We start from the raw sequence: 115,343 nt of genomic DNA on the forward strand, positions 1-115,343 counted from the left end.
AGTGGATCCTGGGCTCGGACTTTTTATCATCAATAGCATGGTAGAACAGCTGGACGGTACATTAGAGCAAGTGGACCAAACTTATTTAATTTCCTTTAGTATTTTATGAAAGGCAAAAACATATTAATCGTAGAGGACGAAGTCTTAATTGCGGCACAGATTAAACTGTATATCACCAGAAAAGGTTACCACTGTGTGGGTATGGCGACCAATTATAAAAAAAGCATGGAGATACTGGAACGTCAAGCAGTTGATCTCGTTCTGCTTGATATCAATATTCTGGGGGATAAGTCAGGCATTGATATCGCCAGACAACTCAATGAGAATTACCAAATCCCCTTCATCTATCTCACCAGTTATACAGATGATGAAACCATCAAAGAGTTGGTAGAGACCAGCCCAATGGCCTACCTAAACAAACCTGTGAGTGAAGTTGGTCTCAACACTACATTGGATATCGCATTCAAACAGATAAAACAACAAAACGGGCAACCCCATCGAATTATGATTGGTAAGACCCAGCATCAATTGGTGCCAGATGAAATTGATTATATCTTGGCAGACCATGTCTATGTAGAACTTCACATGGGAGGTAATAAAAAGACATTGCGCAGTTCTTTGACCAAATTCCTCGAAAAATTCCCAGCGAATAAATTCATACGGATCAACCGCAGTACGGCGATCAATCCTATGAAAATTAAAGAGCTAAACGGTAGAAAAGTCAAGATTGGTGACCAGGTATTTGCTATTTCTTCCAGCTATATGGAGCAGTTGGTCGATGTTTTGAATATTTCAGAACAAAAAGACGGTGATTCGTAACAATTTTTTGTGACCACTTCAAAATCTACATAGCTTCGTTACTGAGATGAGATAAAAATCATTTTACAAGGGAAACGGTTTATTTGTTTAAACCAACTAATTAAGCCACTGTTTTGTAGGGGAAACAGTGGTTTTTTTTATAAATTCTGCCACCATCATCTACTGGAGATAATAATCTACATCTCTTCTACCAACTTGTACTATCTTGCATCATGAGCCTATAATTCCATAGCTTATGATCGAAATTGAGCGTAAATTTTTACTAAAGGATCCAGGGATTCTTCGTGATTTAGAAGGCAGTCGTGTGATCCAAGGATATCTTTCTTCAGATCCTGATCGAGCGGTGCGCATTAGGATAATTGGAGATCAAGGTCTGCTCACTATAAAGGGAGCCAGCAGTGAAGACGGGCTCAGCCGCTATGAATGGGAAAGGAATATTGGTGTCAAAGATGCACAAGAACTTCTGAAGTTAAGTTTGCCCGGCGGCATCGATAAAACCAGATATAAAATCAAAGTGGATGCCCATACTTGGGAAGTTGACGCTTTTCACGGCCCCAATGAAGGACTGTTTCTGGCCGAAATTGAGCTCAATAGCACAACAGAAAAATTTGTCCGTCCCGATTGGTTAGGTGAAGAAGTTACCGGCCAGCGCCGCTTTTACAATGCCTATATCAATTCAAAGCCTTATTGCACCTGGGAAAATCTTTGATGCTGCTCCTTTTTCAATAATTCTGGACGGCAAATCTGCTTCAAAGGAATCTGATTCCATTCCACTTTTATAAAATGGTCAACATGTTCTACCAGTTGTTCAACATGCTTTAAACCAGATCGGATATCAATTACTGACAATAAATAATTTCAAACAGTACATTTGAAGCAACCCTATGAAATATTCAATGGCTCAATAGACCCAATGACTCTATTCTGAAAGAAAATTAAGCCCACCTACGCAAAAAGCATATCGCTTATTTCAACTGAATTTGTAAAAGAGAATATCCCAGGTGGATAAAACCGATGAATAAATGTGGCGATAAATAAACATTGTATTATCGGATCCGCTTGAAATTATTCAGGTAGATAGGCTTGGCTTGTTGGGATTCCTTGGTAAAAAGCGTAGTGCTCGAGGTCAAGACGATAGGTGGACTGCCAAAGGAGAATATTCAAAAAAACTTTTATTCAAAATTCACATATATACGAGTGTCGTGGCCGTCTTCATCCATGGCCGTGATCAACCTTCGACCTTTTTTACCCTTAATGGCTAATTCATGAAAGTTTTTGGTGGTTCCCAGATATTCATCATCCATATACCAATATACCGAATGTTCTGGCGAAATATGGGCCAGCTTAAAAACCACCTTGTTATCCTTTCCTTCTACGTTTTTCGTCAGCGGAATACTCGTATTATGCATGGGTTGAATGAATTTCATTACCACCTGCTCCCCTGGAGTGCAATCTGCCCGATATTCAGGTAGTTTTTTATAATCCGGATGTGTTCTGGAATAATAATAGGACATTACAGCGGGTAGGACAAACCAGGGTTCATTTTGAATCTTCCCCAATGGCTCGCAATCAGCATTTACCTGAAATTCTCCTGAGGCATCCAAATGTATTTTTTTATGATACGGGCAAGGAGTAAACTTGGAGCCTACTGAGGGAATCCATTGCTTTTCTATCGGACAGATCGGACTGGCCAGATGACCCGATTGCTGACAGATATCGGCTTGTATCATATCATCGTATGGTGGATCAAACCATTTTGTGGTAGGCAGCCTGTTGAATAAGTCAAATAAGATGGGTGCTGCGCTGCCGATCCCAGTCATTTCTGCCCTACCTTCTCCATCTGCATTTCCGGTCCAAACTCCGATCACATAGTCTGGAGTCACACCGATTGCCCAGGCATCTCGATTCCCAAAACTTGTTCCAGTTTTCCAAGCAATGTCCCGATCTGGATGAAAGAAGTGCCAAACCTCCTCTCCAGCGGGTCGATTCACCTTTTTCATCGCTTCAAAACTGTGATAAATACTACCAGCTCCATAGATAGTAGGTTCCGCAGACCATGTTACTTCCGGTTTTTTATTGTTTAATCTATAGGATAGGTGGTCCATGATCTCAGGGTCATATTGGCTGCTATAAGTAGTGTAGTCCTGTAGCGTATTGGCCATAGCCATATAAGCACGACTCATATCCCACAGGCTGCTTTCTCCACCACCTATGATAAGGCTTAGCCCATAAACTCCTGGGCCTCGATCAATATCACGCAATTGAAGCGTTTGTAATTTGTTATAAAATCTGGGAACACTGTGCTGCCTTAACATACGCACGGCCGGAACATTAAGCGATCGAGCCAAGGCTTGCGATGCGGGTACTGCTCCCTGATAGGTACGGTCATAATTTTCTGTGCTGAAACCGTCAATGACCGTGGGGATGTCTCTCACTAAGGTATGCGGGAGTAATTCGCCATGATCAAGCATGTTGGCATAAAGTAATGGCTTGAGTACACTACCTGTACTGCGAGGGGCTGTAATGATATCTACATCCTTTTGGTGATCGCTGGTGGTTGGTGCATTTCCGACATAGGCGGCTACAGACCTTTCTTTAACATTCAGGACCAGCATGGCGACATTGTTCACACCGTTTTGTTGCAAGATGGCATGATGATTAGCTACAATGCTATTGACTTGCTCTTGCATCTGGTGGTCGATACTGGTACGCATCTTGGTTGAGCCATGTTCCTTTAAAACACGTTGAAGCAAATGTGGAGCAAGTTGAGGAACCTTAAAATCTTTGGTGGGCATCTCTTCAGAAATGGCCAGTTCATAATCCATAGCGGTTAAAATACCCTCTTGATGCATTTTTAAAAGCAGTTGATCACGTTTGTCTTTCAAATCACTTTCTCTTCTTCCTGGATAGATCAGTCCAGGAGCATTGGGTAAAACAGCCAGGACAGCACTTTCAGCCCAACTCAGTTCGTGAGGTTTTCTTCCAAAATACCTCCAGGCCGCCATCTCCAGCCCTACCACATTCCCTCCATAAGGTGCGTGTGAAGCATAAAGTTCAAGGATTTCTTTTTTGGATAGTTTCCATTCCAAACGGGTAGCCCAGATCAATTCGATAAATTTTTCGGTATAAGTTCGATCACGCTTTCGCGAAAGACGAATAACCTGTTGGGTAATGGTACTCCCACCACGCACCACTTCTCCCGCCGAAATATTATCTGACATTGCCTTAACAATCGCCACTGGATTAAAGCCTGGGTGCTCGTAGAAATGCGCGTCTTCGTATTGCAGCAAGGCCTGCTCGTATCTGTAGGGAACGCTGTCCACGGCTGGAAAGCGCCACTGGTCATCCTGGGCGATATGGGCATCTAGAAGTCGGCCATTGCGGCTTTCAATCACCGTGGAATAAGGAGCGTTAAATAATTGCTCCGGTAAGCAGAAGATATACCATACCAATAAAATGGCAGCCACCGCCAATTTGATTTTGTGCCGGAACAACAACCGCTTTATACGCATGGTTAGTTGATTATTTGTGGTGATGATTGATGTCCAAGATACCCGATTTCCAACTCCTGTACAATATTTATGTAACGGTGAATGGGAAAACGATGGACTGGATACGCTTACCTACTGATGCTGATTGGTGATCAAATTTAGGCAGGGATATGCCCATTTGTCGGGCCGCCTCCTGATAATAGGATTCCTTTGGCTCGTGTGGAATACTAATTCCGTGAACCAATTTGGGTAATTCCTCTTGATCAATAATTTGTTTGATCATCTTTATAAGCGCTGATCTTTCTACCAGATTGACAGGAGCATCAGGATTGGAAAGATCCTGACGTCCGGATAAATAAGTGACAGGATGCCTGTTCCCTCCAATTAAACCGCCTGGCCTGATGATACAATATTGCGCAGTCATCTCTTGGATTACTTCTTCGGCGGCGATCAGTTGTTGAGCATTAGACGAACTAGCATTGGGCAAGTCTTCTTCAGTGTAAATAGGAAATGCTGCGGTATCCTTAAAAACACTAGTGCTCGAGATAAAGATGGTTTGCGGTATATCATACGCGCGAGCAAAGCTCATTAACATCTTCATGCGATAGGCAAAGTCACTTGCTGGATTTTGACGTAAACCCGGCGGAATGTCAATCAATAGGATATCCAAGCCTTGGAGAAAAACCTGAAGATCCCCCAGGATTTTTTTCTCTTGAACATCGATCATGACCGACTGAATTCCCTGTCGCTCCAATGCATCGAGCGTCTGCCTATCTCTGGACGTGCCTCTTACATCAAATCCTGCTATGGACAATTCAACAGCTAGGGGTTTACCCAACCAACCACAGCCCAGTATGCCAATGGTTTTTTTACTCATTTTGTAGAACAGAGTCAGCTGCCATTTCTGGGCGTGAAAGCCTAAGGTAGCGCTTTCTCAACACGGCATCATTCAATACAAACGGCATACTCATTTCGTCACGGTCTCTTCGGCGCACGTCCAGTTCGCTATGGTTGAACAAGTCAAACGAAGCGGCATAAAATTGAAGTTCTGGTGCTGTTTGGGCATCAAAAACCAATTCAAGCTCAAGGGGCTCATTATCTTTGATATAATAACTCAGCATTCTATTGCCATACCTATTGGGGAATGCCTTTCCAGAGTTTTTGTCTTTATAAGCTGGTTTTCCGTTGACGCTGGCATCCTCAAATTGAAATTCTTCATCAGCAAAAATCTCCAAACGTTGGACGGGACTCTTGCTATGCACCTTCAACACTACCCGTCGTAGATCCTGATATACCGTATCTATAAGTTTTTGGAGCTCTAATTTTGGCAAGCTGATATATTCAGCGGGAACCGCATAGCTGAATCCGGTTCCGTATTTGGAGTCGATGGTGTTTTTATTCAATTGTTCAGCCGTGGTCGGATCTTCACCCAATTTTGATTTGGTCCAATCTCCCAAAGCTCGATCATAGGTGGCCCATTGGGCCTGTTCCTGGTCCTGATCAACTACATAAACCAGACTGGTAGGTTTGGGTTGTTGTGGGGAGAATTCCGCTTTCGCGAAAGCGAGACCTACACAAACAATGGTAATTAACAATGAAATTCCTGCCAGCAGCCCTTTTTTGCGATAATGCCCAAAAATCGGAACGAGCAAACCAAAAAGTAGGGCAGTCAAAATAGCTGCAACAAATAATATTTTCATACCCAAAGCCACTGGGAAAGCTTTGATAAACGGGCTGAAAATAAAAATGGCTGGTACTGCCAGCAACACCAATATTACATAGCTGGGGCGTTTTTTGTAAATATTAAGCCAGAGCATGAGCAAGCCCGCAAATAATGGAATGACAAAAAAACCTGCTCCTGGAAGGAATACATTGGGGATCAGGCCACCTTCACCAACGGGAAAAGCGATCAGTAAGCAAATGAGCCACAGTACAATTAATGGAGCTACACTTAGGCTGGCTATGCGATCGCGATGATAAAACTTGTGATATAAATAAAAGGAAACACTCAGGGACATAAATACCGCACAAGCGATTAACCAATATCCATTGTACGGAAAACCATGCACCTGATCTATATAAAAGTCGGTTTGTGCGATCATTTTCCAGGCATAATAGGGAAGTACAAACCCCAGCACCAGACTGCCCAAAAATGGAATGAATCCGCCAAAAAGGTGTTTGAGTTGGATGCGATTTTTCTTTACCCCTAAAACGATGAGGAACAACAAGGTTAAACCTGCAACAATGATGAGCGCAGCCAGCCATGAAAAAGGAAAGGTCATCATTTTCACCAAGGGCATGGGGAAATAAACCAGATCATCTCCCTTGTCCACTTTGAGATCCGATTGCATGTCAATGGATGAAAAATGCGACAATAGGGGCATCAGATAAGCGCCTTGATGTGCCAAGGTGTTGCGGTCCAAACGTTCATAGTTATCCAGCTCTGTATGGTAATCATAATGATCTCCTATAAATGCAAAATTAAGTCCGTTGATATCGCCGTCTTCTCTAAACACGGTAAGATCAGTATCGTTGGGAATCATTTGATAAATACTGTAGGCCAGCGAATTGGCGACGGGGTAATCCACTCCTGCAACACTAAATTCCTCTATGATTTTGCGGTTCCCACCATTAGTTTCTACCAACATATAACTGGGGCCACCACTCCCACGGGCTTCAAAATTGAGTACGAGAGAAACATCCTTGGCCCAGGGATGTTGATTAACAAAGAGTTCAGCACCGTTTAAACCCAGTTCTTCGGCATCGGTAATACAAATGATAATGTCGTTTTCTGGGGTTTGATTTTGTGCTAGATAAGCCCTCACACCCTCTAGAATGGTGGCTACGCCGCTGCCTGCATCACTAGCGCCATAGCTAGAATGCGGATCGCTGTCATAATGGCTTAGCAACAATAAAGCATTCTCGTTGGACCTGGACCCTTTGATCCGCGCCAAAATATTCGTGGGTCGGGCCATGTTTCCCCAGCGATCCAGGGTAGTGCCTTCTTGCAATTCAGTCTTCAGCCCCATTTCTTCCAGGGTTTGCACAATATAGTCCCTGACCTTGTCATGGGCTGTACTGCCTACGAAATGAGGTTCCTGGGAGATGGCTTGCACGTGCTCTAGGGCACGTGCCGTGGACCATTGGGTTTTGGGTACGTCCTGCTTGACCTTTGAAGATGGTGTCTGACTATAAAAGGCATACCAAACCATTATAATTATAGCAAGAAATGAAATGGCCGAGGTAAAATGGGATTTGGGCCTCATGGTTGTTATTTTAGATAGGCGAAAGTTACTAAATTTATAGGTTGGCTGCTTCTTTGTTCGATCCTGATCTTGGCGAGAAAAATGATTATACATCCGTATTGACATGTTCAGAGAGCGCTAGTGGATGTCTTCCAATATTTTGCCTGCTCTGGTATAGGTTTCTCTAGGGGAAATACTACCTTTGAAATCTTATTTGTGAGACCTGTGAAAATTGATCCTAAAGACATAAAAACTGCTCAGCTGCACGGCATTATGTTGGGGGCAGTACAGCCCAGACCTATCGCTTTTGCCAGTACGGTAGATGCTGAGGGAAGGGTCAACCTTTCTCCCTATTCATTTTTCAATGTTTTTAGTGCTAATCCACCAGTGATGATTTTTTCCCCAGCCAGACGTGTGAGGGATAACACGATCAAACATACGTTGGTCAATGCACAAAACACTAAGGAAGTGGTGATCAATATTGTCAATTATGAGATCGTCCAGCAAATGTCTTTGAGTAGCACAGAATATGCCGAGGGGGTCAATGAATTTGAGAAGTCAGGACTTACCGAGGTTCCCAGTGAGGTGGTAAAGCCGCCCAGGGTCGCAGAAAGCCCGGTCCAGTTTGAATGTAAAGTAAAGGAAGTGGTGGAGTTGGGCCAGGAAGGCGGTGCAGGTAATCTGATTATTTGCGAAGTGGTGATGGTTCATGTCAACGATGCAGTATTGGACGATCAGGGTAAGATTGACCCTTTTAAAATCGATACGGTAGCTAGAATGGGTGGCAATTGGTATTGTCGTTCAAAGGATGCCATGTTTGAAGTTCCCAAACCTTTGTCCAGCTTGGGTGTGGGTGTGGACGCCATTCCCTCACATGCCAGAAACAGTGACGTGTTGACTGGTAATGACCTTGGGAAATTAGGAAACGTCGAGCAGGTGCCAGATCAGGAGGAGGTGATCGCTTTCGCGAAAGCGGAACAAGCCTATGACCTGAAATTAGAAGAAAAACACATGAGAGCCAAGGAGCGGATCGCTAAAGGTGAATTGCTAGAGGCTTGGAAATATTTATTATTATAGACTATGGAAGTACAAGGAAAGATTAAATTGATAGGAGAAACCAAGACGTATGGTTCCAATGGTTTCCAAAAAAGAGAGTTAGTCGTTACTACTGAAGAGCAATATCCACAGCACCTGATGATTGAGTTTGTTCAGGACAAAACCAGCTTGTTGGACGCATATAATGTAGGAGATGCCGTAAAAGTTGGTATTAACCTAAGAGGTCGCGAGTGGCAGAGTCCGCAGGGAGAGATCAAATATTTTAATTCCATTGCTGGATGGCGCATAGAAAAGGTAGGCGCAGGCGCACCGCAAGGAGCGCCAGAGGTGCCACCTTTTGACGAGTACGAGCCGGTATCTAATTCCAAGGATGAAGATCACGATGATCTTCCGTTCTAAAACTGACAAACCAGGTGATTTCACCTGGTTTTTTTATATCCTATAACATGTTGAGCCTGAAACGTACCACGGCCAAGAATCCGCCTTTTGTTCAATTGGTAGCACAACTAGATGCCTATCTTTCCCTGACTGATGGAGAAGAACATGTCTTCTTTCATCAATTCAATTCCATCTACGCACAGCAGGAAGTTGTGGTAGCTTATTGGGGAGATCAGGCGGTAGGTTGTGGAGCAATGAGGAAGCTGGATGAGACTACGATAGAGGTCAAGCGAATGTTTACATTACCTGAATGTAGAGGCAAAGGTATAGCCAGAGCTGTACTTGCCCATCTCGAAGAATGGGCCGTTGAATTGGGGTTTGATAGAATTATCTTGGAAACTGGTGCGCGCCAACCTGAAGCAATCGCGTTATACCAGAACTGTGGATACAAAGAAATCGACTGCTATGTACCCTACGAAGCGGTGGACAATAGCCATTGTTTTGAAAAACAGCTTCAGATGTGAAAATAAGGCTTCCAATAGACCCAATAAAAAATCCCAAGTGTATGACTTGGGATTTTCATTTTTAATAGGTTAGTCTTCAAACAAACTCAAAAAAAGCAATGATGAAAATAAATTAGATTTGAAGACTATTCAAAGATTGTTATTTTTCAGGGTAAAACCAAACTAAATCTTCATTTTAATTGTACTTACTTGATGATCTTCTTTATTTTCCTGATCCATTAGAGGCACCGGCCCATGGGCTGGCAGCCATTGGAGGAGATTTGGAAGTAGAGAGATTGTTGTTGGCCTATCGTTCAGGTTTCTTCCCATGGTACAATGATGGAGAGCCTATTTGCTGGTGGAGTCCAGACCCTAGAATGGTTTTTAACCTGAACCTTGATGCTCCCATGCGAATTACAAAATCCTTGGCGCAAAGCCGACGAAACAAGGGCTATGTCATCAAGGAAAACACTTGTTTTGAAAGAGTCATGCGAGCTTGTATGAGTGTTCCTAGATCAGATCAGGACGGCACTTGGATCAACGAAGATATGGTCAAAGCCTATGTAAACTTGCACGAAATGGGACATGCCAAAAGCCTAGAGGTATTTTCTAATGATGAGTTGGTTGGCGGACTTTACGGAGTTGATCTTCCAGATCACGGAATTTTTTGTGGGGAAAGCATGTTTTCCCAAGCCACCGATGCTAGCAAGATTGCGCTCTGGTGTCTGGTGGAGCAATTACAAGAAAAGAATTATCAACTCATCGATGCCCAGGTCTACAATGACCATTTGGCCAGTTTGGGAGCAGTAGAGATGGACAGGAATAAATTTATTGAGTGTCTTCACCGCAGGTATTAAGTTTACATGCTGTAATAGAGACCTAGGTTCAAAAAAAGCAATTTTTCATTGTCCCTGCTGAAATCTTCAAATCTATATTCACCTACGAATTGGATTTTTATATCCTTGCTTATTTTTCTACCCAACCCCAGACTTGTTCGCTGATCATAACTTGGGTTTTTATTGTTTTCGGCAATAAATAAAGCTTCAAGACTTCCGGTCAGGTACCATTCTGACGCATCTGTCACTGACCCATTCAAAGGCAATGAAGCTGATAATCTGTATCGCCATCGGTGAGTAATACGTTGATCCCTCCATCGCTGATCCCAACGCAGCCTATGGGCTAATTTAAAGGCATTATATTTTCTGGCATGTACAAATTGTTCCGTAAAACGAATTTCTTCCGGACTATCTTCGTCCAAGAGTTCGCGGTACATCACCCCAGCCCCCAATTGAGTATAGAAGCCTATTTCATAACTGGCAAATTGCGCCACTTGAACATGGAGGGCGTCCCAACCATCATTGGTAGAATTGCGTTGTGCTGCAGCGGTATTGAAACTCCACCGGGCATTGTTGTGCCAAGAGAGATTCACGGCTGGCTGTACAAGCAGATCGTCAATCACCTGGCTGGACAGAGCCATTGGCAACAGCAGGAAAAACCACCTAAAATAGAAGGAAGTCATATTCCAATCTTTTTATATCGCGTTGTTGGATTAGTCTGCCTTTAGGATCAAATAGCATTTCCTTCCTGTAGATTTTGCGCTGGTCTTTAAAGGCAACGATGAGCTCATAGGCATCTGGTTTGTTGTCATCCATGAGCTTGATTAAATCGGTCAAACTTCTTTCATTTGACCGGTATTGCTGTTGAACCTTTTCAATACGAAATCGCCTTGCTATCGTGTCCAACCGATTACTGATCTGTTGGCGCAATACTCGTGGAACCTCTGAGTTTTTGATTTCAATCTCAACATCTTCAAGCACACCTTTCTGGTCAAATTCGATACTATATCGCTTGCGTCGATATTTAAGTTTTGCTTCATAACTCAGGTTTACACCATCAGTTTCTTTGTAGTAATCTACCTTTTTCCTGGCCCGACCAATTTGTTGTACCACGGGCAAAGCGATGAGAGGAAAGTCAGTGGCATCAATCTTTTCCTCCCGCTCTGTTTTTTCTTGAGCATTATTTTGATCGGACTGTGCACTGGCTTTCCATCCTGAAAGGAATTGCAGCAGTATAACCACTCCTATTATTTTAATAAAATTAGACCTGATCATATCTAAAACAATTTACCTCGTGATCGTTTACCATACCTACCGCCTGCATAAAAGCGTAGACGATCGTAGGGCCTACAAACTTAAAGCCAAGCTTTTTAAGGTCTTTGGAAATTTTTTGAGAAAGGGCTGTCTGTGCAGGTGCATCTTTGTAGCTCGCCAGCTTGTTTTTAATTGGCTTACTATCCACGTAGGCCCATATAAAATTTGAAAAACTTCCATATGACTCTTGTATCTTAAGATAGGCCTGAGCATTAGAAACGATTGAATCAATTTTTAAACGATTGCGGATGATACCAGGGTTTTCCAGCAATTCCTTTTTTTTGCTTTCGCCATACCCAGCTATTTTATGCACATCAAATTCATCAAGTGCTTCCCTGTAGTTATTTCGCTTCCGTAAAATAGTGATCCAACTGAGTCCCGCCTGCATCCCTTCAAGTATCAAAAATTCAAACAAGCTGTGGTCATCAAATACAGGAACGCCCCACTCTTGGTCATGATAGGCTTTATATAATGCATCTCCCTGACACCAGCCACATCTGTGTTTTTCTTGTTGATTCATCAGAATCTGATTATGTTATCATTAATTTGGAAGTTGTCTGAAAGGTACAAAGGCCTACAGACTTAGCCGTCATTCATAAAGGATAATTCAGTTCACTTACATCCATTTCTATGCGTTTTTTCTCATAAGCTTAGTTGCTGAAATGCCCTATATTTACGGTATGAGACCAATTTTTCTTTTTTTAATTCCGCTTATTTTTTCAATATCCTGCTCGAGTTATTCCCATGTAGATACACAGATGGCAGGTCATCAAATAGATGCTTGGCATCAAGCCGCTGCCAATGCTGAATTCGATACTTATTTTGATTTGATGACCAGTGACGCAATTTTTATAGGGACCGACGCCACTGAAAATTGGTCCCTTAAGGAGTTCAAGACCTTTTCAAAACCCTATTTTGATAGAGGTAAAGCTTGGTCTTTTGAATCCCTGGAACGCAACATGTACCAAAAAAATGCTTTGGTATATTTTGACGAACTCCTCGATACGCAAATGGGCATTTGCCGTGGTAGCGGCGTAATGGCTCAGGAAGATGGTCGGTGGAAGATTGCACATTACGTGCTGTCCATTGCTGTACCCAATGAAAATGTCGCATCGCTTACCGAACTCAAAAAGGAATGGGACACGGATTATATCAACCAACTGCGCAACCAATAGCGAATTTATTTAGAACAAATGAGAGGACTGACTATACTTTTAATTTTTGGAGCTTTTCTTTTTTCCTCAGCTCAACAGAAGCCAATCACGCATCAAGATTATGATTTGTGGAAACGCAGGGGCGCTGTAGATATCTCCCCTAGCGGTAATTTGGTAGCCATCAGTGTGGTTACTGGTACAGGTGATGGGGATGGTTATTTACAGATTTACGATAAACAACAATCAACATCTGTATTTCTTTTTAATGGAATTCAACCTCACATCAGCTCCGATGAAAAATATATCTATTTCCTACAACGACCAATTTATGACTCGCTGCGCCAACAGAAAAAAAAGGAGGTAAAGAAAAACGAACAGTCCAAGAATAGTTTTATGGTCTATGATGTGGCGCTCGGCAAGGTTACCGATTCTATCGCAAGGGTAAAAAAGTTTGTGGCCAGCGATAAAGCGAATCATTTTGTTATTCTAGAAAAGTATAAAGACCTGAAGAAAAAAGAAAAGGATTCTGTTACGCCAGCCCAGGAAGTGCAGGAAACTAAAAAAGAAAAGCGGCGCAGGCTCAAGCAAAAGAAAAAAGAGGTGGAAAAAGAACTTGAGACCCTAGAAAAAAGGGAAAACCCAAGAGATTTCACCAAAGAGGACTACCTTATCGTTTATCAACCAGTTACTAAAACTCGGGATAGTATTGATAACTATGAACACTTTGCCATGCCAGAAGAAGGCAGCGGATTTATCTATACACGCAAACAAGGTAAGGATCTAAAGGACCATGGAATTTATTATTACAATTCAGAAGATCGCAGACACGACACTTTACTCAATACGGCCTGGCGGTATAAGGACCTGGCCATCGATAAGTACGGTCAGCAGTTGGCCTATAAAGTAGCGATGGACAGTACTGAAAAAGACTCCCTTCAATTTGAACTGTATTATCAGAAAACACCTCAAAGCTTTACCAGGCAGTTAGGTTACGGCGATCAGAATATCAAAGAAGGGTGGGAACTAACGGCTAGCAGACCCCCAAGATTTTCTGATGATGCAAAACGCCTTTTCTTTTATACCCAACCAAAATTGCGCTACACTATAGATACCACCCGACTGGAAGAAGAAATACCAGATGTGGATGTGTGGAACTATAAGGATCGGATGGTGCAACCCGAGCAAAAATCAAGAGCTTCTCGTCTAGCAGGCCAATCGGCAACGATCATCTTTGATACAGAAACAGAATCCGTGTCCTTTCTGAATGATTATGAAATGGAAAACACGGATGTTGGGGAAGAGTTGGAATCCAGATTTGTGATTTATCGTAATTCTGATGATTTTGATATAGCGAGATCCTGGGATTATCCCTGGCGCGCTGATTATCTTGTGGAGGACCTGAATAACCGCAGCCGTAAATTAATGATCAACAATTCTGGAAGTTCGCCTATCAGGGTTCCTGGGGATCGATATGCTGTCTATTTCAATTACGATACCCAGGACTGGCATAGTATGGACCTGCAAACACAAATAGGCAAGAACTTGACAAAGTTTATAGAAGTTAGTTTTGCCGATGAAGATGATGACCATCCAGCACTGGCAGCAAGCCATGGATTTGGCGGTTTTGATGCTGATAGCCATGCTTTGGCCTATGATAAATATGACATTTGGAGGCTCGATCCTTCAGGAGTGAATCCGCCTGAAAACATCACAAAAACAGGAAGACGAAGTCAAATCACTTACCGTACTTATCGACTGGATAATGATCAACCCTATTTGGCCACTTATTATCAGGATGGACTTTTACTATCTGCGTTTAATCATCAAGACAAAACCACTTCTTTGGTACAATTAACGCCAGAAGGAATTAAAACGATCTATGCTTCCAATAACAATGAAGTTTCCGCTTTCGCGAAAGCGGAAAAATCAGACGTTTTATTGGTACGGACCAGCAGTTTTACCAAATATCCTGATTTGGAAATTTTAACTCCTACTCAGAAAAGCCGTCTTACAAATATGAATCCGCAGCAAGATGAATTTGCCTGGGGTAGTGTGGAGTTGGTAAAATGGAAGGCTTACGACGGTACAGCGCTAGAAGGATTGCTTTACAAACCAGCAGGTTTTGATCCGGAGAAAAAATATCCTATGATCGTATATTTTTATGAAAAATATTCCGACCGCTTGCATCAGTACTGGTCTCCTCAGCCTAGTGCGAGTACCGTTAACTTTAGTTATTTGGCCAGCAACGGGTATTTGGTATTTGTTCCAGATATCGTTTATCAAGATGGTCATCCAGGAGAGAGTGCTTATAATTGTATTGTTTCTGGTACAGAAGCCATGGAGCGCAAAGGGTTTGTGGACAGTAATCACATGGGGCTGCAAGGCCAGAGCTGGGGAGGTTATCAAACCGCGTATTTGGTAACCAGGACCAACAAATACGCTGCTGCAATGGCAGGAGCTCCAGTAAGTAATATGACCAATGCTTATGGAGGTATACGTTGGGGCTCTGGTTTGAGTCGTGCTTTCCAATATGAAAGGTCGCAATCCAGGCTTGGGAAAGATCTGTGGAGCGGATTGGATTTGTATATTGAAAATTCGCCTTTATTCCACATTCCCAAAATCCAGACCCCATTACTGATGATGCATAATGATGAGGATGGAGCAGTACCTTACTATCAAGGCATCGAAATGTTTATGGGAATGAGAAGATTGGGGAAACCCAGTTGGTTATTGGTTTACAATGACGAAGCTCACAATCTTCGCAAAATGAAGAATCGCAGGGATCTTTCCCTGCGTATGATGCAATTCTTTGATCACTACCTGAAAGGCCAACCTGCTCCTGTGTGGATGACGGAAGGTCTCCCGAGACAGAAAAAGGGTAAACAACTGGGTTATGACCTAGAAGAAAGTGAAAATTAGAAAATAACGATTATTCGTTTAAAAGGTGAATTTAATGGATTAAATGACTTTTTTAAGATGTTGTTTACAATTCGTGATATTTAGGACTTATATTGCTAGTCCTAAAAATATTACAAATGAGAAAGACCCTTTCTTTCCTTCTACTTTTCATGACTTCCCTTGCTTTTTCTCAACTAGGCACCGAGGCGCCATGGATGCAAAATCTTGAAGTGGCTAAGAATTCTGACGGCCCAACTTATGAGCAGATAAAAGCGGCAGGTGAGGCTTATTGGCAAACACATGATAAGGAGGCTAAAGGAAGTGGTTATAAGCCTTTCATGAGATGGGTGGATCAAGCAGAGGCCTATGTAAAAGCCGACGGTACTATTCAAACTACCGCAGACATCGAATTAGCAATAAATAGCAGATTGGCCAAAAATGTTCAAATGGACAATTCAAACTGGTTGCCCGTAGGTCCATTTACTTATAATAATTCTGGTTCTTGGTCTCCTGGTCAAGGAAGAGTCAATGCCCTTGTCGTTGACCCCAATAATTCTAACATATATTATATGGGAACTCCTGGTGGCGGAGCTTGGAAATCAACAGATGCCGGAGTTACTTGGATGCCACTGACCGACTTTTTTACTAGGATTGGGACCAGTGCCATTGCTGTTGACCCAACTGATTCTAATGTCATTTATATAGGGACAGGAGATGATGACGGTGGACATACTTCCAGTATAGGCTTGTACAAATCAACGGATGGAGGAGCTAATTTCTCACCAACTGGATTAACTTTTACAGGTAATTCTGCAAACATCAGTGAGGTATATCTTGACCCTACAAATTCTAATACTGTATTTGTTTCTTCCAATACTGGCTTCTATAGGTCAACAGATGCAGGTGCGTCTTTTACCAGGACTCTTACAGCGAATGTTAAGGATATCAAATTAAAACCAGGGGATTCAAGTACGATCTATTTATCTACCACTAACTCTTTTTATATCTCCAACAATGCTGGGTTATCCTGGACTCAAATAACTAGTGGTTTACCTGCTAATCAAGGCAGGTCGGTGATAGGAGTTTCTCCGGCAAATCCCGCTTATGTTTATTTACTGATCATTGATAGCCAGGCTAACCTAGTAGGGGTGTACCGTTCTATTGATAGCGGGATCAATTTTGTAGATACAGGAAATACGAGCGATATTTTGGAGCACCGACAAGGTTGGTATAACCTAGCTCTTGAAGTTTCCCCTACTAATGCAGATATCATTTATACGGGTTGTTTAAATGTATGGAAATCTTTTAATGGGGGTACAACTTTTTCTAAGGTCAACAATTGGAATAGCCCCTCACAGCCTGTGTATACCCATGCGGATATTCATCAGATCAGACAGTTCGGAAACGAGTTGTTTGTTCTGTCAGATGGAGGTGTGTACCGCAGTACAAATGATGGAACAAGTTTTACTGATCTTACAGCTACTGCCCAAATTGGTCAATTCTATAGAGTAGCAGTAAGCGACCAATCCAGTAATGATATTGTAGGTGGACTACAAGATAACGGGGGCTTTGCTAGAAATACGACAGGGTGGCACGTCTACTATGGCGCCGACGGTATGGATGGAGGTATTGATCCAATTAATCCAGATATTAGGTACGGATTTATTCAAAGTGGCCGAAGCTTGTATTTTACAACTACAGGAGGTAATACAAGAGCAGGCAGAATACCAGGGCCAGCATCTGGGAACTGGATTACTCCGCTCAAAGCGGATAGTCGAGGAAATATTTATGCTGGCTATACCAGTCTTTATACTGTAAGTGGAGCTTCATTTTCACAGGTCTCCCAAAACTTTGGCAGCAATATCGATGTCATTGAGATCGATCCTTTAAGTGATGACACCATTTATATAGCAATTGATAAAAACCTTTATCGCAGTACGAACGCAGGAGTCAACTTCTTACTGGTTTCAACATTTCCTGAAAACATAACCGCAATTGAAGTGAACAACAACGATAGTTCTATTCTATATATAGCCACGAGATTTTCTACAGGCCGCGTGTATAGAAGTATCGATGGTGGTAGTAGCTTTCAAGATATCACTTTAAACTTGCCGAATCTTGGAAAAAATACACTGGTACACCAAGGCTTGAGTTCCGATGAACCTCTTTTTGTTGGAACCACAGTCGGAGTTTACAGATATGACGATGTTAGCAGTACTTGGAATGTTTTTGGAAACAACCTTCCGAATGTCAATATACGGGACTTAGAGATAAATACCAACGACATGATACTTACTGCTGCCACTTATGGAAGAGGGGTTTGGCAGACAGGGGTGCAACGTGTTTCAGCACCTGATGATATTTCTCTTAGTGCGTTGGAATCAGATTTACAAGGTATCAATTGTAATAGCAGTGATATAACCGTCACGGTACAAAATACTGGGTTAAACACCATTAATAATTATACGTTGAGTTATAGCCTTGATAATGGTTCCGTAGTAACCCGTCAGGAGACGGTTACCATTGCACCGCAGGCTTTTTCCAGTACGATCATCTCAGGGTTGAATTTAGGGATTGGAGATCATGAATTGAATATTGAAGTTCAAATTCCCAATGATACATTTGTAGCTAATAATAGCTCTTTCATACTATTGTCAAAAAACAGAGATGCTGTCATCAATGATGTACATCAATTTGATACCCGAGCATTTTTAGAGAGTGGCTCGTTATGGGAGAGAGGAGTGCCCAATGGAATCGTCCTAAATACTTCTGGAGCAGGTGGTAATTCCAATGTTTATGCTACTAATTTAGATGGTCAATATACCAATAGCACTATCTCTTACCTATATTCAGGATGCTATGATTTATCCAATGTTCAAAACCCAATTGTGCAATTTGATATGGCCTTTGAAATTGAAACTAATTGGGATCTTCTTTATTTAGAGTATAGTGTTGATTCTGGTGATACCTGGAACATACTCGGGACAGCTAACGATCCCAATTGGTATAATTCGAGCAACCAGCAAAATAATTCTAACTGTGTCAATTGCGTGGGTGCACAGTGGACTGGAACTCAACCAGCACTTACACAATATTCCCATGACCTTACGCAATTTATGGGTGAGCCTGCGGTGATGTTTAGGTTCAAATTTCAAACTGACCGATCGATAACCAGGGAAGGTGCAGTCATTGATAATTTTGTGGTCACGGGAACCTTGAGCAATGATGAGGTGTCTGGATTGGAAAATATGTTTACCATATACCCTAACCCATCCAGCGGTCTATTCCAGTTGTCATGGAATGGTGATTCTTCCTTTGATTATGAGGTGTATGATGTAAGTGGTAAACGCATCCTTGTCCAGCAAAACAATAGTGGCAATCAGCATCTCATTGATTTAAACACTGTGGCCAGTGGGATGTATTTCCTTAAAATAACTTCTGACAATGCTTCGGTAACTGAAAAATTACTCGTCAGATAATAGGCCAATGAAGCATTGAATAAAGTCTTGACATTTCACTTGGACCAAAGTGAAATGTCAAGACTTTGTCATTCATGATTAGGGATTAGTTAACAGATTCTGAAGGAGAATTAGTTAATTTTCGGACAGTAAATTTTTCCTAATATTTTGGAAATCAATATCACTAGAATGACAATGAAACAAATAAGCCTATGCCTGTTTGCGATGGCGACTATACTTACTTCCTGTAAAAATGACGTAGAGGTTAAGGAAGAGAAAAAACCGGGTTTGGAGCTGGGTTATATGGATACCAGCGTCCAGCCACAGGATGATTTTTATCGCTACGTGAATGGGAAATGGATAGATTCTACAGAGATACCTGCCGATCAAAGCGTTTGGGGAGGGTTCAATAAACTACGTAAGGATACCGATGCTGATGTGTTGGCCATCTTGGATCGTGCTATGAATGATAAGGATTTAGATCCTAATTCTGATCAGGCCAAAGCTGTTTACGTTTACAAAAGTATTTTGGATACCGTGGCAAGGAACGAGGCGGGTTATAAACCTATCCAACCTTATCTGGATCAAATTGACAAAATTCAAAATCTTGATGAACTCTTAGAGGTCAACGCAGCACTTTCCAAAAAGGGGACATCTGCACTTTTTAGAATTGGCGTAGGTCCGGATGCCATGGATACCAATATGAACGTTGCCCAATTGGGTCCTGGATCCTTGGGGATGCAACGTGAATATTACGTAGAAGCAGACGCAGATAGTAAGGAAAAATTGGCTGAATACGAATTGTATGTAGCCAAAATGTTCCAACTTACGGGCACTTCAAAAGAGGAGGCTCAGCAAAAGGCTCAAGAAATCATCGCTTTTGAAAAAGCCATGGCAGAACCTAGATTGGATAAAGTTACCCGCAGGGACCCATCAAAAACATATAATCCTATGAGTGTGGAAAACCTCAAAAAAATGGCGCCAGCGATTGATTGGGAACAATATTTTGAGGAGGCAGGAATGAAAGAATTTTCAGATTTAATCGTGAGCCAGCCGGATTATATCAAAGCCCTGAATCAATTATGGAAGCCGTCCAACCTTGAAGTAATGAAGGACTACATGAAATGGGATGTGATCAATAGCAGTGCGGCAGCCCTGTCCACCGACATTGAAGATGCCAGCTGGGAATTTTACAGCAAGACCATGCGTGGCGACAAAGAGCAACGTCCTATGGATGAGCGTGCTTTATCCATCGTCAACAGGAGTTTAGGTGAAGCCCTAGGCCAACTTTATGTGGACGAAAAGTTTCCGCCTGAAGCCAAAGCCAAGGCCAAGGAAATGATCGAATACGTCAAAATGGCCTACGAGAAACGTATCAACGCGTTGGATTGGATGAGTGAGGCCACCAAAGAACAGGCCATTGAGAAACTGAATGGTATGAACATTAAAATTGGCTATCCAGATGAATGGAAAGACTATTCAGAAGTAGAGATAAAGAGCCCAGAGGATGGCGGTAATTTGTTTGACAACATGATGGCGGTTAACGAGTACAATCGTCAGGAAAACTTGGAGAAATTAGGTGAACCAGTGGACAAGACCGAATGGTTCATGTCCCCCCAAACCGTCAATGCTTATTATAATCCATATTACAACGAGATCGTGTTTCCTGCAGCTATCCTTCAACCACCTTTCTACAATTATAAGGCAGATCCTGCCATCAATTTTGGAGGTATGGGTGCGGTAATTGGCCATGAGATTTCTCACGGATTTGATGATCAGGGAGCCAAGTTTGCCGCCAACGGTAATATGATTAATTGGTGGACTGAAGAGGATGAAGAACAATTCAAGTCTTTAGGTAAGGATTTATCCGACCAATACAGTGCGATTGAAGTCATGCCGGGGGTTTTTATCAATGGTGATTACACCCTGGGAGAAAACATCGGCGACCTTGGTGGTGTGAACGCTGCCTATGACGCCCTCAATATGTGGCTGGAAGACAAAGGCCAGGTGGAGGAAATCGATGGATATACCCAATCACAACGCTTTTTCTTGAGTTGGGCCACGGTATGGCGAACCAAAATGCGCAAAGAGGCGCTACAACAACGGATCAAGGGTGATACCCATTCGCCTGGAATGTATCGCGGTTACGTCCCGCTTCAAAACATTGATGCCTTTTACGATGCTTTTGACATCAAAAAAGGGGATGGTATGTATTTGGAGCCGGAAGACCGAGTACAAATCTGGTAATTTTATCATATATGTTTCCCAAAACTTAAGGCTTTTGATTCTCGAAAGCCTTTTTTGTGACCTATCTCCTATATTTAATGTTTTGAAGTTCCAATTATGAAAAATCTCTTTTTATATATCTTATTGTTGGCTGTTATCGCTTTCGCGAAAGCGCAATCCAACAACAATTATGTCAAGGAAAACTACACCAAAACCATCTATAAAATTGAAATGAGGGATGGGGTTAAATTGCACACAGTGGTGTATGCTCCTAAAGACCAATCACAAACCTACCCGATTATGATGCAGCGCACTTGTTATAGTGTTGCTCCATATGGGCCAGATGCCTACAAATCTAGCCTTGGGCCCAATAAATTTATGATGGACGAAGGTTATATTTTTGTTTATCAAGATGTCAGGGGTAGATGGATGAGTGAAGGAGACTTTGACAATATGCGTCCACATGTGCCTGGAAATAACCCTAAGAATCCGAGCGATATTGATGAGAGCAGTGATACCTACGATACGGTTGAATGGTTGGTCAAGAATGTGCCCAATAATAATGGCAAGGTAGGCCAGTGGGGTATTTCCTATCCTGGATTTTACACTGCTGCTGCTTTACCAGAGGCCCATCCGGCATTAGTGGCTTCATCACCCCAAGCGCCAATTGGCGATTTTTTCTTTGACGACTTTCATCACATGGGTGCCACCTTGGAAAGCTATTTGATGGCTTATCCAGTTTTCGGTCACCAAACCGAACCTACCACAGAAAGCTGGTATGCCGACAAATGGGATGCCATGCGCCAAGTGGGAAATATTAAGGACACCTATGCTTTCCACATGGCTATTGGACCACTAAAAAACGTAACAGAAAATATTTATCCGGATAACTTCTTTTGGCAGGATGTGGTCAATCATCCCAACTATGATCAATTCTGGCAGCAACGCGCCATCATCAATCATTTGGATAAGGTAGACCACGCTGTAATGACCGTAGGTGGTTGGTTTGATGCAGAAGATTTATACGGACCGCTTAACATTTATAAAAACGTAGAGCGACGAAATCCGAAAAACAAGCACAATACGATTGTGATGGGTCCTTGGAGCCATGGAGACTGGTCCCGTGAACGAGGACGCCAGATGGTAAACCATATACATTTTGGGGACAGCATCTCTACCTTCTACCAGAAAAATATAGAGACGCGATTTTTTGCCCGACACCTTAAAAACAAAAAAACCAAACCTCTTCCAGAAGCATACATGTTTGACACGGGATTAAAAAAATGGGAAGAAATGACCCAATGGCCGCCCAATGAACCTCGAATTAGTTTTGGCTTTGCTGCTAACGGACGACTATTGATCAATAAAACCGGACAAGCCCAAGAACAATTTGACTACGTCAGCGATCCCAACCATCCAGTTCCTTTTAGAAGCGAAGTTACTCCTGTAACCTTTACACCGAGGGCCTATATGACCGATGACCAGCGACATGCTTCAAGAAGACCAGATGTATTGACTTTTCAAACAGAAATTCTAGAAGAGGATGTAAGACTGGCCGGAGAGATTCAGGCGCAATTGGACGTGATCTTGCAAGATATCACCGATGCAGACTTTGTAGTCAAGCTGATCGATGTATATCCTGACGACCAAGCCAACGATGAGGCTACACCGGAGCACGTGACTTTGGCCGGTTATCAACAATTGGTGCGCGCAGAAACTTTTAGGGGAAGGTTTAGAAACGATTTTTCAAAGCCTGAGGCCTTTGTACCCGGTCAGCAGACCAGTGTAGAATTCCCGCTTCAGGACGTGTTACATACCTTTAAAAAAGGCCACCGCATCATGATCCAAATTCACAGCACTTGGTTCCCATATATCGATAGGAACCCGCAAAAGTATGTGGACAACATCTTTGAAGCCGATCAAGAAGATTTCACAGCGGGACGGATCAGTATTTTAGGCAGTAGTCAAGTAGTGGTGGGCGAAAACAATGGTATAGAGGACCAACTTCCCGCACTCAAGCAATAAAACCCTATCCGAAATTTAGCTATTGAGGCTGTTTTCTGATGGGTTCCAGACGAATGTGCGGCCAGTATATTCCATGAAAGAAATTGAATTTGTGCATTTCATCGAATAATTATGTGATTTAAACGCTATTTTGTGAAAAAATTCACATATTAGGGCTCTCAAATCACAGCATTATGGAATCCAATTATATAGAAGAAAAGCAGCCCAACGCATTAGTTTCCACTTACCGTCTGATTGTTGGTATATGTAGGTTGGTCGCCAAGACCTTTTTTGTATTCTAAACGGCTACATCGCCAAACTCAACTATTAAGATTGATCGCTAGCGTGCCATTCGGCATAACTGGTTTCTGTTTCCCGCAATCTCAAACTGTGCAGTACAATCGATGCAGGAAGCCTGTTCTTGATTTTTTCGGCAAAATCGATGATCATCATCTCACTAGTTGGCTGATAGTCTACCAAAATTACATCATGGCCGCGATCTTGTAGTTCTTTGGCCAATTCCACATGGGGTGTATTTTTGTTAAAAACAGTGGCATGGTCAAAAGGATCCACAATTTCTTCTTTGATGATCTTTTTCAAGTCCCCAAAATCAATCACCATTCCATGTTTAACATGCCCTAGCTCGTCAATAGGCATGCCGATCACGGTGACAGCAAGTTTATAACTATGTCCGTGAACATTGCGACACTTCCCATCATAGCCGTAGAGCGCATGTCCGGTCTCAAAAGTAAATTCCTTGGTGATGCGTACCTTTTTCATCGCTTATTTCTGAATCTGCTGTACACTACGACAATAATCAATAGTAGGCCTATTATCAGGAATAAACCTGGTCCGCCTATAAAGCCTATTAATTCAAAAAACCAGTTGTCCTCAACAAGTAATGTCTTCATGAATACAATTGTTTAAGCCTACAAAGATAATGCTTTGGTATTGCTGTCCAATACGGCAAAACTTCAGAGCGTGAGAAGTTAAATAACTATTCCATTGCCCGCAGCCTGGATTTAAACTTAAAAAAGAGGACCACAGATCTAAGGATCATCCAAACAAAAAAAGCGCTCCAGATAGCGTACAGTTGACCTCCCCAATAATCTCCTAAAAAAATAGTAGGTACAAAGCCCAACAAGGTCACCCCAAATAATAGGTTTCGCAGGTAACTGGCTTCTCCCCAGCCTTTGAAAATTCCGTCATACACAAAAGCAATTGCATTTACAGGCTGCATCAACAAGACAATCCAAAAGCTGTCACGGAAGAGCCCCAACACGACCTCATCATCCGTAAATCGTTTACCAATAAAATCGTAAAGGCCAAAACATACAAGGCTAAGAATTCCAGCAACGGCTACGCCATACCAGGTGGTTGTTCGCGCCAGGTACCGGAGGGAAGCTACGTCTTTTGACCCCAATAGTTTGCCGCCGATGGCATTTCCGGCATTGGCAAAACCATCGACCAGAAATGAGAAAAACAACCAAACATTCATCAGGATGGCATGAGTAGCCGCCTCTTCCACCCCATAAGAATTGGCAAATCTGTAGGATAAATAAATCGCAATATTGATGGCGGCTGTTCTCAGGAAGAAGTTTGCCGTGAGGTACAGATGTTTTCTAAGTCTTGGGTGAGGTTTCCACCAACTTATCTTCAGTGAAAATCTCGTATGCCTGTAGAGGAAGTATATGGCGATTACCAGCATGGTGGCTTGTGCTGCCAAGCTCGCGTAAGCCGCTCCCAACACACCCATGGGCTCCCACCATCCTTCAATTCCATAAACCAATAAAAGATCCAAAAGGATGTTGACCGTTGCTCCAGATAAGCTGGCGATCATGGCCCAGGAAGTGTTCTGCAAGCCTCTGAATATCCCAAATATGGCAAAAGCGCTCAAGGTCATGGGGAATCCCAATGCCCGCACTTGATAGTATTCCACACAAATATCCAGTACGCTGCCCTCAGCTTCATAAAGTTGGAATATCCAGCCCGCAAAAGGCGCAGTGACGAGATAGATCAAAATTCCCAGTCCGATATTGATCCAGGCTACCTGAGGGATAAGTTCGTGAATACGTTTTAAGCTGGCTGCACCTAGGTGGTTGGAAACTATAGAGGAGATGGAGGTTTTGGTCTGCGCCAAAGTCCAAATAATGGCGCTTAAAAATGTACCTACCAATCCTACGGCCGCGAGGGCATCCGTTGTCTCTCCTTCCATATTGCCGATGATGGCCAAATCTGTAATACTGATCAACGGCTCAGCAATGCCAGCAACAATGGCTGGAATGGCCAAAGCTAGGATTTGGCGGGTGGAGATATTCACAGGATTATTCACCCGACAAACTTAAATTATACATTTTTATTTATGCAAAAATCAGGAAACCTATTATCTTTGCTTTCTCTATCAATAGAATGGGGAATTAGCTCATTTGGCTAGAGCGCTACGCTGGCAGCGTAGAGGCGACCGGTTCGAATCCGGTATTCTCCACCATTGTTTAAAAAGCTTCATTGGAACTTCACCATTGAAGCTTTTTTATTTGCCCGTAACAGTCTCCAAGAGTTAAACCATCGACAGCCATAGGTAGTTGATTGGCTTTACACCTTATTCTGGAAAGTAAGTTGTACTGTTCCTGTGCCCTCAACTATTCCTTTGAAAATAAACACTGTGTTTATCAATTATCCTAAGGTTATTCTACGTCTGAACATCAACGTTGGAAATGATTAAATGAGCTCATTTTTCTTCAAGTCCTTTTTGAGTCGTTCGTGATTTTGCCAAAACCTAGCTTTGATTTGTTGTATAGTGTCTTCATAATCTGGATGAAGGCTCATTTTTTTGAAAACAGGATCTTTTTCTATAAATAAAATCAACCAATATTGATAATGATCCTGTTGTGCAAAATTTTTAAGCTCCTGGATACCTAACTCAATTTTGCCTTCATAAGCATGTTTGGCGGCCTTGCCCACGCTACTATACACGGATTGGTTTTTTTTGCAAAACTCCACATATTGCTGGAAGAACACTGAAGCCTTTTCTTTATTCCCTAAGGTTTTATGAAGTTGGGCTATGTTGATGTCTTCTTCTGGATAAATATTGAGATTATATTGCTTTTTAGCCTTGACAAACCCTTGGTAATAGCCCAAAGCCTGCTCGTAATCTTCGTTGTAATAGTGCAGCTTAGCAATGTCTTTAAGAATATCCAATCGGGTACTGTCTTTTTCATATTCTGTTTCCAGATTGGCTATGAGTTGTGCAAAATTTTTGTTTTGGGCGTATTCTACAAAGGCTTTTAAATGAGGTGCGTAGTAGTTGTTAGGATCGTATTCCAGGGTCTTGTCGATATAAGTCATCGCCAGATCCGTAAACCCACATTGTGAGAAAGCATTGCTCAAGTCCAAGTAGATATAGGCTTGTGCTATGGAGTCGCTCACAGTAACCTCAAGTTGCATACCTCTGAGAGCGTTTTTCAGATATTTGGCGGTATCCGGAAGATAAGTGGAGTAAAGTCGGGAAAGCACTTGAACTACGGCTGCAGAATTTGGATTGTATTCTAAGGCTTTTTCCAAATGTGGCACAGCTAGTTGATATTCTTCCACATACATATAATACAAAGCTTTTGCGATAAGACTGATGTCATTTTTGGAATCATACAGCAGGGCTTTGTCTGCATAATTGTTGATCAGCTCCGTATATTGTTTATCATTCTTAAAACGATCCAGGTGATAATATGATATAGCGAGATGCGCATATGCCAACGCAAATTCTGGATCCAGTAGCACAGCTTTTTCAAACAAAGGAATAGCTTTATTCAAGCCCTCTTCAGTCCTGGAAAGATAAGGATCCATGGCCTGCAGATAATGGTCATATGCTTCAAGGTTGTCCGTTGGTTTCTTTTCAATTTGTGCCAATTCTTTTGGGGTGACAATGGCCTTGATCGCTGAAGAAATTTGATTGGCGATATCGTTTTGCAAACTAAAAATGTCTACAGTTTCCCGATTGTATTGCCCCACCCAAATCGGTTGATCTGATTGAACATCAATCAACTGTATATTCAGTAAAACTTTATTTCCTAAGCGTTGACCACTACCTTCTACTATATAATTCACATCTAGTTCTTCGGCAATCTCGGGAATCGATTTATTACTATGTCTATATTTCTCCACCGATGTCCTGCTGATCACCCTTAAATCTTCAATTTTCTGCAGGTTATACAGGGACGATTCCATCAACCCGTTGACAAAATAGATATTGGTAGAATCTGCGCTCTGGTTTTTAAAGGGTAAAACAGCAATGGATTTTTCAACTCCAGGGCTATTGACTGCGTCAGTTCGGCTAAGTAATAGGACAGCAGCAAATGCGATGAGCACAGCCGTTGCTCCCCCTATGTACCAGCGGTATTTACTCAGAAACCCTGTCGACTCTATTGTGTTCTCCACGGGTCCTTCTCCTTTGCTGATCTCACCAGGGGAAAATCCGTATTGTTCTCTAAAACATTTAATAAAATAGGACGTACTACCGAATCCTACCAGGTCTGAAACTTCGGAAACCGTATGAGAATTTTGCTGGAGTAAACTCATCGCTTCCCTCAGTCGCACTTGTCGTATAAATTGGCTAGCCGATAGCTGGGTTTGCTTCTTGATCCTTCTGAGTAAATTAGACCTACTCATATGCATTGCCTCGGCAAGCTCTGAAACCCCAAACTGATCTTTGTTCAGGTTTTTTAGAACTATCACTTCTACTTGTTCAATAAAAGATAATTGATCTGACATTTTGCTAAAGATGCTGATTGAGTTGCTGAAAGCAACGGTCAAATGTACTGAATTAGGCTTTAAACTTCCGACTTCACTGGTGTTGCAAAATCCAGGCTTTAAGTCATAATTGCTATGCCTGCGTCATAGTTTTTATGGTTTCCCGAAACTTTATAGTATTCGATACAAGGCTTTTATGCCTTTTCCTAGCTGCCTTGCGAGATTTGTAAGCATCAAATCAATGTTCAATTTTTAATTATTAAAATCATGAAATCACACTTGCAAAACCATCTATTCTCCATCGATCAAAGTATCATTAAAAGCTTACATAGTATAAATCTCTCGAGAGGCCTAATCGGTATCTCCTTTGTGTTTGTATTGATGATCTCTGCCTGTAGTCAAACTGTAGATAAAAATCATCCAATAAACGCTACTGAAAACAAAGCGCGCCCCACTATTCAAGCGCCTAAGATCGAACTTCAAGCCGCTGTTTTGTCCGATAGCCTTGAGGCGGTAAAGCAGCATATACAAGCGGGTACCAATCTCAATCAAATGGATCCCATGAGCGGTTCTACACCACTGATAACTGCTGTTTCTTTTGGGAAGGCCAAGATTGCTCAAGAACTGATTAATGCAGGAGCAAATTTAAGTCTTAAAAACAACGATGGCGCTACTGCCTTACATACCGCCGCGTTCTTCGGCAGAATTGAAATGGTACAAATGCTTCTGGAGGCGGGTGCAGATAAATCCTTAAAAAACAAGTACGGAATGACACCCAGAGCGTCCATTATGATGCCTTTTGGCGAAGTCAAACCTATCTATGAATTGCTTGAGCAGCAACTGGCACCACTAGGATTGCAGTTAGACCTTAATGAAATTGAGAAGAACCGTCCGGTCATTGCAATCATCCTACAAGATTAACATTAAAATTTGTTATCATGACTAACCAAAGAAGATACGATATCGATGCCATAAGGGTGATTGCCATCGGCTTGCTCATCGTTTACCACATCGCCATTATTTTTCAACCATGGGCCATGTTTTTCGGATTTATTCGTAGCGATGAATGGTTTGAATCCTTATGGAAACCTATGGCTCTTTTAAATGTTTGGCGCATTCCCTTATTGTTCTACGTTTCAGGAATGGCAATCTATTTTGCCATGCGCAAGAGAAACTGGCAGGAAATTATAAAAGAACGGTCTATCCGCATACTTTTACCCTTTACTTTTGGCTACTTCGTCATTACAACAATCCATACTTTCATCTTTCAATATTATTATGATTTACCATTGAGCTATACTGCACATACAGGTCATTTGTGGTTTTTGGGCAATATATTTCTATACGTTTTGCTATTGTTGCCTCTGTTTCATTATTTGAAAAATAATGAGAACGGACGCATTCATCGATGGTTGTCCGCTTGGATGGGCCAGCCGTGGGGTCCTCTCTCAATTACAATATTTTTTGTGGCAGAATCTTGGGGGTTAAATCCCCAAATATTTGCTGTATATGCTCTGACCTGGCATGGTTTCTTTTTGGGCTTGTTGGCTTTCTTTTTTGGTTTTCTATTCGTGTATTCGGGTAAAAGCTTCTGGCTGACGGTTTTAAAATGGCGCTATGTCTATTTGGGAGTCGCTTGTACTTTGTTTGCCGTTAGGTGGAGCATTTTTGCTTTAGAAGCACCAAATTACCTTATGGCCATTGAATCTAATATTTGGATCTTTACGATTTTTGGTTGGGGATACAAATACCTCAATCGACCCAGTAAAATACTGTCGTATTTGAGCCCAGCCGTATATCCAGTGTATATGATCCATATGTTTGTTTTATACGGCGCTGCCTATTTTATTTTGCCCCTTGATATTCCTGTAGCCTTACAATTTGCTGCGGTTACCTTATTAACCTTCATCGTCTGTTTTCTGTTATACGAATTCGTTTTAAAACGAATAGGCTTTCTTAGACCACTTTTTGGGTTGAAATGGACAACCAAAGCTAAACCTAAAGATTCGCCAAAAGTCAACCTGGTAAGGCCAGAGCTGATGAGTAGCCGAAGTAACAAGCAAAATTGATCTGCTGATGTTTCTTTTATAAAGGTTAACTAACAGCTGCCTTTCGCAGGTTGAAGGACAATTTTGGGCAGGACTTATCCTCCTAGGAAGGTAAAAGAAATCTATAGCAAAAGGTGTTTTTATTTAAATGAGCTTTCTTTGCCGGCTAATCTTTTGAGTTCGTCGCTAGGTATACGGGATTTATTATAGCCTTTCATTGCTACTATTCTCATGGCCCGCGCAATGGTGGTAGGAGAAATACTGCGGTACTTGCGTAAGGGACCGATCAATAATGGGTCGATGATCACTTGAACTTTTTTCCATAAAGATTCAAATATCCGTGTTTCCTCTCGATTACCGCTGATCAATGCAGGCTGGACAAAATAGCAATGGTTGAACCCCAAGGACTCCAAGTCGCGCTCCATTTCTCCTTTTCCGCGGTTGTAACTGAATCTACTCTGTGGATCGGCACCCAATGCGCTGATGGCCACGAGCCTTGATACGCCATTGGATCTCGCAGTCTGAGCTACAGTAAGTGGAAGGTCATGTTCTATGCGATAATATTCCTCTGGATCTGGCGTTTTGGCCTGGGTTGTTCCTGTACAAATAAATAAATGATCCCCTTTGAGATATTCCTGATAGGTCTCGGCATCAAAAAGGTCTACTTCATAATTGTCATGTGGTGTAGTAAGCGAGGGTTGGTTGCTCTGCAGGTCCCCATTGCCTGGCCTTATGTCTTGAGTCTTTTTTATACGCTTTCGCGAAAGCGATATTACTCGCTCATAATCGCCGCTGGACAATAATTGTTGCAGCAAATGGCTTCCACAAAGTCCTGTGGCTCCAATAATAATTCCAATTGGTTTCAAATCTGAATATTTCTAAGTGAAAGGTAGTAATTTTACTTCATGGAAATGCTGGACGAACGTAAGATCATTCATGTGGACATGGATGCTTTTTATGCATCGGTGGAGCAACGGGATGCACCAGAATTAAAGGGTCTGCCCATTGCGGTAGGAGGGAGCAGTGACCGAGGAGTAGTAGCGGCCGCCAGTTATGAAGCCCGCAAGTATGGTGTGCGCAGTGCAATGCCTAGTGTTACAGCAAAACGACTTTGCCCTGAATTGATCTTTGTGAAGTCGAGGTTTGACAGGTACCGCGAGGTCTCCCAACACATCAGGGAAATTTTTTACGACTATACCGATCTGGTGGAACCGCTTTCCCTGGATGAAGCCTATCTGGATGTGACCAACAACAAATACAATTTCCCCAGTGCTACCATAATTGCCTATGACATACGCCGGCGCATTTATGAAGCTACTGGTCTCACCGCCAGTGCCGGAATATCCATCAATAAATTTGTTGCCAAAATTGCCAGCGATTACAACAAACCCAATGGTCAGAAAACCATCGTGCCAGAAGAAGTGACTGAATTTTTGGAACAACTGGAAATCCGTAAATTCTACGGTATAGGGAAAGTGACCGCAGAAAAAATGTTCCAACATGGCATCTTTACTGGTCAGGATCTCAAAAGAAAATCCTTAGAGTACCTGATCCAACATTTTGGGAAAAGCGGTGCTCATTATTACAAGATCGTGCGCGGGATCCATAAAAGTCCAGTTCGGCCGGATCGCATCAGAAAATCCTTAGGCGCCGAACGCACCTTTTCAGAAAATATCTCTAGCGAACTCTTTATGAAGGAACGTTTGGTGCAAATTGCCGAAGAGATTGAAAAACGCATTGCCAAAACTGATGTGGCGGGTAAAACCGTAACCCTAAAAATCAAATACCGGGACTTTAAAACCCAAACCCGCAGCAAAACACTGGATCATTATATCCGGGACAAAGACTTGATTCTATCCACGGCCATCGAGCTTATGGAACAGGAGGGATTTCGCGAAAGCGTGCGCTTGCTCGGGATCACTTTGAGCAATCTCAATACCCAAAAAGATGAAAGTTCCCAAGATTCTGTTGAAGTTCAACTGGGTTTTTCCTTTTAAAACATTAACCTTATCGCAACATTGTTGTTTTTTCTGGATCTTAACTTTGGCCGATGCTATTACAAGATTCTCAATTCACTGTCATCCACAACCAGTTAAAGACTACACCACTCTTGCCTTGGAGTATTGTGGGAAAACTTCTTTGGGATCTGGATACCGAAATTTTCAACGATATTGAAAAAGTCGCAAAACGTAAAGGCTGGCATTTTAAATATTTTATTGATGGCTTTTCTCACTTTAAAGGTTATTCCATCGTACTGGTCGATCATCAACTAAAGATCTGTGCCGCTTCTTCTAATATCAAGAAGATGACGGGCTATGAAGCCAAAGAAATGATTGGGATGACGCCTAGAATACTGCAGGGAGACCACACCGATCAGCATGTGCGGGACCTGATGCGCCATGCGATTGAGGCTGAGGTACCTTTTCATTCTAGGGTGCTGAATTACCGCAAGGATGGTACGCCTTATGGTTGTGAGATTCACGCTTTTCCCATTTACGATGACCAGGATCAACTGGCACATTACATTGGTTTTGAAAAGGAGTACATGGTCTAAATAAAAAACCCACATTTCGCATTGAAATGTAGGCTTTTAGATAAGTTAGATACGGTGGTGTAAGCTCTATTCTACCTCACTTACTCTTAAAGTATTCACCATTCCTTTGTCCATGATAGGCATGGCGGCAAGGTTGACCAAAAAGTCTCCCTTCTTTACAAACCCACGGTCCTTAGCAAATTTGTTTACATCTTCGATGGTCTCATCTGTGCTGACAAATTTGTCATAATGAAAGGCTTTCACTCCCCAAAGTAAGCTCAACTGAGTCAATATGCGCTGGTTACTGGTAAAGGTCAAAATATGGGCATCTGGTCTCCAGGCGCTGATTTGGAAAGCCGTATAACCAGAATTGGTCAAAGTGGTGATGGCCTTGGCATCGATCTCGTCAGCCATTTTGGCGGCGTGATAACAAACCGATTTGGTGATATAGCGTTTGGTCTTAATATGTGGTGCAGAGTAAGGAACTTTTATTAGTTCGCTGTCCTCGACTGCCCTACAAATACTAGCCATCTTTTCAATCACCTGTACAGGGTATTGACCTACCGAAGTTTCTCCAGAAAGCATGACCGCATCGGCACCATCCATGACCGAGTTAGCCACATCATTCACTTCGGCACGTGTAGGCGTCAGGCTCGTGATCATGGTTTCCATCATTTGGGTCGCGATAATGACAGGTATTCTCGCTTTTTTGGCTTTTAAAACCAATTGTTTTTGGATCAGTGGTACTTCATGAGCCGGAATTTCTACTCCCAAGTCTCCACGTGCCACCATCAATCCATCACAATAGGCCACAATCTTATCGATATTTTCTACGGCTTCAGGCTTTTCAATTTTGGCCACGATCGGAATTTTGTATTCTGAATGTTCATTGATCAGATCTTGTAATTCCATCAAATCCCTGCTGTGTCTTACAAAGGAAAGTGCCATCCAATCTACTTGGAGTTCGCAGGCAAATTTTGCGTCTACAACATCCTTTTCAGTGAGTGCAGGTAGTGAGATGTTAGTTTGTGGAAGATTGACTCCTTTTTTGGAACGTAAGGGACCACCTTGAATTACTTTGGCGACCACATCTTTTTCCCCATCAGTTTTGACCACTTCAAAAATGAGTTTTCCATCATCCAGCAGAATGCGTTCACCGGCTTTGACATCTTTTGGGAACTGGTCGTAATTCATATAAACACGCTCGGCAGTTCCTTTAAAGGGCTGGCCGGTTGAGATGGTAATCTGGTCACCTGGTTGTACAACCACTTCTTCTTTCATGACCCCCACACGTAGTTTAGGGCCCTGAAGATCTCCTAAAATACCGGTGGAAAACCCATGTTCTTCATTGAGGTCGCGTATCATTTGTACTCTTTCCCTCACATCTTCATGATCGGCATGGGAAAAGTTGATTCTAAAAACATTGACCCCAGCCTTCATCATTTCCAGCAGTACCTCCTTTTTAGAAGTTGCTGGTCCCAATGTAGCGACGATTTTGGTCTTTTTTGTTGTAGGCATTATTCAAATATTAAATAATCTTGTTGTTTAATTGTATAGCTATCAATGGCATAAGCACTGATGACCTGTGGAATCCCACTTATGGAATTCAAGGTTTTTTTTAAAGGGAAGAAGGCTTCTTCTCTTTCAATCTTTAATAAATAGTCCACGGTTTGATATTCTTTGATCAAAACGGTTTTGATCTGATGATCCCCATCATGGAATAGGCCGATTGCTGGACCTTGTTGCTTTAAATTGCCCCAATATTTATTGGGTACCAAATAATATGGTGCATTCAGTTCCTTGTCAAAATAGGCATACACAGGATAATGTGCCTCGTAGGTAGGCGAAATGATGTCCTGATCACGATCCATACGTGAGAATCCCAAACCCAAGTGTTTGTTGATCATATAAGCCATGCGATATGGTTCTATGGAAGAATGAATGGCAATAAGTAAGAAGCCTTCATCCTCCATTTCCCAATTCATCAGCTTGTGGACTGCCATAGACTTATATTATCAATCTCCCAAATTTAAGAAGACGTGAACCAATTTTAATGCGAATACCATGGAATTCAAGGTAAAATATTACGAAAACGATAGTAGAAAATCCAATCTTTTGGCAAGTCGGGCAGAACGACAGGGAATATCAGTGTTTGCCTGCTCCATTTATTACAACACAGCATCGCTTTAATTGACAAAAAGCTTAAAACTTGTCCTGAAGGGCAAAGTAAGCCCGCTTACTGGCTTTTTCCTCTGCTTTTTTCTTTGAGGTGGCTCTTGCCTTGGAAACAATGCGTTTATCTATGGACAACTTCACTGAAAAATGTTTGACTTCACTTGCTCCTGTATCTTCATAGGTATTGAAGTCAAAGCGTTTCTTGTGCTTTTGACACCATTCAATCAGCAGGCTTTTATAAGAGATGATCTTGCCTTCCAATTTTTCAATATCTACATAAGGTTCGACCACTTTGTTGCAGATAAACTTTCTACAGGTAATGTAGCCTCTATCCAAATAAACGGCTCCTACCAGTGCCTCAAACAAGTTGCCATGGATGTTAGCGCCAAAATTACGCGTGGGCACTTGAGTACGCGCATATTTGATTAATCCAAAATCTTGTCCGAGTTCATTGAGGTGCTCGCGGCTTACGATTTTACTGCGCATCTTTGTCAGATAGCCTTCATCAGCACTAGGGACCTCGTTGTAGATATATTCTGCTATGACTGCACCTAAGATAGCATCACCAAGAAACTCTAAACGCTCATAGCTTACCGGTGTATTGTCCTTGAACTTTAATCCCATGGATTTATGGGTAAAAGCGGTTTCATAGTGAACTAAATCCCTAGGTTTATAACCCGTGATTTTTTTAATCGCACGAAATAATTCCTCGTTGGTTTGGTTCCCACGAGATTGAAATATTTTGCGAAATTTATTCATGTGAAGACCCGGGCTTAGATCTTTTTGAAGGCTATGCAGCAGTTGTGCCCGCCAAATCCAAAAGTATTACTCAAGGCAACATTAACTTCTCTTTTCTCCGGCTCATTAAGTATCAACCTTAGTGAAGGATCAATGTTCTCGTCTACGGTAGTGTGATTAATGGTAGGCGGTACTATACCGTGGTTGATGGCCAAAACACTGGCAATGGACTCTATGGCTCCAGCAGCACCTAACAAATGACCCGTCATGGATTTTGTAGAGTTGATACTGATGTTGGGGGCGTGATCACCAAATACGGCCTTAATGGCTTTAAGTTCTGCAACATCTCCTAAAGGAGTAGAAGTTCCATGCGTATTGATGTGGTCCACATCCTCAGGATTGATTCCAGCGTTCTCCAACGTATTTTTCATCACTGCAATAACTCCTTTACCCTCGGGATCTGGAGCTGTAATATGATAAGCGTCACTAGAAAATCCTCCGCCGATGACCTCCGCATAGATTTTGGCACCACGTGCCTTGGCGTATTCATAACTTTCCAGAACCAGAGCGCCTGCACCTTCTCCCAATACAAATCCATCGCGGGTGGCATCAAACGGTCGGCTGGCAGTACTGGGACTCTCATTCCGCGTACTTAAGGCATGCATGGCATTAAATCCACCCATTCCTGCCTGGGTGACAGCAGCTTCAGAACCACCAGTAACGATCACATCACATTGTCCTAGTCTGATGTAGTTCAAGGCATCGAGCATCGCATTGGCACTCGAGGCACAGGCCGATACTGTCGTATAGTTGGGTCCCATGAATCCGTACTTGATGGAAATATGGGCTGGGGCAATATCAGCAATCATTTTTGGGATAAAGAAGGGGTTGAATCTAGGCGTACCATTTCCGGCAGCAAAAGACTTCACCTCTTCTTGAAATGTTTCTAGACCGCCTATCCCAGCACCCCAGATGACGCCGACCCTATTTTTATCAATAGAGTCGGTGTCCAATCCAGAGTCGGCAATCGCCTGATCACCTGCTACCAGTGCATACTGGGCAAAGCGATCCATGCGTCTGGCCTCTTTACGGTCTATGAAGTCGTTGACGTTAAAGTCCTTGACCTCACAAGCGAATTTTGTCTTGAAATGTTCTGTATCAAAATAAGTGATGGGTGCACAACCACTCTTCCCAGATTTCAATCCGTCCCAATATTCCTCCAGGTTATTCCCTATCGGAGTAAGGGCACCCATTCCAGTAATGACAACTCGCTTTAATTCCATGTAATATCAATTAGGCTTTTGCTTCCTCTATGTATGAAACAGCTTGACCTACAGTAGCGATGTTCTCAGCTTGATCATCTGGGATCTGGATATCAAATTCCTTCTCAAATTCCATGATCAACTCTACTGTATCTAGTGAGTCTGCGCCCAAGTCGTTAGTGAAGCTTGCTTCAGTTACCACTTCGTTCTCGTCAACACCCAGCTTGTCTACGATAATCGCCTTTACTCTTGATGCAATGTCTGACATAATAATCTTGTTTTAATTTTAAATGAATGGCAAAAATAACAAACTTTGGCTTAAAACAATGTTTTCGCCATTTGAGTTAACTTGCCATTTCATTAATTTGTACTAATTTACTAACTCGACCCACGCCTCACAAGAAGCCTTCCATTTTATTTATGAAGAAAATTACCATCATGGCCAGCGGTTCAGGGACGAATGCCCAGGCCATCATTGATCATTTTGCCACCTCTGGTCTTGCCCGTGTAAATCTGGTATTGTCCAATAAGTCCACAGCACAGGTTTTGGAAAGGGCAACCCGCGCAGGTATTCCTGCACTCTCTTTTAATAGGTCCGCTTTCGCGAAAGCGGGACCCGTTTCAAATTTGCTCAAACAGGAACAACCCGATCTGATCGTTTTGGCCGGTTTCCTCTGGAAAATCCCAGATTACCTGATCCAACAATTTCCCCAAAAAATCATTAATATTCATCCATCCTTGTTACCTAAATATGGCGGTAAGGGTATGTACGGTCATCATGTACATGAAGCGGTGATCGCTCAAGGCGAAAAGGAAAGCGGTATCAGTATACATTACGTCAATGAAGCTTATGATGAGGGGGCGATCATTCAACAAGTAAGTTGTCCAGTACAAACTGAGGATACCGCAGCAGACCTGGCCCAACGCATCCAACAACTAGAGCACGAGCATTTTCCCAACATTATTGAAGGATTACTCCATTAATATGGCCAAAACCAAAAAATATTATGTGGTCTGGGAAGGCCACCGACCTGGAATCTACGACTCCTGGAAGGAATGCCAGCTGCAGATCAAAGGCTATCCGCAAGCCAAATACAAATCTTTTTCCACTAAAAAAGAAGCTGAAACAGCCATCAACAGTAATTACTGGTCCTATGCTGGAAAGAAAAAACAAGCGACTCAACCAGATCCAGCCCTGGTAGGAAAGGTAGGAATGCCTATCATGGATTCCCTAAGCGTGGATGCCGCCTGCAGTGGTAATCCTGGAACCATGGAATACAGAGGTGTGCTCACTCACAACGGTCAGGAGATTTTTAGAAAAGGACCTTTTAAAAAGAGCACCAATAATATAGGCGAATTTCTGGCGCTGGTACACGTACTCGCCCTGGCCAAAAAAAAAGGCGACTCCCGTCCTATATATAGCGATAGCCGAACGGCCATGAGCTGGGTGCGTAAAAAGGCAGTCAAAACCACATTAGAGCGAAACAGCAGTAATGCGGATTCTTTTGAATTGATAGATCGCGCCCTGACCTGGCTGAAAAATAATTCCTATTCCAATCCCATCTTGAAGTGGGAGACCAAAGCTTGGGGAGAAATTCCAGCTGATTTTGGGAGGAAATAAATCAGCGGTCTATTGAATTCCTTACCTCAAAGAGCCAGCTTTGCTGTCCAAAAGTATGATTCGATACCATCTCTTACCTTTATTTTTATATCCATGAGTAGCCGTTCGATCGGTCCAATTGTCAAATGCTTTTCAAATGAAATGTAATCCAACCTTCCTGCTTCTATTCTTCAGCTTTTTCGGTTTTTATCAAATGCAAGCCCAGGATTTTGGGATCCAAATGGGCAGTGATCTACCACCACAGGCTTGTGACGAATACAATGTGAGGTTTTACAACCGACCAAAGGAGGATGGGTTTGGGATCAAAAGAGAGGCTGATCTTCTTTACCTAGAGGTAACTTCAAAGGATTGGTTGTTGCAATTACTTAAAACTCCTTTGGACGGTGTTGCCATAGATGTAGTAAGTAAAGACCAGTACGCTTGTGGCGCTGACTTACCCAATCAACAGATAAGAGGTAAATTATTAAAACCGGTATACAAACCCCAACTGTTACAGAGACTGAAATCTAAAGGAAGTCAGCGGTGGCGAACTTTAGTAGGGAAAGTTCCTGTCGAGTTGAAGGATAAATCACTTGAATTTAATATTCTGTTTTTAAGCCGTAAGAATCTTTGTCAATACTACAATGTTTATAATTTGAAATCATATCCCTGGGAGCTCCTGGACATGGGAGTTTTCTTGGACGAAATTGTTTCTAGAAATACTGCAAATGCCCCTAAAAAAGGATCTAAGCGCTTGTCTAAGACCATCAATTTTGTTGTCCCTTTTGAAAAAAATAAGTCTGAATATCTTCCTGCAGACGTTAAACCTATTTACGACTCTCTACAACTTACAGACTACGATATCGCCAAGATCAAAATCAATGCTTACGCGTCTGTAGAAGGAAGCAAGGCGATCAATGAAAAGCTTCAACGAGATCGCGGGAATAGCATGATCAAAGCACTACAGTCGTTCGCTGGAGAAAAACCAGCTACAGAATTGCAGACCTCTGAAAATTGGGCGGAGTTTTACGAATCCATCAGAGGAACCAAGTTTGAAGATTTGGCGCAGCTCACCAAGCAGCAAATCAAAGAAAAACTGGCGGGTCAGACTGGCCAATTGCTCGAACCCACCTTGGCCCAACAACGCAAGGCGGTTATTTCTATCACATTAAACAAAATTGAACGCTTTAAAGACCAAACCAATATGGAGTTGGTACAGTCTTTTAATACTCAACTCAAAAAAGGAGATTTAGAAAATGCCATGATCATCCAGCGCGCCATTCTTGATCGGGCCTTAACCTCATCCAATACTGACTTAATCGATAAAATGGAGGTGCCCAGGCAGGCCAAATACGCCGACCTTAAGAACAATAAAGCGGTTTTTGGTTATTATAAGGACCAGAGGCAAGCCTTGATTGCTCGTGGAGAATTAAAAGAAATACTCGGGGTTGCTCCCACCAATAAAAAGGTCAATTATAACATTGCTGCTATTAATATTTACCTACTGAGATATGGATATGGCGATGTAGAAGAAATAGAAACCAAACAAGAAGTACGCGCTTTGAAGAAACTAGGTGTTTCAAATGATCTGATCAATAGGATGTTATTGAACATCGAGATCATCAAGGCAGAAAAGGCCATGGCCGCCAGAGATTATGATGAAAAAGACAAAGCCGTCAAGAATATTAAGACTTTCTACAAAGGTTTTCCATTGACCAGTCAGGATTATCTCAGTCTGGCACAATTCCTTAATTACTACGACAATCTTTCGAGTTCGCAAGCCCTATTATACCCTTTGGTCAGTCAAGTACAGGCCGATGAAGATCTGGTGTTTTATTACATAAATCAAACAATTGCCTACAACACAAACGTGGCCAAGAACGATTACCGGGTCATACTGAATAATGCCAATGGTCAAAACCCTAAAAGATTTTGCCAGTTATTTGATGCCAGCACAGAGGGAGGAGTTACCTTTCAACTGGCGGATAACCTTTATTTGAGGACCATCTATTGCGAGAATTGCTCTCAAGAGTAACTTCAATAATTCTTGTAGTAAGGCAACACTGAGCTGGTTAGATAAGCAAATTTTACTGAAGCGACCTCTTAGCTGTATTTTGTCTCTATCCACTCTTTATTGATGAATAATTATATTCGTTGGACGTAAATGCAATGAGATATATCGCCGTTGCAATCAATGGGAAATTGATCATATTAAAAACAAAGGAAGATCATCTGAAAGCGGGTCAGGTCATAAAAAAGGTAGATGGTCAAGTAATTTCTAGTTCTAACTTATGTGATTTTGAAAAACTATTATTAGAAAATAATTCCGAATGGAAAAAATTTACATTTGAATTTTAAAAACACCCAATGAAAGCAGTGCTTACTTTTTACTTGATATGCATCTCAGGAATATCCATAGCCCAAAGTATCACAAAAATCCATTTTGGAACAGGAGTAAATAACGACCTATCCTCTTATATAGCTTTAGACTATGGGAATTATTTATTGAATAAAGATTCAAATTTTAATATTGGGGCACAACTAGGTCTTCATTATTTGAATTTTAATACCGAGCGTTTAACTAAAGATGACCAGTTTTATGTTGCCTTAGGCGTCAGTCTTAAATACCAACTAACAGATAAATTTAGACTACAAGTGGACTCTGGAACTAGATGGGAGCTCGGTAAATCAGAGGTAAGTTTTAAAGATGAATCAGGGAATCTAATTCCCGGTTCAGCTATTGGAAAACATGCGTTCTCGATGCCCACGATCAACTACATCATTCATGATACAATTGAAGTGCTTTTAGGTTATCAATTTGTGTTTGAAAATGATTTGGATTTGAATTCTTTGACCGTCGGCTTAATCATTGATTTATCTTCGGACTAAACAACTTTTCAATATCCAGGTTTAACAACATATATTTTACCAAACCACTATCCTACCTTACTTTTGCTTATTCAAAATAATTCTAAATAAGAATTGAGCTATACCATTGCACATTTACGTAGGGGAGAAACAGCGATCATCAAGCAGTTTAACGAGATTGATGTACCGCTTAAATTGCTGGAAATGGGTTGTTTACCGGGTAACCAGGTGACCATGATGCAATCCGCGCCTTTCAGGGATCCGATTTATCTGGACATCAACGGTACACACCTGGCCATACGCAGGGAAACAGCACAAAAAATTATCGTGGAGCCTTATGGGTAAATCCATTAACGTATCGCTGATCGGTAATCCCAACACCGGTAAAACTTCTTTGTTCAACCGTTTGACCGGTTTGAATCAGAAAGTAGGGAACTATCCAGGAATCACCGTTGAAAAAAAGGAAGGAATTTGCAAACTGGACCGTGGTCTCAAAGCCCATATCCTGGACTTGCCAGGGACTTATAGTTTAAATACTACTTCGCTGGACGAAAGCATCGTTGTGGAAACTTTGCTCAATAAAAATTCAAAGGACTTTCCCGATGTAGCTGTGGTGGTTTCTGATATTGAAAATCTGAAGCGCAACCTGCTGGTTTTCACCCAGATCAAAGACCTGGAAATCCCAACTATTCTGGTAATTAATATGGCCGATCGCATGGAACGCAAGGCCATTTCCCTGGATATTGACCAGATGGAACAGGAACTTAATACCAGGATCGTCTTGGTCAGCGCTAGACGTAATCAAGGGATCCAAGAGCTCAAAGAAGCGATCACTGACTATAAAAAACTGACTTCTACACCATGCGTGAATGCCTCGGTGATCGATACGGAATATTTTGAATCCCTGCGCAACACCTACCCCAACCAGCTGGTCTACAAACTTTGGTTGGTGATCACCCAAGATGTGAATTTTGGGAAGTTGGAGCGTAACCGCGAACTCGAGGATTTAAAAAAACACAAGTTTGAAGTTAAGTCTGAGTCTGACCTTAAACGCATGCAGCACAAGGAAACGGTGGTGCGTTATCAATTCATCAACGGTTTGCTTAAAAAAGTGCTCAAGGTAGATGTGGCCAATGCCAAAGACCTGCGTACCCGACTGGATCGCGTGCTACTGCATAAAGTTTGGGGCTATCTGATCTTTTTTGTCATCCTATTTGTGATTTTCCAGGCGATTTATGATTGGAGTACTTATCCCATGGACTGGATTGACGAGGCTTTTGCTCACCTGAGTAGTTATGTAAGTGATGTCTTGCCCGCTGGTCCGTTGACGAGTCTATTGTCTGAAGGTATTATTTCAGGCTTGGGTGGTATAGTGATTTTTATCCCGCAAATTGCCTTTCTGTTTTTGTTTATTGCCATTCTTGAAGAAAGCGGTTATATGAGCAGGGTGGTATTTTTAATGGACCACATCATGAAAAGATTTGGCCTGAGTGGGAAGAGCGTGGTTCCCTTAGTTTCTGGAACTGCTTGTGCCATTCCCGCTGTCATGGCCACACGTAACATAGAGGACTGGAAGGAGCGCCTGATCACTATATTAGTAATTCCGTTTACCACCTGTTCGGCGCGTTTACCGGTCTATCTGATCATTATATCATTAGTGATACCAGACCAGCGTATTTTGGGTGGAGCGGTCAATCTTCAAGGACTCACCTTGATGTTGTTGTACTTGTTGGGATTTGGAACCGCTATTTTTTCAGCTTGGGTATTGAATAAGGTATTACCGCTTCAGCGAAAGGCGTTTTTTGTCATGGAAATGCCAGCTTACAAACTTCCCATGTTCAAAAATGTTGTGATTACCGTAGTTGAAAAGACCAAAAGTTTTGTACTGGGTGCGGGAAAAATCATCATGGCCATTTCTATCGTATTGTGGGTATTGGCGAGCTATGGGTTGGGCGATCAATTTACCCAGGCCGAAGAGATTGTCACTGAACAATATGCTGGTCAAGGACTGACAGAACAAGAGTTGGATCAAAAAATCGCTTCTCACCAGCTAGAATATAGTTTTATAGGATATATCGGTAAAGGAATCGAGCCTGCGGTGCGCCCCTTGGGTTATGATTGGAAAATAGGTATCGCCATTTTGAGTTCGTTTGCAGCCCGTGAGGTGTTTGTGGGAACACTGGCGACCATTTACAGTGTGGAAAGTGATGGCGGTGACGAGCAGACCATTAAAAAGCGCATGGCCGCTGAACAAAATCCGATTTTGGGCGGACCATTGTTTAATTTTGCCAGTGGTATTTCCTTGCTGTTGTTCTATGCTTTTGCCATGCAGTGCATGAGTACGCTGGCCATTGTTAAAAGAGAAACTAACGGCTGGAAGTGGCCAGCACTTCAATTTTTCTTTATGACTGCCATCGCTTATTTTGCTGCCTTGGGAGCCTTTCAATTATTGAAATAATGTATCTACTTCAATACATCATCGTCGGAATCTTGGTATTGGCAGCCTTGGGCTGGCTGCTCCGCAAATGGCTTTTCCCTACAAAATTCAATTCGTCTTGTGGCGATGGAGATTGTGGCTGTCACTAATTGGGTGTGGTACGCTTTCGCGAAAGCATTGAGACAATGGGTTCTAAAACGAAAGCTTTACTTTTACTTATATGAATGAAAATCCCATAGGTTTTTTTGATTCGGGTGTGGGCGGCACCAGCGTTTGGAAGGAAGTGGTGCAGCTATTACCCCATGAGCATACCATCTACTTGGCTGATTCCAAACATGCTCCTTACGGTAGAAAACCCAAGGAAGAGATCATTCAACTTTGTGTGAAAAACACCGAATTTTTGTTGGAAAGGGGTTGTAAATTGATTGCCATTCCTTGCAATACTGCTACGACTAATGCAATTGCCTATTTACGCTCCCACTATGATGTACCATTTATCGGTATTGAGCCAGCTATAAAACCGGCTGCCTTGCAAAGTGATTCCAAGAAGATAGGTATTCTGGCGACGCAGGGGACATTATCCAGCGAACTTTTTAATCAAACACAACAAGAATTTGCTCGGGATGTAGAGTCTATTGAGGTGGTAGGTACAGGGATCGTGGAATTGATCGAATCTGGACAACGCAACAGCCCAGAAATGGTTGAACTCCTTCAATCGATCTGCCAACCCTTTATGACTTCAGGCATTGATTTTTTAGTGTTGGGCTGTAGCCACTACCCCTATATCAAAGAGCACTTGCAGGTCATTCTGCCAGAGAATGTCCGCATCATTGATTCTGGCGCAGCCGTCGCCCGGCAAACATTGAGCATACTTAAACAGCACCAATTGCTCAATCCCAATCAGCAACCAGGCTCTCACCAACTTTATTCCAATTTACAGATTCAGGTTTTGGAAGAATTGACCTCTACCGTCCAGCACAGGGAAGTGGCTTTGGCTGATTTTTGATGTTCAGGTAAAATACCCAAACAATTCCAATTTGCGACTGGGGCTCACAGGCAATTCCGTTTGTCCGAGCATTACACTGCCTCCTTTTCCTTTTTTATAAGCGGTCACATGGCTGGCATTGATCAAATAGGATTTGTGGATTCTGGCAAAACCCTTGTCAGTAAGCATATCCTCAAAATGTTTTAAGGTTTTGCTGACCAACTTTGTGTCCTGTGCCAAATAAATATGCGTGTAATTGTCATCAGCTTTACAGTAGATGATGTCTTTGATGGGCAGTACCTCAAAACCTTCCTGGGTAGGAATAGTGATCTTTTCCGTGAGCTGAGAATGATCTTGTTTTTTGATACCTAACTCGACCGGAATTTGCTGTTCCTTTTGTTTGATCGCTTTGACGATATCCACCGCTTTAATCAACTCGTCAATATCAATGGGTTTGGTCAGGTAATAGGCGGCTTGTTGATTGAGAGCATCTTTGGCATATTGATCATAGGCGGTAACAAAAACCGTTTCAAAGGAACGTTCGCCCAACTTGTCCAGTAAATCAAAGGCAGTTCCATAAGGCATTTCAACATCCAGAAACAATAAGTCTATCTCGGTTCGTCTCAGTAATTGTAAAGCATCATCGACATTGGTAGCTTCGCCTACCAGCTCAACACTAGGGCAATATTTGGTGAGATAATTGGCCAAAATTTCCCTGGAAATCTGCTCGTCTTCTACGATTATTGCTTTTAGTATCATAAGCTGTGAATTAGGGTTTGAGATTGACCTCTTGTTTTGGGCATTTGATCCAAAGTTCTACCTGGGTACCTACGTCTGGTGAGAGCCCGGCATCTCCAACCTGCATTTGAATATCGCAATCATGTAGCGCATTGAGCAGCGCAACCCTGTTCTTGATATTGCCCAGTCCTTTTGAATCCCGTTTCTTTTGATGTTTAGTCTTGATGGCTTTGGATTTTTCCCTTCCTATTCCGTCATCCACTATTTTCACATAAATGCCGTGATCTGTTGGTCTACCTGTAGCTGCCGCGAGGGGTTCCATCTTTATTTGCAGTTGACCTTTTTCTTCTTTGTAGCGCAATCCATGCCAAACGGCATTTTCTATAATGGGTTGCAGCAACATGGGAGGCACTTGTAGATTGGCTTGAGCCAATGCTGGGTCCACTTGTAGCTGATAATCAAATTTATCTTTAAAGCGCTCGTGTTCCAATTTGAGGTAAAGCCCAATCAGTTCCACTTCCTTTTCCAGGCTAATGAAATCCAGCTCGCTGTTTTCCAAAACACTCCGCATGAGCTTGGAAAAGTCGGCCAGGTATTTATTGGCTGCACGTTCATCGTTTTTGGCGATATAGCTGTTCACTGAATTCAAAGCATTGAAAATAAAATGCGGATTCATCTGGCTCTTGAGTGATTTGAGGGCGAGCAGTCGGTTATTGATACGTTGTTGCTGGTTGGCCCGATACATCCAATACGCTAATGCAATCAGCAGCAAGCTCAGTGCGACCAATGAATAGATTACCCAACGCTGACGCTGATTGACCTGCTGGCTGAGTTCGCGTTCCGTACTGATCAGCGCAAGCTTATTTTCTGTGAGTTCGCGATCCTTTTCCAGAGTCAGGACGCGTGTTTGTTTATTCAGTAATTCACGTGACTTCCTGCTAGCCACTTCCAGTTGTCTTTCCTTCTCCTCAAAAAGTGCATTGAGGGCATTGGTATAAATTTCATTATAGGCCAGGGCTTTACTGGCATTTCCATTTTCCTTATTGAGGTTATAGAGGGCAAAAGCTGCATCTTTTTTGACTTCCAGGTCACCTTGGGATTCAGCTTCAGATAAACTGGTCTCATAATAATTCATGGCTTCACGCAGCTTGTTTTGCGCTTTGAGTGCCTCTGCAATTTTAAGTTGTTCTTTTTGCTTGGACAATACTTTGGGATCCAGCTCATTGTCGGCAAAATTGGCTGAACTTTTTTTCTCCGTGTTTGCTGCAGGTTCGGTTGCTAATATTTCTTCAGCGATCTCAATGTCGTCCATATCAGATTCGATAACCACGTTGGATTCCTGCGCTTTCAATCTATCTGATGTTCTGGTGTTGTTTTGCATGTCCAGGCTATCCAATAAGTAGATGTTCATCTTGCGCAAAGCAATTTCCTTATCGTACTGATTATTACTGTTGTAAAAGTCGGCTGTTGCGGATTGTGTAATGGCGTTGGCTACAGGACTCTGACTTTTTGATTTGATTATCGCATTATTGTAGAAATTTTCTGCCTCTTCAATGCGTCCCATTTCGTTTAATAAATTGGCAATACTGGCGTTGAGGGCAGTTGCCTGAGCGGTATCGCCTATTTCTTCGGCTTTATTTAAAGCCTTTTGAAAGCTATTGAGGGCTTGTTGGTTTTTGTTGCTCTTTTGTTGGGAGCTCGCCAATCCCTTCAGTCGTTGTAATTCTTTGGCTGGGGTTAAACCGCCGATAGATTGATACAGGCCTATCGCCTGTTGATAATTGCCGTTGGCCCTCAGTGCCTCTGCTTTTTTGAGTTGTAGTTCTGGACTTCTACTTTTTTCAATGGCCAGCCCAAAATTATCCACCGCCAGATCGTATTGCGCATTGTACATATACAGGTCGCCTAACTTTTCATAAGCCCTGGCTTCTTGGTCGGGCGATAACGACTTGGGGTTATTGGATAATGCAGCGATGAGGAAATCGGCAGTTTTTTCGGCATCTTTTTTTAGATATAAGGATGCACTGTCCATTGCGGTGGCATAGGAAAGGCCCGCCAGGTTTTTCTTATCTTGTTCTTCGTCAACCACCCTTATTTCTATATCGTCATAGCTATTGATGCGGTAGTAAACTGTTTCAAAATCCAAGCCTCTTACCGTCACCTCGTCCCCCATATTGGCAGGTAATTTAAAGTATCCCAAGGCGTTAGTTGAGGTATATTGACCGTTTCTGCCTTCTACATCTGCACCTGAAATTGGTCGGCCATCTTCTGTCACGACACGGCCTTCCAATATCATAGTAGTACCCTCAGTGCGATTGGGGACAGAGGCATTGTTCTGGGCCACAGCATTAAGGCTGCACAAGCATAATATGAGGATCAGCAATTGTTTGATCATGGGGTAAACTTAATCATTAAAATTTACTTGGTTCCAGCGATAAGGCAGGATTCCAGCGATTTTAACCTTGTTTTTGTCGCTTTCGCGAAAGCGTACTCAATCAGCCCAGCATTTGGCTCATTCAGATAAGCACTGCACTCATTTGCCCTGTCATCGACCGCTGTAAGCCAATAGTTTTGGTACAAATCCCAAAAATCATGAAGATGAAGAAGACAATACTTAGCCTTTTGATCGTATTAGTATGCGCTCAACTCCATGGGCAACATCTAGGTAATTTCAACAACCAGGCAGCGACAATGAAGATTTCCAGAGCCAATATAGCTACGTCTGACAATGCGATAGTTTATGGCAAACAAAGTACGTATGCCTCACCACCACTGCAACCTAGTAATATATTGTCACTTAACCTGAGGTCATTGTATAATGTTGAAGCCACAGATTATACCGCCGTTTTTAATGTGGTTCAAGTAGGAAATACTGCCGAGGAAACTACCCAATTGATGAATGAAAAAATCGATAGGGTCAAAAGCAGACTTAAGGCCGATGGTTTTCAAGGACAATTTGCCCTCGATATGATCTCTTTTGTTCCCCAATATGAAATTGAAGTCACCAAAAAACTTTTTTCCAAGACTTATACCGAAGTTCCGGTAGGCTTTGAATTACAGCAAAACTTGATGATCAGCTATCGCGATGATGCCGATTTTCACAAGATTCTTAATGCCTGTGCTTCGGCCGAAATCTATAACCTGGTTAAAGTGGATTATTATGTCAAAAATCTGGAAGCCATTTATGAAGATCTACAGAAAAAGCTCCTGGCCGAAGTGGAAAAGAAAAAGGAATATTACAAAAACTTGGGTTTTGAAATGGCGCAGATGAATGTGGCGATGGCCGATAAGAAGTATTATCACATGCCCAAGGATTTTTATAAAAGCTATCTCGCTGCAGAAAACGTAAGCATGGAATCCATTAAAGGCAAGAAAAACGTGACCTCAGTCCGCAAACCTACCTCTTATTATTACGATCCCATTCCCTATTCAGGCTACGACATTGTGGTGAATGCGGCTATCACAAAACCAGTGATTCAATTGGGTATGGATTTGAGTTTGCGATATACCCCAAAACCAGAGGAAAAGAAACCTGTTCCCGTACCTGAAAAACCAGATCCCAAGGTATATGTAGTTAGTCCGACAGGACCGATCGATATCAAACAGCTACCGCAGAATTAATAGCGAAACAAATTAAACCGCAATCAATTAAAAACCAGAATGATGAAAAATGTAAAATTTTGGGCAATGGCCGTTGGACTCGCTGCGACCTTGTCTTGTAAAACCGCTGCCGAGGAATCTGATCATTTCAATCCAGAATTCGTTTGTGTAAACGAAAACACTCCAACGCCTCTGGTCAACAATACTTCGGCTACGATTCAAATGGCTTTGCTGCTGGACACCAGCTCTAGTATGGATGGCTTGATCGACCAAGCCAAAACTCAATTGTGGGACATCGTCAATAAAATGTCTGGCGCCCATTGTCAGGATCAGCAAGCCGTTTTGGAGATCGCCCTTTATGAGTACGGAAATAGTAGGCTGAGTGCTGAGAGCGCCTATGTGAGACAAGTTTTGGGTTTCAGCAGAGATCTGGATCAAATCAGCGCATCACTGTTTGGTTTGACCACAGAAGGCGGAGACGAATACTGCGGGACAGTGATTGATAAATCTCTAAAGGAGCTGGAATGGCGGGATGGAAAAAATGATTTGAAGATGTTGTTTATCGCTGGAAATGAAAGTTTCAATCAAGGGAATATACCTTATGCTTCCAGTATTGCACAAGCTATTGAAGAGGATGTGGTGGTGAATACCATTTTCTGTGGCGACTGGAATACAGGGGTGCAACTTAAATGGAAAGAAGGAGCAATTCTGGGCAAGGGTGAGTACATGAACCTGGATCACAACCAGAAGTCGGCCTACGTATCTACTCCTTATGATGATCAAATACTTCAATGCAACACCAGGCTCAATGACACCTATGTGGCGTTTGGAAGCCACGGCGAAATAAGTAAGGCTCAACAAATGGAGGTGGATAATGATGTACAGGAAGTTTCTATACAGGCCAATGTGAATCGCACGTTGTCCAAAACCAGTCAGAATTATTACAATGCCTCATGGGACCTGGTTGATGCGATGGATCAACCCGAATCCAAAAAGAAGTTGCTACAACCTGCCAACAGGGTGCATCTACCAAAATATTTGCAAGATAAGAGCAAAGAAGAAATTATTGCCTTCACTCAGGCCAAAAAACAGGAACGTTTAAAAATCCAACAACAGATTCAAAAGTTAAATCAACAACGTGAGGCCTATATCGCCCAGCATTCTAACACTGAGGGCAATGCCCTAGAGTCTGCAATGTTTCAAGCGGTTAAAAAACAGGCAGCGACCAAAAACTACCATTGGAAATAGGGTTCAATATCATTGGACAGTCTTATGCCGGCCTTATTCAGGATTATCGCATTGATGTTATGAAAAGTACTCAAATAAGCTATAGCGGATTTCATTTACACCTACATCAAATATTAATGTGGATTTGTTTAGGCATGGGTTATGTTTCCTTTTCACAGGCTTCCTCGGTGGGTAAATTTGAGTTTGAGATCCAATTTGATCGTGAAACTTCAGCTTTTTATGAAGTTTCGTACTTGCCTCGATCTGGACACGTATTAAAAAATGTTTCTGGTTATAGTGATCAGAAACAGAACAAACTCATTCTAAAGGGGGAAAGTCATTTCATCGTAAGAAATGATTTTCCTTTGTTTTTAATAAAAATAACTAAGGGTGGAAGGCAAGATGTAGAGAAAACTGTGGTACTAAATTTTAATGATTTTCAGCGTCATTTTGATCAGCGACCTAGGATCGTCTTAAGTCCTGGTTGTACTTATTTTGAGGTACAATATGAGACCAGTCCACCAGCCACAGTACCCAAAATCATGTGTAAGCCATCCCAGGAAGTAGATCAGTATCTGGAGATGTCATATGTTCCAGAATCAGACCTATTGGTGGCATCTCTGTTTCTTGAAAAATTGGATAAGGCAGGTGTTCTCGCAAGATTTACTCCGTATTTTATTTGTCCGCTTTCCCAGTTGGATCTTCCTGAAAAACGATCTGTATTTACCGACAGGTACGGCGTTGAGTTTAGATTTATAAGGATGGACTCGGGTGTATCAGCTTCAGTGCTTCAGTCTTCCGTTTACCCTGCTTCCCTGAAGTCCGCTTTCGCGAAAGCGGTACAACACAACAAAAACATCGCCCAAGGCTTATTTAAGAAATACGGAGCGGAATGGTACCATCAATTGCCATTTAACATTCCTGGCGTCGTTCTGTAGAAACTGTTGAAAAAGGAAGCTTGACAAAGGCATGATGGCCGAGACTTAATTGTATTTTTGGAGTTTTACTAAATCCGAACAATTTTGGCCGCCAAAGCAAAGAAAGTCACGCCTTTAATGCAACAGTACAACAAGATCAAGGCAAAGTATCCCGATGCCCTGTTGTTGTTTCGTGTGGGGGATTTTTATGAAACCTTTGGAGAAGATGCCGTACGCACGGCCCGTATTCTCAATATTGTGCTTACCAACAGAAACAATGGTGGGGAGCGCACAGAGCTGGCGGGCTTTCCACACCACTCCCTGAATACCTATTTACCCAAATTGGTCAAGGCAGGAGAGCGCGTGGCTATATGCGACCAATTAGAGGATCCCAAACAGACCAAAACCATCGTTAAGCGTGGGGTCACAGAGCTCATAACTCCTGGGGTAGCGCTCAATGATGAGGTGTTGCAATCCAAATCCAATAATTTTCTAGCGGCTTTATCGGTTCAGCGTCAGTCCTATGGGGTTTCTTTTTTGGATATTTCTACAGGCGAATTTCTGGTGTCAGAAGGTAGCAAGGAAGAAGTGGACAAACTGTTGCAAAACTTCAATCCAAGTGAGTTGCTTGTGCGCCGCAGTGATAAAAAAACATTGGCCAGTGAATTCCCATATGATTTACCCTTTTTCCATTTGGAAGACTGGGTATTTCAGATCGATTATGCCCAGGAATCGTTGCTCAAACACTTCAAGGTAAAATCTTTGAAGGGGTTTGGTGTCGAGCAAATGGATCAAGCCTTGATCGCTGCTGGGGCAGTATTGCATTATTTGGAAGAAACCCAGCACGACAAAGTAGATCACATTGTCAATATTTCAAGAGTTGAAGATGAGCACTATGTTTGGATGGACAGGTTTACAGTGCGCAACCTGGAATTATACACGCCGCTTAGTCAGGGTGCTGTGACCCTGATCGATATCATCGACAAGACAACCACCGCGATGGGAGGTAGATTGATGAAAAGATGGATGGCGTTTCCGTTAAAGGATCCTATTCAAATCTGCAAGCGACATGATGTAGTCTCTTATTTTGTGTCAGAGCGAGAGGTCAGGGAATCCATCATGTCACAGCTTAAACAAATGAGTGATCTGGAGCGACTGATCTCCAAGGTCGCCGTAGGCAAGATTTGTCCGCGGGAAGTGATCCAACTCAAAAACAGTCTGGAGGCCATTGTTCCGGTAAAGCAACAAGCCGAAACGGCAAATGACCGTTCCCTGAAAAGCATGGGTGAACGCTTGAATGCCTGCCAGCACCTGATTGATTTGATCAAACAGGCCATCGATGAGGAAGCTCCAGTCAATATTCTAAAAGGGAATACCATTGCGCAAGGCTATCACAACGAATTGGACGAGTTGAGGGGGTTGGCCACTTCGGGTAAGGAATACCTGGATCAAATGCTACAACGCCATTGCGATGAAACCGGGATTGGAAGTCTAAAAATTTCCAGCAACAATGTCTTTGGCTACTATATCGAAGTGCGTAATACCCACAAAGACAAGGTTCCTGAAAGCTGGATACGCAAACAGACATTGGTCAATGCCGAGCGTTATATCACCGAAGAGCTCAAGGAGTACGAAGCCAAGATCTTGGGCGCAGAGGAACGCATCCAAAGTTTACAACAGGAATTGTTTGATCAGGTGGTGCAGGAAATCATGCCTTATATTAAAACTATACAGGAAAACGCTCAATTGATAGGCCAGCTGGATTGTTTAATTTCTTTTGCAGAGCAAGCGACCATTTCTAGGTATGTGCGCCCAGAAATTATGGAGGATGAGGTATTAGAGATCAATGGTGGAAGACATCCTGTGATTGAAAAGATGTTACCTGCAGATGAACCCTTTATACCCAATGATCTTCATCTAGATAGGGACGAACAACAGATCATCATGATTACGGGTCCCAATATGAGTGGAAAAAGTGCCATTTTAAGACAAACTGCGCTGATCGTGCTATTGGCACAAATGGGAAGTTTTGTTCCGGCCGAGCGTGTGCGCATGGGTGTAGTAGATAAGATTTTTACCCGGGTAGGTGCCAGCGACAATATTTCTCAGGGTGAGTCCACCTTTATGACTGAAATGAATGAGAGTGCTAGCATTCTTAATAATATCAGTGCACGCAGTTTAGTGTTACTGGATGAGATAGGCAGGGGGACAAGTACGTATGATGGTATCTCCATCGCCTGGGCCATCACTGAATATCTGCACGAGCACCCCTCTCATCCCAAGACGCTTTTTGCTACTCATTATCACGAACTCAACGAGATGACCAACCAGTTTGATCGCATCAAGAACTTTAATGTTGAGGTCAAAGAGTTAAAGGATAAGGTGCTGTTCATGCGTAAACTAGTCTCAGGAGGAAGCCACCACAGTTTTGGTATTCACGTAGCTAAAATGGCGGGAATGCCACAGCAGGTCATTTCCAAGGCGCGTAAAATGTTAAAACGTTTGGAACAGACCCATAGACAGGAAGATTCCCAGGAAGCCATGAGGTCTCTGCAAGAAGAGGAGATGCAACTCAGCTTTTTTAATCTGGACGATCCCTTATTGGAAGAAATTAAAGATGAGATTCTTATGGTGGATATTGATACCCTGACTCCTGTGGAGGCTTTGATGAAGCTAAATGAGATCAAGCGTATGCTGGTAGGAAAAGCAGGAAAGGCGCAATAATTTTTCTCTTTTTTCCTTTGTGGAAAAAGGAAAGTTGTTAAATTTGCATCCGCTTCAAAAAATGATTTGAAGTTTTGACATATTGTAAATCGCTTTTCTATCAGGAGCAAAGCAACATCACCACAAGTGATTTAGCTTTTTTCTCATAGGAACAAGGAACGAGAGGCTGGCACAGCATAAACTGGCTATCTAACTTTCATTCTTATCAATATTTACGCGAAAGTAGCTCAGGGGTAGAGCATCACCTTGCCAAGGTGAGGGTCGCGGGTTCAAATCCCGTCTTTCGCTCTAAAAGAGCCGATGATTAATCGGCTTTTTTGATCGTACCAATGAGGTGTCGCTGACACAATCGCTCGAGTGGTGGAATTGGTAGACACGTTGGACTTAAAATCCAATGGACAGTAATGTCCGTACGGGTTCAAGTCCCGTCTCGAGTACAACGAGAGAACCCTGCGCGAGCAGGGTTTTTTTATGGAAAAAAAAGTCCGTGTGTTCACTATTGCAAGATGTTTGCTACCCCTCTATAGTGCACTGTACGGACTGATCAATATTATTCCAAGACCTTACTTGAAATTCCAAATGCTTCAATGAAAACACTGGAGCTGGATGGGTTCGCTTTCGCGAAAGCGAACTTATCTAAACATATTTCAAAATGGACGGCTTGGTCTGGATATGAACCAGAATGAGTTTGAATTTTTTTTTCAAAACCTCTGGTCGTAAGTTTTCCAAGGAGGATTCTACTAAAAGTTTTAGACCATAATTCATACTTGCGTATATTCATCCGGATGAACAGGCCAAATTTACTACCTTACCAATGAGTTTTGACGACCTTTTCTATCGATGCTACCCATTTGTAGGCATGTTAAAATTAGGATTCAAAAAAAGCCATGTGAAAAGACAATGCTACTTTTTTTTGTTTTTTTTCTCGACGATTTTGTTGGGAAATGGTCAAGAATTGGATTCCCTAATTCTGGAATTGGAATCCAACATGGCCAAAAGGACGTACTACGACAGTCAAAAGGAAGCCTCTATCCAGCGTCTGTTGGAACAAGTCAATGAGAATACCGATCCGGTAGCTGCCTATAACATCTACGATGAGGTCATTGAGGAGTACAGATATTATAGTTTTGATAAAGCCCTCGAATATCTTGAAAAAAATATCGCTATTGCTGATGATTTGGGACGCGCCGACTTAAGTAATAAAGCCAAACTGTCACTGAGCACACTTTTGTTGGAAACAGGTCGCTATAAAGAGTCGATCGATGCCCTCAATGAAATATCCAAGTCATCCCTGGGGGAAGAATTGATAGATGATTACTATATCGCTTTGAAGGAGGGCTACGGCGGACTTTCTTACAACACCACTGTCCAAAGTAGCAAAAAGGTATATTCTAACTTTTATCAGGCTTATCAGGATACACTGTATAACAGGCTTTCGCCCAATTCTGAGGAGAGCTTGAGATTAAGGGAAAAACAATTGCGTGACCAACGATTGCTCGATGAAGCATTTGTTGTCAATCAACAACGCCTTGATAAAGTGGATATGGGTTCACGGAACTATTCGCTGGTTACTTTTGAACGCTCCTTGCTTCACGAACTGGAAGGAAATACTACTGCCCAAAAAAAATATCTGATTCTTTCTGCCATTTCTGACATTCGTGCTTCGGTCAAGGACAATGCCTCCATTGGTTCTTTGGCGCGTATCATGTTTGCAGAAAAGGATTTGGACCGGGCTCACCGATACATCAACTTTTCTTTTGATGATGCCGAATTTTACAATTCGCAATTGAGATTTGTCAATATCGCCAACAGCCTGCCCATGATTACAAAAGCCTATGAGCAACGCAGTGAAAGGCAAAAGGATCAATTAAAGAAATCGCTGGTCTATATCAGCATATTGGTCATGTTTTTGCTCGTGGCCATTTATATGGTTTTTAGACAGTTGAAAAAACTTAGGGTGGCCAGAAATAAATTAAAAGAAGCCAACGACAAGCTCAACCAAGTCAATCAACAACTGAATCTTTCCAATGATGATTTAAAGCGATTGTATACAGAACTTTCTGAAGTTGATAAAATCAAGGAAAGATACATCGGTACATTCCTGAATCTATACTCAGAATATATCACCAAGTTGGACGTCTATAGAAAGCTGGTAAGGAAATATACCAATGCCAATCAGACACAAGCCTTATTAGAGCTGTCTAAATCAAAGCAGTTTATTGATGAGGAACTTCAAATCTTCAATAAGAATTTTGATGAGTCCTTTCTGCACATCTATCCGGATTTTGTAGACAACGTCAACCAGCTTCTTAAAGAAGAGGAACAAATATCTTTAGAAAATAAAGGCCAATTGAACACAGAGTTACGCATTCTAGCACTCATCAAATTGGGGATTACCAATAGCTCGCGAATAGCCAAAATTCTTAGGTATTCTGTTAATACTATTTATAACTATCGGGCCAAAATTAAAAGCGCTGCTCAAGACCGTGACTCGTTTGAGGAAAACATAAAAAACATACAGTAGAATTCATAATCTGACTTTTTGAGGCTTTTATACTATGAATTTTGCATAATAAGGCCTGTGTTTTGCCAAAAATTGACTCCAATTATCCACTTTTTACGTTTTGTTAAAAAAAGATAATATACTGACAAACAAATATATAAATGATTCGTCTATGAATTAATGTCCACTTTTTCTGTCGACTGGGTTGATCAGGCTGTTTTAAGCGACTACTTTGCTACAACGTTTTCGCTATCATTAATTAATGTGAATATCAGTAAAACAATGAACGACAATATCCGACCATATTTTTCCCTGATCTGCCTTTTGACGGCATCTTACTTCAGTTTGGCTCAATCTGTTATCACAGGAAAAGTAACAGATGTAGACAATCAGCCTGTATTTGGGGCTTCGGTAATCTTACAAGGTACCACTTCAGGTACGACGACTGATTTAGAAGGTAATTACCGTCTCGAAGCCGATATTCAACCTGAATCTGTGCTGGTTTTCAGTTATCTTGGGTACGAGACTATCAATGTAACGATCGACGGTAGAACCGAAATCAATGTCAGCCTCGAGGAGAGTGCGGAGTCTTTAGAAAAAATTGTCCTGGTCGGCTATGGGTCGCAATTAAAAAAGGATATCACAGGATCTGTAGCTACAGTTGATGGTGATTCGTTTGAATCAAGACCAAATACGCAAGTAGGTGCGTTGATTCAGGGACAGGCAGCCGGAGTCCAAGTATTATCCAGCTCAGGGAAACCCTCTCAGGGTTTTAGTATACGTATCAGGGGTACCAATTCCATCAATGCAGGAAGCGAACCTTTATATGTAGTAGATGGGGTCCCTACAACAGATACACGTTCCATCAATCCATCTGATGTCGATACCATTACTATCTTAAAAGACGCCTCCTCTACTGCTATATATGGAGCGCAAGGCGCTAATGGTGTTGTTTTGATTACCACTAAGCGCGGTACCACCGCAAAACCAAAAGTGAGCTTGGACATGTATGCAGGAGTATCTCAAGTATGGAACACATTAGAAGTACTCAATGGAGAACAGTACAGAGACTTGATGGAAGAACTGGGCTTGACTACAGATTGGGATAGTTTTGACGCTCGTACAGACTGGCAGGATGAAATATTTCAAAATGGTTTTTCCCAGAACTATCAAGTTTCAGTTTCTGGCCGATCCGGATCCACCAATTATTTTGTGTCGGCGGGTTATGTAGCACAAGAAGGGGCAGTACGTAGTGCTGAACTAGAACGTACCAACTTCAAGATCAATCTGGATCAAAAGATCGATGATTGGTTGAGGGTAGGAACCAGAATAAGCTATACCGACTACAGTGATGTTGACATCAATGATAATAACAATGTCAATCAGGGAGGCGTTTTATTAGGAGCCCTAACTACACCATCCATCATTGGTGTTTTTAATGAGGATGGCATGTTTACCAGTAACCCTTTTCAAAATTGGGAAAATCCGCTGGCCAGTACAGATGGATTGGATCGCCAATTTAACAATAGACGCTTTTTGGGGAACCTCTATGCCGAGGCAGAATTCTTAGAATATTTTACCTATAAAATCAATTACGGAATTGATCATAGTAATGGCGTATTTGATTCCTTCTTGGATCCATTCCGGACTGGTTTCGGCGTGGCCATTGGGGGGCAATCCATCAACAATACCAACAAGAACTCATATTACATTTTTGAAAATACGCTCAAATTTAATCGCCAGTTAGGCAAACACAAGATTGAAGCTTTGGTAGGAAGCGTGAACCAAAAGTTCAGATTTGAAAATAGTTCCATTCAAACCAGAAATTTTGCCAGCGCAGCAGTAACTACACCTAACGGAGGTTCCGAATTATTTGCCGCTACCGCCTCAAAATCCGAAAAGGCCAACGCATCATTCATCAGCAGGCTCAATTATGACTATGATGATAAGTATTTAGTAACGGCCAACTTCAGAGCTGATGGATCCAGTGCTTTTGGCCCTAACACACGCTGGGGGTATTTCCCATCTTTTTCGTTGGGGTGGCGAATTTCCAATGAAGGCTTTTTTGCAGAAGATTCTTTCATTGATGACCTCAAACTTCGCGTAGGTTGGGGTGTTGTGGGGAATGATCAAATTGCCAACTACGCGTATTTAGGACGTATAGGTACGGGCGCTAATTATCCCTTTGGTGGGTCTGTGCAACCAGGAACATTCCCTGCTTCGCTTGAAAACCTGGATTTGAAATGGGAAGAATCAGAGCAAACCAACTTAGGTGTAGACCTGAGTTTACTGGACAATAAGATCAGATTCACTGCAGATGCCTATATCAAAAATACCAGGGATCTATTGCTGAATGCTCCTTTACCTACGTCAACTGGATTTAGCAGTGCCATCCAAAATATTGGAGAATTACAGAATAAAGGTTTGGAATTTGCTTTAAATACGACTAACATATCTACTGAGCAATTTTCATGGACTACAGGTTTCAATATTTCGTTCAATAGAAATGAGGTGATCAATCTGGTAGGACAGGAATTACTACAGGGTGGTATTGCTGGTGGTCGTGGTGAGGCGAGTCTTGTTAGGGAAGGCGCCGCGCTGGGGAGTTTGTTCGGTTATGTTTATGGTGGAGTTGATCCCAGGACGGGAAATGCTTTTTATATAGATAACGATGGTAATTCAACCTTTACCCCTTCTGCAGATGACCGCAGAATTATAGGTGATGCTAATCCAGATTTTTATTATGGGTTCACCAATACGCTTAATTATAAAGGATTTGGCCTGTTCGTATTTATTCAAGGATCGCAAGGAAATGATATGTTGAATGCTACTCGCATCGAAACGGAAGGTATGTTGGATCCTAAAAATCAATCTACTGCGGTACTGAACCGATGGCGTCAGCCTGGGGATATTACTGATATTCCAAGAGCCAGTTTTGGAAACAGCGACAATTCCAGGGTCTCTACCAGGTTTATTGAAGACGCCTCCTATCTGCGCTTTAAAACCATCACCCTCAGCTATAACCTTGGGGAAAACTTATTGAACACGCTTCATTTGTCGGCTATGAAAATTTATGCGACAGGTGAAAACATTTTTACCATCACCGATTATTCTGGATTTGACCCAGAGGTAAACGCATTTGGCGGTAGTAATACCATACGAGGAATTGATTTTGGTACGTATCCGCAGACGCGAAATTTAATTTTTGGTATTAATGCTACTTTTTAAATAACAAAAGCAATGAAAACTATTAAAATATTTCTGAGCATTTTCATTTTGACAGCTTTGATCTCTTGCGAGGATTATTTGGATCTTCAGCCGATTTCAGAGGAAACAAGTGGGAATGCATATGATACAGCAAGTCAGCTAGAGGCTGCCCTGGTAGGTGCCTACGAATCCTTTCAATCTTCTGAATATTATGTGTGGGATAATATTCTATTCCAAGATGTACGTTCAGACAATTGTTATGCCGGTGGAGATAATCCTGAAATCTTTCAGATTGACTATTTGGACATCGGACCCACGCATTCCAGATTATTTACCCATTGGTCTAATATTTACAACGCCATTGCCAAAGCTAATCTAGTATTGGACCGAGCAGACGGAATAACCGATCAACAACTTACTGAAGATCGACGAGCACAGATCAAAGGAGAAGCTTACTTTTTAAGGGCTTATCATTATTTTACACTCGTGAAGCTCTGGGGTGGTGTTCCATTGATATTAGAGTCTACCACTTCGGCCGATCCAGAAAATGTAAACATCCCTAGGTCTACGGTTGAGGAGGTTTATGATCAAATCTATGCGGATCTACTCATGGCCATCAGCATGTTGCCGGATACCTATGGAAATGATGCCAGCGTAAATAAAGCCAGAGCTACTTCAGGAGCTGCCAATGCGTTAGCAGCCAAAATTCTAGCGCAACAACCTGTTCCAGATTATACCAATGTCTTGGCGCACATCGAGGCTGTTGAAGCCAGTTCAGCCAATTACACCCTAATTAACTACCCTGAACTATTCGATGGAAATAACTACAATAATGCAGAATCCATTATTGAGGTACAATATCTGGGAGGGAATGAAGGGAACTACGGGCCGCAATTATTGCTGCCACCTTCCATCAGCGGCGATACCTGGAGAAAATTTGTGACGCCTTCTGTGGATCTGGTGACCGCCTTTGATGATGAAGGAGATACGGTAAGAAAGAATGCCTCCATCCTTTTTGAACAAGTACAATGGGTGGATGAATTTTGGGGTAATGCCCAGGGAAGTTCGATCCCCTTCAGTTATAAATGGAAAAATGCCAATGGATTTGCTAGTGCTGACCGACAGTATTTGTTAAGATATGGTGACATGGTTCTGCTCAAGGCAGAAGCCTACAATGAGTTGGACCGACTGCCAGAAGCTATCACCGAAGTCAATCGAATCAGAAACAGGGCTAGTTTACCTGACTTGCGCCCTGACCAAAGCAGCTCAAAAGAAGTAATGAGGATGTCCATACTAAAGGAAAGACGCCTCGAATTATTTCAGGAGGGTCAGCGCTGGGATGATTTGGCCAGGTACGATGTACTAGTATCTACCATGAACGAGTTGGTAGAAATTGATTTGCGTACTGGCAGCCCGGTCAATTACAATATGACTGCCGCCAAAAAACTACTGCCTTTGCCTCAACAAGAATTGGATAGAAATCCTGCTTTAGAACAAAACCCTTTATAAAATTGTCATGAAATCAATATCAATACGTTACTGGATACTGTTGCTACCCTTATTTTTTGGCGTAGCCTCATGTGAATTGGAAGAAAACCTTCAGCCTGAAGGCAATTGGGACTTAAGTGCTCCAACAATTCTATCCCCAAACTCTGGTGAAGCTATCGAACTAGAACAGGACACGCCTGGAGAAACTATTACTTTTCAATGGGAGCCTGCTGTATCCTCTGCTGGCTATCGTGTTTCCTATGAAGTTGTGATTGACAGCGCAGGCACTACAGATTTTAGCAGTCCGATCTTAATCAAGGAGTCTGCTGATAATGGTGAAGCCACCTCAGTTTCTTTAAGTTTTGAAGAAATTGATCAGGCATTGGCCTTCGCTGGCTACACAGCAAATACAGAATCCGAAATAGCTTTTGCCGTAAGAGCCCAAAGCTTAAGTAAAACTAATGAATCATCAAGTAGCCTTAGAGTAAAACGATTTGAGAACGACCGGATTCCGGTGACTCTCTTTCTTTCTGGCAGAGGCGCTGAAAATAATGACGACCTATCCAATGCTATTAAAATGAAGCGCCTCAATGATGATAATGGAAGCCCATCCAATATTCATGAAATTTATACTGAGTTAACCGCTGGAGAACCTTTTAAATTCTACAGCGAGCAATCGCTACCTGCCCTTCAATACGGTGGCGAAAATGGTACATTGACTAATTTTGGTCAGGCTTTAAGTGTTTCTGATACTGGTACTTACCGAGTTAGGGTGGATCTAGACAATGCCACTTATGATTTTTTACCCATCGATTTTTGGAGTATGGTGGGCACGCCTATACAAGGTGGATGGGGTGGAGATCAACCGCTTATGTACGAAGGAAACAGCCTTTGGAAAGCCTCAATTGATCTGATGGCAACAGGTGGATTTGCATTTCGTGCTAATGGTGACTGGTCTTACTTGCTCAAACAAATTGTTGGATCTAACAACCGAATTGTCATGGAAAGCGACGCTGCCGCGCAAGGGGTAGCCGTAGAAGATATTCCTTCCAATCTGATCGGTAGATATTTTGTCACTTTAGATTTATCTGCAGACGCCTATACTTATTCCTTTGAGGAAGATAATACTGTGGTGTTACCGATTCCAACGCCCAACGAACTCTTTCTGTTTGAAAACGGTACCATGATTCAGGAGTTTGTGAAAAATGGCGATGTTTTTTCCAGCGATAACTTTATTCCCATGCAATCCAATGCTACTTATGCTTTAAACAGCGCAATGGATGGAACAGGTATTTCCTATTCCGTTAACGGTAGTTTGGCGCAAAGTGTAACCCCAGACGGAGACAGCGTTTCGGATGTGGTCACCTTGTTGGAAAGCAATGCCACTTTCAGTCCTGCTAATGACAGAGCCCTGCGCCTTTCCATTGATTTCAGCGCACCACAGCTTACTTGGACCTATTATAATTTTAAACTATTTCATTGGCAAGTTTGGGATACCAGAGTGGAGCATCAAATGACATACACTCACCCCAATACTTATACCCTCACCACAACACTTAATGCTGGGTATGACAGTAAGTTCATCAGTCCGTGGGACTTTGATCTGGGTAGCGATAGTCCTTCGGCTTTAACTGGAAGTCTAATCAACGGAGGTGGATCCAACCTCGTCAACATACCTACTGATGCCAATTATAGGGTAACCATGGTTCTTAATCAAGATTATCAATCCGGCACCTATGAATTTGTTCAACAATAATAATTGCAAGCTCCTATGAAAATGAATGTATTGAATCAAATATTAATTTTTGGGCTATTGGGATTGGGTGTGCTTCAAGCATGTCAAGAAGATGAGCTTCCCAATTACTCACCACCAGAGGCAGCTGAGGTAGGTGTTGACTTCTACCTCACTACACCAGATCAATCCAATTTGGTCAGCCTTCAAGAGAATATGGTCTTTCCATTGACCGAAAACAATAATTTTACCATCGCTGTCAATGAGAATGAGGTATACCAATCCATGGATGGATTCGGTTTTTGCCTTACCGGAGGAAGCGCACTGGTCATTAATGGGATGTCTTCTTCAGCCAGGAGCGGCCTGTTGAATGAAGTATTTGGTTCGCAAGAGGGTGAATTAGCCAGTTCCTATTTGCGCATCAGCATCGGAGCCTCTGATCTTGATACATCAGTTTTTACCTATAATGACCTTTCTTCTGGACAAACAGATCCTAATCTTACACAATTTTCAATCGATCCTGATCGGGCTAATTTAATCCCGGTGCTCAAGGAAATCCTGATGATTCAGCCAGAGCTTAAGATCCTCGCAACACCTTGGACTGCCCCCAGCTGGATGAAGACCAACGGTAGTTCTATTGGAGGAGAGTTACAGCCTCAGTATTATGATACCTACGCCCAATATTTTGTGCGCTATATCCAAGCTATGCAAGCCGAAGGCATCCGTATTGATGCCATTACAGTGCAGAATGAACCAGAAAATCCATTTAACAATCCGAGTATGCTGATGACAGCTGCCCAACAAGTCGATTTTGTGGGTAATCATTTGGGTCCGGCATTCGCGGGCGCTGGGATTGATACTAAAATCATCGCCTTTGACCACAACCCAGATAATACGGGCTATCCTATTGCCGTATTGAATGATCCTACAGCCAACTCATACATAGACGGCTCTGCTTTTCATTTGTATGCTGGTCAAATCGATAATCTAAGTTTGGTACACAACGCACATCCTGACAAGAATATTTATTTTACTGAACAATGGGTTCAGGCTCCTGGTAATTTTGAGGAAGATATCAGATGGCATTTTAGAGAATTAGTTATCGGCGCAACTAGAAATTGGAGTAAGACCGTATTAGAATGGAATTTAGCCGCTAATCCCAACAACGGACCGTTTACTCCAGGAGGATGTACAGAATGTCTGGGTGCAGTCACAATTGATGGGAACAATGTATCGCGCAATCCCGCCTATTATATCATCGCTCAAGCCTCAAGATTTATTCCACCCGGATCACAGCGTATTGCATCCAACGATGTAAATGACCTTCCCAACGTAGCCTTTAAAACCCCAGAGGGAAAAGTTGTAGTTATTGTCTTAAACAATTCAGATTCACAAAGAACATTTAATATCAATAGTAGTCAAGAACCTATTACGACAAGTCTGCCTGCGGGTGCAGCCGGTACCTTCGTTTGGCAATAATTCCACCGTTTATATGAAATTTCAACATCTATATATCATTTTCTTTGTTATGCTTTGCTGCTCCTGTGTTGACCAGGACAACCAAAGTCCAGACCTGGCTGTCAATGACACAAAGACTGATTATCGTCCTGACTCGTTTTTAGGTAAACAAGCCAAGGTGTTTGTCACCGCAGAAAATACGGATCTTAAAATGGCTGCGCAGGGGGAGGTCGAATTCGTTTCCTCTCGACAGCCGCTGGAAACTGAAGTGGCTATAATAGTCAATCCAGAGAAAAAATTCCAAGAATATTTAGGAATGGGTGGGGCTATAACAGACGCCTCTGCCGAGGTTTTTTCACAGCTTTCTAAGGACAAAAAGGAAGAGTTGTTGCAAGCCTACTTTTCTGATGAAGGAATTGGCTACAATATAATTCGTACAAGTATTCACAGCAGTGATTTTGGTTTAGGTAGCTATACTTATATCGATGAGGGAGACGCTAGTCTTTCCAGTTTTTCAATTGATAAGGATCGTGAAAAACGCATACCCATGATCAAAAGGGCCCAGGATCTTATCGGCCAGGAGTTGGTTTTTTATGCCAGTCCGTGGAGTCCGCCGGCATTTATGAAATCCAATAATCATATGCTTCAGGGTGGTAAATTGCTGCCTGAATACTATCAAACCTGGGCAGATTATTTTGTGAAATTTGTCAAATCTTATGAAGCCGAAGGAATTCCAGTTTGGGGAGTTACCATCCAGAATGAACCTATGGCCACTCAGCGATGGGAATCCTGTATTTACACCGCTGAAGAGGAGCTCAACTTCTTAAAAAATAATTTGGGACCTACCTTTGAGCGACAAGGTCTGGGTGATAAAAATATAGTGGTTTGGGATCACAACAGAGACTTAATTTCTCATCGTGCACATACCATTTTTGAAGATCCTGCTGCATCAAAATATGCTTGGGGTATTGGTTTTCATTGGTATGAAACCTGGACTGGAGGCGAGCCCAAATACGACAATCTCAAAAACATTAACGCTGCCTTTCCAGACAAGAAATTGCTCTTTACCGAAGGATGTCAAGAAAAATTTGACCCAGCACATTATGAACGCTGGTCCAACGCAGAGCGCTACGGCAATTCCATCATTAACGATTTCAATAGTGGTACTGTAGGATGGACTGATTGGAATATTTTGCTCAATGAAAACGGAGGTCCCAATCACGTACAAAACTTTTGTTTTGCTCCCATTCATGCCGATACCAGGAACAATGAATTGATTTATACCCCCACTTACTATTACTTGGGTCATTTTTCCAAGTTTATTCAGCCTGGTGCCCATCGAATCAGTACAACCACCAGCAGAAGCACGTTGGAAAGTACATCCTTCCAAAACGAGGACGGCTCCATCACCTCTGTAGTCATGAATAGAACAGACAATCCTATTCAGTACAAATTGATGCTAGCAGATGCTGAACTTCAACTAGAGATACCTCCGCACGCTATTCAATCTATCATTTATTAATAGACCAAAATTTCTAATTATGAAAAAAAACTACTTTATCCCACTCCTTTCAACAGCTTTTATCTTGGGTTGCAGTATGCTCGCATCGGCCCAGATCATTGCTGATGGTACCTACCAAATATACAATACGGTACACAATGAGGTGATGACTACCGAAACCTCCATGGATTATGATGCCAATATGACCACTCCCGACCAAAACGATGCATTTCAACTTTGGACTTTTACCCACCAGGGAAATGATGTTTACAAAATCGTAAACAGTGGATCTGGAAATACATTGGGAATCAACGATGGTTGGTGCGGTCAATTTGGTGACGTCAAGGCCAATTTCAGCAATTCAGACCTGAATGTAGAATTTAAAGTAGCACCAGCAGCAGCGACTGGAACCTATGTTTTTGAAATCGCTTTTACCAATTGTAGTTTTGGTTCGGTCAATATGCCGGTTAAAGCATTTGATATTCAGGATGGAAATCCAGGGGCCCAGATTCAAACTTTTGATGTGGATATTACTAATCCAAATCAACAGTTCGAAATTGTTACTCCAGGCAGCCTAGGTATTGCTGATAAGATCTCAGATAACTTTAGGGTGTTCTATCAGCCACAGCCCAGACAAGTCTATATAGAAGCGCTGACGGCAAATCCTCAATTCTCGGTTCAGCTTTACAACCTAAATGGTCAATTGGTGGCAAAGGACTCCTACAGTCTACAAAACCCAGCCACAGCATTGGATCTCAACCAAATCAACGATGGAATCTATTTCTTGAGGTTGACCCAGGGACCAAATACCTGGAGCAAGAAAATCCTGGTACATTAAGTCAGATCACTTTCATCGATCCATATCAAAAAAAGTAAGAATGTCCAATTTAAGAATCATTGGACTTGTATAAATACAAAAAGAATATACATGGAATAATCTAAAAAATCTTTGTTGTAGTCACATTTTGTCTGAGCCAACTGTTGTTGAATCATTCTCCGCTTGCTGACTATGATCCCTCACCCCCTTAACCTTTAAAACTATTTATTATGAAAACACTCTTCAAATTATCAGATTTACGCCAATCACCGCTCCTATGGCTCGTGATCTTTTGTTGCCTCAACTTTGGGTATTCCCAAGAGTTAACCGTTTCGTCTACTGGAGGCCAAATTCTTAAGGACGGTAATCCGATCACCTTGAGAGGTGTCAATTTTGGAAATTGGCTGCTTTGGGAGGGTTATATGCTGAACCTGGATCAAGATGGGATCAAAACCCACACACAAATTCGCAACGGAATCAAAGGTTTGTTAAATAATAATGAATCCAAAACTCAAGCTTTCGAGACAGACTGGAGAAACACCTACATTACCAATGACGACTTTGCCGAAGCAAAACAGTTGGGATTCAATGTGATCAGGATTCCATTTCATTACAATATGTTCTGGAATACTTCCAACGGGACACTTAAAAACGATGGTTTTCAATGGTTGGACAAGGCTGTCAATTGGGCCCAGAATAACAACATTTACGTGATTTTTTGTATGCATGCTGCACCAGGATACCAGAACCCTGATCATCATTCAGACAACCCTGGAACAACGGTAGATTTTTGGAATACCAACAACTCCAACGTCAATATTGCCAGTTCTGTGTGGAAACATATCGCCAATCGATATAAAAATTATCCGGGCAACAAATGGATCGCAGGATATGATCTACTCAACGAACCGGTACTTGAAACCAATAAATACCGATTGATATATGGCTACAAACAGCTTACCGCAGCCATTCGTTCAGAAGATCCCAATCATCTGATATTTGCAGAAGGGAATTATTATGGCAGCGACTTCTACGACATGCTAGAACGTTGGGACAATAACCTGGTTTTTTCCAACCATTACTACGGCGCTCAAGGCGAAAGTAATCCTAATCCTCAGCTTCAAACCATCATGTCACAAGCCTCCCAGTTGAACATTCCGATATTCGTGGGCGAATTTGGAGAAAATACACTGGACTGGGTCAACAGCGCGAGGACTGATTATGACACCCAAAACCTCAATTGGGCATTTTGGGCGTGGAAGCGTCATGAAACCACCCGTTCCATCTACTCTTTTGATGGGTTTTATGGTTGGTGGAGAATCACTCAATACCTGAAATTTGGTGAGAATCGGCCTAATCTTCAAGAAACCGAAACCTGGCTGGCAGAGCTGCTCAATAAAATCAAGTTATCAAACAGTCATTTGCAGCAACCCTTGAAGGATAGATTATTACCTCCTCAACCCATAGGCAGATACATCTGGTTGAGAAACAGCAATAAATACGTTTCTTCAAACAACGGTAGCGGACCAGTAACTTGCGATAGGAGCAGCCGTGGTCAATGGGAGCGTTTCCGGGTTGTGAGCGCAGGGGATCGCAAGATTGCCCTCAAGGGAAATAACCGTCGTTATATTAATTCACAAAATGGGAACTCTGCTATGACATGTACCAGCACCAGTGTTCAAGGTTGGGAATCTTTTGAATGGATTGATGTTTATGGAAACGTAGCTTTAAAAGGTTTTAATGGCAAGTATGTTTCCTCAGAAGGGGGCAGTAGTAATGGTATGAACTCTAATAGAGATACCGCCTCTGGCTGGGAAGTTTTTGAATGGCAGGATCTTTCAAAAAATGGGGAGTTGTCTGGAACCTTTGAAAGTAACGAGAACAGCGCTCTGGTAGATGTTTATCCTAACCCAGCATCCGACCGACTTTACATCAATCTAGCTGAAGATCAATCGCCCATTCTTCGGTTGGAGGTGTATAACCTGCAAGGCCAACGTATTTCTGAATCACAGTCCGCTAAGGAGGGCATAGACATTCAGGAATTGGCCCAAGGAACTTACATACTCTCCATTGAGTTGCAGGACGGCCAGCAGCTGCATCAGCGGTTTCTTAAAGAATAGAACAATAAAATAAAATAACTAACCCCAAAGGCAAACATTCTTAAAAGATATGTGATGCCTTTGGGGTTAAATTTTTAGTTCCTTTTATACTTAAACGTATCGCTTTCGCGAAAGCGGTGCTATCTCCCTCATTTCAGCAGCAGAGTAGGGTGATAAAACGCAATTCATCATTGTTTTTTGCTAAGGCAATTATAAAACATCACGCAGTAGGTCAAGCCGTCAGCCAGCATCTGGAATGGAGGCGATAAGTTTTTGCGTATATGCCGACTGTGGGTTGTTGTAAAGCTCATCGGCTTCGTTGACCTCTTCAACCCGTCCTTGATTCATCACCATGACGCGATCACAGAAATATTTCACCACCGCCAGATCGTGGGAAATAAATAGGTAACTAAAACCAAAGTCCTCTTTAAGTTCGTTCAATAGGTTCAAAACTTGAGCCTGCACCGAAATGTCAAGGGCGCTCACACTTTCATCACAAACGATTAATTCTGGCTCCATGGCAATGGTTCTGGCGATACCGATGCGTTGACGCTGTCCACCGCTGAATTCATGGGGATATCGGTCATAATGTTCAGGTAACAGACCTACCCGATCCAATAAACTGAGGACACGTTCTTTCCGGTCTGTCTTATCCTTACCTATACCATGCCATTTCATAGGCTCGACGATCGCTTGTCCGACTGTCAACCGTGGATTCAGCGACGCAAAAGGATCTTGGAAGATGATTTGTAGTTTTTTGCGCCATTTACGCAGTTTGCCCCCTTTTAAATGTGTGATATCTATACCATCGTATATGATCTTTCCAGAAGTGCTGGGTAAAAGTCTGAGGATAAGGTTTCCCAGTGTGCTTTTTCCGCAACCGCTCTCACCAACTAAACCTAGACTTTCGCCTGGATATAATTGAAAGTTGACGCCGTCTACCGCCCTAAAAACGCTTTTTTTCTTAAAAAGACTTGTTTTGATAGGATATTCCTTGACCAGGTCCACTACTTCAAGTAAAGGAGCGGATGCATACATTTTGATCAATCTGCTTTTCCGATCAGCAGGAGATATGACCTCCTGAGACATTTGTCCCTGCAAAAAGTCGGCTATGGTAGGCAATCGTTTGAGTCTGTATTCTGTGCTTGGTCTGGCCGCAATCAAAGCTTTAGTGTAATCTTCCCTGGGGTTGTCAAAAATATCCGTGGTGCTGGCTTGTTCTACGATTCGTCCCTTATACATGACCAGAATTCGATCTGCAATATTGCGCACGAGGGACAGGTCGTGTGAGATAAACAACACACTCATACCTGATTCTTGCTGTAAATCCTTCAGCAGCTTAATGATTTCGTTTTGCACTGTGACATCCAGAGCGGTGGTAGGTTCGTCAGCAATTAATAATTGAGGTTTACAGGCGATGGCCATGGCAATCATGACCCGCTGCATTTGTCCGCCACTGATCTCATGCGGGTATTTATCATAAGTGGTTGTCGGCAGGGGTAAACGCACTTTTTCAAACAAGTCCAAAACTCGTTTTTCGATCTCACGAGGGCTTGCCCGACGATGTTGGTGCAATATTTCGGCCACCTGCTTTCCACAGGTGATTGTGGGATTGAGACTGCTCATGGGTTCTTGGAAAATCATGCTGACTACGCTTCCGCGAAAGCGAGCCCAATCAGCTGAATCGAACGCCAAGATGTTTTCTTTCACCACTTCCAGACGTTTTGCAGTTATGGAGGCTGTAGCTTTAGGAAGCAATCCCATCAACACCTTGCTGGTCACTGATTTTCCGCTGCCAGATTCACCTACTACAGCGACAAACTCATTAGCTTTCACCTCAAATGAAACTTTTTCCAGCACCTGCACGGAATCCTTTCCGTGGTCAAAGCTCAAGTCCAGGTCCTGGACCACTACCAGTGGGTTATTTGGAGATGATGTTTTCATCGGTCAATAGAGGTTCATCACGCAGTCGCAGTAGGATTTGTGCTACGGCAATGGTGTCTTTTTCACAATAGGTGGCAATGCGCTGTATATCTTTTTCTTTATAATATACGTCTCTCACTTGGGATCCGTCGATATCATCTTTGGGTGAGGGGATGCCCAGTATACGTGTCAGGAGTTTCAAGCTGGTAAAGTGCTTATAATCACCAAACTTCCACAGTTCCATGGTATCTAAATGTGGTACTTCCCAAGGTTTTTTTCCAAAGAGATTGAGCTTTTCTGGCAAGGGAATTTCATGGATCACCATACGTCTGGCGATATATGGAAAATCAAATTCCTTACCGTTATGTGCACAAAGCAGGTGCATCCGCCCTGAGAAATGCTCGTTCAGCATATCGGCAAAATCAAGTAACAATTGATGTTCTGTTCCTGTGAAACTCTTGGTACGAAATTCCCGCTGGCCACGCTGTACAAAATAGCCTACAGATATACAGACAATCTTGCCAAATTCTGCCCAGATGCCGGCACGATCGTAGAATTCTTCAGGATCAAATTCGTCTTTGCGCTGATATTTGGTCTTATCGGCATAGAGTTGTTGGTCGATCAGGTCAAGATCATCAAAATGGGAATATTGCGGAACAGTCTCGATATCCAGAAACAGGATATGCTCCAGGCCTATTTTTTTGATCATATGTTAGGTTTTAGCGATTACATATCCAATTCGCCCGCTCCATCCTTGTCACCACCGTCCTCATCCAGGCCATTCCCCTGAGCCTCTTCATATACCTCACAATTCACTTCAATGGATAAATTCTCTGGAGCCTCAAAAGCTTCCTGAGAAATTTCTAGGCTCTCGTCCTCATAGACGTGTTTCATATAGCTTCCCCATAGTGGTAAAGCCATGGCAGCACCCTGACCATATTTGGTGGACTTGAAGTGCACTGAGCGATCATCGGCACCTACCCAAACACCTGTAACCAAATTAGGTACCATACCCATAAACCAGCCATCAGAATTATTTTGGGTCGTTCCTGTTTTACCAGCAATAGGGTTTTTAAAGTCATAAGGATAATCCGTCATGATTTCTTTATAATAATCTGTACCCGCGAGGTATTTGCTATTGCCCCTGAGTCTTACGCCACTACCAATTTTGGTGACTCCTTCCATGAGATTAACCGTGACATAAGCCGTTTCAGGATTCATGACATCCTTACCATCTGGTCTGTATTGGTACAGGACGGTTCCGTTTTTATCTTCTATACTGGTGACCAATACTGGTTCATTGCGTATACCTGCGTTGGCAAAAACACCATAAGCACCAACCATTTCATAAAGACTTACATCGGCCGTTCCCAGGGCCAATGAAGGCACGGCATCAATGTTTTTGGTGTTGATACCCAACTGCGCCACCCGATCGATCACAGGTTGTGGACCTACTTCATCCATCAAGCGGGCGGAAATAGTATTTTTTGATTTGGCCAAAGCCTCCTGTAAAGTCAGGATGTTACCATAGTCTCCGCCGGAATCTTTTGGGGTCCAATCTTTGGTGTTCCCGTGTTTTCCAGCAGGAATTGTATACTCACCGTCCGGGTATTTTTTACAAGGACTATAATGCAACAAATCAACCGCAGTGGAATACAGGAAAGGTTTAAAGGTAGATCCGGCCTGACGCCTTCCTTTTTTCACATGATCAAACTTAAAATGTTTGTGATTGATCCCTCCTACCCAAGCCTTGACATGACCTGTTTGTGGTTCCATGGACATCAAACCTACATGTAGGAATTGTTTGTGATACCTAATGGAGTCCATCGGAGTCATGATAGTATCCCGCTCCTTATGTTCTGCATTCCAATCAAAGACGGTCATCTCTGTTTCTGTGTTGAAGCTTTCAACGACTTCTTCTTCAGAAAGGCCTTTTTGTTTTAATTGCCTCCATCTTTCAGAGCGTTTCATAGCAGATTTTAAAGTGCGCTCTATTTCCTTTTCAGATAAATCGGTAAAAGGAGCTGTTTTGTTGCGCTTCATCTGGTGGTCAAATTCATTTTGCAGATTGGTCATATGACGTACCATGGAGTTTTCTGCAATCTTTTGCAAACGGTAATCGATGGTGACGTTCACCTTCAGTCCATCGTTGTAAAGATTGTAATTCTTACCTGTCTCTGGGTTTTCATGTTCACTGGCCCAATTTTTCAGCCAATCCCTTAAGTACTCCCTAAAATAAGTTCCCATTCCGTCATTGTGGCCTTCTGGATTCCAGTCCAGGACAATCGGTTGTTCCCTTAGGCTGTCCTTTACCGATTCTTTCATCTTTCCATTGCGCACCATTTGAACAAACACCTGATTACGTCTTTGCGTCACATTTTTAACGGAGTTACTATTTCTTTTTGGGTTATAAAGCGCAGGGTTTTTGAGCATGGATACCAGAACTGCGCTTTCTTCTACTGTAAGTTGGCTAGGCTCTTTACCAAAATAAATATTAGAAGCAGAACGAATACCAATTGCCTGATACAGGAAATCAAATTCGTTCAGGTATTGGGTAATGATTTCCTCTTTGGTATATTGTTTTTCCAGTCGTGTAGCGATGATCCATTCTCTGATCTTCTGGATGACCCGCTCCACTCGATTGGTGCTGGCGTCTTCAGTAAAATAGAGTTTGGCCAGCTGTTGGGTAATTGTACTGGCTCCTCCTTTTGTTCCTAAAAAAACCGCAGCCCGGGTGGTTCCGTAACCATCAATACCACTGTGTTCAAAAAACCTTTCATCTTCGGTAGAAACCAGAGCATCGATCAGATGTTTGGGCAGATCGTCATATTTTATAGGTTTCCTGTTGTCAGTATAGAAACTACCTAATGTTTTTCCATCGGCGGTTACGATCTCGGTGGCCAGTTCTGTTTGCGGATTCTCCAAACTGGTATGATCAGGAAGATCTCCAAAAATACCCCAAGCGGCCAAAAGGAATAATAGGATGATTAACCCCACGCCTATGGCATAGAGTTTCCAAAAAAACTTGATATTACTTTTTTTATCGGCCGTTTCGCTGACCTTTTTAGATTTAGTCTTTGCCATTTTGACTTTGTTTTTCAATGCTGTACCCTACATCTAATATGCCATTAAGGAAAGCGTCTCCGTTAACGGATCCATTTTTTCTCATGGCATGGCGTAGGGAAAGTTGGTAAGTGCCGCTTTCGCGAAAGCGAACACCTTCCTTCAGCCATAATTTATTCTCAAAGACGTCACCAGACCCGCTTCCTAAAAACTCGCCTTGTGGATTTGTCATTTGGTATTGTAATGTATCTGTAACGGTTTTTCCTTGTGGAAATTTCATTTGTGAGATGATCCACAGATTGTTATAAGGATAATCGTGTGTATTGCGCAAGTGGACATATAAATCGTACACCTGGGTGGTATCTGGTGAAATAATCTCAAAAACCTTTTCCTCATCCAGGGGCCAGCCCTGTTCGGGCATGGTTGCATAACCAGATGCCACTAGTTGGTCATCGCAAGAGACACAAATAAGTACGACAAAGAAAAGTAAGATCAATCTTTTCACTTGGATTCAGGTTTTGGCGGTTTGTTATTGGACTGAGGTTTTCTGGGTTTACCAGAGCGGTTGCCAGGTTTTGAATTCTTGTTTGATTTGGCCGCAGTATTCTTATTGTTTTTACCGCTGTTGCCTTTAGGGTTGCCGGACTTTGGCTTCCTGGAGTTTTGATTGGCCGATTGCTCTTTTTTCTGCTGTTGTGGGGCAGCTGATTTGTCACGATTGCGATTGTTGCGACGTTTTTTCTTCCGACGCCCTCTGGATTTGGGTTGGTCAAAACGGGTCAGGCTATCCTGGCCTACCACATTTTCAAAACTGGTAGTCTCTTCCACGTAGAGTTCGCTGGCATACTCTTCTATACTGGCAACTTTTTCCTTGGCCTTGTTTTTGGCTACGATTTCATGTACCTGGTCCGTGGTGAGCGTGTGCCAATTCATCCATTCCCCTTCATAGCAATACCACATTAAGCCTTTAAAGATGTCAACCTTTTGGCAAAGAGCGGTACCTTTTTCTGTATAGAGTTTTTGGTTTTGTTTAGGGAAATCACTGAGGGCATCGAGATAGGTGTCGAGTTCGTAATTCAGACAACATTTGAGCTTTCCACATTGTCCTGCCAATTTTTGCGGATTAAGTGAAAGGTTTTGGTATCGTGCCGCGCCAGTGGTTACTGATCTGAAATCAGTCAACCAGGTTGAACAACAGAGTTCGCGTCCACAAGATCCAATGCCCCCTAATCTGGCAGCTTCTTGGCGCAGGCCGATCTGTCGCATCTCAATTCTGGTTTTAAATTCAGAAGCGTATTCTCTGATCAATTCTCTGAAATCCACGCGTTCATCGGCGGTATAATAAAAGGTAGCTTTGGACGCATCACCTTGAAACTCAATATCTGAGATTTTCATTTTGAGATTCAATCTGATGGCGATTTCTCTAGCCCGGACCTTCATAGGTTCCTCCTTTTCCCGTGCACTCACCCATTTGTCTACATCATTTTGACTTGCAATGCGGTAGATCACGGGTATATCATCATTGATTTTGACGCGTTTGCGTTTCATCTGCACGCGTACGAGTTCGCCAGTCAGGGTCACGATACCTATATCATGTCCGTTTTGGGATTGGGTGGCGACCACATCGCCTATTTTGAGGGGGAGATTTTCCTTGTTATGGAAATATTCTTTCCGACTATTTTTAAAACGTACCTCGACATAGTCAAAGGCTTGTTGTCCATCTGGTAGTTCCATATTGCCCAGCCAGTCAAAGACGGTCAATTTGTTACATCCAGAGGTGCCGCAGGTTCCATTATTCCTACATCCGCCCGGGGTACTGCCACCGGTTCCACAACTGCTACAGCTCATGTTTTGATTCTTATATAGTGACGCTTAAGGAGTTGTCTCCAAAAGCGGAAAGTTTACTCAATGATGTAAATATAGGAATTATACCGCTAGGGAATAAGGTTGGTTAAAATTGTTGGGTTGTGATGCGACTCAAGGGTTTGAAGTTTCCCAATAGAGGGATTTTATTCAGCGAGGATTTTGATTTTTACTCCCTGTTGCCAATTTTTGAATTCGTCGGTATAATAGAGATAGACTGAACTCGCTGGCGCATTAAAAGTTCCAGGGATTTCTGTCTTGAGATCTAGGAATATGGTTTTTTTGTCATTTGGCCCCATCTCCCTCCAATACAAAACCAAAAACTGATCAAAAATTTCATAGTAATCTACCTGTTTTTTATCCAAGAGTTCCTTTAGTTGCCATAATTGCAACGAGCTACCTGAAGGAATACCAATTTTTGCGGTGGTCATGGGTACTGGTGTATCAAGCTTATTTTCCACCTCTACCATGATCCTAAAGGTTTCACCTACTACTGCAGTGGGATTTTGAATATTGGTTTTTAGTTGTACATCACAGTTTTCGGCAGACTGAGGTAGCTCGGTGTTCCAAAAGGCTTGAACGGTAAAAGGAAATTGAGCGTTGGAGTCAGCAAAAGTGATAGAAAGATCCTGCACGCCAGTTGACATATATTTTTCCAGTCCCGGGAGCATCACTTTGCCATTGATGGCCGAGCTTAAGTCAACAAATATTTTTTTGTCATTTATAAATAAGTAGGATTCCGTTAGGTTTTCCGATACTAATTGTTTTCGCTTTTTGGTGTATTCAATAAGAGCTTTTAAAGCCATAGAGGTAGATTGGGTATTTCCAAATTTTCCGTTACGTCGTTGTGAGACAATATATTCGATTCCTTTTGCTTCAATAACTGGATTTTCTGCATCTCTTGATAATGCCATCACGGTGAAAGCGGCAGTTTCTACAGCCATCGCATTTCCATTTGATCTTGTAATAGTAGCAGTTACGGGTAATTCTCCGAATCCATATTGATCAATGTTATCTTTGATTAATTTCATGAGAAACTTGCGATCTTCCTGCAAATTCATCTTCATACTGAATAGCGCTAACATTGCCAATCTATAGGAATCATTTTGGGCTATGGCCAAAGATTTGGCGACTTGGTATTCACGCATAACTTCTTTACCAAAGCCGGATTCTCCCAAGACATAGGTGATATAAGCATTATTCACTTCTTGAGGTGCTGCTGAGAAACCATATTTTCCATGATTCTGTTTGAAACCTCCTCGACCGTCTCTTCTATTCAGTAAAAATTCTTTAGTACGCTTTAGCATTTGTTGATCGACTCCGTTATATACTTCCTGCATTTCCATGAATTCCATCAAACCATAAGCACTTAATGCCTCGTGGGGAGGGGTGTCTCCATACCATTCAAATCCGTTTTGCGAAGTCTCGTAGGCGGCAAGTTTTTTATATCCTTTCTTAATATAGGCTAATGCTTGTGCCTCTACTTTAGGATAGGAAGTTTCAGTTTCCCTAAGATATTTTAAAACCAGTATATTAGGATAGGTGGTAGATGAAACCTGTTCAAAACAACCATGGGGCTCCCTAAGTATAGACGCTATGCCGTCCATCGTCTCTCCAATGATGTTGGTATAAACGATAAGTTCTGCCTTTAAGGTTCCTGGTATTGGCTGTCCAACATCAAATTTCTTTACTCCACTTTTAAGTCCGCTCCAGGAGTTTTGGGCAGGGAAATAAGGAGTTAATACCTGAATGGGTCGCTCTGTTCTGTCTTGCAGGTCTCCAGCTTCTAGGGAAACCTTTATTTTTCCTGTTGTGGTTTTTGCGGTTGGAGTGACCGTAATCTCACGATAGTTATAGCTATTACTAGGTATGTTTGCAGTCCAATGCGTGTCATTTTGTTCCAGTAGCTTGATTTGGTTGGGGAGGTCAATTTGAACTTTCGCTTCTAAGGATTTATTTGTAGTATTTAAGATTCTAATGGGCAGCTGCAAGGTGTCGTTTAGGGTAAGATAAGAAGGTAGTTTCAAGTCTAGTCCCAACGGTTTATTGGTGGCAAACAAGGTGGTATCCCTTCCCACTAATCCATTAACTCCTATACCTTCAGTCGTGATGGCAAAAGAAGTCAATTCGTCTGAGGTGTAGAAATCAAAATCTGATCTCCCGTTGATATCAGTCTGGATTACTGGGTTCCAGTATAATGTCTTTCTAAAATCGGTACGTTTTTCAGATAACTCTGTATTTTGATATACAGGCATGTAAAACGCTTTTGGGGAGTAAAGTTGCTGGTTGTCGATTGTATGAAAAAGAGCGGTTGAGTAATTATTGAATTTTTTTTGTTTAAATAAGACTTTTCCTTCACCCGTCAATGGATCTAACTTTTTTGTATTTACGATGATCACCCCATTGGTTCCACCCTCGCCAAACATAGCGCTGGCTGAGGCACCTTTGATCACCGTTAAGCTATATATGTCTTCAAAATCAAGGAGGTGCGTCCTAGAGATTAAACCGGCATCGGCATTGATGGGAAATCCATCTACTACCAATAAAGGAGCGGTATTTGATTTGATGGAGGATATTCCTCTCAATGAGATCATTGCCTTTGCATTAGGAGTATTTTCGGCAGCAGTGATTTGTACTCCAGGAATAAGACCTTGTAGCGCTTGAAGATAATTGTTATAAAGTTCGTTTTTAATCGTATAATTTGCTATGGTCGTGACTCTAACCATACTGGAGCTACTTGTACTATATCCAACCACAACTACCTGATCAAGAGATGAGCTCAAGGATAAATTTGCATTGCTTACTACCTCGCCGGTTAGGGGTGGATCAGTGGGTTCAAGATTGGGTAATTCATACACGTTTGGTGTTTCATCAATAGCAAGAGCGCCAATTTCTTCTTTAGTAAGTTGGGAAAAGGTTTTATAATCTCCTTTGGTAATTCTAAGCGGCTGGGCGTCTTTTGTATAGGCCATAAGCAGCAGTCGAGAATTTTTAGTGACCTGAAAAGAAAAATATCCTGATTCATCAGTCTGTAAATCAAGTACCTTATTGATGAGGGGATCAAAAAGTAAAAGTTGCGCTTTCACCGGTTTACCTGTAATGTCAGTCACCCTTCCGTACTGCACGTTCAAACGCTCTGGAATAGTAGGGTTGTTGAGGTTTTTATGATTCAAATACGTACGCCAGCCATGAGTGAGCATGACTAAATCCAAATACTCAAATGCTTTCTCTTCTTCTGGGTTAAAATAGAATTGAGGATTATGAACTTTTCCGCTTAGTTCAGACGATACAAGTAGTTGGGATAGTATGTGATCATCCTCATTTTCGACAAAAGTCAACAAATTATTGTCTGTGATAGCAAGAGAAAGATTAGAAGGGACGGGAAAGCCATTCTGGTCCAAAGTTTTGATTTCTACGTGCACTTTTTCCCTTGTTTTAAAAAAACTTTTTTCCAAGTCAATTTGAATGTCCAACTGATTGCTGGGGTTAAGGAATAAGAGGCGTTCTGCGACCTTTACGTCACTCTTATTGATCAATGTAGTTTTAACGATTCCAGATTCCTGGATTTGTTTAGGCAATTGAAATGTCGCCTTATTCTCTTCTATCGGTAGTGTAGTGGTAAGCAGTTTAGAATTTGCGTTTTCCACAATCATGAGCAAGGTATCCTCATTGTTTGAAAAAACCTGAAATTCAATGAATTTTCCTTTTTCCTGACAGGTAAAACTGGTACCGAATTGTGCTGTCTCAGGAAGTGGAATCAGACTGTCGGATACTACAGGTTGAATGAGTCGGGCAAAGTATTTATTAGTTCTAGGTGTCCAATTGAACCAGCCCATTCCATCGTGCGCACTCTCAAAATTAACTACTTTCGTTCCGTTTTGGTCTAGAATCTCTCCAGCTACATCAACGGGCTTACCGAATTCGTTGATGGCTTTGAATGCCATCTTCCCTGGATTGTTCTGTATGGCGGTACCACTTTCTGGCATGAATTGAAGATCAATTTTATTCAGGGTAACCGGAATACTTTTTGAAATGGATTCCCTGCTACCTTGATAGGGAATCTGTATGTTCAAAATGGCGTCGGTGGTATTTAAATTCGGGGGGAGTTCAAAATTGATTATTGTATCACCATTACTGTCGGATAGGCTTTCATCCTGCTGGATGATCCTTCCAGCTATTTTGATCTGGTATTCAACTTTTTGATTCGGCAAGCTTCTGTTTTGAAGGTCTCGAAGTGCTAATGTGGCTTGAACGTCGCTACCTGGCCCGTAGGCGGTTTTTTCAAAGTCCAGGGTCATCAGTAATCTTGGTTGAACAATTTTTTGAATGATGATTTCCTTTTCAAAATAATCATTGACATTGGATATCATCATATTGGTATATGTTCTCAGTTTATAAATTCCACCGGGCCACTCTTTTTGGATATGGAAATCTCCTATTGAATAGCCCTGATTAATACTTAATTTTATTTGTTTGGCTATGTTGCCTTCAGGAGATATGAGTTGAGCATGTAGGATCTCGCTCAAACGGGTAGGTTGGTTTTTTCCATCTGTGATATAAGTCTTGAACCATATTGTCTCTTCAGGCATGTAAAGTGGTCGATCCGTTTGGGTATATATCTTTTCCAGTTGTTTTTGATTTTCAAGGGATTGACCGCTCAAAAGAATGGAAAACATGAGTAGAATCAAGAGCGTATTTTTCTTAAGAGACATAGGTCAGAGTTTTATTTGAATCTGGCCACCTATCTCCCGTACGATTGGCGTATTGAAAAAATCGAGCCCTCTGCCATTGGTAAAACCAAAAAGGCTAGAATTAGGAGATATACCTTTTGAACTGGTGTAAGACATTAAATTATTAGCGTAAAAACCTACTTTGAGATTCTGAAAAATTTTATTGATCCCAAAGTCAAATTTATAAGAAAGTCCTATCGACCTTAACAAGAGGTAGCTGGCGTCAGTGATGGCATCTTCATCCACGCCGTCGTATCCATACCTTACCCATCTGTTGCTTGTGATTGGTTGACTGGGGTCAGAAAAATCTACTGGCGTTGTATTGACATTTCCTTGTGTATCCACTCCAGGATAAACAAATCCGCTGACCTCTCGCAACCTGGAAGATTCTTCAGAGCGACCCAAATAGTTCAACAAATTTTGCGTTCCATTCCAGACATCACCTCCATGCTGATAATCGAGTACAAAATCAAAGGTCCAGCCTTTAAATTTGAGTGTATTAGCAAAGGCCAATTTAAAATCAGGTGTGGTATTTCCAATAATTTGATTTTCTGGATCCACCAGTGGGAATCCATCTTGTCCAATTAACAACTGACCGTCTTCGGTCCTCTGATAAGCCGAGCCAACAATGCTTCCTGTCAGTTGGCTGGGAATCATGCGGATTGAAACGTTGTTAAATCCAGCGATGGGTAAACTGTTTAGACCTTGCCTTAGTTTTTTCACACGAGCTCGATTGACAGAAAAATTCAATTTGGTAGTGAGTTTCAGACCCTCCCCATAATAACCACCGACATCCAGGGAAGCCGATACCTCAAATCCCTTATTGTGAATATCCACCGTATTTCTCAAAACAAATGAACCTGAATCAAGCACCGGAAATATCCCATCCTTCATGTGGGAACTAAAATAAGTACCATTCAATCGTAGCCGATGATTAAACAAAATCAATTGGAGACCGATTTCAAAATTGGTTGATTTTTCCAATGCCAAGCTTGAGTTATTGAAAAGATCGGCATTGGTCAAAAGACTTTGAGATTGTTCTGGGGCCAAGGTCAGGGAATTATGGCTGCGATTTGAATAGAACAGTGGCATCTCAGAGGCTTCTTCTGCGTATTCAGCTGAAATTATTAGATCGTTTAAAAATGAATCGTAGGAGGTAAGTTCATTAAAGTCAAGCTGAAACCCGACACCTGGCATCCAGAGGTCATTGCCCTGTAATCCTGAAATGATGGCGTTATGATGTAAATAAAAATTTGCATCTATACTTCCTCTGCTCTCTAATTTGGCGCTGTTTGAAAGCCTGTATACACCATTGGTAGAATTTTGAATGTTCAAGGAAGTATTAGCTGGATTGGTAAAATTCGTACCCTGAAATTGAAAAGATTCTGTAAGCGAATAATCTAAACTGCGCCGAACATAATCTGCCTTAACCGCAAAATCTATATCGGTTTCATAAGATAATTCTATGCGTTCAGAGAAATCTGCCCCAAAGAGAAAGGCTTGGTCTTGAATGGACTTTTGTGCCAGATATCCATTTGTAAAACCTACACTACCGTTAGGGAGACCATAGTTTGTCGATATTTCATCCAATTGATATTGAGCTCGTAGCTCAAGTTCCGTTGTAGACTTAAAGTCAAATTTATAAGACGTACCCATGGAATAGCCGTCATTTTGTTGATTATTCCGGCTACGAGCCAAAGTCCACAAGGGATTGTTGAATTCATCGGGACTAAAACTGCGTTGGAGACCTGCGTTGACAGAAATACCTTGATTGTTCTGAAAAGAGATAGGTGTGACAAAATTCTGCAGGAATAGATTGTTTTGAAATCCATTTAAATTTTTCTGGTTCAACTGATCTGTAGAATGGCTAAAGAATAATTTCAACCTTCTTTTCCAATGGTAATCCGTATGAAAAACCGTTTGGCGGCTATCATTTTGACCATAGAAATTTTCTTGTTGAGCATGTTTCAACCTAAATTTTATAGCATGGTCCTTACGAGCTAGCGCCAGTTGGTAATCATTTTTGTAGATCAGTCCGTGCTCGAACAATTCGTTGGTATAAGGTAAAGGTGTTGTTCCTGATCCAGGTATCAGTCGCCCATTAGTATCATATAAATAGTTGGATCCATCAAAAACAAGACTTCTTTGATCTGGACCATATGAAAAGATTTCTCCTGTTTCAGGACCTCGCCAAATATATTGACCATTTTGTGGCCGTCCTTGTACATATTTGTGTTGCAGCTCAGGTAACTTTGACCGATCTATGGACCTGGTTCCGATTGAGCCGATATATTCAATATTGAAATAAATTTTTGGGCCATGCTTCACTAAGATAAGTGTATCCTTATCTCCAATCCATTGCAATGATTTAATGTTGCTTAAATCTGTGTGTCCGTCTTTCATTTTGAACGGTTTTCCATGAAAATCCAACTGAAGATTAAGAGGAGGCTGTAGGCTATCTAGTGCTTTCTGATAATCAGATGATTTGATTTGTTGTACAGGTATACTTATGCTCTCTTCGTCCCCAAGAGAAACGCTCAGCATTTCTTGGGTCACCCTGACTTCCCTGGTTTCCATTCCGACATAGCTATATATTAGAGTGTCGCCAACCCTACATTTGATGCTGTAATTGCCATCAAAATCAGTGGTTGTTACCCTGTTGGTACCTTTGACTAAAATTGTTGCTCTAAACAATGGTGTATCACTGTCACTGAGCTGTCCGGAAACGATAGTTTCTTGCGCCATTAATTGTTGGCCAAGAGTGAATAAAATAAGGATAAGGAATTGGCGTGTTTTCAAAATACTTGGTTGGTGGATATCAAAGATAAGTTTTTGTGTGGTGTCAAACAGGGTCAATGAGTGAATCACCTCTGCGGATGAGTGAATGGTGTATCACAGAAGTTTTAATGATAATCTTTAATGACGATAGTTTAAACTACGGAGGTAGTAGATATTGATATTTTACCGTAATTTTTTCATTAACTACGGAAAAGTAATAGTGGTTTAAACACGCGTTGTAAAAGCCCGACACTTAAAAATTTAATCGGCGGTTGACATCACTGGTCTCGCCAGTATAGTATTTACCTAGCTTCTCAGAAAACAATATGTAAACGAAATGTGCCATAAATCAAAAAAGCCACTCAATTGCTTGAATGGCTTTCTGTTATATTGCTCCCCCTCTTGGGCTCGAACCAAGGACCCTCTGATTAACAGTCAGATGCTCTAACCAACTGAGCTAAGGAGGACTGTGATATACACAAACTTAAGTTTTGCACTGAGCATTGTCCAAGTGCTATTTGCTTAAGCGAGGGCAAATTTAAAAGGTTTTTTAATTACACCAAACATTTTAACCCTAATTTTTTAAAAATTATAGACGGACTCTTTAGCCGAATACAGCCCGGAACAAATCGTTACCATTGGCATACAGCAATAATGCCAGCAGCAATACGATTCCGATGATCTGCGCTCGCTCTAGGAATTTATCGCCTGGCTTGCGACCTGTGATGATTTCATACAGCAAAAACATCACATGCCCACCGTCCAGCGCGGGTATCGGTAGGATGTTCATGATGGCCAAAACAAAGGAGATAAAGGCGGTGGTTCCCCAAAAAGCTGCCCAGTCAAAACTGTCGGGATACATTTTGGCAATCGTTCCAAAACCACCCAATTTGCTCGCTCCTTTACCAGTGAAAATATATTTGAATTGGGCGATATAGTCATTCATGGTATAATAGCCTTTGGCTAGACCTTCCTTAACCGCCTCTCCCAAACTATAGTTTGATCTTGAAACATTCGCGTGAGCCGGATCGGTCGAGGTCCAATATGCCCCAATGGTCTTGACTTCATCTGCGTTGTAGGTGGCTGTCTTGGTAGTGGATTGTCCGTCTTTTTCTACGGTAAATTCAAAGGGAACACTATCCTGAACGTTGTTGCGTAGCGCATAAGAAACATCCGTATTAAAATCAATCTGGCGACCGGCCAGGCTGGTGATGGTCATCCCTTTTTCTAATCCGATTTTCTCGGCATACGAGCCTGGTTCTACACTATCGATCACAAAAGGAAAACGTGGTGTAGATATACCCTTGACATCATTGTCAAACATGGTACGTCCAAAATCTTCAGGAATAGCGATCTCTACTGGTTGTCCCTTTCTCAAGACCGTGACTTTTTCCACATCCCGGAACAACAACATGTGGTTAAGCATGGGAGCATAACCTATGCTATCATTATCGGCCATCAAGATCTGATCTCCCTGTTCAAAGCCTATCTCTTCCAGCGTCTTTGAATATCCAAAACCGTATTTATAGTCGGTTCCTGCGGCCTCATTAACCCCAGAGAAGTACATTAATCCGATATAGATCACAAAACCTACGATCACATTGACGATCACACCACCCAGCATGATGATCAGGCGCTGCCAGGCAGGCTTAGAACGAAATTCCCAAGGTTTGGGTTCTTGTGCCATCTGCTCCTTATCCATGCTTTCATCAATCATTCCGGAAATCTTGACGTATCCTCCCAAAGGCAACCAGCCTATCCCATAAACAGTTTCCCCAATTTTCTTTTTAAACAGGGAATACTTGATGTCAAAAAACAAGTAAAATTTCTCTACCCTGGTCTTGAACAGCCGAGCGGGAATAAAATGACCCAATTCATGCAGTACAATGAGTAGCGATAGACTCAGTAAAAAATTAATGATCAGAACAAGCGTAGGATGCATACATTTAGTAATTAAGAGCCGCAAAAATAGCTCATTCCATACAGTTCACACAACCTTACAAAGCTTTATAACTTTACTCCCATAGAACTAAGCTTCAACCGATGGATAACTGTAGTTCCAGGCTGCGTTGAACTGAACTAATTTCAAGACGATTTTTAACACTCCTATTCAATATAACTTACTTTAAACAGAGCGCTAAGCTTGACTTTTAAGTAAAAAAACGATCACATAAGATAATAAATTACCATTCAACAGGTTTTTTTATCAGCAAGGTGGTAGTGATCGCTTTCGCGAAAGCGGACTTTCTTTACTGGGATTCCCTAAAAAAATGAAAGAAATCAGAAAGATTATGGGGTAATTATCTCCCAAAACCTCCTGCTATTATGGCTGCTGAATCGTAATTTTGCATAAATCAATTGACATGCGGGACTTTCTGATCAAACACAAATGGCGCATACTTTTCATGTTGGTGCTTTGCGGAGTCATCCTGGCATCTTTTCAATACGCCCTTACACCAGATCGCAATTTGCGTATCCTTCAGCCTGACGAATTTGATCCCTCACTGGTAGACGATAGCATGCTTTTTATTAAAAAATACCACAAAGTCGCCCCATGGGAGCTGATCAACCAAAATGGAGATACCATCACCCACTCAGATTATGAGGGCAAGATCTATGTAGCGGATTTTTTCTTTACCACTTGTCCCACGATCTGTCCTGTTATGACCAAAAATATGGCCACTATTCAGGAAGAGTTTAAAAACGACCCTGAGGTCCTGCTGCTTTCCCACAGTGTTACCCCAGAAATTGACAATGTTGAAATTTTACGCCAATACGCTGACAAGAAAGGCGTGGTCGATGATAAGTGGAATCTTGTCACCGGTGATCGACAACAAATCTACGACCTGGCTAGAAAATCTTACCTGGCGGCCAAAAAAAAGGAAAATGGCGATGATTATGGATTGATCCATACAGAGAATTTCCTGCTGGTGGACAAAGAAGGCCGATTGAGGGAGCGTTCCTATGATGGCACGAACACCGAGGATGTAGAAGCCCTGATTCAGGATATTTATGTGCTCAAGGAAAGCTATCAGGAGGATTAACGGAATTTTAGCTGGGGTAGATTTAAGGGATATTGCTAAATTTGCAGAATCCCAAAAACTACAACATGAAAAAGACCTTATTGCTGTTGGCCCTTCTGCTGGCAACAAGTTTATCCTTTGCCCAAACTGAAGAGGAACTCAAGGCCATGAAAAAGGCCAAGCAAGATTCTATTGCGCAGATCCAATCTAGACTCAACAAGATACAAGCCCAAATCGATGCCCTGCCGGGTTGGAAATACGGAGCCTTTGGAACCGTAGGGATTAATCTATCCGAGTTCAATAATTGGTATTCCCAGGGAACTCCTAATGTTTCTTCTGGAAATATTGCAGCCACTTTCAATGGATTTGCCAACCTCAAACAACCTAAATATTTTTGGAGGAATTCCCTCAATGTCAATCTGGGATGGGTCAAGTTTGACGATAAAGATGATCCTACAGACGACGACAGCTTCCAGGAGGCAACCGATGTATTCAACATCTCTTCCCTTTATGGTAGAAAGCTTTCTGAAAAAATCGCTATTTCTGCCCTAGCAGAATACAGAACAACTATTCTAAACAATTTTAACGACCCAGGTTATCTGGATGTGGGTGTGGGAGCCACCTGGACGCCATTGGAAAATTTAGTGGTGGTTGTGCATCCGTTGAACTACAACTTTGTATTTGCCGATAATGATGCAGTATTTGAATCTTCCCTCGGAGCAAAAATTGTAGCCGACTATACCCGTAGCATTGGTAAAGTAAGTTTTAAATCTAATTTATCTGCTTTTTACAGCTATGAGAGCAGTGATTTGTCCAACTATACTTGGATCAACTCCTTTGGTTATACCTTATGGAAAAACATTGGTATCGGTTTTGAATTTGGCCTAAGGGGCAACAAGCAGGAAGCTCTTAATTTTGCCAATAATAACCTAGAAGACGGACAGGATCCCTTTACGTTTGATACGGTGGACAATGAGCTACAAACCTACTACTTGCTAGGTATAACCTATAAGTTCTAGTTCGCAATTAAAGGTATAGCTGCCTGATACATAAAATTAAGGCATCTTAGAAGTCCGATCACTTTACAGCTGTCAATTTGAGCTTGTCGAAAGCATTTAGAAAATCAAGAAGTTAAAAACTACGACAGGCTCAGTTTGACCTTTGTTAGTTGCTTGTTAGACGATCTCATTTTTCCTTCTTTACTGCACTGGACGAGAGGAGCTGGTAAGTATCCAAATTGTCCTTGCATAAATGGAGAATCGCTACCTCCGATTAAAAGCCCACGCTCTTTTGATTTGTTCTTTCTTCCTCTTCCGGGGCGGTCACCTCGTTATTATCCAATCTGAAGTTCCCGAATTTATAGGTAAAACCTACAGCAATGGTTTGGGTTTCTGGTAAGGCCAGGTAGAAGTTGTCCTGATTCAAATAACGGCTACTTAGTGGCTGGTTCTGACTTAAAAAGATGTCGTTGAACTCAAGTGTCAGTAAGGCTCGGTCGTCCCACAGGCGTTTGGCAAAACTCAGGTTGGTGGTCAGCATATTTTCAAACTTATATGAGCCTACCAGTATACTGGATAAATAGCCTACTTGCAAATCCATACTCAGACTGCGATCGTCGGCCAGGTTAAATCGGTTAAAAGCATTTAAGTAGATACCTGTGGTATTTAACTGTTGGTCTACTCCTCCAGACTGTTGGGCGACAAATTCATTTTCCATATAAAAAAGACTACCACTGGCTCCCAGGTACCAACTATTATTCACATAGCTGTAGTAGGCAGCGTCTACACTGTACTGCAGCTCATAGTTCAGGTTGGCATTCTGTGAGTTCAATTCATTGGTCGTATTATTTTGGAAAGGCAGTATGGCCAGCATATCCTCTGTATGTAGGAAATAGGCATCCACAAACCAGGTGTTTTTGTGGTTCCAGCCCACATTGACCTTATTACTAAAGGCCGGCTGCAAATTTGGATTTCCTGTGCTGAAGTTAGCGTCATTTACAAAAAAGCTGAAGGGATTCAAACTCCCGTACCTGGGTCGTTCAATACTCCTGCGATAGCTTAAAGTATAGGAATTGTTGGCATTGGCGGTTTTGGTCAAGGCAATGTTGGGGAAGAATTCGAGGTATTCCTGTGTATTGACCAATCCCAATGACCTTGAATCTCCTTCAACATCGGTTTGTTCTACCCGCAGTCCAGCGGCCAGTGACCAAGATGACCAGCTACGGTCAATTTGAGCGTAGGCTGAATAAATAGTTTCATCGTACAAGAATAGATCCGATTGGGCTGGGTTGATCACCTGACCGTTGTCGGTGTCAAAGAATTCCTGCTCACTGCTGGAATCTACCCTGGAATATTTAAGTCCGCCCTTGAAGTCATAACTGCCCAATGCTGTACTGAAATCCAATTTTCCTGTATAGATATCAATATCTTGCAAGATGTCAGTAAAAAAGCTGTTGGTGCCGGTAGTATTCTGGTTTTCATCAAAAAAGGTACTGAACAAATCTTGGGTGATATCTCGGTTGTTGAATATATAATTTCCTTCTAGACTTAGACTGGCGCCTTGGTCGTTAAGTTGGCTGTTCCAGGCGGCGTTGATAAAACCATTGGTGCGGTCTCTTTCTAAATCTGTCTGCGTATCAAAACCGCTAAAACTGGTTGCGTCATTTTCCAAGATCAGGGTTTGGTTGTTCGTATTAGCTTCATTGTTTTGGTTGCTGTTCAGGTTACCCGAGAAACTGATACTGTTTTTATCATTCAGGCTGATGTCTACAATCGCGTTGAGGTTGTGGGCATCACTGCGGTCCACGTTTTCAAACTCCATGAACCAGCGCTCTGACCGTGTACCATCTGGATTGAAAAATCCGATTTGGGATTCCTCCCGCTTGAAATCTTTGCGCGGGTTGTAATTGTAATTAGCATAGACATTCAGCCAATCATTTTTATAGAACTGGGAGAGTCCGATCTGGTATTTGGCAAATTTGTCAATGGTATATTTGCCTTGAACACTTCCTTTATAGCCCAAAGAAATACCTTTGGAAGTGTTAATGTTGATCACGGCAACACCTTCGGCATCATATTGGGCTGGCGGGTTGGTAATCACTTCTACACTTTTGACATTATCAGCGCTATAGCCACTGAGCAGAGCGTTGAGTTCAGAAGAGGTGAGGTAAACACGTTTGTTGTTGATATAAATGATGGCCGGCGAATTTTGCACCATATAACTGCCGTTCATTTCTACCACACCTGGGGTGCGTTTGAGTATGTTATCTGCCATTCCTGTACTGAGTACCGTATTCTCTACTTGAAACACCAATCGATCCGGACGTTTTTCTACCGTAGGTTTGATCGCGGTCAATGTAATTTCATCCAAAGATTGTTGGTCGGTGGCCATTTCGAGAATTCCTAAGTCGGTGTCAGCGGTCAGGGATAGCTTTCGCGAAAGCGTAACATAACCTACCGAACTGGCAAGCAACTGATAGTCTCCAGAGGGAAGGGAAGCAAAGGCAAATTTTCCCTTTTCATCAGAAATTGTAGCTTGGTAAAAAGTGCTGTCCGGCATTTTAAGTAGGACAATATTGGCATATTCAATGGGTTGAGTTGTCTGACTTTGGGAAAGACTTTCACGCAATTGTCCTGTTAGATCATTTTGCGCGTTTGAATGCAGAAAAATAAAGAGGAAAAAGTAAGGGAAATATTTCATGGTAAGTGGTATGGAGTGGCTAAAATAGCAAAGCCCAAAGAATTTTCCCGATCCGATTTAGATTATATTTGCAGCCTATTGACAGGAATATGAAGAACATACGTAACTTTTGTATCATCGCCCATATCGACCACGGTAAGAGTACGCTGGCAGACAGACTGTTAGACGCTACCCAGACCGTAACCAAGCGGGAGTCTCAGGCCCAGTTGTTGGACAATATGGACTTGGAACGCGAGCGCGGGATAACGATCAAATCCCATGCGATACAAATGAATTATAAGGCGCCGGATGGAGAGGAGTATATTTTGAATTTGATCGATACACCGGGTCACGTTGATTTTAGTTATGAAGTTTCTCGTTCGATCGCTGCCTGTGAAGGTGCGCTGCTAATTGTAGATGCGGCCCAAAGTATTCAGGCCCAAACCATTTCTAATTTATACTTGGCGTTGGAGAACGACCTAGAAATTATACCTGTATTGAACAAAGTGGACTTGCCTAGTGCAAATCCAGAAGAAGTGACTGATGATATCGTGGATTTGTTGGGTTGTGACGCCAGTGAGGTCATTCCAGCCAGTGCCAAAACCGGATTGGGAATTCAAGATATCCTGGATGCCATCATAGAGCGTATTCCAGCCCCTAAAGGAAATCCAGATGAGCCGCTACAAGCATTGATTTTTGATTCTCATTACAACCAATTCCGTGGGGTAGAAACTATCTTTAGGGTGATCAATGGCCGGATTAGAAAAGGTCAACACATTAGGTTTGTCAATACGGGTGAAGATTATTATGCCGACGAAGTAGGAACCCTGAAATTGAACCAGGTTCCGAAAAAGGAAATCAGTGCCGGAGACGTAGGGTATTTGATTACTGGTATCAAAGAGGCCAAAGAAGTAAAAGTTGGAGATACCATCACTGATCACGAGGACCCTACCAAAAATGCTATTTCTGGATTTGAAGATGTGAAACCAATGGTATTTGCGGGAATTTATCCAGTAGATACTGAAGACTACGAAGATTTACGGGCCAGTATGGAAAAGCTTCAGCTTAACGATGCTTCCTTGGTCTTTCAGGCAGAAAGTAGTGCCGCTCTGGGTTTTGGATTTCGATGCGGATTCCTGGGCATGTTGCATTTGGAAATCATTCAGGAGCGTTTGGAACGCGAATTTGACATGACTGTGATTACGACGGTGCCTAACGTGTCATATTTTGCTTATACCAACAAGGAACCGGATGAGCCAATTATCGTAAACAATCCTAGTGATTTGCCCGAGCCTTCTACTTTGAATAGGGTAGAAGAGCCATTTATCAAGGCTACCATTATTACCAAAGCCGATTTTGTAGGGAATGTCATGTCTTTATGTATTGAAAAGCGCGGTGTGGTGACCAACCAAACTTACTTGACGACTGAGCGTGTAGAATTGACTTTTGACATGCCTTTGGCAGAAATTGTTTTTGATTTTTACGATCGTCTAAAAACGGTTTCTAAAGGTTATGCTTCTTTTGATTACTCACCGATCGGAATGCGCTCTTCCAAACTCGTGCGTCTGGATGTACTGCTCAACGGGCAAACTGTAGATGCCTTGAGTGCTTTGATCCACTTTGATAATGCATATAACATCGGGAAAAAGATGGTGGAAAAATTACGCGAACTGATTCCGCGACAGCAATTTGATATCCCGGTGCAGGCGGCTATTGGTGCCAAGATTATCGCGAGGGAAACCATCAAGGCCTTGCGTAAGGATGTGACGGCCAAATGTTATGGTGGGGATATTTCGCGAAAGCGTAAACTCCTGGAAAAACAGAAAAAAGGTAAAAAGCGTATGCGTCAGGTTGGGAATGTGGAGATTCCGCAACAAGCTTTTATGGCAGTGCTCAAGCTGAACGACTAGTTCTTATCCACCATCCTCATACTTGTCCTGATCCTTGTTCATTTGAATCAAGTCAGTTTTGGCAGGGGATGCTGCAGGTTAATCAAGAGAGAGGTGTTTTACTCGTCCCACCTATTGAAACATGCCTAGTTAGAACCAGCAAAAATTGCTTTCAAGAGCAAACGATTGATGATCGGGTATTACTCCGTGATATCGGTGGTGATTTCGCCAGTAGCCTTTTCTTTAATTTCTTTACCCATATATGCCAGGTAGCTGCCTTCCTCTACATTTACTTTGAGGGACAAAGAGGGGACGATTTCGATTTTGTTTTCATGCCTTAGGAACAAGGGTATGATATCCTCATCAGTTTTGGTAATCTCGATCAGGCCTTCATAATGTTCTTGATTGCGCACCTCTATCTCGTGAATTTTCCCGTGATTGCGCGCGACTTCCATCATATTGACATAATCATCGGTTGCAGAAAACAATCCAGTATTCGGATTCTTATTGGGATTACTGACCTCATTGGAATGTACCAGTCTATAAGCACCATTTTCACCAAATCGCTTACCGAATCGCTCGATGGCGTAATCGTTGATCTGTGAGTTTCCGGTTAGCGCCAGTAAAAATCCGATATTGTTGAACTCGATATCATTAGAGATGGAGTCAGAGTAAATATCTGCGACGGTGGCTTCTAAACCTTGTTCTTGGGCTACTTTGACATTGCTGGCATTGGTATCCACCAAGACCACGCTGCGACCATTATGCTGGAGGTATTTTGCAATTAGGCGAGAGAATTTGGAAGCCCCTACAATCATGATACCATTGGACTGTTTCAAGAATACACCCACGATTTGTGCAAAAAGTCTGGCTGTAGTTGCATTGAGTAATACAGTTCCTAGTACGATCATAAACACCAGAGGAGTGATGTACTCGGCACCTTCCACCCCTTGAAGAACTAATTTTGTTCCAAAAAGTGAGGCGATACCAGCGGCGACGATTCCTCTAGGACCTACCCAAGAAATAAACAGTTTTTCGTTGGTCTTTAAGCTACTATTGGTCGAACTCGCAAAAACACTCAGCGGTCTTAATACAAAGGCGACAATCACAAACAATACGGCAGTTTCCCATCGGTAGATCAAGTAAAGATCTTCCATATTGATATTGGCGGCCAGTAGAATAAACAGAATAGAAATAAGTAAAACACTCAGGGATTCTTTAAAATAGAGCAATTCCTTGATATTGGGCAAGTTGATGTTTCCCAGTACCATTCCCATCACTACAACGGCGAGTAGACCAGATTCGTGGGCAAAAGCATCACTAAGAACAAAAACACCCAGTACGGCTGCTAGGGTAAATACGTTGAGTAAATAGTGTGGAATAAGTTTCTTCTTGATGGAAAAAGCCAAAGCATGGGCAAAGGAAAATCCAAAGGTGAATCCAAAGAGCACAATTTTGGCAAACTCCTCCAGCGCTACCAGAGTAAATTCTCCTCCTGCACTCGAACTGATAAATTCAAATACCAATACCGCAAACAAGGCACCGATAGGGTCAATCAGAATTCCTTCCCACTTCAAAATAGAACTCACATCTTTAGTCAACGGAATATTGCGCAGGATAGGGGTAATCACGGTGGGACCGGTAACAATGATTAAAGCCGAAAATAATAGGGCAATTTGCCAAGAAAACCCAAAGAGATAGTGCGTCGCAATTCCCGCTCCTATAAAGGTGATAATCACACCTACAGAAATCAATTTACCAATGACAGGTCCAGTGGTCAGAATCTCTGCTTTTTTCAAGGTCAGACCACCCTCAAACAGAATCACACTGATCGCAAGTGATACAAAATAAAACAGCCCCTCTCCTGGAAACAACCCATTATCTCCGTTCCAAATGGGTTCGATTATTTTTGAAGCATCCTCTGTGTACAAGGTTGCAAGGGGGCCGACCAGTAATCCAATAATGATCAATGGCAAGATGGCAGGGATCTTGAACCTCCAGGCCATCCATTGGGCAAGTATTCCTAAAATGATGATTCCGGCGAGTTCTAGCATGCTTTAATTTTCAGTGAAATTACAATCTTTTTTATTTCTATAACCCAAGGCGCTAACCGAGAGTTTTTAACACTTGTATACCTAAATATACAAGTTGACTAAATTAAGCACAAATCCTAGCCTTGTAAAATGCTTTAACCCAGCTTTAGAATTTGAATAGATGAATAGGTAGGAATATGACAAAGGCAACTACCAAATTTTCAGTCAATACGACCAGACTGAGTTGCAGAATTGTCAAAATATGCTGCATTGGGATAAAAACTGGACAACAGATCAGGCATTTAACTAAAATTAACGCATTTACCACCAAAAATGCTCTTTCACTGGTTCAACGGTAATCGGGCTATTTTGTATTTTCGTGTTTCATGAAATTACATGCTATAGAGGCCGGAAATTTTAAGTTGGATGGAGGCGCCATGTTTGGTGTGGTTCCTAAAAGTTTGTGGCAACGTACCAACCCACCTGATGCGAATAATATGATCGATATGGCTGCCAGATGTCTTCTGGTAGAAAATAGCGATCGACTTACCTTGATCGATACCGGGATGGGTAACAAACAATCCGAAAAGTTTTTTGGTTACTATTATATGGACCACAGGTTTGATCTGGACTCTTCCCTTCAGCAAAAAGGGTTTTCCAGAGATGATATTACTGACGTGTTTTTAACCCACTTACATTTTGACCATTGTGGCGGAGTCATCCAGAAAAGTGATAAGGGAGATTATTTTGAGCCCGCTTTCGCGAAAGCGGTATGCCACTCCAATGCCAGCCACTGGAATTGGGCGACTGATCCCAATGCCAGGGAGAAAGCTAGTTTTCTCAAGGAAAACATTTTACCAATCAAAGAAAGCGGTCAGCTGAATTTTATCCAGCAAAACAGCACGTATGAAACAGCGGCGGAGATGGATTTTGACATTCTTTTTGTCGACGGTCATACCGAAAAGATGATGATTCCACATTTTCATATCGATGGTAAGACTTTCGTGTATATGGCCGATCTGCTTCCAACTGCTGGTCACGTTCCACTACCTTATGTCATGGGATACGACACTCGGCCTTTATTAACACTGGATGAAAAAGCAAAATTTCTGGATAAAGCAGCTTCTAATAACTATTATTTGATTTTAGAACACGATCCGCATCATGAAATTATTACAGTAAAGCATACGGAGAGAGGTGTAAGGCACGATAAAACTTTTACATTTGAAGAATTATTATAAATAACAATAAGAAACTATGAAATATACATTTTTAAAACATTTGGCTCTGGGAGTAGCCGCCACGGGAATGCTTGTGGGTTGTGGAAGCGGTTCAGCTATCGTTTCCCCACCGATTGAAAACATCGATCAGATGCCACTCAAAACTCAGGAGCTTACTGAATATGAAAAACAAAACTGGAAAGACCTGGATTTGATAGCTGATACTATTCCGGGAATGAGTGTCAATAAAGCTTATGAAGAAATTTTAAAAGACAGAAAAGGTAAAGATGTTATTGTTGCCGTTATCGACTCAGGTGTAGATACTGAGCACGAAGATCTTGATGACGTGCTTTGGGTCAATGAAGATGAAATTCCAGGTAACGGTAAGGATGATGATAACAATGGCTATATCGATGATGTTCACGGTTGGAATTTCTTGGGAGACATCGTAGAAGAAAATTTAGAATACGAGCGAATTCTGAGGGATAAAGATAGGTTGCCAGCAGATATGGTTGCCAAGGCTCAGAAGGAATACGATGAGAAATTGGCTAGCGCCGAGAAGGAAAAAGCATTTTATGAGGGAATCTTACAGCAGGTAAGAGCAGTCGATGCCATTTTGGAAAAATCCACGGGTAAAGAAGATTATACTGATGAAGATGTCAAGGCAATTACTAAAGATGACCAAGAAACTCAACAGGCTGCGATGTTTTACAACAGACTTAGAGCCAATGGCCTAGAAAGTCTAGACGATGCCGAAGAGCAGGTCACAACCTTGATCAATGAGAGCGCGGCTTTGCTGAATGGGGAAAAACTCAAAACCAATTTCCGAAAGGATATTTTGAATGATGATCCTTATGTATGGGATACCGGAGTGTATGGAAACAATGAGTATGCTGGACCAGACCCAGAAAAAGCGGACGCCTTTCACGGAACCCACGTTGCTGGAATCATCGCCGCTGAACGAGATAACGATAAAGGAGTTAATGGTGTAGCAGATCACGCTAAAATAATGGTGTTGCGCGCTGTTTCTTCAGCCGATGAGTACGACAAAGATGTTGCAAAGGCCATCAGATATGCGGCAGACAATGGCGCAAAGGTTATCAATACCAGCTTTGGGAAATACCACTCCACCAATCCAGAGTGGGTATGGGATGCGATCAAATATGCGGCTAGTAAAGATGTATTAATCGTAAATGCCGCTGGAAATGAGGGCACCGATACGGACACCACCCAAGTGTATCCTCAAGATCAAGAGTTGGCTGGCGCTGAGATCAGTTCAAACTTCCTGACTGTAGGTGCGTTAAATTTTACCTATGGCTCTGATCTGCCCGCAACATTCTCTAATTATGGTAAATCCTCGGTGGATGTATTTGCACCAGGTGTAGCAATTTATTCTACAGCACCGTTGAATGAATATCGTAACGCCAGCGGTACTTCCATGGCTTCACCAGCGGTAGCCGGTGTGGCTGCTGTGATTCGTTCTTACTTTCCTAAGCTGACTGCGGCTCAAGTAAAGCAAGTCATCATGGACAGTGGTTTAACTACACAGGCTAGAGTCAACTTAGGTGGTGGCGAACAAGGTGAATTTAAAGCCTTTCAGGACGCCACTGTTTCTGGTAAAATGGCTAACCTATACAATGCCTTGATACTCGCATCAAAGATGTAAGTTGCTCAGATACAAGAAATATTATAAGAGACCGAGCAATCGGTCTCTTTTTTATTCACAAGCCCAATCAATTTTAAAAAGGCGGAACACATTTTGCTAAATGTCAGTATATTTGCGGGCTATAATAATCACGGCTTTTGGACGTTAGAAAATGTGAATTATCGATAAAATGCACGTTTTTGAAATTTAATACAAAGTTGTCATGGGTTTTTTGCCCCGTTTGAGTTTAATTTTTACATTCGCACCCAACCTAGAGATAAATATGTTGTTGAATCAGATACCCCTATCCTGCCTTGCGCTCATCCAGCAAGTTGCTCCACCTGAGCCTACTGGAAAGATGGGACCTCCGGGTCCTCCAGGATTGCCTGTAGATACACATGTATGGGTGTTATTCTTGGCTGCTTTTTTAATCATGGGATGGGTATTTTTCCGCTCCCGCAAGCAACAGGCCTAAGATATTGGCTGCATTAATCTTTTGATATACTTTCCGATCACGTCAAACTCCAAGTTGACCACATCCCCTTTCTTCATTTCCTGAAAGCCTGTATGCTCATAAGTATAGGGTATGATAGCCACAGAAAAATTATGCTGTCCTGCATCGAAAACTGTAAGGCTGACTCCATTGATACAAATGCTGCCTTTTTCTATGGTAACATTGCCTAATGCTGGATCGTATTCAAAGCTAAAAACCCAAGAGCCGTCTTTATGAAGGATAGAAGTACAGACGCCTTTCTGGTCTACATGCCCTTGAACGATATGGCCGTCTAGCCTCGCATCCATCTTCATGGCACGTTCCAAATTTACCCTGTTGCCGACTTCCAGAAGACTTAAATTGGTTTTTTGAAGTGTTTCGTCAATGGCGGTAACGGTATATTCTAATCCGTCGATAGCTACAACTGTAAGACAAACACCATTATGAGCCAGGCTCTGGTCAATTTTTAATTCTGGCGTAATGTCGCATTTCAGGCGCAGGTTCAAGTTGCTGTTTTCTTTTTCAATCGCTGTAATGATTCCTATATTCTCAATGATTCCTGTAAACATATACTGGGTGAAAAAGGTTATTTTTAACCTTTCAAAAATACAGCTTAAAACGAGGCTATTACCATGAGTAAACAAAAGATTATTAAAGTAGGAATATCAATAGGTGACCCAAACGGTATAGGAGGGGAGTTGATCCTCAAAGCTTTTGAAGATACTCGTATGCTGGAAACAATCACGCCAGTAATCTTTGCTGGTACCAAGTTATTGTCCTATTATGTAAAGACCTTTGGGTTAAATACAAAAATCCACGGGATCAATTCGCTGGACGATGTGGTGCCTGGAAAATTCAATGTTTTACGTTTACTCAAGGAACCTTTTGACGTAGAATGGGGAAAGGTGGATCCGCAGGCCGGTGCCATTGCTGTGCAAAGCCTGAAAGCTGCGGTAAATGCTTTAAAGGAAAATCAGATCGATGTTTTGGTGACTGCCCCAATTCATAAGGAGTCCATACAATCCAATGATTTTAAGTTTCCTGGACATACAGATTATCTCAATCAGGAGTTGGAGGGCGAAAGCTTGATGTTCATGGTAGGAGATGACTTAAAAGTAGGTTTGCTCACTGATCATGTTCCGATCAAAGATGTGCCAGAGCAGATCAGTGCTAAGCTTATCAAGACAAAGATCGGTACCATCAAAGAGTCATTAAAAAGAGACTTTGGGATTACCAAACCCAAAATAGCTGTGTTGGGAATTAATCCGCATGTAGGAGATAATGGCGTGATAGGTGACGATGACCAGCAAAAACTCATTCCTGCCTTGGAAGATTTACGCCAGGATGGAAATATTATATTTGGTCCTTACGCAGCAGATTCGTTTTTTGGAAATAAAAAATACAAAGAGTTTGATGCCATTTTAGCCAGTTACCACGATCAGGGATTGGTGCCGTTTAAGACGCTTACTTTTGGTAGAGGCGTGAATTATACAGCAGGTCTCAGTCATGTTAGGACCAGTCCAGATCACGGAACAGGCTTTGACATCGCAGGTAAAGGGGATGCAGATCCTAGTTCGTTGATCGCTGCCATACATCAGGCAGTAGATATTTTTTACAAGCGTCAGGAGTACGAGAAGTTGAATAAAAATCCGCTCAAAAAAGTTTCTCGCAAACGCAGGTGATATTAACACTAGGTTTTTAATAACTTTTATTATCTTTGCCCGCTCTTTGAAAGAGGAAAGATTATGGAACTCAAGGCTTTTACGATTGCCTTTGCAGGATTGAAGCAAGGTGAACATCAGTTTAAATACGAGATCCATGATGAGTTTTTTGAAAATTTTGGTTACGAGGAATTCCACGATGCTTCCTTAAATGTCACTGCTGTGTTGGACAAACGATCTACCCTGATGGATTTGTCTCTGGAGGCTCAAGGAACCGTGAACGTAAATTGCGATCTGACCAACGAGCCATTTGACCTCCCAGTCGAGGCGCAAATGGAGCTGGTTGTTAAGTTCGGCCCTGAGTTCAATGATGAGAATGAAGATCTTCTTGTCTTGCCACACGGGGAGTTTGAGTTCAATATCGCTCAGTACGTCTATGAAATGATTGTATTGTCGATCCCACAAAAAAGGATACATCCTGGGGTGGAAGACGGTACGTTGGATTCAGACGTATTGGATAAGTTGGATGAGCTGAGTGTGACAATTCCCGATGACCAAGAAGACAAAGAAAATACCGATCCCAGATGGGACGCATTAAAAAAATTAAAAACGGATAATAATTAATAGCCATGGCGCATCCTAAGAGAAAAATCTCAAAAACAAGAAGAGACAAAAGAAGAACGCACTATAAAGCCAGCGTTCCGCAAATCGCTACAGACTCCACTACTGGTGAGGCACATCTGTACCACAGAGCCCACTGGCATGAAGGAAAGTTGTACTACCGAGGTAATGTCTTGATCGATAAGACGGAAACCGCCGAGGCTTAATTTTTCTATTATCAAATTACTAGAAAAGAGTACTTTTCTATGTAAAATCATAAAAAATGACACGTTTTACTAAAAATGTGTCATTTTTTGTGGTATTAAGCGCTTTTTTAGTAGCTTTCCCAGCTCTAATAAATCATTAGAATCTCCAGTATGAGTCAAATCAAAGCGGCGATAACGGCAGTAGGAGCTTATGTTCCTGAATATAGGCTTACCAACGCTATCCTGGAAACCATGGTGGATACCAATGATGAATGGATCGTCACCAGAACAGGGATCAAAGAACGTCGTATTCTTAAGGAAAAAGGAAAGGGATCTTCTTTCCTGGCCATTAAGGCTGCACAAGATCTTATTGATCAAAAACAACTGGATCCTAAAACAATCGATCTGGTCATCGTGGCCACTGCGACACCTGATATGCCTGTGGCTTCAACGGCAGCTTATGTGGCTACCGAAATTGGTGCGACCAACGCTTTTAGTTACGACTTAATGGCGGCTTGTTCCAGCTTTTTATATGGAATGAGTACAGCTAGCAGCTATATTGAATCTGGACGGTATAAAAAGGTTCTGCTGATTGGAGCCGATAAGATGTCGTCCATCATAGATTATGAAGACCGCGCTACATGCATCATTTTTGGAGATGCGGGTGGCGCGGTTCTTTTTGAACCCAATCAAGAAGGATACGGATTAGTGGACGAAATACACCGTTCAGACGGTATCGGTCGAAATTTTCTTAAAATTGATGCCGGCGGATCCATACTTCCTGCATCTCATGAGACCATTGACCTCAAACAACATTATGTTTTTCAAGATGGGAAAAATGTTTTCAAATATGCAGTTTCCAATATGGCCGAGGTATCAGAACAAGTGGTGCGCCGTAATGGGTTGGACAATGACCAGATCGATTGGTTAGTTCCACACCAAGCCAATAAGCGCATCATCGATGCTACCGCAAGACGCATTGAATTACCGGAAGAAAAGGTAATGGTCAACATCCATAAATATGGTAATACGACCAGTGCCACATTACCGCTTTGTCTCAAAGAATATGAATCCCAATTGAAGAAAGGGGATCGTCTGGTATTTGCTGCCTTTGGTGGTGGTTTTACCTGGGGATCTATACTGCTCACATGGGCTTATGATAGTTAAACTTTATAATAACCTCCCTTAATATGGAACTTAAAGAAATACAGAATCTTATCAAATTTGTCGCCAAATCAGGTGCCAGCGAAGTGAAACTTGAAATGGATGACGTTAAGATCACCATCAAAACCGGTTCCGAACCTGGTGAAGTGACCTACGTATCACAAGCTGCACCTATGCAGATGGCTGCTCCGCAAATGCAGGCGCCACCGGCACAAGCTCCAGCTGCACCAACTCCCGAAGCTGCTCCAGCCGCTCCTGCCAGTAGCGACGATGATAAATATGTGACCGTCAAGTCACCCATCATTGGAACATTCTATAGAAAACCAGCCCCAGACAAACCATTGTTCTGCGAGGTAGGAGATACCGTAAAGGAAGGAGATACACTTTGTATCATCGAGGCAATGAAATTGTTTAACGAGATTGAAAGCGAGGTCTCTGGTAAGATTGTCAAGGTCTTGGTAGACGATTCTTCTCCAGTGGAGTTTGACCAACCATTGTTTTTGGTAGATCCTTCGTAAGTAAGAGAAGGATTCTTTTTTCAAGTGTTCTTGGTAGGGCCGCTTTCGCGAAAGCGGACAGATCAACAACACCTTAACTAAAAAGACAAATCATGTTTAAAAAAATACTGATTGCCAACCGTGGTGAAATTGCCTTGAGGGTTATACGTACCTGTAAGGAAATGGGAATTAAAACAGTAGCCGTTTACTCGACTGCGGATGCCGACTCTCTTCATGTTAAATTTGCGGATGAAGCGGTGTGTATTGGGCCACCACCCAGTAACTTGTCCTACCTCAAGATGTCCAACATCATCAGCGCTGCCGAAATTACCAATGCCGATGCCATTCACCCTGGTTACGGTTTCCTGTCCGAAAATGCCGATTTCTCGCGTATTTGTGAGGAACACGAAATCAAATTTATCGGAGCCAGTGCAGAGATGATCGCCAAAATGGGAGATAAAGCCACAGCCAAAGCTACCATGAAGGCCGCTGGTGTGCCTTGCGTGCCCGGATCTGACGGAATCATTGAAGACTTTGAGGCTTGTAAAAAAATAGCTAAGGAAACTGGTTATCCCGTCATGCTTAAAGCTACTGCTGGTGGTGGAGGAAAGGGAATGCGTGCCGTATGGAACGAGGAAGACCTGGAAGATGCCTGGAACAGTGCCCGTACAGAGTCAAAGGCAGCATTCGGCAACGATGATATGTATATGGAAAAGCTGATAGAAGAGCCACGCCATATCGAAATTCAAGTCGTAGGAGATAGTTATGGAAAAGCCTGTCACCTGAGTGAAAGGGATTGTAGCGTGCAGAGACGTCACCAAAAGTTGACGGAAGAAGTACCTTCTCCTTTCATGACCAAAAAATTACGCAAAGAAATGGGAGAAGCAGCCGTACGTGCTGCCGAGTTTATTTCTTATGAGGGAGCTGGAACAGTGGAGTTTTTGGTGGATAAGCATCGCAACTTCTATTTTATGGAGATGAATACGCGTATCCAGGTGGAACACCCGATTACTGAACAGGTGATCGACTTTGACTTGATCCGCGAGCAGATTCTTGTCGCTGCTGGTGTCAAGATTTCTGGAAAGAATTATGAGCCTGCATTACATTCCATCGAGTGCCGTATCAACGCCGAGGATCCTTATAACGGATTCCGACCATCCCCTGGAAAGATTACCGTGCTTCATGCACCTGGTGGACATGGTGTGCGTTTGGATACCCACGTTTATGCAGGATATTCCATACCGCCCAATTATGATTCGATGATCGCTAAGCTTATCACAACTGCGCGTACACGTCAGGAAGCTATCGATAAAATGAAACGCGCGTTGGATGAATTTGTAATCGAGGGTATCAAAACCACCATTCCATTCCATAGACAACTCATGGATGAGCCGGCGTATGTTTCTGGAAACTATACCACGGCCTTTATGAATGATTTTAAGATGAAACCCATAGAATCTTAAAAGGTTTTATTTCACTTTGATCAATACCAAGCCCTTCCGATTTTTCGGGAGGGTTTTTAGTATCTGATGTAAGATAGATAGAACTATTTAAGGTTTGTTTTCCCACATGCATAAAAATGAATGATGCCTATAAAAATGCCACCATCTGTTTACCATTCATTTCAATATTGGATCTACCAAAAAAACGAAGTAGATAAGTATAAATGAAAGAATTAATGATTTGGCAATACGAGATGAATAGGGGTTGTTATTCTTTCTTGCAAACAATATCAGGTAATAACTGTGCGGTTTATATCCAAACCATGATTAAGGATTCGAGGTATGATCTGGGTTCAAAATAACTTCCTATGGCCAATTTAGTGGCTGCTCAAGAGAAAGTATTGGTATTTTAGGAGAAAATTGTTGATGGTAAAACCCTGGTTGTACCTCCATCGATCTTGTGAATGAAAGTTATATGATAGTCGAAGTCGACCACCTTTACCCCAGTCCAAATCGTAAAAATTTATTTCGATAAAAACCGCCTTATGTGCATTGATATTTCTTTTTTCCGTAACTTCATATTTTAAACCTAAATTTTCCCTGTATGAGAACTATTTTTTACTCTTTAAGTGCGCTATTTTTAAGTCTTGCTGCCTGTAGTACCAGTGAGCCGAATGCCTTGACTTTTGAAGATCTGGAAGCCAAATTCCAGATGAAGGAACCTTTTACCGAAGCTGGTAAAAAGAACATTATTGATAGATATGGCTCTGTAGAGCAGTACCTAGCAGTTGTTGAATCTAGAAGAGAAGCCATCGCTGAAAACAAAGAAAAACGCAATCAACAGGCCACTGCCAAAGATTTCCCCATGTTTGTGGTAGAGGTGTATAATTATAGCGAAGGTCTAGATGACTATTTCTTATGCTCGGCCGGTCATTATATTCTGGATCGTGCTGAAGAAGAGGGTATTGAATTGCCTTATTCTGACAGGGCTGGAGCAGGAAGTTCATGTGCTGGTATAGTGAAGGCTGGAAGTGTTGACCAGTCAGAGCAAACCTTTTTGACAGACCAACAAGTGGCTGACGGATGGGTGTTGTTATGCGTGGCATATCCTTCCAGTAGTGTTAAGATACTTACCCATCAGGAAGAAGAATTATATTGATGAAATCATCCTTACAAAGAACATCTTTTTTTATATTACTGCTGGCCTTACTTTGTTCACTACAGAGTAGGGCCCAGCAAATCTCTGATTTTACCAAGGCACAGCGGGACAGCATTGCGGCCATGGATTTCATCAATAGAGATTATCAATTTATTTCAGATGATTTTAAATTGCTGCGTGAGGAAATTGACTGTGATGCCTCTCAACAGCTCAAAAACAAGCTATCTCATCGCATAGCTTACAAGGATAGTCTCTTTGAATTGTTACGATATAATTTAGGCGGTGAATATCAAGCTTACCTGGCTTTTCATCGCATTCTTAAAAAGTGGGAAAATATTGGGTTCTATCTGTGGATGGACTCAGAATCTACCAAGACATTGGCATGCAAATTTGATATAGAGCACCCACATCTATTCTATGAATTCCTGGCTAGTGAAGAGAGTTCTGCCGATAAAAGAAAAATTTTTAATAGGCTTAAGAACAAACTTAAGGAGGCAGATGTCGAGAGTCTGGAGCCTTCAGCGAGCTATAGGGATTGGATGTACCACGCATTTGAACATAATCCGGCCCGTGTCTATGTGCAAAAAAACTATTTAAAGAAAAACAGCCGGCATAAACATTAAAGGAGTTTGGGTTTGAACCCGTTCATTTTAGCTTGAGCTAACTGATTTCTCGCTCCTGCCTTGATCTTCACCTGATCCACTGCATTCTAGGACAAATAAAATATTTTTGCGTTTAACTTGTTTGCCTATACATGCGCATCTGTCTTTTTATTTTATTTTTCTGCTGGGCTCAGTTTCACATGGCCCAGGGATATGCTAATACCCGACAGAAAAAATTGGCAGTGGCCGACACGCTTCAATTGGAGGAAACGGCTATCAATCCGTATTACTTTAAATTGACAGATAAAAGTGGTATGCCTATCGATAGCACCGCTTACAAGATGGACTATCAGAATGCTAGATTGATCATTTTAAATCGGCAAGCCATTCTTACAGACAGTATTCAGGTCAGCTATCTTCCTCTACCAGATTTTATCACCAAAACCTACAATGTTTATGATCCAAAAATAATTCTACAAAATGACAGTAGACAGGAAGAAGTTGTATCTCTGCGTCAACCCACTATCAGAAATACATTCATTCCCTTTGATGGTCTTCAAACGACAGGCAGCATTTCTAGAGGAGTCAGGGTGGGAAATAATCAAAATAGTGTAGTGGATGCCGAATTGGATTTGCGTATTACTGGTAAGCTCAACGATAAGGTTTCGCTGAGAGCCTCTATCCAAGATGCTAACGTACCTCAGACCCAAAACGGTTATTCCCAACGCCTTGATGAATTTGATCAAATTTTTATTGAGATCTTTAGTGAAGACTGGAATATCAGGGCTGGTGATGTGGATCTCATCCAACAAAATTACCAATTCAACAATTTTACCAAACGGGTACAAGGAATCTCTGGACAGGTCAAGTTTGATGGCGAGCAAACAGATTCCTACGTGGGAGCAGCTGGAGCCCTGGTGCGAGGGACTTTTAATATCTCCAGATTTACGGGTCAGGAAGGGAATCAAGGACCGTATAAATTGACGGGCCAGAACGGCGAACTTTTCATTTTGGTGGTTTCGGGAAGTGAACGGGTCTATGTCAATGGGGTTCCGCTCATTCGAGGAGAAAACGCTGATTATATTATTGATTACAACGCTGGTGAAGTAAGATTCAACCCCACATATCCCATTACTAGCGAGATGCGTATATCTATCGAATACCAGTATAGCGAGCGGAATTTTACAAGATTTATTGGTTATGGAAATGCTGGATTTGCCTCCCAAAAGCTACAAGTAGATACCTACGTCTATACTGAAACCGATGCCAAAAATCAACCCCTCCAACAAAACCTCTCTGAGGAACAAGTGACTATTCTTGCAGAAGCTGGCGATGATCCAGAATTGGCCATAGCACCCAGTGCCATTTCTGCCGACTTTTCTGAAAATCAGATTCTTTATCGCCGTCAATTTGTTGCTGGACGGGAAGTTTTTATTTTTTCCCAAGATCCAGATGAACAGTTGTTTAGTGTGAGGTTTAGTTTTGTGGGAGAAGGCAACGGTGATTATCAACTGGTCAATGATCAAGCGATCGCCAATATCTATGAATACGTATCGCCAGTAAATGGCGTTCCTCAAGGGAATTACGCGCCAGTCATACAGTTGTTTACACCTGAAATACTTACCATCGCTGGTGCTAAGGCCCAATACCAACCTACGAATTCTACCCGATTATTTACTGAATTGGCCGCCAGTAATAAGGATCTCAACAAATTCTCAGAATTGGATGATGGAGATAATAAAGGAGCTGCAGTTAAATTAGCTGTAGAGCAAAATCTACTGAAGAAAGACTCTCTAAAATCCCTCACTGTGCGCTTGAATACAGATTACATTCAAAGCGAATTCAGAAACGTAGAACGTGTGTACAACATTGAATTCAATAGGGATTGGAACCTAGAATCCACCGTTGGAGATCAATGGTTTACTACTGCTGGTGTAAAATATCAAAACGATACGATTCTCGCTGCGGCTTATGAGTTTGAACACTTAGAGTTTAGTGACCGATACACAGGCAACAGGCATAATTTTACTACTTCTTATGATAGGAATGGATGGTTGGCACGCTTTCGCGGAAGCGCACTTACTACCAATTCTGATGTTCAGGAATCAGATTTTTTAAGAATGCAAGCCGATGTGCTGAAGCGCATTGCCAAGTATTATGCTGGCTTGCGTGTAGAAGGTGAAGATAACCAGCAGCGACTAAAGCCTACAGAGGAACTTACACCACTTTCTCAGCGCTTTTTAGGCTATGAAGTCTATGCTGGTAGAGGTGACACCACCAGCACTTATGTTGAGATAGGCTATCGGCATCGGGTCAATGACAGTTTGAGAGACAACCGTTTAGCACGTGTCAATAATTCTAATAATTATTATGTAAAAGCTCAACCCATTAAAACAGACAATAGTCAGCTAAGGGTGTATGCCAATTACAGGCGTCTTGAGGATATGATTGGAGATCGGCCGGATGAGGTAAGTCTGAATTCCAGATTGCAATACCAACATAAATTTTTTGATAAAAAGTTGTTATGGAACACTACCTACGAGACCAACAGTGCCAGTATTCCAAGGCAGGATTTTACCTACGTGGCGGTCAACCCTGGTCAGGGAAGCTTTACCTGGATCGATTATAATAATGACGGTATCCAAGACCTCAACGAATTTGAACAGGCGCAATTTCAAGATCAGGCTAGTTTTGTTAGGGTGCTGCTACCCAATCAGATATTCTTGCCTACCCACCAAAATAAATTTTCCCAAACCTTGACCTTAAATCCTATCGGATGGTCTGATCAACAGGGGCTTAAAAAGTTGTTTTCTCAATTTTATAACCAGACCAGTTACCTCATTGATCGCATGCTACCACGGGAAGGAGAAAATTTTGATCTCAATCCGTTTAATGAAAGCGATGATCAACTGGGTTTAAATCTCAGTTTCAGAAACAGTTTGTTCTTTAATCGAGGCAAGCAAAACTACACCACCAATTATACCTATTTAAGCAGTGCCACAGAAAATCTGTTAAGTATTGGCAGTCTGGCCGCCGAAATAGAGAGTCACCAGCTCAGTTTCTTGCATAAAATAGCCAATTCATGGCTAATCACGCTCAACGGACAAGCTGGATTTAACTCCAGCAAAAGCGAGAATTTCCCCAACCGTAATTTTAAGATTCAGGAATCACTTTTCAAACCCCAGATCTCCTATCTGTTTGATCAAAGCAATAGATTAGAGGTTTTCTATGAGTTGCAGCAAAAAAGGAATGAAATAGGTGATGTTGCCGACCTCCAACAACAGAATTTGGGTCTGGTTTGGGCATTTAATAAGGCACAACAATATGCGATCAATGGAGAGCTGAGATACGTGCGCAATGATTTTGAAGGCCAAGCCTTTTCACCTGTAGGTTTCCAAATGTTAGAAGGATTGCAACCAGGCACGAACTTTACCTGGTCTCTGCTTTTGCAAAAGAAGATTACCAATTTTCTGGATTTGAACCTCAGTTACAACGGAAGAGATAGTGAGACCGCACCTACTGTCCATACCGGGAGCGTCCAGCTAAAAGCTTACTTCTAGAATTCTTTCAAAATAGATTTATGGGCAAATCCAGTTTTTCCTAAACTACTGCGTACATGGTACCAATTACCGCTGCTTCCTAGTATGCTGACTTTTGATTGCTTTAAATCTTGTAGGATTTGACTAGCAGCATCCGGAGATTGACGTAGGTTGGCAGAAAAACCAGTGGCTGCCGGATCTTCCAGCCATGGTAGCGGTGGGGAAGAATCTGGAAGAGATGGTTGCCAGATATAGGGTTTCGGATCTACTGCCTTGCCATCTTGATAGATTCCAAAATGTAAATGCGGCGCTGTGGTTCTGGCATTTCCTGTATTGCCTACAAATCCGATCGTGTCACCCTTTATCACTTGATCACCGTGCTTCACATTCCAATCGTTGAGGTGTGCATAGTATTGTGCCAGGCCGATTTTTGTATCTCTGATCCAGATTTGTTTGCCACCTAAGCCACGATTTCTTATCGATGTCACCCTACCGTTTGAAACGGCAACTACCGGATGGCCCCTGGAGGCAAAAAGGTCATTTCCTTCATGGGACCTGGAACCTCCGTCTCTTGATGCGCCCCAAAAAGACTTGATGGAAGCGTTAGTTTTTCTTACCAGAGGAAACCCATAGTAGGCTTTTTTCTGCACCATCAGCTGTGCTTGCGATGTTACCCCTAATTGTGCTTGTAAAATAAGTCTCGGCGAGCTGCTGGCATGGGTGAAGTAGTTCAGCTCCAGACCGTTTTCTGTGATTTCGGCTTCTTCAAGCCAATTTTGTTTTTCGTCGTAAATTTCAAGTATCCAAGGTAAAGGTACCCCATCATCTGCTTTTAATTTGACCGACAGGATTTCGCCTTGAGCGATTTTTACCATATAACCTGAGGTAAATGCATTGGAAGAATCAGTGATCACCTGCTCGTAAAATGGCTTGTCAAGAATGATTTCGTCTTGTAGTGCTATTTCAAGCTTTTGATTCCAACGCTGCAGTATTTCGGGCTGCTTTTTTAGACTGCGCACATAGACTTCCCTTCTAGTGGGTTGAAGTAGAACATCTAAGAACTGCGGTTGATAGAAGTAGATATACGTAGCTAGGGAGAAGAGCAATAGCAGTATGAGCCATCCCCAATACCTTTTCAACCCTGCCATTTATTTTTGAATTATAAGGAAAGAAAGGCGTCCAGGGTGGTCGTTAGACCCGGATTGCTGGGGCGTGGTGCATTGTCGTCCACTAGCCTTCCATTTTGATCAAATAACATATATCTGGGGATGGAGTTCACATTGTTATCCTGAAATAACCGGGCTTTTGGATAGTTATGGGCCAAAAAACTGTTTTCAGTAATATCAAACTGTTGGGCAGCGTTTTTCCACATTTTCTCCTTGGTATCGATGGAAATGAATAAAAAGACCACGTCTTTGCCTTTGTAACTCTCCTGAAGTCGGTCTGAAAAAGGCATCATAGCTTTACAGGGACCGCACCAGCTTGCCCAGATGTCTAGGTAGATGACTTTCCCTTTATGTTGGGCGAGGACCTGATCTAGCGAACTATAATCGTCGTTCAAGTCGGTGAGGTGAATGGTGTCATTACTGGAGGTATCTGCTTGCTCCAATGTGATGCGTTCAGGGGCTTGAGCCTTCTCTTTTAGTTTTTCATTGCAGGAAATCATAAGTAAACTACAGATGAAAAAAATCATTTTGTTCATAGCATTTTTATTTTACGAAAATAAATATTTGACCAATTCTTCAATTTTTGAAAACGCCAGAATCTCGGTGCCTTTATTTTTAAAGTTTTGGCTGGCTGGCGCGATAAAAATCTTTTCAAAGCCTAGTTTGGATACTTCGTTGACCCGTTGTTCCATTCTGCTTACGGGACGTATCTCACCGCCCAGTCCAACCTCTGCACTGAAACAGTGTTGAGATGAGATTTCTAAATCAAAATTAGAAGATAGAATGGCTGCCACAACGGCGAGGTCGATGGCAGGATCGTCTACGGTAATACCGCCAGTGATATTTAAAAAAACATCCTTTTGTCCCAGTTTAAAGCCAGCTCTTTTTTCCAACACAGCCAGTATCATATTGAGTCTTTTCAAATTGTATCCTGTGGCACTGCGCTGCGGTGTACCGTAAACTGCTGTAGAAACCAGGGCTTGTACTTCTATCATCAATGGACGCATACCTTCCATGGTAGCGGCAATTGCTGTACCACTCAATGGATTCCCTCGTTGGGAAATCAATATTTCGCTTGGGTTGACTACCTCTCGCAAACCATGACCTAACATTTCATAGATGCCAATCTCGTGGGTACTCCCAAATCTGTTTTTTAGCGCCCTTAATATTCGGTAGGTGTGATTGCGATCACCTTCAAATTGTAGAACGGTGTCTACCATATGTTCCAAAATCTTTGGACCCGCGATATGCCCATCTTTGGTAATGTGACCGATCAACAGCACTGGGGTTGCAGTTTCTTTGGCAAATTTGATAAGTTCGCTGGTACACTCCCTAATTTGGGATACACTTCCTGGGGAGCTCTCAATATGGTCCGTCTGTAAGGTTTGGATAGAATCTATAATGACCACATCGGGCTCCACTTCTCCAATCTGCCTAAAAATGTTTTGCGTTTTGGTCTCAGTAAGGATGTAGCAATCCTTAACCTCCTTTTTAATTCGGTCCGCGCGCATCTTAATTTGCTGTGCACTTTCCTCTCCAGACACATAGAGTGTTTTAAACGGAAGGTTGAGGCACACCTGTAATAGCAGGGTTGATTTTCCTATGCCAGGTTCACCTCCTAATAAACTCACGGATCCGGGAACCAGACCACCGCCCAATACCCGATTAAATTCTGTATTTGTAGTATCCAGTCTGGGGTTCTCGCGCGCATCGATTTGAGAGATCAATTGTGGGGTTGGGGTACGCTTTCGCGAAAGCGTAGACTCCTTACTGCCTTGATCCCAGGAGGCTTTGTCCTGTTTTTGAACCACCTCCTCCACCAATGTATTCCATTCTTTACAAGAGGAGCACTGTCCCTGCCATTTGGCATGTTGAGCGCCGCAATTCTGGCAGAACCAGGTGGTTTTTGTTTTGGCCATTAATCTTTTTCCTGAAGCAATTCTACTTTATCCAATACGTCATCTTTGGTAATCCCTACTGCGGGCTCCAGAGCATAAGCCGCATTAAAGGCCTTGACAGCTCTGCTATTGCGTCCTAAACCTTCATACCCCAAACCTTCTACATAACGACCGTATAACAAGTCTGGATACTCCTTGTGGGCCATATCGCCTATGTCGATGAGTTGTTCCCAGTCTTCTTTGGCAGCAACATAATCTGCGATGGTGACTAAATCCACCAGTCTCAATTTCATCTCCACACCATAGACCTCTCTGATGTAATCATATTTGCTCTGGATGCGGTCAATAACGCTGACCATATCCTTGGTTTTTTCCTTGCCTTTAAATTTTTCTTCTTCAGCCAGATCTTCTTTCATCAACACATCTTCATCGATCAATTGATATTCTTTAAAGATAAAATCCAAGCCTCTGGGAATGGCTTGTCCGGCCACAGAATATTTATTGGTATCCGTAAGGGCGTCGTGTTTGACGTGTACCTTGTTATTGGTCTGGAACAGTGAATCAGCCTGGCTGTCCATCATATCTTTGACAATGGCATCGCGCTTGGCCGTAGCTACATAAAAGAATTGGTGCTGATCGAGTTCTCCCAATTTGTTGACCAGGTTATTTTGAATGAGTTCGGAGTATTGTGGTTCGATCTGGATAAACGCATCGATTTTTACATCCTTGCGCATCAAATAGTAGCTGGCGAGATTGGCGGTGATATCTTTACCTACAATAACGGTAAATGGCGCAGTGCGAAATTCCTCCTCCATCGTTGCTTTAATTTCCATCAAAAAGCCCATGAATTTACCAGCTTGTTCAGTAGGGAGGCCTTTGTTGAAATCAATGGCTGTCTCGTCCCATCGACTTTCACGCTGATTGATCCCGACTACCAGCGCTTCTGGCATTTGATCCCAATAGCTCAAGTAGTCAACCATCCCAGCAACTGGTTCAAATAGATAATCTCCATCCAGAACGATAATGAGCGGGTACGTTTTTTCTACATTTTTTGAATAATTGCGAGGTTTGAGAATTTTGACATTGCGTTCAGAACCCAGTATTTCACTGGGAAAACTGCGGTACATGGCTTGACCTGATGTCAGGGCCACGCAAAAAAACAGGCTGGCCAGTAGGAATAAGCTTTTCATGATTTGGTTTTATGCAGCGGAATTTACAATTATTTCGTCATTTCCGGTAACAGAAGGAAAATCAACAGCCTTTGAATCCCTAACTATTTGATGTTTATCGATGGCGGGTGGTCTGTTGAAATGATAACAACACAAAAGACAATAGCCCATACACAAGCACCAACAATGTTTGAGAGATCCAAAGTATCCAACCAAAGGAAGTCCCTAGTGTTTCGGGTACATTAAAAAACAATAAAACTGCAGCGATGAATAAAGGATAAGCTCCAAAACCGCCGTTGGTAAAAGCTACCGCAAAGCTACCAGCTACAAAGGCACACAAAATGGCGGGTATTGCTATCGAGGAAGTTCCAGGAAGGGCAAATGTGCTGATGTAGAACATCAATACGTACATTCCCCAAATAAATAGTGTATGACCTAAATAGGCCCATTTTTGTTGCATGGTCCATATGGTGAAAAAGCCGTCCTGTATACCTCTCAAAAATCCCTTGATTTTCCCCATAAGATTTAAGTATCTGAGTAGGATAATCAGAATGGACAAAATAACCAGGGCTACCACACCGTAAATCAATAATTGTTGGGTATCCGCTTTCGCGAAAGCGTCACTCAACAAGCCCCAGAAAAACTGTATAATTTCATCCCCGGCCATAGAAATCGCTGTCACACTGATGATCAACAGGATGATCAAATCCAATACCCGCTCTGCGATGATGGTCCCAATAGCTTTGTCAAATGCAATACCACTGTGACGATTAACGATAGCAGCTCTTGAAATCTCACCACTTCTGGGAATAAATATATTCATAGCATACCCTACACCGATGGCCATGATATTGGTGATCAATTTAGGAGTTTTTCCTAGTCCGTCTAGCATATAATTCCATCGCCAAGCCCTGGAAAGATGACTGGCAAGAGCTATCAACATAGATAGTAATACCCAACGATAGTCTGCCATTTTGATGTAAGTGTAGATATCGTTGCGCTGATCATCTGTAAATTGATGATAAGAATAATAGATGAGGAATACCCCAAGAGAAAGTGGGAGTAGGATTTTGAGTAATTTGAAGATCTTATTTTTCACCTCTTAGGAAAGGCTGTTATCTTCTTCATTAGGAAAAAGAAGGGTGGGTTTGAAGTTCCGTGCCTCTTCCATGGTCATTTGAGCATAGCAGATCAAGATAAGAACATCTCCTGGCGCTACCAATCTGGCTGCAGCACCATTCAAGGTGATTTCCCCACTACCACGAGGTCCAGGAATGGCGTAGGTTTCAAGACGCGCACCATTGTTATTATTAACGATTTGCACCTTTTCTCCTTCCACTATATTGGCACCATCCATCAAATCTTCATCAATAGTGATACTGCCTATATAATTAAGATCGGCGCCAGTGACTTTGACGCGATGGATCTTGGATTTTACGACTGTAATTAACATGCTGCAAAGATACAATTTAGTCGATAAACCGTCTTGACCGATTTAAAATTTCACCGAAGGTGCAAAGTCATGTAAGTTAGTTTGATGACTGCTGTTTTGAAAGCGGGATATTATCGATCAGCCTGACGCCTTCCAAGTGGGCTACTACAAATAGTCTGTAGGAAGCATTTGGTGATGTTGAACTTGCAGGTTGTAGCGTGCTTTCGTCTGCAATAACAGCGTATTCCAGGTCCAGATTGGGCTGTTCATTGTAAAGCTCTTTAACCATTTCCAGGGTTGAGGTAATATTATTTGCCCGGAAGTGATCGGCCGCGATACGTAAAGATTTGTAAATAAAGCCAGCTTCCTTTCTCGCGGCAACAGTAAGACGTTCATTGCGAGAACTCATCGCCAGACCGTGTGTTTCACGCTCTATTGGACATCCCACAATCTCGATATTTTGCGGGAGTTGATCGACTAATTTTCTGATAATCTGTAATTGTTGAAAATCCTTCTCGCCGAAAAAGGCCTTGTCAGGCCGTATCACATTAAAGAAAAATTCCAATATCGTACCCACGCCGTCAAAGTGTCCTGGTCTGTTTGCGCCTTCCATCACCAGATCCAGACCATCGAAGTCATATTTTTTGGCCTCCGGTCGCTGACCATATACGTCTTCCACGTTAGGGTGGTAAATAATTAAGCTTTGGTCGTTAAAGTGTTGTTGAAGCAGTTGAACATCAGCGTCTAAATCCCTCGGATATTTTTCTAAATCTTGCTTATTGTCAAATTGGGTTGGATTGACGAAAATAGAAACTACGAGATGGGAGCAGTGCTCCAGGGCGGTTCTCATGAGGGACAAGTGGCCTTGATGCAGAGCACCCATGGTAGGAACAAATCCCAAGCTAAATTCAGGGTGAATATGCTCATTCAGATATGCAGTAAGCGATGTATGGGATGTAAACCTCATGTTATTATCCGTTAAAAACAGCCTACAAACATACGGTTTACCTAACAAAGTGCAAGAAATTGCTTATTTTTGCACCTTGCTAAAAGTTAGGCAACTATAATTCGATTTATGAAGGAAAAAAGAGTCCTATACGTATCCTCAGAAGTAATACCTTATCTACCCGAAACTGAAGCATCCTCGATGTCTTATTTTGCTCCCAAAATGGTCAATGATCGCGGTGGACAAATTAGAATTTTTATGCCCAGGTTTGGAAATATTAATGAAAGACGGCACCAACTTCATGAGGTGATTCGTTTGAGCGGTATGAACCTCATCATTAATGATCTGGATATGCCTTTGATTATTAAGGTGGCTTCTATTCCTAAGGAGCGTATGCAGGTTTATTTCATAGATAACGAGGATTATTTTAAACGAAAAGCCACATTGACCGATGAGGATGGCAATCTCTTTGAGGACAATGATGAACGTGCTATCTTCTTTGCCAAAGGTGTGATTGAGACCGTCAAAAAGTTAAATTGGGCTCCAGATATCATTCATGTACACGGCTGGTTAGCATCGCTACTGCCATTGTATCTTAAAAACTACTACGGTAGTGACCCGCTTTTTGAAGATAGTAAAATTGTGACTTCCATTTATAATCAATCCTTTGAAGGCTCGTTATCTGAAGACATGATAGAGAAATTGCAGTTTGATGCATTGGATGAAGGTGTACTGGAACATT

At 42.1% G+C, this 115,343-nt stretch carries 89 protein-coding genes and 4 tRNA genes (2 of these 93 only partly in view); 53 read left to right on the forward strand and 40 right to left on the reverse strand.

Translation table 11 applies throughout. The annotated features are described in order from the left end of the window. From EGM47_RS02690 to EGM47_RS02700, 3 genes are all read left to right on the forward strand, one after another. A protein-coding gene (locus EGM47_RS02690; protein ID WP_124979218.1) for a tetratricopeptide repeat-containing sensor histidine kinase crosses the window boundary here: on the forward strand, positions 1 to 109 show its 3' end. It extends 1,664 nt beyond the left edge of the window; only the last 109 of its 1,773 coding nucleotides appear in the window; its start codon lies beyond the left edge, outside the window; its stop codon occupies positions 107 to 109. Beyond that, on the forward strand, positions 106 to 819 hold the full coding sequence (locus EGM47_RS02695) for a response regulator (protein ID WP_124979219.1): 714 nt from the start codon (positions 106 to 108) through the stop codon (positions 817 to 819). The genes EGM47_RS02690 and EGM47_RS02695 overlap by 4 nt, the downstream gene beginning before the upstream one ends. Positions 820 to 1,054: 235 nt before the next feature. After that, complete coding sequence (locus tag EGM47_RS02700) at positions 1,055 to 1,528, forward strand: CYTH domain-containing protein (RefSeq protein WP_124979220.1); 474 nt, start codon at positions 1,055 to 1,057, stop codon at positions 1,526 to 1,528. A 463-nt stretch (positions 1,529 to 1,991) separates the two neighbouring features. Here EGM47_RS02700 and pbpC read toward each other — a convergent pair whose 3' ends face one another. From pbpC to EGM47_RS02715, 3 genes are all read right to left on the reverse strand, one after another. Further along, positions 1,992 to 4,331: a penicillin-binding protein 1C gene (gene pbpC, locus EGM47_RS02705; RefSeq protein WP_206052097.1), complete on the reverse strand. Its 2,340-nt coding sequence runs from the start codon at positions 4,329 to 4,331 to the stop codon at positions 1,992 to 1,994. A 67-nt stretch (positions 4,332 to 4,398) separates the two neighbouring features. Beyond that, on the reverse strand, positions 4,399 to 5,187 hold the full coding sequence (locus tag EGM47_RS02710; protein ID WP_124979221.1) for an NAD(P)H-binding protein: 789 nt from the start codon (positions 5,185 to 5,187) through the stop codon (positions 4,399 to 4,401). Beyond that, positions 5,180 to 7,576: a M28 family peptidase gene (locus EGM47_RS02715; RefSeq protein ID WP_124979222.1), complete on the reverse strand. Its 2,397-nt coding sequence runs from the start codon at positions 7,574 to 7,576 to the stop codon at positions 5,180 to 5,182. The genes EGM47_RS02710 and EGM47_RS02715 overlap by 8 nt, the downstream gene beginning before the upstream one ends. Before the next feature lie 252 nt (positions 7,577 to 7,828). On the opposite strand from EGM47_RS02715, the gene EGM47_RS02720 reads away from it, so the two are divergent. The 4 genes from EGM47_RS02720 to aat all read left to right on the forward strand — a co-directional run bounded on the left by EGM47_RS02720 (position 7,829) and on the right by aat (position 10,349). Then, a complete protein-coding gene (locus EGM47_RS02720) occupies positions 7,829 to 8,632 on the forward strand; it encodes a flavin reductase family protein (RefSeq protein WP_164510820.1) in 804 nt (267 codons plus the stop codon). Between the two features lie 3 nt (positions 8,633 to 8,635). Next, positions 8,636 to 9,010, forward strand: a complete 375-nt coding sequence (locus EGM47_RS02725; RefSeq protein WP_124979223.1) for a DUF3127 domain-containing protein — start codon at positions 8,636 to 8,638, stop codon at positions 9,008 to 9,010. Positions 9,011 to 9,057: 47 nt separating this feature from the next. Continuing rightward, the gene (locus EGM47_RS02730; RefSeq protein WP_124979224.1) at positions 9,058 to 9,513 is read left to right on the forward strand and encodes a GNAT family N-acetyltransferase; all 456 of its coding nucleotides are present in this window, start codon (positions 9,058 to 9,060) and stop codon (positions 9,511 to 9,513) included. Positions 9,514 to 9,692: 179 nt separating this feature from the next. Then, positions 9,693 to 10,349 carry a leucyl/phenylalanyl-tRNA--protein transferase gene (gene aat / locus EGM47_RS02735; protein WP_124979225.1) on the forward strand — a complete coding sequence of 219 codons (657 nt, stop codon included), beginning with the start codon at positions 9,693 to 9,695 and terminating at the stop codon, positions 10,347 to 10,349. Between the two features lie 2 nt (positions 10,350 to 10,351). Here the strand turns inward: aat and EGM47_RS02740 are convergent, their stop codons facing one another. Genes EGM47_RS02740 through EGM47_RS02750 form a run of 3 tightly spaced genes read right to left on the reverse strand, consistent with a single transcriptional unit; the run spans position 10,352 to position 12,162 of the window. Beyond that, positions 10,352 to 11,011, reverse strand: a complete 660-nt coding sequence (locus EGM47_RS02740; RefSeq protein WP_124979226.1) for a DUF2490 domain-containing protein — start codon at positions 11,009 to 11,011, stop codon at positions 10,352 to 10,354. Next, positions 10,992 to 11,603, reverse strand: a complete 612-nt coding sequence (locus tag EGM47_RS02745; protein WP_124979227.1) for a hypothetical protein — start codon at positions 11,601 to 11,603, stop codon at positions 10,992 to 10,994. Before EGM47_RS02745 ends, EGM47_RS02740 begins: the two co-directional genes overlap by 20 nt. After that, positions 11,590 to 12,162 carry a DNA-3-methyladenine glycosylase I gene (locus tag EGM47_RS02750; protein ID WP_124979228.1) on the reverse strand — a complete coding sequence of 191 codons (573 nt, stop codon included), beginning with the start codon at positions 12,160 to 12,162 and terminating at the stop codon, positions 11,590 to 11,592. The genes EGM47_RS02745 and EGM47_RS02750 overlap by 14 nt, the downstream gene beginning before the upstream one ends. 160 nt (positions 12,163 to 12,322) lie before the next feature. On the opposite strand from EGM47_RS02750, the gene EGM47_RS02755 reads away from it, so the two are divergent. The 5 genes from EGM47_RS02755 (at position 12,323) to EGM47_RS02775 (ending at position 23,403) form a co-directional block, all read left to right on the forward strand. After that, positions 12,323 to 12,817: a nuclear transport factor 2 family protein gene (locus tag EGM47_RS02755; protein WP_124979229.1), complete on the forward strand. Its 495-nt coding sequence runs from the start codon at positions 12,323 to 12,325 to the stop codon at positions 12,815 to 12,817. A gap of 18 nt (positions 12,818 to 12,835) precedes the next feature. Beyond that, the gene (locus EGM47_RS02760) at positions 12,836 to 15,715 is read left to right on the forward strand and encodes an alpha/beta hydrolase family protein (protein WP_124979230.1); all 2,880 of its coding nucleotides are present in this window, start codon (positions 12,836 to 12,838) and stop codon (positions 15,713 to 15,715) included. 116 nt (positions 15,716 to 15,831) lie between these two features. Beyond that, entirely contained in the window at positions 15,832 to 19,173 is a 3,342-nt protein-coding gene (locus EGM47_RS02765) for a T9SS type A sorting domain-containing protein (protein ID WP_124979231.1), read from the forward strand. Positions 19,174 to 19,347: 174 nt separating this feature from the next. Beyond that, positions 19,348 to 21,399 (forward strand): M13 family metallopeptidase, encoded by a 2,052-nt coding sequence (locus tag EGM47_RS02770; RefSeq protein ID WP_164510810.1) that lies wholly within the window; start codon positions 19,348 to 19,350, stop codon positions 21,397 to 21,399. Between the two features lie 96 nt (positions 21,400 to 21,495). After that, entirely contained in the window at positions 21,496 to 23,403 is a 1,908-nt protein-coding gene (locus EGM47_RS02775; protein ID WP_124979233.1) for a CocE/NonD family hydrolase, read from the forward strand. Between the two features lie 306 nt (positions 23,404 to 23,709). Here EGM47_RS02775 and EGM47_RS02780 read toward each other — a convergent pair whose 3' ends face one another. From EGM47_RS02780 to EGM47_RS02785, 3 genes are all read right to left on the reverse strand, one after another. Further along, positions 23,710 to 24,162, reverse strand: coding sequence for a 6-pyruvoyl trahydropterin synthase family protein (locus EGM47_RS02780; protein WP_124979234.1), 453 nt, complete (start codon positions 24,160 to 24,162; stop codon positions 23,710 to 23,712). Further along, positions 24,159 to 24,293: a hypothetical protein gene (locus EGM47_RS16570; RefSeq protein WP_262707046.1), complete on the reverse strand. Its 135-nt coding sequence runs from the start codon at positions 24,291 to 24,293 to the stop codon at positions 24,159 to 24,161. The genes EGM47_RS02780 and EGM47_RS16570 overlap by 4 nt, the downstream gene beginning before the upstream one ends. An 86-nt stretch (positions 24,294 to 24,379) precedes the next feature. Continuing rightward, positions 24,380 to 25,714 carry an MATE family efflux transporter gene (locus tag EGM47_RS02785; protein WP_124979235.1) on the reverse strand — a complete coding sequence of 445 codons (1,335 nt, stop codon included), beginning with the start codon at positions 25,712 to 25,714 and terminating at the stop codon, positions 24,380 to 24,382. 79 nt (positions 25,715 to 25,793) lie between these two features. Here EGM47_RS02785 and EGM47_RS02790 point away from each other — a divergent pair. Next, positions 25,794 to 25,870 (forward strand) — tRNA-Ala (locus tag EGM47_RS02790). A 230-nt stretch (positions 25,871 to 26,100) separates the two neighbouring features. Here EGM47_RS02790 and EGM47_RS02795 read toward each other — a convergent pair. Continuing rightward, positions 26,101 to 28,146: a helix-turn-helix domain-containing protein gene (locus EGM47_RS02795; RefSeq protein ID WP_124979236.1), complete on the reverse strand. Its 2,046-nt coding sequence runs from the start codon at positions 28,144 to 28,146 to the stop codon at positions 26,101 to 26,103. A 246-nt stretch (positions 28,147 to 28,392) separates the two neighbouring features. Between EGM47_RS02795 and EGM47_RS02800 the strand changes: the two genes are divergently transcribed. Then, positions 28,393 to 29,046 (forward strand): ankyrin repeat domain-containing protein, encoded by a 654-nt coding sequence (locus tag EGM47_RS02800; protein WP_240642132.1) that lies wholly within the window; start codon positions 28,393 to 28,395, stop codon positions 29,044 to 29,046. A 17-nt stretch (positions 29,047 to 29,063) separates the two neighbouring features. Beyond that, positions 29,064 to 30,194, forward strand: a complete 1,131-nt coding sequence (locus EGM47_RS02805) for an acyltransferase family protein (RefSeq protein WP_124979237.1) — start codon at positions 29,064 to 29,066, stop codon at positions 30,192 to 30,194. A 119-nt stretch (positions 30,195 to 30,313) separates the two neighbouring features. Here EGM47_RS02805 and EGM47_RS02810 read toward each other — a convergent pair whose 3' ends face one another. Beyond that, positions 30,314 to 31,039, reverse strand: a complete 726-nt coding sequence (locus EGM47_RS02810; RefSeq protein ID WP_124979238.1) for an NAD-dependent epimerase/dehydratase family protein — start codon at positions 31,037 to 31,039, stop codon at positions 30,314 to 30,316. 39 nt (positions 31,040 to 31,078) lie between these two features. On the opposite strand from EGM47_RS02810, the gene dinB reads away from it, so the two are divergent. Then, complete coding sequence (gene dinB / locus EGM47_RS02815; protein WP_124979239.1) at positions 31,079 to 32,170, forward strand: DNA polymerase IV; 1,092 nt, start codon at positions 31,079 to 31,081, stop codon at positions 32,168 to 32,170. A gap of 53 nt (positions 32,171 to 32,223) precedes the next feature. Further along, positions 32,224 to 32,727, forward strand: coding sequence for a PAS domain-containing protein (locus EGM47_RS02820; RefSeq protein ID WP_124979240.1), 504 nt, complete (start codon positions 32,224 to 32,226; stop codon positions 32,725 to 32,727). Positions 32,728 to 32,793: 66 nt separating this feature from the next. On the opposite strand, the gene pyk is transcribed toward EGM47_RS02820, so the two are convergent. The 5 genes from pyk to EGM47_RS02845 all read right to left on the reverse strand — a co-directional run bounded on the left by pyk (position 32,794) and on the right by EGM47_RS02845 (position 37,149). Next, the gene (gene pyk / locus EGM47_RS02825) at positions 32,794 to 34,224 is read right to left on the reverse strand and encodes a pyruvate kinase (protein WP_124979241.1); all 1,431 of its coding nucleotides are present in this window, start codon (positions 34,222 to 34,224) and stop codon (positions 32,794 to 32,796) included. After that, positions 34,224 to 34,709, reverse strand: a complete 486-nt coding sequence (locus EGM47_RS02830) for an IPExxxVDY family protein (RefSeq protein WP_124979242.1) — start codon at positions 34,707 to 34,709, stop codon at positions 34,224 to 34,226. Before EGM47_RS02830 ends, pyk begins: the two co-directional genes overlap by 1 nt. A 199-nt stretch (positions 34,710 to 34,908) precedes the next feature. Then, positions 34,909 to 35,640, reverse strand: a complete 732-nt coding sequence (rnc, locus tag EGM47_RS02835) for a ribonuclease III (RefSeq protein ID WP_124979243.1) — start codon at positions 35,638 to 35,640, stop codon at positions 34,909 to 34,911. Between the two features lie 14 nt (positions 35,641 to 35,654). Beyond that, on the reverse strand, positions 35,655 to 36,902 hold the full coding sequence (gene fabF, locus EGM47_RS02840; RefSeq protein WP_124979244.1) for a beta-ketoacyl-ACP synthase II: 1,248 nt from the start codon (positions 36,900 to 36,902) through the stop codon (positions 35,655 to 35,657). Between the two features lie 10 nt (positions 36,903 to 36,912). Then, positions 36,913 to 37,149, reverse strand: coding sequence for an acyl carrier protein (locus EGM47_RS02845; protein ID WP_015361896.1), 237 nt, complete (start codon positions 37,147 to 37,149; stop codon positions 36,913 to 36,915). 152 nt (positions 37,150 to 37,301) lie between these two features. Between EGM47_RS02845 and purN the strand changes: the two genes are divergently transcribed. The 7 genes from purN (at position 37,302) to murI (ending at position 44,792) form a co-directional block, all read left to right on the forward strand. Then, on the forward strand, positions 37,302 to 37,865 hold the full coding sequence (gene purN, locus EGM47_RS02850) for a phosphoribosylglycinamide formyltransferase (protein ID WP_124979245.1): 564 nt from the start codon (positions 37,302 to 37,304) through the stop codon (positions 37,863 to 37,865). Between the two features lies 1 nt (position 37,866). Beyond that, positions 37,867 to 38,502 carry a ribonuclease H1 domain-containing protein gene (locus EGM47_RS02855; protein WP_124979246.1) on the forward strand — a complete coding sequence of 212 codons (636 nt, stop codon included), beginning with the start codon at positions 37,867 to 37,869 and terminating at the stop codon, positions 38,500 to 38,502. A 136-nt stretch (positions 38,503 to 38,638) separates the two neighbouring features. Next, entirely contained in the window at positions 38,639 to 40,516 is a 1,878-nt protein-coding gene (locus EGM47_RS02860; RefSeq protein WP_124979247.1) for a hypothetical protein, read from the forward strand. Between the two features lie 332 nt (positions 40,517 to 40,848). After that, entirely contained in the window at positions 40,849 to 41,370 is a 522-nt protein-coding gene (locus EGM47_RS02865; RefSeq protein WP_124979248.1) for a hypothetical protein, read from the forward strand. A gap of 93 nt (positions 41,371 to 41,463) precedes the next feature. Beyond that, on the forward strand, positions 41,464 to 41,694 hold the full coding sequence (locus tag EGM47_RS02870) for a FeoA family protein (protein WP_124979249.1): 231 nt from the start codon (positions 41,464 to 41,466) through the stop codon (positions 41,692 to 41,694). Further along, positions 41,687 to 43,807, forward strand: a complete 2,121-nt coding sequence (gene feoB / locus EGM47_RS02875) for a ferrous iron transport protein B (RefSeq protein WP_124979250.1) — start codon at positions 41,687 to 41,689, stop codon at positions 43,805 to 43,807. The genes EGM47_RS02870 and feoB overlap by 8 nt, the downstream gene beginning before the upstream one ends. A gap of 199 nt (positions 43,808 to 44,006) precedes the next feature. Continuing rightward, positions 44,007 to 44,792, forward strand: a complete 786-nt coding sequence (murI, locus tag EGM47_RS02885; RefSeq protein WP_124979252.1) for a glutamate racemase — start codon at positions 44,007 to 44,009, stop codon at positions 44,790 to 44,792. Between the two features lie 3 nt (positions 44,793 to 44,795). Here murI and EGM47_RS02890 read toward each other — a convergent pair whose 3' ends face one another. Genes EGM47_RS02890 through EGM47_RS16260 form a run of 3 tightly spaced genes read right to left on the reverse strand, consistent with a single transcriptional unit; the run spans position 44,796 to position 48,089 of the window. Continuing rightward, complete coding sequence (locus tag EGM47_RS02890; RefSeq protein WP_124979253.1) at positions 44,796 to 45,530, reverse strand: LytR/AlgR family response regulator transcription factor; 735 nt, start codon at positions 45,528 to 45,530, stop codon at positions 44,796 to 44,798. A gap of 10 nt (positions 45,531 to 45,540) precedes the next feature. Then, positions 45,541 to 47,904 (reverse strand): histidine kinase, encoded by a 2,364-nt coding sequence (locus EGM47_RS02895; RefSeq protein WP_124979254.1) that lies wholly within the window; start codon positions 47,902 to 47,904, stop codon positions 45,541 to 45,543. A 23-nt stretch (positions 47,905 to 47,927) separates the two neighbouring features. Then, complete coding sequence (locus EGM47_RS16260) at positions 47,928 to 48,089, reverse strand: hypothetical protein (protein ID WP_164510811.1); 162 nt, start codon at positions 48,087 to 48,089, stop codon at positions 47,928 to 47,930. A gap of 18 nt (positions 48,090 to 48,107) precedes the next feature. Between EGM47_RS16260 and EGM47_RS02900 the strand changes: the two genes are divergently transcribed. The 14 genes from EGM47_RS02900 (at position 48,108) to EGM47_RS02965 (ending at position 68,803) form a co-directional block, all read left to right on the forward strand. Further along, on the forward strand, positions 48,108 to 49,130 hold the full coding sequence (locus EGM47_RS02900) for an SIMPL domain-containing protein (RefSeq protein ID WP_124979255.1): 1,023 nt from the start codon (positions 48,108 to 48,110) through the stop codon (positions 49,128 to 49,130). 42 nt (positions 49,131 to 49,172) lie between these two features. Then, the gene (locus EGM47_RS02905) at positions 49,173 to 50,357 is read left to right on the forward strand and encodes a vWA domain-containing protein (protein ID WP_124979256.1); all 1,185 of its coding nucleotides are present in this window, start codon (positions 49,173 to 49,175) and stop codon (positions 50,355 to 50,357) included. Between the two features lie 116 nt (positions 50,358 to 50,473). Next, a complete protein-coding gene (locus EGM47_RS02910) occupies positions 50,474 to 51,274 on the forward strand; it encodes a hypothetical protein (RefSeq protein WP_124979257.1) in 801 nt (266 codons plus the stop codon). A gap of 84 nt (positions 51,275 to 51,358) precedes the next feature. Then, a complete protein-coding gene (mutS, locus tag EGM47_RS02915) occupies positions 51,359 to 53,977 on the forward strand; it encodes a DNA mismatch repair protein MutS (protein ID WP_124979258.1) in 2,619 nt (872 codons plus the stop codon). Between the two features lie 216 nt (positions 53,978 to 54,193). Next, positions 54,194 to 54,265, forward strand: a tRNA-Gly gene (locus tag EGM47_RS02920). A gap of 63 nt (positions 54,266 to 54,328) precedes the next feature. After that, positions 54,329 to 54,414 (forward strand) — tRNA-Leu (locus EGM47_RS02925). Between the two features lie 452 nt (positions 54,415 to 54,866). Then, positions 54,867 to 56,501, forward strand: coding sequence for a DUF6377 domain-containing protein (locus EGM47_RS02930; RefSeq protein ID WP_124979259.1), 1,635 nt, complete (start codon positions 54,867 to 54,869; stop codon positions 56,499 to 56,501). 261 nt (positions 56,502 to 56,762) lie between these two features. Beyond that, positions 56,763 to 59,708 carry a SusC/RagA family TonB-linked outer membrane protein gene (locus EGM47_RS02935; protein ID WP_124979260.1) on the forward strand — a complete coding sequence of 982 codons (2,946 nt, stop codon included), beginning with the start codon at positions 56,763 to 56,765 and terminating at the stop codon, positions 59,706 to 59,708. Between the two features lie 12 nt (positions 59,709 to 59,720). Next, positions 59,721 to 61,196: a RagB/SusD family nutrient uptake outer membrane protein gene (locus EGM47_RS02940; RefSeq protein ID WP_124979261.1), complete on the forward strand. Its 1,476-nt coding sequence runs from the start codon at positions 59,721 to 59,723 to the stop codon at positions 61,194 to 61,196. 7 nt (positions 61,197 to 61,203) lie between these two features. Then, positions 61,204 to 62,931: a SusE domain-containing protein gene (locus EGM47_RS02945; protein WP_124979262.1), complete on the forward strand. Its 1,728-nt coding sequence runs from the start codon at positions 61,204 to 61,206 to the stop codon at positions 62,929 to 62,931. A gap of 21 nt (positions 62,932 to 62,952) precedes the next feature. After that, positions 62,953 to 64,386 carry a glycoside hydrolase family 30 protein gene (locus EGM47_RS02950; protein WP_124979263.1) on the forward strand — a complete coding sequence of 478 codons (1,434 nt, stop codon included), beginning with the start codon at positions 62,953 to 62,955 and terminating at the stop codon, positions 64,384 to 64,386. 13 nt (positions 64,387 to 64,399) lie between these two features. Then, positions 64,400 to 65,887 carry a glycoside hydrolase family 30 protein gene (locus tag EGM47_RS02955; protein WP_240642134.1) on the forward strand — a complete coding sequence of 496 codons (1,488 nt, stop codon included), beginning with the start codon at positions 64,400 to 64,402 and terminating at the stop codon, positions 65,885 to 65,887. Positions 65,888 to 65,906: 19 nt separating this feature from the next. After that, complete coding sequence (locus EGM47_RS02960; RefSeq protein ID WP_124979264.1) at positions 65,907 to 66,704, forward strand: T9SS type A sorting domain-containing protein; 798 nt, start codon at positions 65,907 to 65,909, stop codon at positions 66,702 to 66,704. Between the two features lie 209 nt (positions 66,705 to 66,913). Further along, the gene (locus tag EGM47_RS02965; RefSeq protein ID WP_124979265.1) at positions 66,914 to 68,803 is read left to right on the forward strand and encodes a cellulase family glycosylhydrolase; all 1,890 of its coding nucleotides are present in this window, start codon (positions 66,914 to 66,916) and stop codon (positions 68,801 to 68,803) included. Between the two features lie 219 nt (positions 68,804 to 69,022). Here EGM47_RS02965 and EGM47_RS02970 read toward each other — a convergent pair whose 3' ends face one another. From EGM47_RS02970 to rseP, 10 genes are all read right to left on the reverse strand, one after another. After that, a complete protein-coding gene (locus EGM47_RS02970) occupies positions 69,023 to 70,726 on the reverse strand; it encodes an ABC transporter ATP-binding protein (protein WP_124979266.1) in 1,704 nt (567 codons plus the stop codon). Next, a complete protein-coding gene (locus EGM47_RS02975; RefSeq protein ID WP_124979267.1) occupies positions 70,704 to 71,414 on the reverse strand; it encodes a 3'-5' exonuclease in 711 nt (236 codons plus the stop codon). Before EGM47_RS02975 ends, EGM47_RS02970 begins: the two co-directional genes overlap by 23 nt. A gap of 17 nt (positions 71,415 to 71,431) precedes the next feature. Next, a complete protein-coding gene (locus EGM47_RS02980; protein ID WP_124979268.1) occupies positions 71,432 to 73,789 on the reverse strand; it encodes a transglycosylase domain-containing protein in 2,358 nt (785 codons plus the stop codon). Beyond that, a complete protein-coding gene (locus tag EGM47_RS02985) occupies positions 73,776 to 74,273 on the reverse strand; it encodes a gliding motility lipoprotein GldH (protein ID WP_124979269.1) in 498 nt (165 codons plus the stop codon). The genes EGM47_RS02980 and EGM47_RS02985 overlap by 14 nt, the downstream gene beginning before the upstream one ends. After that, positions 74,270 to 75,616, reverse strand: coding sequence for a PSP1 domain-containing protein (locus EGM47_RS02990; protein ID WP_124979270.1), 1,347 nt, complete (start codon positions 75,614 to 75,616; stop codon positions 74,270 to 74,272). The genes EGM47_RS02985 and EGM47_RS02990 overlap by 4 nt, the downstream gene beginning before the upstream one ends. Before the next feature lie 161 nt (positions 75,617 to 75,777). Continuing rightward, complete coding sequence (locus EGM47_RS02995; RefSeq protein WP_124979271.1) at positions 75,778 to 80,343, reverse strand: MG2 domain-containing protein; 4,566 nt, start codon at positions 80,341 to 80,343, stop codon at positions 75,778 to 75,780. Between the two features lie 3 nt (positions 80,344 to 80,346). Beyond that, positions 80,347 to 83,160, reverse strand: a complete 2,814-nt coding sequence (locus tag EGM47_RS03000; RefSeq protein ID WP_124979272.1) for a carboxypeptidase-like regulatory domain-containing protein — start codon at positions 83,158 to 83,160, stop codon at positions 80,347 to 80,349. Between the two features lie 232 nt (positions 83,161 to 83,392). Further along, positions 83,393 to 83,485: a GIY-YIG nuclease family protein gene (locus tag EGM47_RS16625; protein ID WP_124979273.1), complete on the reverse strand. Its 93-nt coding sequence runs from the start codon at positions 83,483 to 83,485 to the stop codon at positions 83,393 to 83,395. Between the two features lie 47 nt (positions 83,486 to 83,532). Beyond that, a tRNA-Asn gene (locus tag EGM47_RS03010) sits at positions 83,533 to 83,606 on the reverse strand. Positions 83,607 to 83,743: 137 nt separating this feature from the next. Then, positions 83,744 to 85,081 (reverse strand): RIP metalloprotease RseP, encoded by a 1,338-nt coding sequence (gene rseP, locus EGM47_RS03015; RefSeq protein WP_124979274.1) that lies wholly within the window; start codon positions 85,079 to 85,081, stop codon positions 83,744 to 83,746. 421 nt (positions 85,082 to 85,502) lie between these two features. On the opposite strand from rseP, the gene EGM47_RS03020 reads away from it, so the two are divergent. Continuing rightward, positions 85,503 to 86,183 carry an SCO family protein gene (locus tag EGM47_RS03020; protein ID WP_124979275.1) on the forward strand — a complete coding sequence of 227 codons (681 nt, stop codon included), beginning with the start codon at positions 85,503 to 85,505 and terminating at the stop codon, positions 86,181 to 86,183. A gap of 65 nt (positions 86,184 to 86,248) precedes the next feature. After that, positions 86,249 to 87,181 carry a DUF3078 domain-containing protein gene (locus EGM47_RS03025; RefSeq protein ID WP_124979276.1) on the forward strand — a complete coding sequence of 311 codons (933 nt, stop codon included), beginning with the start codon at positions 86,249 to 86,251 and terminating at the stop codon, positions 87,179 to 87,181. 253 nt (positions 87,182 to 87,434) lie between these two features. Here the strand turns inward: EGM47_RS03025 and EGM47_RS03030 are convergent, their stop codons facing one another. After that, positions 87,435 to 89,861, reverse strand: a complete 2,427-nt coding sequence (locus EGM47_RS03030) for an outer membrane beta-barrel family protein (protein WP_124979277.1) — start codon at positions 89,859 to 89,861, stop codon at positions 87,435 to 87,437. A gap of 89 nt (positions 89,862 to 89,950) precedes the next feature. On the opposite strand from EGM47_RS03030, the gene lepA reads away from it, so the two are divergent. After that, the gene (gene lepA / locus EGM47_RS03035; protein ID WP_124979278.1) at positions 89,951 to 91,750 is read left to right on the forward strand and encodes a translation elongation factor 4; all 1,800 of its coding nucleotides are present in this window, start codon (positions 89,951 to 89,953) and stop codon (positions 91,748 to 91,750) included. A 179-nt stretch (positions 91,751 to 91,929) separates the two neighbouring features. On the opposite strand, the gene EGM47_RS03040 is transcribed toward lepA, so the two are convergent. Next, a complete protein-coding gene (locus tag EGM47_RS03040; protein WP_124979279.1) occupies positions 91,930 to 93,783 on the reverse strand; it encodes a cation:proton antiporter in 1,854 nt (617 codons plus the stop codon). Positions 93,784 to 94,148: 365 nt separating this feature from the next. Here EGM47_RS03040 and EGM47_RS03045 point away from each other — a divergent pair, with 365 nt between their 5' ends. Then, positions 94,149 to 95,003, forward strand: a complete 855-nt coding sequence (locus EGM47_RS03045) for an MBL fold metallo-hydrolase (protein WP_124979280.1) — start codon at positions 94,149 to 94,151, stop codon at positions 95,001 to 95,003. A 16-nt stretch (positions 95,004 to 95,019) separates the two neighbouring features. Next, positions 95,020 to 96,648 carry a S8 family serine peptidase gene (locus tag EGM47_RS03050; RefSeq protein ID WP_124979281.1) on the forward strand — a complete coding sequence of 543 codons (1,629 nt, stop codon included), beginning with the start codon at positions 95,020 to 95,022 and terminating at the stop codon, positions 96,646 to 96,648. 273 nt (positions 96,649 to 96,921) lie between these two features. On the opposite strand, the gene EGM47_RS16265 is transcribed toward EGM47_RS03050, so the two are convergent. Together EGM47_RS16265 and EGM47_RS03055 are read right to left on the reverse strand one after the other, a co-directional pair. Further along, on the reverse strand, positions 96,922 to 97,062 hold the full coding sequence (locus EGM47_RS16265; RefSeq protein ID WP_164510812.1) for a hypothetical protein: 141 nt from the start codon (positions 97,060 to 97,062) through the stop codon (positions 96,922 to 96,924). Between the two features lie 36 nt (positions 97,063 to 97,098). After that, positions 97,099 to 97,689: a riboflavin synthase gene (locus EGM47_RS03055; RefSeq protein WP_124979282.1), complete on the reverse strand. Its 591-nt coding sequence runs from the start codon at positions 97,687 to 97,689 to the stop codon at positions 97,099 to 97,101. Positions 97,690 to 97,752: 63 nt separating this feature from the next. On the opposite strand from EGM47_RS03055, the gene pdxA reads away from it, so the two are divergent. The 9 genes from pdxA to EGM47_RS03100 all read left to right on the forward strand — a co-directional run bounded on the left by pdxA (position 97,753) and on the right by EGM47_RS03100 (position 108,011). Further along, positions 97,753 to 98,802 (forward strand): 4-hydroxythreonine-4-phosphate dehydrogenase PdxA, encoded by a 1,050-nt coding sequence (gene pdxA / locus EGM47_RS03060; RefSeq protein ID WP_124979283.1) that lies wholly within the window; start codon positions 97,753 to 97,755, stop codon positions 98,800 to 98,802. 63 nt (positions 98,803 to 98,865) lie between these two features. After that, a complete protein-coding gene (locus tag EGM47_RS03065) occupies positions 98,866 to 99,405 on the forward strand; it encodes a YceD family protein (protein ID WP_124979284.1) in 540 nt (179 codons plus the stop codon). Positions 99,406 to 99,410: 5 nt separating this feature from the next. Next, positions 99,411 to 99,608 carry a 50S ribosomal protein L32 gene (gene rpmF / locus EGM47_RS03070; protein WP_124979285.1) on the forward strand — a complete coding sequence of 66 codons (198 nt, stop codon included), beginning with the start codon at positions 99,411 to 99,413 and terminating at the stop codon, positions 99,606 to 99,608. 150 nt (positions 99,609 to 99,758) lie between these two features. Further along, positions 99,759 to 100,754 carry a beta-ketoacyl-ACP synthase III gene (locus EGM47_RS03075; protein ID WP_124979286.1) on the forward strand — a complete coding sequence of 332 codons (996 nt, stop codon included), beginning with the start codon at positions 99,759 to 99,761 and terminating at the stop codon, positions 100,752 to 100,754. A gap of 23 nt (positions 100,755 to 100,777) precedes the next feature. Then, positions 100,778 to 101,269 carry an acetyl-CoA carboxylase biotin carboxyl carrier protein gene (accB, locus tag EGM47_RS03080; RefSeq protein ID WP_124979287.1) on the forward strand — a complete coding sequence of 164 codons (492 nt, stop codon included), beginning with the start codon at positions 100,778 to 100,780 and terminating at the stop codon, positions 101,267 to 101,269. A 92-nt stretch (positions 101,270 to 101,361) separates the two neighbouring features. Beyond that, a complete protein-coding gene (accC, locus tag EGM47_RS03085) occupies positions 101,362 to 102,711 on the forward strand; it encodes an acetyl-CoA carboxylase biotin carboxylase subunit (protein ID WP_124979288.1) in 1,350 nt (449 codons plus the stop codon). Between the two features lie 583 nt (positions 102,712 to 103,294). Next, positions 103,295 to 103,849, forward strand: a complete 555-nt coding sequence (locus EGM47_RS16670) for a 2Fe-2S iron-sulfur cluster-binding protein (protein ID WP_317126856.1) — start codon at positions 103,295 to 103,297, stop codon at positions 103,847 to 103,849. Continuing rightward, the gene (locus EGM47_RS03095) at positions 103,849 to 104,472 is read left to right on the forward strand and encodes a hypothetical protein (RefSeq protein WP_124979289.1); all 624 of its coding nucleotides are present in this window, start codon (positions 103,849 to 103,851) and stop codon (positions 104,470 to 104,472) included. The genes EGM47_RS16670 and EGM47_RS03095 overlap by 1 nt, the downstream gene beginning before the upstream one ends. A gap of 179 nt (positions 104,473 to 104,651) precedes the next feature. Next, entirely contained in the window at positions 104,652 to 108,011 is a 3,360-nt protein-coding gene (locus EGM47_RS03100; RefSeq protein ID WP_124979673.1) for a hypothetical protein, read from the forward strand. Here the strand turns inward: EGM47_RS03100 and EGM47_RS03105 are convergent. The 7 genes from EGM47_RS03105 to panC all read right to left on the reverse strand — a co-directional run bounded on the left by EGM47_RS03105 (position 108,008) and on the right by panC (position 114,622). Continuing rightward, positions 108,008 to 109,138 (reverse strand): M23 family metallopeptidase, encoded by a 1,131-nt coding sequence (locus tag EGM47_RS03105; RefSeq protein WP_124979290.1) that lies wholly within the window; start codon positions 109,136 to 109,138, stop codon positions 108,008 to 108,010. The two genes, EGM47_RS03100 and EGM47_RS03105, sit on opposite strands and share 4 nt — an antisense overlap. Before the next feature lie 11 nt (positions 109,139 to 109,149). Next, on the reverse strand, positions 109,150 to 109,692 hold the full coding sequence (locus EGM47_RS03110; protein WP_124979291.1) for a TlpA family protein disulfide reductase: 543 nt from the start codon (positions 109,690 to 109,692) through the stop codon (positions 109,150 to 109,152). 12 nt (positions 109,693 to 109,704) lie between these two features. Further along, positions 109,705 to 111,075 carry a DNA repair protein RadA gene (gene radA, locus EGM47_RS03115; protein WP_124979292.1) on the reverse strand — a complete coding sequence of 457 codons (1,371 nt, stop codon included), beginning with the start codon at positions 111,073 to 111,075 and terminating at the stop codon, positions 109,705 to 109,707. Next, complete coding sequence (locus EGM47_RS03120; protein ID WP_124979293.1) at positions 111,075 to 112,244, reverse strand: alpha/beta hydrolase; 1,170 nt, start codon at positions 112,242 to 112,244, stop codon at positions 111,075 to 111,077. Before EGM47_RS03120 ends, radA begins: the two co-directional genes overlap by 1 nt. A 94-nt stretch (positions 112,245 to 112,338) precedes the next feature. Continuing rightward, positions 112,339 to 113,322 carry a lysylphosphatidylglycerol synthase transmembrane domain-containing protein gene (locus EGM47_RS03125; protein WP_240642137.1) on the reverse strand — a complete coding sequence of 328 codons (984 nt, stop codon included), beginning with the start codon at positions 113,320 to 113,322 and terminating at the stop codon, positions 112,339 to 112,341. A 3-nt stretch (positions 113,323 to 113,325) separates the two neighbouring features. After that, a complete protein-coding gene (gene panD / locus EGM47_RS03130) occupies positions 113,326 to 113,676 on the reverse strand; it encodes an aspartate 1-decarboxylase (RefSeq protein ID WP_124979294.1) in 351 nt (116 codons plus the stop codon). A gap of 76 nt (positions 113,677 to 113,752) precedes the next feature. Beyond that, positions 113,753 to 114,622, reverse strand: a complete 870-nt coding sequence (gene panC, locus EGM47_RS03135) for a pantoate--beta-alanine ligase (protein ID WP_124979295.1) — start codon at positions 114,620 to 114,622, stop codon at positions 113,753 to 113,755. A gap of 108 nt (positions 114,623 to 114,730) precedes the next feature. On the opposite strand from panC, the gene EGM47_RS03140 reads away from it, so the two are divergent. Then, positions 114,731 to 115,343, forward strand: the 5' portion of a protein-coding gene (locus tag EGM47_RS03140) for a glycogen/starch synthase (RefSeq protein WP_124979296.1). The gene runs 212 nt beyond the window's last position; the window shows 613 of its 825 coding nt (coding positions 1-613); its start codon is at positions 114,731 to 114,733; its stop codon lies off the right edge, out of view.

The sequence above is a fragment of the Nonlabens xiamenensis genome (assembly GCF_003865345.1).
Classification (GTDB): domain Bacteria; phylum Bacteroidota; class Bacteroidia; order Flavobacteriales; family Flavobacteriaceae; genus Nonlabens; species Nonlabens xiamenensis.

Excerpts from the sequence above, each read along its gene's own strand:
- EGM47_RS02695 (WP_124979219.1), top strand. The coding sequence starts at position 106 with ATGAAAGGCAAAAACATATTAATCGTAGAGGACGAAGTCTTAATTGCG.
- EGM47_RS02700 (WP_124979220.1), top strand. The coding sequence starts at position 1,055 with ATGATCGAAATTGAGCGTAAATTTTTACTAAAGGATCCAGGGATTCTT.
- pbpC (WP_206052097.1), bottom strand. The coding sequence starts at position 4,331 with ATGCGTATAAAGCGGTTGTTGTTCCGGCACAAAATCAAATTGGCGGTG.
- EGM47_RS02710 (WP_124979221.1), bottom strand. The coding sequence starts at position 5,187 with ATGAGTAAAAAAACCATTGGCATACTGGGCTGTGGTTGGTTGGGTAAA.
- EGM47_RS02715 (WP_124979222.1), bottom strand. The coding sequence starts at position 7,576 with ATGAGGCCCAAATCCCATTTTACCTCGGCCATTTCATTTCTTGCTATA.
- EGM47_RS02720 (WP_164510820.1), top strand. The coding sequence starts at position 7,829 with ATGTTGGGGGCAGTACAGCCCAGACCTATCGCTTTTGCCAGTACGGTA.
- EGM47_RS02725 (WP_124979223.1), top strand. The coding sequence starts at position 8,636 with ATGGAAGTACAAGGAAAGATTAAATTGATAGGAGAAACCAAGACGTAT.
- EGM47_RS02730 (WP_124979224.1), top strand. The coding sequence starts at position 9,058 with ATGTTGAGCCTGAAACGTACCACGGCCAAGAATCCGCCTTTTGTTCAA.
- EGM47_RS02740 (WP_124979226.1), bottom strand. The coding sequence starts at position 11,011 with ATGACTTCCTTCTATTTTAGGTGGTTTTTCCTGCTGTTGCCAATGGCT.
- EGM47_RS02745 (WP_124979227.1), bottom strand. The coding sequence starts at position 11,603 with ATGATCAGGTCTAATTTTATTAAAATAATAGGAGTGGTTATACTGCTG.
- EGM47_RS02750 (WP_124979228.1), bottom strand. The coding sequence starts at position 12,162 with ATGAATCAACAAGAAAAACACAGATGTGGCTGGTGTCAGGGAGATGCA.
- EGM47_RS02755 (WP_124979229.1), top strand. The coding sequence starts at position 12,323 with ATGAGACCAATTTTTCTTTTTTTAATTCCGCTTATTTTTTCAATATCC.
- EGM47_RS02760 (WP_124979230.1), top strand. The coding sequence starts at position 12,836 with ATGAGAGGACTGACTATACTTTTAATTTTTGGAGCTTTTCTTTTTTCC.
- EGM47_RS02765 (WP_124979231.1), top strand. The coding sequence starts at position 15,832 with ATGAGAAAGACCCTTTCTTTCCTTCTACTTTTCATGACTTCCCTTGCT.
- EGM47_RS02770 (WP_164510810.1), top strand. The coding sequence starts at position 19,348 with ATGAAACAAATAAGCCTATGCCTGTTTGCGATGGCGACTATACTTACT.
- EGM47_RS02775 (WP_124979233.1), top strand. The coding sequence starts at position 21,496 with ATGAAAAATCTCTTTTTATATATCTTATTGTTGGCTGTTATCGCTTTC.
- EGM47_RS02780 (WP_124979234.1), bottom strand. The coding sequence starts at position 24,162 with ATGAAAAAGGTACGCATCACCAAGGAATTTACTTTTGAGACCGGACAT.
- EGM47_RS16570 (WP_262707046.1), bottom strand. The coding sequence starts at position 24,293 with ATGAAGACATTACTTGTTGAGGACAACTGGTTTTTTGAATTAATAGGC.
- EGM47_RS02795 (WP_124979236.1), bottom strand. The coding sequence starts at position 28,146 with ATGTCAGATCAATTATCTTTTATTGAACAAGTAGAAGTGATAGTTCTA.
- EGM47_RS02800 (WP_240642132.1), top strand. The coding sequence starts at position 28,393 with ATGAAATCACACTTGCAAAACCATCTATTCTCCATCGATCAAAGTATC.
- EGM47_RS02805 (WP_124979237.1), top strand. The coding sequence starts at position 29,064 with ATGACTAACCAAAGAAGATACGATATCGATGCCATAAGGGTGATTGCC.
- dinB (WP_124979239.1), top strand. The coding sequence starts at position 31,079 with ATGGAAATGCTGGACGAACGTAAGATCATTCATGTGGACATGGATGCT.
- EGM47_RS02820 (WP_124979240.1), top strand. The coding sequence starts at position 32,224 with ATGCTATTACAAGATTCTCAATTCACTGTCATCCACAACCAGTTAAAG.
- pyk (WP_124979241.1), bottom strand. The coding sequence starts at position 34,224 with ATGCCTACAACAAAAAAGACCAAAATCGTCGCTACATTGGGACCAGCA.
- EGM47_RS02830 (WP_124979242.1), bottom strand. The coding sequence starts at position 34,709 with ATGGCAGTCCACAAGCTGATGAATTGGGAAATGGAGGATGAAGGCTTC.
- rnc (WP_124979243.1), bottom strand. The coding sequence starts at position 35,640 with ATGAATAAATTTCGCAAAATATTTCAATCTCGTGGGAACCAAACCAAC.
- fabF (WP_124979244.1), bottom strand. The coding sequence starts at position 36,902 with ATGGAATTAAAGCGAGTTGTCATTACTGGAATGGGTGCCCTTACTCCG.
- EGM47_RS02845 (WP_015361896.1), bottom strand. The coding sequence starts at position 37,149 with ATGTCAGACATTGCATCAAGAGTAAAGGCGATTATCGTAGACAAGCTG.
- purN (WP_124979245.1), top strand. The coding sequence starts at position 37,302 with ATGAAGAAAATTACCATCATGGCCAGCGGTTCAGGGACGAATGCCCAG.
- EGM47_RS02855 (WP_124979246.1), top strand. The coding sequence starts at position 37,867 with ATGGCCAAAACCAAAAAATATTATGTGGTCTGGGAAGGCCACCGACCT.
- EGM47_RS02860 (WP_124979247.1), top strand. The coding sequence starts at position 38,639 with ATGAAATGTAATCCAACCTTCCTGCTTCTATTCTTCAGCTTTTTCGGT.
- EGM47_RS02865 (WP_124979248.1), top strand. The coding sequence starts at position 40,849 with ATGAAAGCAGTGCTTACTTTTTACTTGATATGCATCTCAGGAATATCC.
- feoB (WP_124979250.1), top strand. The coding sequence starts at position 41,687 with ATGGGTAAATCCATTAACGTATCGCTGATCGGTAATCCCAACACCGGT.
- murI (WP_124979252.1), top strand. The coding sequence starts at position 44,007 with ATGAATGAAAATCCCATAGGTTTTTTTGATTCGGGTGTGGGCGGCACC.
- EGM47_RS02890 (WP_124979253.1), bottom strand. The coding sequence starts at position 45,530 with ATGATACTAAAAGCAATAATCGTAGAAGACGAGCAGATTTCCAGGGAA.
- EGM47_RS02895 (WP_124979254.1), bottom strand. The coding sequence starts at position 47,904 with ATGATCAAACAATTGCTGATCCTCATATTATGCTTGTGCAGCCTTAAT.
- EGM47_RS02900 (WP_124979255.1), top strand. The coding sequence starts at position 48,108 with ATGAAGAAGACAATACTTAGCCTTTTGATCGTATTAGTATGCGCTCAA.
- EGM47_RS02905 (WP_124979256.1), top strand. The coding sequence starts at position 49,173 with ATGAAAAATGTAAAATTTTGGGCAATGGCCGTTGGACTCGCTGCGACC.
- EGM47_RS02910 (WP_124979257.1), top strand. The coding sequence starts at position 50,474 with ATGTGGATTTGTTTAGGCATGGGTTATGTTTCCTTTTCACAGGCTTCC.
- EGM47_RS02935 (WP_124979260.1), top strand. The coding sequence starts at position 56,763 with ATGAACGACAATATCCGACCATATTTTTCCCTGATCTGCCTTTTGACG.
- EGM47_RS02940 (WP_124979261.1), top strand. The coding sequence starts at position 59,721 with ATGAAAACTATTAAAATATTTCTGAGCATTTTCATTTTGACAGCTTTG.
- EGM47_RS02945 (WP_124979262.1), top strand. The coding sequence starts at position 61,204 with ATGAAATCAATATCAATACGTTACTGGATACTGTTGCTACCCTTATTT.
- EGM47_RS02950 (WP_124979263.1), top strand. The coding sequence starts at position 62,953 with ATGAATGTATTGAATCAAATATTAATTTTTGGGCTATTGGGATTGGGT.
- EGM47_RS02955 (WP_240642134.1), top strand. The coding sequence starts at position 64,400 with ATGAAATTTCAACATCTATATATCATTTTCTTTGTTATGCTTTGCTGC.
- EGM47_RS02960 (WP_124979264.1), top strand. The coding sequence starts at position 65,907 with ATGAAAAAAAACTACTTTATCCCACTCCTTTCAACAGCTTTTATCTTG.
- EGM47_RS02965 (WP_124979265.1), top strand. The coding sequence starts at position 66,914 with ATGAAAACACTCTTCAAATTATCAGATTTACGCCAATCACCGCTCCTA.
- EGM47_RS02970 (WP_124979266.1), bottom strand. The coding sequence starts at position 70,726 with ATGAAAACATCATCTCCAAATAACCCACTGGTAGTGGTCCAGGACCTG.
- EGM47_RS02975 (WP_124979267.1), bottom strand. The coding sequence starts at position 71,414 with ATGATCAAAAAAATAGGCCTGGAGCATATCCTGTTTCTGGATATCGAG.
- EGM47_RS02980 (WP_124979268.1), bottom strand. The coding sequence starts at position 73,789 with ATGGCAAAGACTAAATCTAAAAAGGTCAGCGAAACGGCCGATAAAAAA.
- EGM47_RS02990 (WP_124979270.1), bottom strand. The coding sequence starts at position 75,616 with ATGAGCTGTAGCAGTTGTGGAACCGGTGGCAGTACCCCGGGCGGATGT.
- EGM47_RS02995 (WP_124979271.1), bottom strand. The coding sequence starts at position 80,343 with ATGTCTCTTAAGAAAAATACGCTCTTGATTCTACTCATGTTTTCCATT.
- EGM47_RS16625 (WP_124979273.1), bottom strand. The coding sequence starts at position 83,485 with ATGGCACATTTCGTTTACATATTGTTTTCTGAGAAGCTAGGTAAATAC.
- rseP (WP_124979274.1), bottom strand. The coding sequence starts at position 85,081 with ATGCATCCTACGCTTGTTCTGATCATTAATTTTTTACTGAGTCTATCG.
- EGM47_RS03020 (WP_124979275.1), top strand. The coding sequence starts at position 85,503 with ATGCGGGACTTTCTGATCAAACACAAATGGCGCATACTTTTCATGTTG.
- EGM47_RS03025 (WP_124979276.1), top strand. The coding sequence starts at position 86,249 with ATGAAAAAGACCTTATTGCTGTTGGCCCTTCTGCTGGCAACAAGTTTA.
- EGM47_RS03030 (WP_124979277.1), bottom strand. The coding sequence starts at position 89,861 with ATGAAATATTTCCCTTACTTTTTCCTCTTTATTTTTCTGCATTCAAAC.
- lepA (WP_124979278.1), top strand. The coding sequence starts at position 89,951 with ATGAAGAACATACGTAACTTTTGTATCATCGCCCATATCGACCACGGT.
- EGM47_RS03040 (WP_124979279.1), bottom strand. The coding sequence starts at position 93,783 with ATGCTAGAACTCGCCGGAATCATCATTTTAGGAATACTTGCCCAATGG.
- EGM47_RS03045 (WP_124979280.1), top strand. The coding sequence starts at position 94,149 with ATGAAATTACATGCTATAGAGGCCGGAAATTTTAAGTTGGATGGAGGC.
- EGM47_RS03050 (WP_124979281.1), top strand. The coding sequence starts at position 95,020 with ATGAAATATACATTTTTAAAACATTTGGCTCTGGGAGTAGCCGCCACG.
- EGM47_RS16265 (WP_164510812.1), bottom strand. The coding sequence starts at position 97,062 with ATGATTAAAAAAGCAGCCAAGAATAACACCCATACATGTGTATCTACA.
- EGM47_RS03055 (WP_124979282.1), bottom strand. The coding sequence starts at position 97,689 with ATGTTTACAGGAATCATTGAGAATATAGGAATCATTACAGCGATTGAA.
- pdxA (WP_124979283.1), top strand. The coding sequence starts at position 97,753 with ATGAGTAAACAAAAGATTATTAAAGTAGGAATATCAATAGGTGACCCA.
- EGM47_RS03065 (WP_124979284.1), top strand. The coding sequence starts at position 98,866 with ATGGAACTCAAGGCTTTTACGATTGCCTTTGCAGGATTGAAGCAAGGT.
- rpmF (WP_124979285.1), top strand. The coding sequence starts at position 99,411 with ATGGCGCATCCTAAGAGAAAAATCTCAAAAACAAGAAGAGACAAAAGA.
- EGM47_RS03075 (WP_124979286.1), top strand. The coding sequence starts at position 99,759 with ATGAGTCAAATCAAAGCGGCGATAACGGCAGTAGGAGCTTATGTTCCT.
- accB (WP_124979287.1), top strand. The coding sequence starts at position 100,778 with ATGGAACTTAAAGAAATACAGAATCTTATCAAATTTGTCGCCAAATCA.
- accC (WP_124979288.1), top strand. The coding sequence starts at position 101,362 with ATGTTTAAAAAAATACTGATTGCCAACCGTGGTGAAATTGCCTTGAGG.
- EGM47_RS16670 (WP_317126856.1), top strand. The coding sequence starts at position 103,295 with ATGAGAACTATTTTTTACTCTTTAAGTGCGCTATTTTTAAGTCTTGCT.
- EGM47_RS03095 (WP_124979289.1), top strand. The coding sequence starts at position 103,849 with ATGAAATCATCCTTACAAAGAACATCTTTTTTTATATTACTGCTGGCC.
- EGM47_RS03100 (WP_124979673.1), top strand. The coding sequence starts at position 104,652 with ATGGCCCAGGGATATGCTAATACCCGACAGAAAAAATTGGCAGTGGCC.
- EGM47_RS03105 (WP_124979290.1), bottom strand. The coding sequence starts at position 109,138 with ATGGCAGGGTTGAAAAGGTATTGGGGATGGCTCATACTGCTATTGCTC.
- EGM47_RS03110 (WP_124979291.1), bottom strand. The coding sequence starts at position 109,692 with ATGAACAAAATGATTTTTTTCATCTGTAGTTTACTTATGATTTCCTGC.
- radA (WP_124979292.1), bottom strand. The coding sequence starts at position 111,075 with ATGGCCAAAACAAAAACCACCTGGTTCTGCCAGAATTGCGGCGCTCAA.
- EGM47_RS03120 (WP_124979293.1), bottom strand. The coding sequence starts at position 112,244 with ATGAAAAGCTTATTCCTACTGGCCAGCCTGTTTTTTTGCGTGGCCCTG.
- panD (WP_124979294.1), bottom strand. The coding sequence starts at position 113,676 with ATGTTAATTACAGTCGTAAAATCCAAGATCCATCGCGTCAAAGTCACT.
- panC (WP_124979295.1), bottom strand. The coding sequence starts at position 114,622 with ATGAGGTTTACATCCCATACATCGCTTACTGCATATCTGAATGAGCAT.